Origin of the sequence: Vibrio sp. S12_S33, assembly GCF_963889785.1 — a bacterium.
GTDB lineage: Bacteria > Pseudomonadota > Gammaproteobacteria > Enterobacterales > Vibrionaceae > Vibrio > Vibrio aestuarianus.
Genome location: NZ_CAWPQZ010000005.1, coordinates 57,672 through 161,264 on the forward strand (window position 1 = coordinate 57,672; position 103,593 = coordinate 161,264).

General features: G+C 42.6%; 93 protein-coding genes, 5 pseudogenes, 2 riboswitches and 1 other annotated feature. Of the genes and pseudogenes, 52 read left to right on the plus strand and 46 right to left on the minus strand.

What is annotated here, in order from left to right; translation table 11 throughout:
• The first annotated feature begins 88 nt into the window (after positions 1-88).
• Positions 89-272, plus strand: a riboswitch (Lysine riboswitch).
• 116 nt (positions 273-388) lie between these two features.
• From AACW06_RS03885 to hisIE, 9 genes are all read left to right on the plus strand, one after another.
• A complete protein-coding gene (locus AACW06_RS03885; protein ID WP_192074074.1) occupies positions 389-1,984 on the plus strand; it encodes a Na+/H+ antiporter NhaC family protein in 1,596 nt (531 codons plus the stop codon).
• 189 nt (positions 1,985-2,173) lie between these two features.
• Positions 2,174-2,310 (plus strand) — a sequence feature (His leader region).
• A gap of 56 nt (positions 2,311-2,366) precedes the next feature.
• A complete protein-coding gene (hisG, locus tag AACW06_RS03890; RefSeq protein ID WP_192074075.1) occupies positions 2,367-3,263 on the plus strand; it encodes an ATP phosphoribosyltransferase in 897 nt (298 codons plus the stop codon).
• 5 nt (positions 3,264-3,268) lie between these two features.
• Positions 3,269-4,564, plus strand: coding sequence for a histidinol dehydrogenase (gene hisD / locus AACW06_RS03895; protein ID WP_053309999.1), 1,296 nt, complete (start codon positions 3,269-3,271; stop codon positions 4,562-4,564).
• A gap of 2 nt (positions 4,565-4,566) precedes the next feature.
• Complete coding sequence (gene hisC / locus AACW06_RS03900; RefSeq protein ID WP_053309998.1) at positions 4,567-5,607, plus strand: histidinol-phosphate transaminase; 1,041 nt, start codon at positions 4,567-4,569, stop codon at positions 5,605-5,607.
• Between the two features lie 118 nt (positions 5,608-5,725).
• A complete protein-coding gene (gene hisB / locus AACW06_RS03905; RefSeq protein WP_192074076.1) occupies positions 5,726-6,799 on the plus strand; it encodes a bifunctional histidinol-phosphatase/imidazoleglycerol-phosphate dehydratase HisB in 1,074 nt (357 codons plus the stop codon).
• Positions 6,799-7,425, plus strand: coding sequence for an imidazole glycerol phosphate synthase subunit HisH (gene hisH, locus AACW06_RS03910; protein WP_192074077.1), 627 nt, complete (start codon positions 6,799-6,801; stop codon positions 7,423-7,425). Before hisB ends, hisH begins: the two co-directional genes overlap by 1 nt.
• A gap of 12 nt (positions 7,426-7,437) precedes the next feature.
• On the plus strand, positions 7,438-8,175 hold the full coding sequence (gene hisA, locus AACW06_RS03915) for a 1-(5-phosphoribosyl)-5-[(5-phosphoribosylamino)methylideneamino]imidazole-4-carboxamide isomerase (RefSeq protein WP_168780609.1): 738 nt from the start codon (positions 7,438-7,440) through the stop codon (positions 8,173-8,175).
• Positions 8,157-8,930 (plus strand): imidazole glycerol phosphate synthase subunit HisF, encoded by a 774-nt coding sequence (gene hisF, locus AACW06_RS03920; RefSeq protein WP_053309994.1) that lies wholly within the window; start codon positions 8,157-8,159, stop codon positions 8,928-8,930. Before hisA ends, hisF begins: the two co-directional genes overlap by 19 nt.
• On the plus strand, positions 8,927-9,562 hold the full coding sequence (gene hisIE, locus AACW06_RS03925; protein ID WP_172532136.1) for a bifunctional phosphoribosyl-AMP cyclohydrolase/phosphoribosyl-ATP diphosphatase HisIE: 636 nt from the start codon (positions 8,927-8,929) through the stop codon (positions 9,560-9,562). Before hisF ends, hisIE begins: the two co-directional genes overlap by 4 nt.
• Before the next feature lie 50 nt (positions 9,563-9,612).
• Here hisIE and AACW06_RS03930 read toward each other — a convergent pair whose 3' ends face one another.
• Positions 9,613-10,296 carry a pseudouridine synthase gene (locus AACW06_RS03930; protein WP_192074078.1) on the minus strand — a complete coding sequence of 228 codons (684 nt, stop codon included), beginning with the start codon at positions 10,294-10,296 and terminating at the stop codon, positions 9,613-9,615.
• Positions 10,297-10,656: 360 nt separating this feature from the next.
• Here AACW06_RS03930 and AACW06_RS03935 point away from each other — a divergent pair, with 360 nt between their 5' ends.
• Positions 10,657-12,882 (plus strand): NADP-dependent isocitrate dehydrogenase, encoded by a 2,226-nt coding sequence (locus tag AACW06_RS03935; protein WP_192074079.1) that lies wholly within the window; start codon positions 10,657-10,659, stop codon positions 12,880-12,882.
• Positions 12,883-12,951: 69 nt separating this feature from the next.
• On the opposite strand, the gene cspD is transcribed toward AACW06_RS03935, so the two are convergent.
• A complete protein-coding gene (gene cspD / locus AACW06_RS03940) occupies positions 12,952-13,173 on the minus strand; it encodes a cold shock domain-containing protein CspD (protein ID WP_192074080.1) in 222 nt (73 codons plus the stop codon).
• 482 nt (positions 13,174-13,655) lie between these two features.
• Here cspD and clpS point away from each other — a divergent pair, with 482 nt between their 5' ends.
• Together clpS and clpA are read left to right on the plus strand one after the other, a co-directional pair.
• The gene (gene clpS, locus AACW06_RS03945) at positions 13,656-13,976 is read left to right on the plus strand and encodes an ATP-dependent Clp protease adapter ClpS (protein WP_053309989.1); all 321 of its coding nucleotides are present in this window, start codon (positions 13,656-13,658) and stop codon (positions 13,974-13,976) included.
• Between the two features lie 42 nt (positions 13,977-14,018).
• The gene (gene clpA / locus AACW06_RS03950) at positions 14,019-16,292 is read left to right on the plus strand and encodes an ATP-dependent Clp protease ATP-binding subunit ClpA (RefSeq protein ID WP_192074081.1); all 2,274 of its coding nucleotides are present in this window, start codon (positions 14,019-14,021) and stop codon (positions 16,290-16,292) included.
• 100 nt (positions 16,293-16,392) lie between these two features.
• On the opposite strand, the gene infA is transcribed toward clpA, so the two are convergent.
• The 3 genes from infA to aat form a co-directional block, all read right to left on the minus strand.
• Positions 16,393-16,611, minus strand: a complete 219-nt coding sequence (gene infA / locus AACW06_RS03955; protein WP_001040192.1) for a translation initiation factor IF-1 — start codon at positions 16,609-16,611, stop codon at positions 16,393-16,395.
• An 81-nt stretch (positions 16,612-16,692) separates the two neighbouring features.
• Entirely contained in the window at positions 16,693-17,391 is a 699-nt protein-coding gene (locus AACW06_RS03960) for an arginyltransferase (RefSeq protein WP_192074082.1), read from the minus strand.
• 2 nt (positions 17,392-17,393) lie between these two features.
• The gene (gene aat, locus AACW06_RS03965; protein WP_171980019.1) at positions 17,394-18,110 is read right to left on the minus strand and encodes a leucyl/phenylalanyl-tRNA--protein transferase; all 717 of its coding nucleotides are present in this window, start codon (positions 18,108-18,110) and stop codon (positions 17,394-17,396) included.
• Here aat and AACW06_RS03970 point away from each other — a divergent pair.
• Positions 18,103-18,273 (plus strand): hypothetical protein, encoded by a 171-nt coding sequence (locus tag AACW06_RS03970; RefSeq protein ID WP_192074083.1) that lies wholly within the window; start codon positions 18,103-18,105, stop codon positions 18,271-18,273. The two genes, aat and AACW06_RS03970, sit on opposite strands and share 8 nt — an antisense overlap.
• Before the next feature lie 184 nt (positions 18,274-18,457).
• Positions 18,458-19,738 carry a 3-phosphoshikimate 1-carboxyvinyltransferase gene (gene aroA, locus AACW06_RS03975; protein WP_192074084.1) on the plus strand — a complete coding sequence of 427 codons (1,281 nt, stop codon included), beginning with the start codon at positions 18,458-18,460 and terminating at the stop codon, positions 19,736-19,738.
• A 56-nt stretch (positions 19,739-19,794) separates the two neighbouring features.
• On the opposite strand, the gene AACW06_RS03980 is transcribed toward aroA, so the two are convergent.
• Positions 19,795-20,043, minus strand: coding sequence for a YciN family protein (locus AACW06_RS03980; protein ID WP_192074085.1), 249 nt, complete (start codon positions 20,041-20,043; stop codon positions 19,795-19,797).
• Between the two features lie 644 nt (positions 20,044-20,687).
• On the opposite strand from AACW06_RS03980, the gene topA reads away from it, so the two are divergent.
• From topA to AACW06_RS04005, 5 genes are all read left to right on the plus strand, one after another.
• Entirely contained in the window at positions 20,688-23,315 is a 2,628-nt protein-coding gene (gene topA / locus AACW06_RS03985; protein ID WP_192074086.1) for a type I DNA topoisomerase, read from the plus strand.
• 899 nt (positions 23,316-24,214) lie between these two features.
• Positions 24,215-24,919, plus strand: a complete 705-nt coding sequence (locus tag AACW06_RS03990) for a diguanylate cyclase domain-containing protein (protein WP_192074087.1) — start codon at positions 24,215-24,217, stop codon at positions 24,917-24,919.
• Between the two features lie 413 nt (positions 24,920-25,332).
• The gene (glgC, locus tag AACW06_RS03995) at positions 25,333-26,592 is read left to right on the plus strand and encodes a glucose-1-phosphate adenylyltransferase (protein ID WP_080996319.1); all 1,260 of its coding nucleotides are present in this window, start codon (positions 25,333-25,335) and stop codon (positions 26,590-26,592) included.
• Complete coding sequence (gene glgA / locus AACW06_RS04000) at positions 26,582-28,048, plus strand: glycogen synthase GlgA (protein ID WP_238336629.1); 1,467 nt, start codon at positions 26,582-26,584, stop codon at positions 28,046-28,048. Before glgC ends, glgA begins: the two co-directional genes overlap by 11 nt.
• A 141-nt stretch (positions 28,049-28,189) precedes the next feature.
• Positions 28,190-28,990 (plus strand): alpha/beta fold hydrolase, encoded by an 801-nt coding sequence (locus AACW06_RS04005; protein WP_192074089.1) that lies wholly within the window; start codon positions 28,190-28,192, stop codon positions 28,988-28,990.
• 27 nt (positions 28,991-29,017) lie between these two features.
• Here AACW06_RS04005 and AACW06_RS04010 read toward each other — a convergent pair whose 3' ends face one another.
• The 5 genes from AACW06_RS04010 to torD all read right to left on the minus strand — a co-directional run bounded on the left by AACW06_RS04010 (position 29,018) and on the right by torD (position 33,024).
• Positions 29,018-29,326, minus strand: a complete 309-nt coding sequence (locus AACW06_RS04010; RefSeq protein WP_192074090.1) for a putative signal transducing protein — start codon at positions 29,324-29,326, stop codon at positions 29,018-29,020.
• Positions 29,327-29,337: 11 nt separating this feature from the next.
• On the minus strand, positions 29,338-30,018 hold the full coding sequence (locus tag AACW06_RS04015) for a TVP38/TMEM64 family protein (RefSeq protein ID WP_192074091.1): 681 nt from the start codon (positions 30,016-30,018) through the stop codon (positions 29,338-29,340).
• Positions 30,019-30,149: 131 nt separating this feature from the next.
• Positions 30,150-30,737 carry a TfoX/Sxy family DNA transformation protein gene (locus AACW06_RS04020; RefSeq protein ID WP_192074092.1) on the minus strand — a complete coding sequence of 196 codons (588 nt, stop codon included), beginning with the start codon at positions 30,735-30,737 and terminating at the stop codon, positions 30,150-30,152.
• 114 nt (positions 30,738-30,851) lie between these two features.
• Positions 30,852-30,937: riboswitch (cyclic di-GMP riboswitch) on the minus strand.
• A gap of 164 nt (positions 30,938-31,101) precedes the next feature.
• Positions 31,102-32,109: an HTH-type transcriptional repressor PurR gene (gene purR, locus AACW06_RS04025; protein WP_192074093.1), complete on the minus strand. Its 1,008-nt coding sequence runs from the start codon at positions 32,107-32,109 to the stop codon at positions 31,102-31,104.
• Positions 32,110-32,376: 267 nt separating this feature from the next.
• Positions 32,377-33,024 (minus strand): molecular chaperone TorD, encoded by a 648-nt coding sequence (torD, locus tag AACW06_RS04030; RefSeq protein ID WP_192074094.1) that lies wholly within the window; start codon positions 33,022-33,024, stop codon positions 32,377-32,379.
• Between the two features lie 257 nt (positions 33,025-33,281).
• Here torD and torR point away from each other — a divergent pair, with 257 nt between their 5' ends.
• Entirely contained in the window at positions 33,282-33,992 is a 711-nt protein-coding gene (gene torR / locus AACW06_RS04035; RefSeq protein ID WP_192074095.1) for a two-component system response regulator TorR, read from the plus strand.
• Between the two features lie 93 nt (positions 33,993-34,085).
• Here torR and elyC read toward each other — a convergent pair whose 3' ends face one another.
• Positions 34,086-34,898 (minus strand): envelope biogenesis factor ElyC, encoded by an 813-nt coding sequence (gene elyC / locus AACW06_RS04040; RefSeq protein WP_192074144.1) that lies wholly within the window; start codon positions 34,896-34,898, stop codon positions 34,086-34,088.
• A 115-nt stretch (positions 34,899-35,013) separates the two neighbouring features.
• On the opposite strand from elyC, the gene cmoM reads away from it, so the two are divergent.
• From cmoM to AACW06_RS04065, 5 genes are all read left to right on the plus strand, one after another.
• Positions 35,014-35,805 carry a tRNA uridine 5-oxyacetic acid(34) methyltransferase CmoM gene (gene cmoM / locus AACW06_RS04045; RefSeq protein WP_192074145.1) on the plus strand — a complete coding sequence of 264 codons (792 nt, stop codon included), beginning with the start codon at positions 35,014-35,016 and terminating at the stop codon, positions 35,803-35,805.
• A 2-nt stretch (positions 35,806-35,807) separates the two neighbouring features.
• Positions 35,808-37,145 (plus strand): chromosome partition protein MukF, encoded by a 1,338-nt coding sequence (gene mukF / locus AACW06_RS04050; RefSeq protein ID WP_053309971.1) that lies wholly within the window; start codon positions 35,808-35,810, stop codon positions 37,143-37,145.
• On the plus strand, positions 37,126-37,857 hold the full coding sequence (gene mukE / locus AACW06_RS04055; RefSeq protein ID WP_192074096.1) for a chromosome partition protein MukE: 732 nt from the start codon (positions 37,126-37,128) through the stop codon (positions 37,855-37,857). Before mukF ends, mukE begins: the two co-directional genes overlap by 20 nt.
• Positions 37,854-42,311 (plus strand): chromosome partition protein MukB, encoded by a 4,458-nt coding sequence (mukB, locus tag AACW06_RS04060; protein WP_192074097.1) that lies wholly within the window; start codon positions 37,854-37,856, stop codon positions 42,309-42,311. Before mukE ends, mukB begins: the two co-directional genes overlap by 4 nt.
• A gap of 224 nt (positions 42,312-42,535) precedes the next feature.
• Positions 42,536-43,942: an amidohydrolase gene (locus AACW06_RS04065; protein WP_192074098.1), complete on the plus strand. Its 1,407-nt coding sequence runs from the start codon at positions 42,536-42,538 to the stop codon at positions 43,940-43,942.
• Between the two features lie 136 nt (positions 43,943-44,078).
• Here the strand turns inward: AACW06_RS04065 and AACW06_RS04070 are convergent, their stop codons facing one another.
• The 7 genes and pseudogenes from AACW06_RS04070 to AACW06_RS20940 form a co-directional block, all read right to left on the minus strand.
• Positions 44,079-45,056 carry an alpha-L-glutamate ligase-like protein gene (locus AACW06_RS04070; RefSeq protein WP_192074099.1) on the minus strand — a complete coding sequence of 326 codons (978 nt, stop codon included), beginning with the start codon at positions 45,054-45,056 and terminating at the stop codon, positions 44,079-44,081.
• 3 nt (positions 45,057-45,059) lie between these two features.
• Positions 45,060-46,568 (minus strand): inactive transglutaminase family protein, encoded by a 1,509-nt coding sequence (locus AACW06_RS04075; protein WP_176245648.1) that lies wholly within the window; start codon positions 46,566-46,568, stop codon positions 45,060-45,062.
• Positions 46,569-46,582: 14 nt separating this feature from the next.
• Positions 46,583-47,020, minus strand: a pseudogene (locus AACW06_RS20930) (ATP-dependent zinc protease family protein); the annotation flags it as partial.
• A gap of 107 nt (positions 47,021-47,127) precedes the next feature.
• Positions 47,128-47,332: pseudogene (locus AACW06_RS20935) on the minus strand (ATP-dependent Zn protease); the annotation flags it as partial.
• A gap of 128 nt (positions 47,333-47,460) precedes the next feature.
• A complete protein-coding gene (gene cmoB, locus AACW06_RS04085; RefSeq protein WP_053309964.1) occupies positions 47,461-48,432 on the minus strand; it encodes a tRNA 5-methoxyuridine(34)/uridine 5-oxyacetic acid(34) synthase CmoB in 972 nt (323 codons plus the stop codon).
• Between the two features lie 92 nt (positions 48,433-48,524).
• A complete protein-coding gene (cmoA, locus tag AACW06_RS04090) occupies positions 48,525-49,253 on the minus strand; it encodes a carboxy-S-adenosyl-L-methionine synthase CmoA (protein WP_192074101.1) in 729 nt (242 codons plus the stop codon).
• Between the two features lie 111 nt (positions 49,254-49,364).
• Positions 49,365-49,562, minus strand: a pseudogene (locus AACW06_RS20940) (DUF72 domain-containing protein); the annotation flags it as partial.
• A 408-nt stretch (positions 49,563-49,970) separates the two neighbouring features.
• Here AACW06_RS20940 and aspS point away from each other — a divergent pair.
• Positions 49,971-51,746 carry an aspartate--tRNA ligase gene (gene aspS, locus AACW06_RS04100; RefSeq protein ID WP_192074102.1) on the plus strand — a complete coding sequence of 592 codons (1,776 nt, stop codon included), beginning with the start codon at positions 49,971-49,973 and terminating at the stop codon, positions 51,744-51,746.
• A 119-nt stretch (positions 51,747-51,865) separates the two neighbouring features.
• Positions 51,866-52,444 carry a thymidine kinase gene (locus tag AACW06_RS04105; RefSeq protein WP_053310443.1) on the plus strand — a complete coding sequence of 193 codons (579 nt, stop codon included), beginning with the start codon at positions 51,866-51,868 and terminating at the stop codon, positions 52,442-52,444.
• Between the two features lie 86 nt (positions 52,445-52,530).
• Here AACW06_RS04105 and AACW06_RS04110 read toward each other — a convergent pair whose 3' ends face one another.
• The 3 genes from AACW06_RS04110 to AACW06_RS04120 all read right to left on the minus strand — a co-directional run bounded on the left by AACW06_RS04110 (position 52,531) and on the right by AACW06_RS04120 (position 54,951).
• A complete protein-coding gene (locus AACW06_RS04110; protein ID WP_192074103.1) occupies positions 52,531-53,163 on the minus strand; it encodes a YdcF family protein in 633 nt (210 codons plus the stop codon).
• On the minus strand, positions 53,156-53,989 hold the full coding sequence (locus tag AACW06_RS04115; RefSeq protein WP_192074104.1) for an NAD(P)H-binding protein: 834 nt from the start codon (positions 53,987-53,989) through the stop codon (positions 53,156-53,158). Before AACW06_RS04115 ends, AACW06_RS04110 begins: the two co-directional genes overlap by 8 nt.
• A gap of 71 nt (positions 53,990-54,060) precedes the next feature.
• The gene (locus tag AACW06_RS04120) at positions 54,061-54,951 is read right to left on the minus strand and encodes a LysR family transcriptional regulator (protein ID WP_192074105.1); all 891 of its coding nucleotides are present in this window, start codon (positions 54,949-54,951) and stop codon (positions 54,061-54,063) included.
• Between the two features lie 96 nt (positions 54,952-55,047).
• Here AACW06_RS04120 and AACW06_RS04125 point away from each other — a divergent pair, with 96 nt between their 5' ends.
• Both AACW06_RS04125 and AACW06_RS04130 read left to right on the plus strand, forming a co-directional pair.
• On the plus strand, positions 55,048-55,494 hold the full coding sequence (locus AACW06_RS04125; protein ID WP_192074146.1) for a PACE efflux transporter: 447 nt from the start codon (positions 55,048-55,050) through the stop codon (positions 55,492-55,494).
• A 33-nt stretch (positions 55,495-55,527) separates the two neighbouring features.
• Positions 55,528-56,256: a substrate-binding periplasmic protein gene (locus AACW06_RS04130; RefSeq protein ID WP_192074106.1), complete on the plus strand. Its 729-nt coding sequence runs from the start codon at positions 55,528-55,530 to the stop codon at positions 56,254-56,256.
• 10 nt (positions 56,257-56,266) lie between these two features.
• Here the strand turns inward: AACW06_RS04130 and AACW06_RS04135 are convergent, their stop codons facing one another.
• The gene (locus AACW06_RS04135; protein ID WP_192074147.1) at positions 56,267-56,500 is read right to left on the minus strand and encodes a TIGR02647 family protein; all 234 of its coding nucleotides are present in this window, start codon (positions 56,498-56,500) and stop codon (positions 56,267-56,269) included.
• A gap of 396 nt (positions 56,501-56,896) precedes the next feature.
• On the opposite strand from AACW06_RS04135, the gene focA reads away from it, so the two are divergent.
• The 5 genes from focA to AACW06_RS04160 all read left to right on the plus strand — a co-directional run bounded on the left by focA (position 56,897) and on the right by AACW06_RS04160 (position 64,408).
• Positions 56,897-57,748, plus strand: a complete 852-nt coding sequence (gene focA / locus AACW06_RS04140) for a formate transporter FocA (protein ID WP_192074107.1) — start codon at positions 56,897-56,899, stop codon at positions 57,746-57,748.
• 838 nt (positions 57,749-58,586) lie between these two features.
• The gene (gene torE / locus AACW06_RS04145) at positions 58,587-58,763 is read left to right on the plus strand and encodes a trimethylamine N-oxide reductase system protein TorE (protein ID WP_053309953.1); all 177 of its coding nucleotides are present in this window, start codon (positions 58,587-58,589) and stop codon (positions 58,761-58,763) included.
• A gap of 51 nt (positions 58,764-58,814) precedes the next feature.
• The gene (gene torC, locus AACW06_RS04150) at positions 58,815-59,999 is read left to right on the plus strand and encodes a pentaheme c-type cytochrome TorC (protein WP_192074108.1); all 1,185 of its coding nucleotides are present in this window, start codon (positions 58,815-58,817) and stop codon (positions 59,997-59,999) included.
• 24 nt (positions 60,000-60,023) lie between these two features.
• A complete protein-coding gene (gene torA / locus AACW06_RS04155; protein ID WP_192074109.1) occupies positions 60,024-62,486 on the plus strand; it encodes a trimethylamine-N-oxide reductase TorA in 2,463 nt (820 codons plus the stop codon).
• A gap of 185 nt (positions 62,487-62,671) precedes the next feature.
• Positions 62,672-64,408: a glycoside hydrolase family 36 protein gene (locus tag AACW06_RS04160; protein ID WP_192074110.1), complete on the plus strand. Its 1,737-nt coding sequence runs from the start codon at positions 62,672-62,674 to the stop codon at positions 64,406-64,408.
• Positions 64,409-64,509: 101 nt separating this feature from the next.
• On the opposite strand, the gene AACW06_RS04165 is transcribed toward AACW06_RS04160, so the two are convergent.
• Entirely contained in the window at positions 64,510-65,703 is a 1,194-nt protein-coding gene (locus AACW06_RS04165) for a putative manganese transporter (protein WP_192074111.1), read from the minus strand.
• A 227-nt stretch (positions 65,704-65,930) separates the two neighbouring features.
• On the opposite strand from AACW06_RS04165, the gene AACW06_RS04170 reads away from it, so the two are divergent.
• Both AACW06_RS04170 and AACW06_RS04175 read left to right on the plus strand, forming a co-directional pair.
• Positions 65,931-66,836, plus strand: a complete 906-nt coding sequence (locus AACW06_RS04170) for a manganese-dependent inorganic pyrophosphatase (protein ID WP_192074112.1) — start codon at positions 65,931-65,933, stop codon at positions 66,834-66,836.
• Between the two features lie 86 nt (positions 66,837-66,922).
• A complete protein-coding gene (locus AACW06_RS04175; RefSeq protein WP_192074113.1) occupies positions 66,923-67,315 on the plus strand; it encodes a DUF2750 domain-containing protein in 393 nt (130 codons plus the stop codon).
• A 69-nt stretch (positions 67,316-67,384) separates the two neighbouring features.
• Here the strand turns inward: AACW06_RS04175 and AACW06_RS04180 are convergent, their stop codons facing one another.
• The 7 genes from AACW06_RS04180 to pspF form a co-directional block, all read right to left on the minus strand.
• On the minus strand, positions 67,385-68,167 hold the full coding sequence (locus tag AACW06_RS04180) for a DUF2927 domain-containing protein (protein ID WP_202883962.1): 783 nt from the start codon (positions 68,165-68,167) through the stop codon (positions 67,385-67,387).
• 8 nt (positions 68,168-68,175) lie between these two features.
• Complete coding sequence (locus AACW06_RS04185) at positions 68,176-68,964, minus strand: peptide ABC transporter ATP-binding protein (RefSeq protein ID WP_053310441.1); 789 nt, start codon at positions 68,962-68,964, stop codon at positions 68,176-68,178.
• 2 nt (positions 68,965-68,966) lie between these two features.
• Entirely contained in the window at positions 68,967-69,962 is a 996-nt protein-coding gene (locus AACW06_RS04190) for a peptide ABC transporter ATP-binding protein (RefSeq protein WP_192074114.1), read from the minus strand.
• Positions 69,962-70,849 (minus strand): ABC transporter permease subunit, encoded by an 888-nt coding sequence (locus AACW06_RS04195; protein ID WP_192074115.1) that lies wholly within the window; start codon positions 70,847-70,849, stop codon positions 69,962-69,964. The genes AACW06_RS04190 and AACW06_RS04195 overlap by 1 nt, the downstream gene beginning before the upstream one ends.
• Positions 70,836-71,798: an ABC transporter permease gene (locus AACW06_RS04200; protein ID WP_053309944.1), complete on the minus strand. Its 963-nt coding sequence runs from the start codon at positions 71,796-71,798 to the stop codon at positions 70,836-70,838. The genes AACW06_RS04195 and AACW06_RS04200 overlap by 14 nt, the downstream gene beginning before the upstream one ends.
• The gene (sapA, locus tag AACW06_RS04205) at positions 71,798-73,417 is read right to left on the minus strand and encodes an ABC transporter substrate-binding protein SapA (RefSeq protein ID WP_192074116.1); all 1,620 of its coding nucleotides are present in this window, start codon (positions 73,415-73,417) and stop codon (positions 71,798-71,800) included. The genes AACW06_RS04200 and sapA overlap by 1 nt, the downstream gene beginning before the upstream one ends.
• 96 nt (positions 73,418-73,513) lie before the next feature.
• Positions 73,514-74,515: a phage shock protein operon transcriptional activator gene (gene pspF / locus AACW06_RS04210; protein ID WP_192074117.1), complete on the minus strand. Its 1,002-nt coding sequence runs from the start codon at positions 74,513-74,515 to the stop codon at positions 73,514-73,516.
• A gap of 205 nt (positions 74,516-74,720) precedes the next feature.
• On the opposite strand from pspF, the gene pspA reads away from it, so the two are divergent.
• The 7 genes from pspA to AACW06_RS04245 all read left to right on the plus strand — a co-directional run bounded on the left by pspA (position 74,721) and on the right by AACW06_RS04245 (position 82,016).
• Complete coding sequence (gene pspA, locus AACW06_RS04215; RefSeq protein WP_053309942.1) at positions 74,721-75,389, plus strand: phage shock protein PspA; 669 nt, start codon at positions 74,721-74,723, stop codon at positions 75,387-75,389.
• A gap of 13 nt (positions 75,390-75,402) precedes the next feature.
• A complete protein-coding gene (gene pspB / locus AACW06_RS04220; RefSeq protein WP_192074118.1) occupies positions 75,403-75,636 on the plus strand; it encodes an envelope stress response membrane protein PspB in 234 nt (77 codons plus the stop codon).
• On the plus strand, positions 75,629-76,015 hold the full coding sequence (pspC, locus tag AACW06_RS04225; protein ID WP_192074119.1) for an envelope stress response membrane protein PspC: 387 nt from the start codon (positions 75,629-75,631) through the stop codon (positions 76,013-76,015). Before pspB ends, pspC begins: the two co-directional genes overlap by 8 nt.
• Before the next feature lie 144 nt (positions 76,016-76,159).
• Positions 76,160-77,194: an efflux RND transporter periplasmic adaptor subunit gene (locus tag AACW06_RS04230; RefSeq protein ID WP_192074120.1), complete on the plus strand. Its 1,035-nt coding sequence runs from the start codon at positions 76,160-76,162 to the stop codon at positions 77,192-77,194.
• Between the two features lies 1 nt (position 77,195).
• Positions 77,196-78,281, plus strand: a complete 1,086-nt coding sequence (locus AACW06_RS04235) for an efflux RND transporter periplasmic adaptor subunit (RefSeq protein WP_192074121.1) — start codon at positions 77,196-77,198, stop codon at positions 78,279-78,281.
• A complete protein-coding gene (locus AACW06_RS04240) occupies positions 78,274-81,372 on the plus strand; it encodes an efflux RND transporter permease subunit (RefSeq protein WP_192074122.1) in 3,099 nt (1,032 codons plus the stop codon). The genes AACW06_RS04235 and AACW06_RS04240 overlap by 8 nt, the downstream gene beginning before the upstream one ends.
• An 80-nt stretch (positions 81,373-81,452) precedes the next feature.
• Entirely contained in the window at positions 81,453-82,016 is a 564-nt protein-coding gene (locus AACW06_RS04245) for a DNA-3-methyladenine glycosylase I (protein WP_192074123.1), read from the plus strand.
• Positions 82,017-82,176: 160 nt separating this feature from the next.
• On the opposite strand, the gene AACW06_RS04250 is transcribed toward AACW06_RS04245, so the two are convergent.
• On the minus strand, positions 82,177-83,367 hold the full coding sequence (locus AACW06_RS04250) for a cystathionine beta-lyase (protein WP_192074124.1): 1,191 nt from the start codon (positions 83,365-83,367) through the stop codon (positions 82,177-82,179).
• Positions 83,368-83,447: 80 nt separating this feature from the next.
• A complete protein-coding gene (gene cls, locus AACW06_RS04255) occupies positions 83,448-84,902 on the minus strand; it encodes a cardiolipin synthase (RefSeq protein WP_192074125.1) in 1,455 nt (484 codons plus the stop codon).
• Positions 84,903-85,240: 338 nt separating this feature from the next.
• Here cls and AACW06_RS04260 point away from each other — a divergent pair, with 338 nt between their 5' ends.
• The 3 genes from AACW06_RS04260 to AACW06_RS04270 all read left to right on the plus strand — a co-directional run bounded on the left by AACW06_RS04260 (position 85,241) and on the right by AACW06_RS04270 (position 88,343).
• Complete coding sequence (locus AACW06_RS04260; RefSeq protein WP_192074126.1) at positions 85,241-86,584, plus strand: sodium-dependent transporter; 1,344 nt, start codon at positions 85,241-85,243, stop codon at positions 86,582-86,584.
• 119 nt (positions 86,585-86,703) lie between these two features.
• Entirely contained in the window at positions 86,704-87,399 is a 696-nt protein-coding gene (locus tag AACW06_RS04265; protein WP_192074127.1) for a TIGR01621 family pseudouridine synthase, read from the plus strand.
• Positions 87,400-87,410: 11 nt separating this feature from the next.
• Positions 87,411-88,343 (plus strand): class I SAM-dependent methyltransferase, encoded by a 933-nt coding sequence (locus AACW06_RS04270; RefSeq protein ID WP_192074149.1) that lies wholly within the window; start codon positions 87,411-87,413, stop codon positions 88,341-88,343.
• A gap of 97 nt (positions 88,344-88,440) precedes the next feature.
• Here the strand turns inward: AACW06_RS04270 and AACW06_RS04275 are convergent, their stop codons facing one another.
• Entirely contained in the window at positions 88,441-88,887 is a 447-nt protein-coding gene (locus AACW06_RS04275; RefSeq protein WP_192074128.1) for an META domain-containing protein, read from the minus strand.
• Between the two features lie 165 nt (positions 88,888-89,052).
• Between AACW06_RS04275 and AACW06_RS04280 the strand changes: the two genes are divergently transcribed.
• Complete coding sequence (locus tag AACW06_RS04280; RefSeq protein ID WP_192074150.1) at positions 89,053-89,301, plus strand: DUF1289 domain-containing protein; 249 nt, start codon at positions 89,053-89,055, stop codon at positions 89,299-89,301.
• A gap of 4 nt (positions 89,302-89,305) precedes the next feature.
• Here the strand turns inward: AACW06_RS04280 and AACW06_RS04285 are convergent, their stop codons facing one another.
• The gene (locus AACW06_RS04285) at positions 89,306-89,524 is read right to left on the minus strand and encodes a hypothetical protein (RefSeq protein WP_192074129.1); all 219 of its coding nucleotides are present in this window, start codon (positions 89,522-89,524) and stop codon (positions 89,306-89,308) included.
• Between the two features lie 316 nt (positions 89,525-89,840).
• Between AACW06_RS04285 and AACW06_RS04290 the strand changes: the two genes are divergently transcribed.
• On the plus strand, positions 89,841-91,757 hold the full coding sequence (locus AACW06_RS04290) for a bifunctional metallophosphatase/5'-nucleotidase (RefSeq protein ID WP_192074130.1): 1,917 nt from the start codon (positions 89,841-89,843) through the stop codon (positions 91,755-91,757).
• A gap of 51 nt (positions 91,758-91,808) precedes the next feature.
• Here AACW06_RS04290 and AACW06_RS04295 read toward each other — a convergent pair whose 3' ends face one another.
• Together AACW06_RS04295 and AACW06_RS04300 are read right to left on the minus strand one after the other, a co-directional pair.
• Entirely contained in the window at positions 91,809-92,429 is a 621-nt protein-coding gene (locus tag AACW06_RS04295) for a LysE family translocator (protein WP_192074131.1), read from the minus strand.
• A gap of 166 nt (positions 92,430-92,595) precedes the next feature.
• Positions 92,596-93,882, minus strand: a complete 1,287-nt coding sequence (locus tag AACW06_RS04300) for a DEAD/DEAH box helicase (RefSeq protein ID WP_192074132.1) — start codon at positions 93,880-93,882, stop codon at positions 92,596-92,598.
• Between the two features lie 253 nt (positions 93,883-94,135).
• Between AACW06_RS04300 and AACW06_RS04305 the strand changes: the two genes are divergently transcribed.
• Entirely contained in the window at positions 94,136-94,492 is a 357-nt protein-coding gene (locus AACW06_RS04305; protein WP_053309925.1) for a PilZ domain-containing protein, read from the plus strand.
• Positions 94,493-94,515: 23 nt separating this feature from the next.
• Here AACW06_RS04305 and AACW06_RS04310 read toward each other — a convergent pair whose 3' ends face one another.
• Positions 94,516-94,908, minus strand: coding sequence for a ribosome recycling factor family protein (locus AACW06_RS04310; protein ID WP_192074133.1), 393 nt, complete (start codon positions 94,906-94,908; stop codon positions 94,516-94,518).
• Between the two features lie 372 nt (positions 94,909-95,280).
• Here AACW06_RS04310 and AACW06_RS04315 point away from each other — a divergent pair, with 372 nt between their 5' ends.
• Both AACW06_RS04315 and AACW06_RS04320 read left to right on the plus strand, forming a co-directional pair.
• On the plus strand, positions 95,281-95,541 hold the full coding sequence (locus AACW06_RS04315) for a DUF5062 family protein (RefSeq protein WP_192074134.1): 261 nt from the start codon (positions 95,281-95,283) through the stop codon (positions 95,539-95,541).
• Between the two features lie 252 nt (positions 95,542-95,793).
• Positions 95,794-96,240: pseudogene (locus AACW06_RS04320) on the plus strand (YcxB family protein).
• 240 nt (positions 96,241-96,480) lie between these two features.
• Here AACW06_RS04320 and AACW06_RS04325 read toward each other — a convergent pair.
• The 7 genes from AACW06_RS04325 to AACW06_RS04355 all read right to left on the minus strand — a co-directional run bounded on the left by AACW06_RS04325 (position 96,481) and on the right by AACW06_RS04355 (position 102,369).
• Positions 96,481-96,819, minus strand: coding sequence for a cytosolic protein (locus tag AACW06_RS04325; protein ID WP_192074135.1), 339 nt, complete (start codon positions 96,817-96,819; stop codon positions 96,481-96,483).
• Positions 96,820-96,929: 110 nt separating this feature from the next.
• Entirely contained in the window at positions 96,930-97,073 is a 144-nt protein-coding gene (locus tag AACW06_RS04330; protein WP_192074151.1) for a hypothetical protein, read from the minus strand.
• A gap of 216 nt (positions 97,074-97,289) precedes the next feature.
• Positions 97,290-97,799, minus strand: a complete 510-nt coding sequence (locus AACW06_RS04335) for a 4Fe-4S binding protein (protein WP_192074136.1) — start codon at positions 97,797-97,799, stop codon at positions 97,290-97,292.
• Positions 97,774-98,397 (minus strand): TorD/DmsD family molecular chaperone, encoded by a 624-nt coding sequence (locus AACW06_RS04340; RefSeq protein WP_192074137.1) that lies wholly within the window; start codon positions 98,395-98,397, stop codon positions 97,774-97,776. Before AACW06_RS04340 ends, AACW06_RS04335 begins: the two co-directional genes overlap by 26 nt.
• Before the next feature lie 59 nt (positions 98,398-98,456).
• Entirely contained in the window at positions 98,457-99,293 is an 837-nt protein-coding gene (locus AACW06_RS04345) for a dimethyl sulfoxide reductase anchor subunit family protein (RefSeq protein ID WP_192074138.1), read from the minus strand.
• 2 nt (positions 99,294-99,295) lie between these two features.
• Entirely contained in the window at positions 99,296-99,922 is a 627-nt protein-coding gene (locus AACW06_RS04350; protein ID WP_192074139.1) for a DMSO/selenate family reductase complex B subunit, read from the minus strand.
• Positions 99,919-102,369 (minus strand): DmsA/YnfE/YnfF family dimethyl sulfoxide reductase, encoded by a 2,451-nt coding sequence (locus AACW06_RS04355; RefSeq protein ID WP_192074140.1) that lies wholly within the window; start codon positions 102,367-102,369, stop codon positions 99,919-99,921. The genes AACW06_RS04350 and AACW06_RS04355 overlap by 4 nt, the downstream gene beginning before the upstream one ends.
• A 319-nt stretch (positions 102,370-102,688) precedes the next feature.
• On the opposite strand from AACW06_RS04355, the pseudogene AACW06_RS04360 reads away from it, so the two are divergent.
• A pseudogene (locus tag AACW06_RS04360) lies at positions 102,689-103,251 on the plus strand (ISAs1 family transposase); the annotation flags it as partial.
• A gap of 24 nt (positions 103,252-103,275) precedes the next feature.
• On the opposite strand, the gene AACW06_RS04365 reads toward AACW06_RS04360, so the two are convergent.
• A partial coding sequence (locus tag AACW06_RS04365) for an IS1 family transposase (protein ID WP_238336630.1) occupies positions 103,276-103,593 on the minus strand: 318 nt, incomplete at its 5' end.

Below are 103,593 nucleotides of genomic sequence, written 5' to 3' on the forward strand. Positions count from 1 at the left end.
TTTGTTGTTAAGTACAATAACAACCACCTAAAGCGAAGTAAGGAATGAATCGTTGTTAAAATGACTTAACAATGGTTTTTTGTACTTTCTTTGACGTAGAGGCGCGATAGGAATGAGTAACTTTTGCTGGGGTGATACCAATGAGTAGAAGTGAAAGGTTTTGTCGCCGAAGTGAGTATGTATATTAAAACTACTCGCTGGGGTTGTATTCGAATAGGAACAACACTGCCATAGTCTATTATTTTGTTAAACTATGGAGCGCTACTGTAGGGTTGGGTGAAGTGTTCGCTTCCCTTTCGCTTAGTTCAACATTAATTGCGTTGAAATGATTTCTCGTAATTTGTCTGCAGTAGATCTCTGACCATTTACTTACTGGTTTTTGAAGATCATGAATTTAATCGATTTTGCATCATCTCCCTTATCGCTATTACCGCCATTAGTGGCGTTGAGTTTAGCCGTTATTACCCGTCGTGTTCTGGTGTCGCTTGGTGTCGGCATTTTGTTAGGCGCGTTACTACTCACCAATTACTCGGTAGCAGATGGTAGCAGCTACGTTGTAACTAAAGTAGCTAGTGTGTTTGTGGAAGATGGTGGTCTCAATACTTGGAATATGAGTATTGTCGGATTTTTACTCTTATTAGGCATGATGACAGCGTTGCTGACATTGTCTGGTGGTACCCGTGCTTTCGCTGAATGGGCGCAGGTACGAGTCAAAAGCAAACGCGGTTCAAAATTGCTTGCTGCATTTTTGGGTGTGTTTATTTTCGTTGACGACTATTTTAATAGCTTGGCAGTAGGCTCAATTTCTCGCCCTGTTACTGACCGTTTTTATGTTTCTCGTGCCAAGCTGGCTTATATTCTAGATTCAACTGCAGCACCAATGTGTGTTGTGATGCCAGCTTCGAGTTGGGGTGCTTATATCATGACTATTATTGGTGGCATTCTTGTTTCTCATGGTATCACTGAATATTCAGCGCTGGGTGCATACATCCGTCTAGTACCAATGAACTTTTATGCTATTTTCGCTTTGCTGATGGTGTTTGCCGTGGTTTGGTTCCAGTTGGATGTTGGCCAAATGCGCAAACACGAGATGGAAGCTTCTCAAGGTCGTGGCTTTGCTGATGACAATGATAGCCAGCAAGCTCATGATTTAAATGAAGAGCTAGACATCAAAGAAAGCGAACACGGCAAAGTCTCTGACCTTATTTTGCCAATTGTACTTCTTATTATTGCCACTATTTCAGCGATGTTATACACAGGTGGTCAATCATTGGCTGCCGATGGCAAAGCCTTTGACTTGTTTGGTGCATTTGAAAATACAGATGTGGGTACTTCGCTTATTTATGGCGGTTTAGTCGGCTTGGCAATGGCACTCTTTACGGTATTTAAGCAACAGTTACCAATGATTGATGTTGTGAAAACATTGTGGATTGGTGCTAAGTCTATGTTTGGTGCCATTCTAATTTTGGTTTTCGCTTGGACGATTGGTTCGGTAATTGGCGATATGAAGACTGGCGCTTACATGTCTTCACTTGTTCAAGGCAACATCAATCCTCACTGGTTGCCTGTTATTTTGTTTTTGCTTTCCGGTCTGATGGCATTCTCTACAGGTACCTCATGGGGTACGTTTGGTATTATGCTACCGATAGCGGGTGACATGGCGGGAGCTACAGACATTGCGCTTATGCTACCTATGCTAAGTGCTGTACTTGCGGGTTCTGTGTTTGGTGACCACTGTTCACCGATTTCTGATACCACAATTTTGTCATCCACAGGTGCTCGTTGTAATCATATTGACCATGTGTCCACACAGCTTCCTTACGCTCTAGCAACTGCCTTGGTTTCTTGTGTCGGTTTTGTCGTGTTAGGTATGACGGCGTCGGTACTGATCTCCTTTAGCGCCGCTTCGGTTGCCTTTGTGGTTGTATGCTTAGTGCTTGCATCTTTATCTCGTTCAAAAATTACGAGTTATGAAAGTGCATAGTTTTTAATATGAAAAATTAATAAAGGGGAAGGTAAAACTTCCCTTTTTTAATGCGTTAACTAGCATTTTTACGAAAGATGAAAAAAAACTAAATTTTTGGTTGAAAAAACAGACTGGCTTAGTTAGTGTGGATGCAAGACAGTAAGCCAATCAAGGGCTCATAAGTATGCGTAATTTTGTAATGAACATTCATCACCATCATCACCCTAAATAATCTTTCGGGGAGGTGTACGCATACCCGGGAGGCAGGAAACTCTCGGTGGTTAAGTCAAAGCATTTAGATTAAAACCCTCGGGAGACCACAAATCTCCCGAGGGTTTTTTCATTTTCGGCTTAATTAAAATTCAAATAAATTCAATAAATTGTACATAGGGAAATCGTCATGCAAATACAACGCTTAAGAATCGCAATCCAGAAAAAAGGTCGCTTGAGTAAAGAGTGCCAAGACTTACTGAAAAAATGTGGTGTGAAATTTAACATCATGGGTGAGCGTTTAGTGGTTCACTCAATGAATATGCCAATTGATTTGTTACTTGTACGTGATGACGATATTCCAGGATTGGTAATGGACGGTGTCGTTGATCTGGGTTTTATCGGTGAAAACGAATTAGAAGAGGTTCGTTTAGAGCGTCTATCACAAAACAAGCCAAGCGAATTTGTACCACTACGTCGCCTTGATTTTGGTGGTTGTCGTTTATCTATTGCGATTAATAAGGATGAGCAATATAACGGCCCTCAAGATTTAGCCGGCAAACGCATTGCCACGACTTACCCACAACTTCTGAAAGCCTATATGGACAAGCAGGGCATTGATTTCAGTACCTGTGTGCTAACAGGCTCAGTTGAAGTCGCTCCTCGCGCTGGCTTGGCTGACGCGATTGCAGACTTGGTTTCAACTGGTGCGACATTAGAAGCTAATGGTCTTAAAGAAGCCGAGGTGATTTTCCAATCTAAAGCGACACTTATTCAACGTCAAGGTGAATTCACGGAAGACAAACAAGCACTGATCGCGCGTTTACTGACGCGTATGCAAGGCGTGATTCAAGCCAAAGAATCGAAATACATCATGCTACATGCTCCTGTTGATCAATTAGAAGCAATCAAAGATCTTCTTCCTGGCGCTGAGGACCCGACGGTTCTTCCTCTGTCTGCAGAGAAAAACCGCGTGGCAGTTCATGTCGTGAGCACTGAGAATTTATTTTGGGAAACGATGGAGCGTCTTAAAGCGCTAGGTGCAAGCTCCATTCTAGTGCTACCTATCGATAAGATGATGGAGTAACCACGATGAGAACAGTTGTTTGGCAATCATTGAGTGAAACTCAACAAGATTCGATTTTGGAGCGTCCAGCCATTGCTGAAGGTGTAAACATTACCGCTGCAGTGAATGAGGTGATCGCTAAAGTGAAAGCCGACGGTGATGCGGCATTATTGGAGCTAACAGAGAAGTTTGACCGTGTAAAACCGAGCTCAATTCGAGTGTCGAGCGAAGAGATAGATGCCGCTTCAGAGCGCTTGTCTGACAAAATGAAGCAAGCATTAGAGCAAGCCTATGCCAATATTGCTAAGTTTCACAAAGCGCAGCGCCCACAGCCAATCAAAGTCGAAACGCAACCAGGTGTCGTCTGTGAGCAAGTAACGCGTCCTATCAATACTGTCGGATTATACATTCCAGGTGGCAGCGCACCACTTCCTTCTACGGTTTTGATGCTGGGCGTTCCTGCTCAAATCGCAGGTTGTCGAAAAGTCGTGCTTTGTTCACCGCCACCGATTGCGGATGAGATCCTCTATGTTGCTAAGTTATGCAATATCGATGAAGTGTATAACGTTGGTGGCGGTCAAGCGATTGCAGCAATGGCCTATGGAACAGAGTCGGTCTCTAAAGTAGACAAAATATTCGGCCCCGGTAATGCCTACGTGACAGAAGCAAAGCGCCAAGTGAGTAATGATTTTCGTGGTGCAGCCATTGATATGCCAGCGGGTCCTTCAGAAGTGCTTGTGATTGCTGATGAAACGGCCGATGCCGATTTTATTGCCGCAGACTTACTTAGCCAAGCCGAGCATGGTCCCGACTCTCAAGTGGTACTGGTAACACCATCGCCAGTAATCGCAGACCAAGTCACCGATGCGGTACAAAAGCAGCTAAAAGAGCTGTCACGTGCTGCTATCGCAGAAAAGGCGCTTGCTTCAAGTTTGATCATAATTGCCGAATCATTAACTCAAGCGGTTTCTATCTCTAACTATTACGGTCCTGAGCACTTAATTGTTCAAACACGTAACCCGCGTGAGTTGTTGCCATTACTTGATAATGCCGGCTCAATTTTCTTAGGTGATTGGTCGCCAGAATCGGCAGGTGATTACGCCTCAGGTACAAACCATGTGCTGCCAACCTACGGTTACACACGCACTTATTCTAGCCTTGGTCTGGCCGACTTTAGTAAGCGAATGACAGTGCAAGAACTTAGCGCTGATGGGCTTCAACTGCTTGCACCAACGGTTGTAACGATGGCTGAAGCTGAAGGTTTGGATGCCCATAAACGTGCGGTAACCATTCGAGTCGAAAAATTGCAGAAGGTGAAATGATCATGGAAAAATTGGCTCGTAAACAGATTCAGGCATTAAAACCTTACCTGTCAGCTCGCCGTATTGGTGGCACAGGAGATGTTTGGCTTAACGCTAATGAATCTCCATTCAATAATGAATACAAAACAGACTTCGCACGCTTGAATCGTTATAGCGATTGCCAACCTAAAGCAATGATTGACGCTTATGCGGCTTATGCGGGAGTAAAACCTGAACAAGTACTCACTTCACGTGGTGCTGATGAAGGTATCGAGCTGTTGATCCGCGCTTTTTGTGAACCTAACGAAGACGCGATTTTATACTGTCCACCGACTTACGGTATGTATGCGATTAGCGCAGAGACCATTGGTGTCGAGCGTAAAGTTGTCCCTTTGACAGACGAGTGGCAGCTTGACTTGGATGCGATTACTGCCAATTTGGATAATGTGAAGCTCGTTTTTGTTTGTAGTCCAAATAACCCAACTGGTAATTTGGTTGAGCGTAACGACATCATTTCGCTATTGGAGATGACAAAAGATCGCGCGATTGTGGTGATGGATGAAGCATATATTGATTTTTGTCCAGAGGCATCGACCGTTGATTTATTAGCGAAATATCCGAATTTGGCAATTTTGCGCACCTTATCTAAAGCATTTGCACTGGCTGGATTGCGTTGTGGTTTTACCTTAGCCAATAAAGAATTGATCGACGTATTACAAAAAGTGATTGCTCCTTACCCTGTGCCAGTTCCTGTCGCTGAAATAGCGATTCAGGCACTGTCTGAAGCTGGTCTTGCTCGCGCTAAATTCCAAGTGTTGGATCTCAATGCGAATCGTGCATATCTACAGGCTGGTTTGTATATGGTGCCTAATTTGACCGTCTATGAAGGTTGGGGTAACTATTTACTGGTGAAATTCCCAGACGGTGATGCGCTATTTAAAGCCGCCTGGGAGCACGGGATTATCTTGCGAAATTCACCGATCCAAGACTGCGTCAGAATCAGTGTGGGTAATCGAGAAGAGTGTGAAAAAACGCTCGCGTTTATTCGTAATTATTACCAATAACCTATTGGGTATAACTAGTCGCCACTTTGTATAAAAACACGTTGCGACAGAGAAATAATAAACAATAAGCCTATGACGATGAATAAAACGTTATAGGTCAATAGAAAAGGATATTCCCGTGAGCAAGCAGCAAAAAATTCTCTTTATTGATCGAGATGGCACCTTAATTGTTGAGCCGCCGATCGACTTTCAAGTGGATCGCTTAGATAAACTCAAATTCGAACCTTATGTCATCCCAAGTTTACTGGCTCTGCAAGAGGCAGGGTATAGACTGGTAATGGTGACAAACCAAGACGGGTTAGGTACCGATAGCTACCCGCAGGATGATTTTGATGCACCACATAATATGATGATGGATGTGTTTGAATCACAAGGCGTTAAATTTGATGATGTGCTGATCTGTCCACATTTCGAAAAAGATAACTGCACTTGTCGTAAGCCTAAATTGGGTATGGTGAAAGAATACCTGCAAGCGGGTAAGGTAGATTTTCAACAATCGGTTGTGATTGGCGACCGCACCACGGATCTTCAACTTGCTGAAAATATGGCGATTCGTGGCATTCAATATCACCCGCAAACCATGGGCTGGCGTGAGATTTTAAAAGCGTTAACGGTCAACGCTCGCACTGCGGAAGTAGTACGTACTACCAAGGAAACTGACATTAAGGTTGCGGTGAATTTGGATGAAAGTGGTAACAACAAAATTGAAACCGGATTGGGCTTTTTTGACCATATGCTTGATCAAATAGCAACCCACGGTGGCTTCCAACTTAAATTGAGTGTTAATGGTGATCTACACATCGATGATCACCACACGGTTGAAGATACCGCTTTGGCGCTAGGACAAGCCTTAAAAGATGCGCTAGGTGACAAACGTGGAATTGGTCGTTTTGGTTTCTCATTACCAATGGATGAATGTTTGGCACAGTGTGCGCTCGATCTGTCAGGGCGTCCTTACCTCAAATTTGATGCAACATTCAGTCGTGAACAAGTCGGGGACCTCTCTACAGAAATGGTGTATCACTTTTTCCGCTCACTGACGGACACTTTAGCGTGCACGCTGCATCTCTCTTCAACTGGTGAGAATGATCACCACATTATTGAAAGCTTGTTTAAAGCCTTTGGCCGTACGTTACGCCAAGCGATTAGAGTAGAAGGCAATGAACTTCCTAGCAGTAAAGGGGTGCTTTAATGTCGTTAGCCAGTGAAAAACAAAAAATTGTTATCATCGATACGGGGTGCGCCAATGTCTCTTCGGTTAAGTTTGCTATTGAACGTTTAGGTTACCCTGTCACTATATCAAAACAACCAAGTGTAGTGCTAGCCGCAGACAAACTCTTTTTGCCAGGGGTAGGAACAGCAAGCGAAGCGATGAAAAACTTGCAAGAGCGAGACTTGATCGCTTTGGTTAAGCAAGTTGAAAAGCCGTTACTCGGCATCTGTTTGGGGATGCAACTGTTAGGCAAATTATCCGAAGAAAAAGGTCAAAAAGCCAATGAGATAGTGGAATGCTTAGGTTTGTGTGATGGTGAAGTTCGCTTAATGGATACCGGAGATTTACCGCTGCCGCATATGGGGTGGAATACGGTCAGCGCCAAAGCTGGGCACCCGCTGTTTAAAGGTATCGAAGAGGATGAGTATTTCTACTTCGTACACAGTTTTGCTATGCCAGTTGGTGAGTACACCATTGCAGCATGTGAATACGGCAAACCTTTTACTGCCGCGCTGCAAAGCGGTAACTATTATGGCGTGCAGTTTCATCCAGAACGCTCATCAAAAGCAGGTTCAACGTTGATTAAGAACTTCTTGGAATTATAAAGGGAATTACACATGATTATTCCAGCATTAGATTTAATTGAAGGCCAAGTCGTTCGCTTGTTTCAAGGCGATTATGGCCAAGTCACCGAATATAAGGTCGACCCTGCAGAGCAATTTAACCTCTACCACCAAGCCGGAGCCAACTGGCTGCACCTTGTCGATTTGACTGGAGCAAAAGACACGTCAGCACGTCAGCTTGATCTGATTGCCAAATTACTTGCAAGCACTCCTGCCAATATCCAAATTGGTGGTGGAGTAAGAAATGAGCAAGATGTGGTTGATTTATTAGCCGCGGGAGCGCAACGCGTCGTAGTTGGTTCTACCGCAGTAAAACAACCTGAATTGGTCAAAGGTTGGATGGAAAAATATGGCGCAGAAAAAATTGTGCTAGCGCTTGATATCAACATTGATCAAAACGGTACACGTAAAGTGGCCATTTCAGGTTGGCAAGAAGATTCAGGTGTAACGATTGAAGCCCTGATCGATGATTATCTGACGGTGGGTTTGACACACGTATTGTGTACCGATATCTCCCGTGATGGCACATTAACTGGCTCAAACGTTGAGTTGTATGTAGATTTGTGCAAGCAATACCCACAAGTGCAATTCCAATCATCGGGTGGTATCGGCAGTTTGGCCGATATTGAAGCGCTAAAAGGTAGTGGCGTTGCTGGTGTGATCGTCGGTAGAGCCTTACTCGATGGCAAGTTCACCGCAGAGGAGGCATTCGCATGTTGGCAAAACGCATAATCCCTTGTTTGGATGTTCGTGATGGACAAGTGGTGAAAGGGGTTCAGTTTCGCAACCACGAAATTATTGGTGATATCGTACCGCTAGCTAAACGGTATGCCGAAGAAGGCGCAGACGAGTTGGTGTTTTATGATATTACCGCCTCAAGTGATGGTCGAGTCGTTGATAAAAGTTGGGTTGCACGCGTTGCTGAAGTGATTGATATTCCATTTTGTGTGGCTGGTGGTATTAAGTCGGCTGAAGATGCCGCTCGTATTTTAGAGTTTGGTGCTGATAAGGTTTCCATCAATTCCCCAGCATTAGCTAACCCACAGCTGATCACCGATTTAGCTGATAAATTTGGCGTGCAGTGCATCGTAGTTGGCATTGATTCTTACTTCGATAAAGAAACTGGTAAGTACCAAGTTTATCAATTTACTGGCGATGAAGCTCGCACCAAAGCAACAAAGTGGGAAACCCGAGATTGGGTACAAGAAGTACAAAACCGTGGTGCAGGTGAAATCGTGTTGAACATGATGAACCAAGATGGTGTGCGTAATGGCTATGATTTAGAGCAATTACAGATGGTGCGTGAAGTGTGTCGCGTACCTTTGATAGCATCGGGTGGTGCTGGTGCAATGGAGCATTTTGCGCAAGCTTATCAGCAAACGAATGTCGACGGTGCGCTCGCGGCATCAGTATTCCATAAGCAGATCATCAACATTGGTGAATTGAAGCAGTATTTGAAAGCAGAAGGTGTAGAGGTAAGACGATGAGTTTTGAAGTATCGAGTGCAGCAGCACTTTCTGAACGTATTGATTGGGACAAAGTCGAAGGCTTAGTACCGGCTATAGTGCAAGACTTTCAGTCTAGCCAAGTATTGATGATGGGTTACATGAACCAGGAGGCGCTGCAAAAAACCGCGCAAACAGGGCAGGTGACTTTCTTCTCACGAACTAAACAGCGCCTTTGGACCAAAGGTGAAACTTCAGGCAATGTATTGCAACTGAAGAATATGGCTCTTGATTGCGATAACGATACGCTGCTGGTGAAAGTGGATCCTATTGGGCCAACGTGCCACACCGGTACGACAACCTGCTGGGATGCGGACACACAAGAAGAGTCACAAATGGTGTGGCTTCATCAACTTGAGCAGCTATTGGCTGCCCGCAAGAGTGCCGACCCAGACTCCTCTTATACTGCCAGCCTTTACGCTCGGGGAACCAAGCGTATTTCGCAGAAAGTGGGCGAAGAAGGTGTTGAAGTTGCGCTTGCGGCGACGTCGGGCGATAAGGCGGAATTAGTGTGTGAATCAGCAGATTTGCTCTATCACTTGTTAGTACTGCTGCAAGACCAAGGATTATCGCTCAGTGATGTGATAAATAAGCTTAAAGAACGCCATAAATAACGAATTAAAGCCTCTTATGACAAGAGGCTTCATTTTTTGTTTGAAAAGATTTATAGAGTAATTTCTTTCCATTCGCCGGGCTGTAAATCGCCCAAGGTCATTTCTCCCAATGAATAGCGAATGAGCCGCAAAGTCGGAAAGCCAATATTGGCGGTCATTCGCCTTACTTGACGGTTTCTGCCTTCGATTATGGTGATAGCAAGCCATGTAGTAGGGATATTAGCGCGAAAACGAACTGGAGGATTACGCTCCCAAAGCTGCGGCTGTTCTATGACTTCCACAACGGCGGGGAGGGTCATCCCATCTTTTAGCTCTACACCATTACGCAGTTTATCTAAGTCAGCTTGCAGAGGTTCTCCTTCCACTTGTACCCAGTATGTCTTTGGCGATTTCGATTGCGGCTGGGTTAATTTAGCCTGCAAGATCCCATCATTGGTTAAAACCATTAATCCCTCGCTGTCTCTATCTAATCGCCCTGCGGCATAGACATCTTTAACCGGGATGAAATCAGCGAGTGTTTTGCGACCTTCGCCATCGGTAAACTGGCTCAAGGTATCGTAAGGTTTGTTGAAGATAATGATTTTGCGTTCGGAAATTGAAACACGTTTTTTAGTGTGATCTGCGGGTGCTTTTGCAGCCACCGGACGCCTTTTTTGCTGGCCACGCTGTTTTAAATTAGAAGAACGAGAAGATCGAGATGAAGAGGAGAAATCACTGCGCAAGCGGGATGACATGTTAACTACCTTGCAAAAATGTAAATGAACTGTGTTTGAAAGTTTTCTGAACTTTGGATTTAGGCTATCATTTGCGCGCCAAAAAAGCGGATTGATGCACAAGATAATAGACTATTATCTCCGTTTTGTTTAATTATACTGAAGTCACTCGATTTTCATTTGGTTATTATTGTCAATGAGTGAAGCGGAGACTTTCACTCAGCGAGCAAAATCGAATCATGCTCAACGAAATTCGATGCAATATTCAAAAAAGTAACACGATCGTGATCTAGCTATGTGGATGCACTACCAGTTAGACGCAGACATTCATACAGCGTTATTTTATCCAGTAACGCTGTGAGTAAAAAATAGGGAAATTTCATGCCTACAGAAAAGCCTACAATTATCTATACCATTACTGACGAAGCACCAGCATTAGCAACGTATTCATTGTTGCCGATTATTCAATCTTTTACCGCATCGTCAGGCATCAATGTTGATACTCGAGATATCTCACTGGCAGGGCGTATCATTGCTAGCTTCCCTGAGCATTTAAAAGAAGAACAGCGTATTGGCGATGCATTGGCTGAGCTAGGCGAACTGGCGACCAAGCCAGAAGCAAATATTATTAAGCTGCCAAACATTTCAGCATCAGTACCTCAACTCAAAGCAGCGATTAAAGAACTGCAGGCGAAAGGGTACGCTCTGCCAAACTATCCTGAAGAGCCAAGTACTTACGAAGAAGAAGCCATTAAAGCAACTTACGATAAAATTAAAGGCAGTGCAGTAAACCCAGTGTTGCGTGAAGGCAACTCAGACCGTCGTGCGCCACTTTCAGTAAAAAATTACGCTAAGAAAAACCCACATTCAATGGGAGCTTGGTCTGCGCAATCTAAGTCGCATGTTTCAAGCATGAAAGAAAAAGATTTCTTTGGTACAGAGAAGTCGGTCACCATCAAGGGTGATACGCAAGTTAAGATCGAGTTTGTTGGTAATGATGGTACAACTAAAGTTCTAAAGAAAGACTTTGCACTGTTAGATAAAGAAATTATTGATGCTTCAGTGTTAAGCAAAATCGCCTTGGTTGAGTTTTTTGAGAAAGAAATTGCAACAGCTAAACAACAAGATGTATTGCTTTCTTTGCATATGAAAGCAACCATGATGAAAGTGTCTGATCCGGTTATTTTTGGTCATGCGGTTAAAGTTTACTACCAAGACGTATTTGCAAAATATGGTGATCTTTTTGACAGCTTAGGCGTGGATGTAAACAATGGGTTAGGTGATGTTTACACGAAAATCCAATCCCTTCCTCAAGCACAGAAAGAAGAAATTGAAGCAGCAATTGAGGCCGTTTACGCAACACAACCACCGCTTGCGATGGTAGATTCTGATCGTGGTATTACCAACTTGCACGTACCAAGCGATATTATTGTCGATGCTTCTATGCCTGCTATGTTGCGTTCTTCAGGTCAAATGTGGGGACCAGACGGTAAGCAAAAAGATACTAAAGCGATGATTCCAGACCGCTGCTATGCTGGTGTTTATCAAACCGTTATTGATTTTTGTAAGCAGCATGGCGCGTTTGATCCAACGACCATGGGCAGTGTGCCAAACGTTGGTTTGATGGCTCAAAAGGCAGAAGAATACGGCTCTCATGATAAGACATTTATTCTTGATGCCGCAGGTTCTGTACGCGTAGTGGATACTTCAGGTAAGGTTTTACTTGAACAAAGTGTAGAAGAGGGTGATATCTTCCGCATGTGTCAGGTTAAAGATGCACCAATTCAAGATTGGGTGAAATTAGCAGTGACTCGTGCCCGTGCGACGGGAGTTCCAGCTATTTTCTGGCTTGATGAGCAGCGTGCACACGATCGTGAGCTAATTAAAAAAGTAAAACTTTACCTAGCTGACCACGATACATCAGGCTTAGATATTCAAATTTTGTCACCTGTAGAAGCAACACAGTTTACGCTTGTGCGCCTTAAAGAGGGCAAGGATACCATCTCTGTAACCGGTAATGTGTTGCGCGATTACTTAACGGATCTTTTCCCGATTCTAGAGTTAGGAACATCAGCAAAAATGTTGTCTATCGTTCCTTTAATGAACGGTGGTGGCTTATTTGAAACAGGCGCTGGTGGTTCTGCTCCAAAACACGTACAGCAAGTGGAAAAAGAGAACCATTTACGCTGGGATTCTTTGGGTGAGTTTTTAGCATTAGCAGCTTCTTTAGAGCATTTGGGTATCGTAACTGGTAATACAAAAGCAAAAGTTCTTGCTGACGCTCTAGATAAAGCGACAGGTAAATTTTTAGATATGAATAAGTCGCCTTCTCGCAGAGTGCGCGAGTTAGATAACCGCGGTAGTCACTATTATTTGGCGACTTATTGGGCGGAGGCTTTGGCTCAGCAAAGTGATGATGCTGAATTAGCAGCAGAATTTGCTCCAATTGCGGAGAAGCTGGTGGCAAACGAACAAGCGATTATTGCTGAGCTAAACGAAGCTCAGGGTATTGCGGGTGACCTTGGTGGTTATTATTTGCCAGTGTTTGAAAAAGCGTCGGCCTTAATGCGTCCAAGTAAAACGTTGAATGACATTATTGGTGCATAACGCGAATCCACAATCAACAAAACCCGCCAACTGGCGGGTTTTTTAATCAAATACACTTATTGGCAGCGATTATTTTTCGAGTTGACCTTCAATGGGAACAACAGCGCTAGCGTGATATCCTTTAGGGCCTTCTTCAACTTCATAAGAAACTTGTTGCCCCGCTTTAAGCGTGCGATAGCCTTCCATTTGAATTGTTGAGTAATGAGCAAAAATATCGGAATCTTCACCTTCTGGGCAGATAAACCCAAATCCTTTTGCGTTGTTAAACCATTTAACTGTACCTGTAGCCATGCTTTACATCCTTAATTGCATTTTAGTTACCGATGTTATTGACGAGACACCTATCCAAAAATGTGACTCTATCAGTGAATATCAATTCAGACGCTGCCAAATTTTTAGTCACTAATTGACCAATGTAGCCAATGGTTTCGCTCAGTCAATAGGCAAAATGTATAATAATCGAGATATTTGCAAACAAATCACTTTTAAGCATTACATTTTCGTAACGAACAAAAACAGGGTGAGTCCATAAATTTTTAATATAGATGCTGTATTTCTGCTGTAATTTTAGCCAATTACATCTAGGCTCGATCTGAATAGCAATGTTTTATTTGCAGCGATACAATTGCTGCATTAGTCTTTAACTAAGGGTTGTTTTTCAACTGTGTCGAAAACATTTACTGATGTGAATGGCAAAACAGTTACTGAGAGGCACAACGATTACACTATGCAGAGAATACTCTAAGTAGAGAAACACTCTAAATGCGGTCATCATGAGTAAAAATTTTGAATGGGTGACTCCAGACTCAGATCTTCTGGAGCGTGAGAAGACAGCCATTAAGCCACCGGCAATGTACAACGTAATCCTTAACAATGACGATTACACGCCGATGGACTTTGTGATTGAAATCCTTGAGCGATTTTTCTCATTAGATATTGAAAAAGCAACGCAAGTCATGCTCAAGGTACATTATGAAGGGAAAGCAGTTTGTGGCACATACAGTGCTGAAATTGCAGAGACCAAGGTAGCGCAAGTTACTTTGTACTCAAAGGAAAATGAGCATCCACTACTTTGTACTATGGAGCAAGCTTAATCATTTGCTTGCACGACAAAGTAGATCCTTAAGGAGGTACTTATGCTTAATAAAGAACTAGAGTCGAGTCTAAACGGCGCGTTCGCTCGAGCGCGAGACAAAAGACATGAATTCATGACCGTCGAGCACCTCCTACTTGCATTATTAGAAAATGATGCAGCCAGAGAGGCATTATTAGCCTGTCAAGCGGATTTGGATGCGTTGCGGCAAGAGCTTGATATTTTTATCGATCAAACGACTCCTCTTATTCCCGAAAGGGACGAAAGTCGAGAAACTCAACCAACACTCAGTTTTCAACGTGTCCTTCAACGAGCTGTGTTTCATGTTCAATCATCTGGTCGCAATGAAGTCACCGGGGCGAATGTATTAGTCGCGATTTTTAGCGAGCAAGAATCTCACGCAGCTTATCTATTGAAGAAAAACGATATCAGCCGTTTAGATATTGTGAATTACATTTCACATGGCATTACAAAAACGTCTGGAGCCAATGGTGAAGATTCGGCATCTTCAGAATCATTTGGCAGTGAAGCTGCCGAAGAGGTTGGTTCTGATGAACGTTTAGAAAGTTTTGCCAGTAATTTAAACCAGCTTGCAAAACAAGGTTTGATTGATCCACTGATTGGTCGAGATAAAGAACTTGAACGTACCATTCAAGTGCTTTGTCGTCGTCGCAAAAATAACCCATTGCTAGTGGGTGAAGCCGGTGTCGGTAAAACGGCGATTGCTGAAGGTCTTGCTTGGAGAATAGTTGAAGGGCAGGTGCCTGAGATTATTCAAAATAGTATTATTTACTCTTTGGATATCGGTTCACTTTTAGCAGGAACAAAATATCGCGGTGATTTTGAAAAGCGTTTTAAAACCATATTAAAACAGCTTGAAAAAGAAGAAGATGCGATACTCTTTATCGATGAAATCCACACGATTATTGGTGCGGGGGCTGCTTCTGGTGGCCAAGTTGATGCGGCTAACTTAATTAAACCATTACTCAGTAGTGGCAAGTTGCGTTGTATTGGTTCAACGACGTATCAGGAGTACAACAATATTTTTGAGAAAGAACGTGCTTTGTCTCGTCGATTCCAAAAAATTGATGTGGTGGAACCATCACTGGACGATACCACTAAAATCTTGATGGGCTTGAAGCCCAAATACGAAGCACACCATGAAGTTCGTTATACCAATAAGGCATTACGCGCAGCGGTAGAGCTCTCGGCTAAATACATTAATGAACGTCATTTACCAGATAAGGCGATTGACGTTATTGATGAAGCAGGTGCACGTTCCAGACTGGCTCCTGCAAGTCGTCGTAAGAAAACGGTCGGTGTCGCAGACATCGAAGCTATGGTGGCGAGAATGGCGCGTATTCCAGAGAAATCCGTATCCTCTTCTGATAAAGATACTCTGCAAAACCTTGATCAAAAAATGAAAATGCTGGTTTTTGGTCAAGATCCTGCTATTGATGTTTTGAGTGAAGCGATCAAGCTATCCCGTGCAGGTCTTGGAGCCGAGAACAAACCGGTTGGTTCGTTTTTGTTTGCAGGCCCGACTGGGGTTGGTAAAACAGAAGTGACGGTTCAGTTGTCTAAACTATTGGGTATCGAACTATTGCGTTTTGATATGTCTGAATATGGTGAACGCCATTCAGTTAGCCGATTGATTGGCGCACCTCCGGGTTACGTTGGCTATGACCAAGGCGGACTGTTAACGGATGCGGTGATTAAACATCCTCATTCAGTGGTGTTGTTGGATGAGATTGAAAAAGCGCACCCAGATATCTTTAACTTGCTATTACAAGTAATGGATAATGGCACGCTGACAGATAACAATGGACGCAAAGCAGATTTTCGTAATGTCATTTTAGTGATGACGACCAACGCTGGTGTAGCGGAAACGGTGAAAAAATCCATTGGCTTGATTCAGCAAGACAACAGTTTCGATGCCATGGCTGAAATTAAGAAAGTCTTCACCCCAGAATTTCGTAACCGTCTAGATAACATCATCTGGTTTAATAGCTTAGATGAGCGTGTGATTCACCAGGTGGTTGATAAGTTTATTGTTGAGCTGCAAGCACAACTCGATGCGAGAGGCGTCTCTTTGGAGGTTTCAGAAGATGCTCGTCATTGGTTAGCAACCTTGGGTTACGACAAGGAGATGGGTGCTCGTCCAATGGGGCGTGTGATTCAAGATAAATTGAAAAAACCTCTAGCTAATGAACTGTTGTTTGGCTCATTGGTTGAAGGTGGTACCGTTAAAGTCGATTTTGAGGGTGATGAACTCAAGTTTGAATACATTGGTTCACGTGAGGAAGCGGTGCACTAATGCGGCATAGTCTTTAGGAAAGTAGCAATGCTTTCCTATTGATAGACAACAAAAAACGGAGCAATTAGCTCCGTTTTTTGTTGTGTTCGAAAATCAGCGATTAACGAGCACGGAAGACGATGCGGCCTTTAGATAGGTCGTATGGAGTCATCTCAACAGTTACTTTGTCACCAGTAAGAATACGAATGTAGTTCTTACGCATTTTACCAGAGATGTGAGCTGTAACTACGTGACCGTTTTCTAGCTCAACACGGAACATTGTGTTTGGAAGAGTATCAAGGACAGTGCCTTGCATCTCAATTACGTCTTCTTTAGCCATTTAATCCTCTTTAGAAACTTGGCGATTTTTAACGGACGCATTCTGCCGTTAAAATATAAATATGTAAAGTTGGGCGGTATTCTACCCTTGCCAACGTTGATTTACTAGCTTTTGATGGCGTTGAAAGCGTACTTTGTAGTTCATCGCCGGACATTCATCAATTTGATAACCCAGATATAACCACTGCTTACCGGTTGATTGACAATATTGAAGTTGAAATAGAACGCCTAGTGTACCTAAGGATATATCCGCGTTTGGGTCGTAAAAGGTATAAAAAGCGCTGGCACTGTGCCTGAGAATATCAGTCACTGCAATAGCTACTAATTTATTTTCTTGGTAGATATGCAGATATTGAGTATTGAGCCACTCACAACTCGAAAACTGTTTAAATTCGGCGTCTTTAGGTGGAAACATGCTGCCATCACGATGCCTTGCTTCAATATAACGAGAATAAAGGGTGAACCAGCCTTCATCCATTTCTGTTTTGAGTTGCCATCGATAAGAGTACGCTTTTTTCAACAGGCGTTTTTGGCTATTTGAAACACTAAATTCGTTAACCGATACACGCAATGCCTGACATGAATTGCAGCTTTCACAATGAGGCTTATAAATGGTATCACCACTGCGACGAAAGCCATTAGCCAATAAAACTTCATAATTATCTGGAGATTGCATACTTGGGTCGAGTGCCACAGCCACTCGTTCTTGTCGATCTTCTAAATAACTACAAGGGTGGTTGTTGGTTAAACCAATACGTATTTGGTGTAGTTCCGAACTCATGGTTATCCCTCACTTGATAAGGTAAGCCATTGGGGAATAAAGCAGCATTTGTCCAAAGACTCATCTCTAAAAGATAGCAAGGATTTAAGAAAGTCGTCGCGTTGTAATTCGACAGCCCCCAAAGAAAGTAAGTGGGGATTCATGACTTGGCAATCTATCAATTGACCACCATGTGACTGAAAATGTTGGCAAAAATACCAAAGTGCAATTTTCGATGCGTTTGTTTTGATACTAAACATCGACTCGCCACAAAATAGTCGCCCCACTTGTATTCCATACAAACCGCCGATCAATTCTGAGTCATCCCATACCTCAACCGAATGACAGAGTCCTAATTTCGACAGCTCAAGATACGATTTTCTCATGTCTGAATTTAACCATGTTTGATCTGCGGGTCTCAACTTGGCACATTGGGTGATGACGTCTTGCGTTGCGTGATTGATGCTGATTTTATAGTTATGTTTTTTCTGGAATTTTTTTACGCTTCTTGCTGGCGTAAAGGATTTTGGGTCAAACACTGCACGGGGTGAGGGGCTCCACCAAAGAATGGGTTCTCCCGGTCCATACCAAGGGAAAATACCTTGTCGATATGCACTGTATATACGTTGTGGTTGTAAGTCACCACCAAATGCGAGTAGGCCGTTTGGTTCTTGCAAGGCTTCATAAGGTGAGGGAAACGAGAAGTCATCAAGTTCCAGTTGAGGAAGATAAATGGTCATGCTAAATCCGACACCTGTTAAGGGAAGTAAAATGGGGATGTTTGGTCAGAATAGTATTGATTTTTTGATGGTTTGCCAATGGTTGCCGGTGGGGGGGAGATTTTGTGATGATTTTAGCCTCAACGTCAAATTGCCGTTTGGCCAATTAATCATTGGCAGTTAGCTTTAATTGCTGAGCTTATTCATGAGTTTGATTGGTCCACTTATCGTGATTTATCAGAAGGTCGAAAAGAGCATATTTATGCTGGAGTTCACTTTTATTTTTAGATAGGCTGCAAGTACGAAGAATTTTCATCGTCTCAAAGTGCGCAGGAAGACTTTGGGGGATGCAAGGAAACACAACATTAATGGAAAGCCTTACCTTAAAACCAATTAAAAAAATGAATGGGGAAGTCAACTTACCCGGTTCTAAAAGTGTATCAAACCGAGCGCTCTTGCTAGCCGCTCTTGCCAAAGGCACCACCACGCTAACGAATTTGCTCGATAGTGATGATATTCGACATATGCTAAATGCTTTGACCAAATTAGGGGTGGTTTATCGATTATCTGAGGATAAAACCGTCTGTGAAGTGGAAGGCTTAGGTAAGCCATTTAGCGTTTCTCAGTTAACCGAACTATTTTTAGGCAATGCGGGAACGGCAATGCGTCCTTTAGCGGCCGCATTATGCTTAGGACAAGGGGAGTTTGTTTTAACGGGCGAGCCGCGTATGAAAGAGCGTCCAATTGGTCATTTAGTCGATGCATTACGGGAAGCAGGTGCACAAATAGACTATTTAGAGAACGAGCACTTTCCTCCACTTAAAATTACCGCTACTAGTTTAAAGGCGGGTAGCGTGGCCATTGATGGCTCTATTTCTAGCCAGTTTTTGACCGCATTTTTAATGTCAGCACCACTTGCCGAAGGTGAAGTCACCATTAATATCGTAGGTGAGCTAGTATCAAAACCATATATTGATATTACACTGCACATTATGGCGCAATTTGGTGTTCAAGTTGTCAATAATAACTACCAACAGTTTGTCATTCCTGCCGGACAAATGTATCAATCTCCAGGGCAATTTTTGGTGGAAGGTGATGCTTCTTCGGCTTCTTATTTTCTTGCCGCGGCTGCGATTCGAGGCGGTGAAATCAAGGTGACGGGTATTGGTAAAAACAGTATTCAAGGCGATATTCAATTCGCTGATGCCTTAGAAAAAATGGGAGCGGAGATCGAGTGGGGAGACGATTATGTAATTGCGCGTCGCGGCCAATTAAACGCCGTTGATTTGGATTTTAACCATATTCCTGACGCAGCAATGACTATTGCGACAACGGCACTCTTTGCTCAAGGTACCACCGCAATTCGTAATGTGTACAACTGGCGTGTTAAAGAGACGGATCGCCTTGCTGCTATGGCCACCGAATTACGTAAGGTTGGTGCTGAAGTTGAAGAGGGTGAGGACTACATCATTATCACACCACCAACGTTGTTAACGCATGCCGCGATTGATACTTATGATGACCACCGCATGGCAATGTGTTTTTCGTTGGTCGCTCTGAGCGATACGCCAGTGACGATTAACGATCCTAAGTGTACGTCTAAAACTTTCCCTGATTACTTTGATAAATTTTCGGGTTTAAGTCACTAACTGTATTTTCCACAAAGCCTCTTTTGAGGCTTTGTATTTATTTTTTATGGTCTAGCTTATTTAGCCAGTGTAAATTCTTTCGATAGATTCAGCGCTAGGTACTTAAACATATTAAACACCGCCGTTGTATTGGCAGTAGGCAGCCCGTTGTTATCTAAAAAATAATTGCCTTTAAATACCAGTACCCCATCTTTCTCTTCTACACTTTCAGCTCTCATTCCCTCAATGTAACTATCATGTTGTTGAATGATCTGATTGGCGATAAGTAGTAAATCAAATTCGGCGATAGATTGTTTGTCGCTCATGTTGAATGCCTTATGAGTGGATTTGCAACGGGATAGTGCCGCAAAAAGCGAGTTAATTTCAATGATCTTAAATAGAAAATCGTGGAAAAATATCAGTATTACTACTTGCTTAAAGCGCTCGTGTAGTAATCGTTTTTTCTCAAAACATGAGAATTTGTGATTTATTGCATATTTTGTCAGTTTAAGTTCGCGAACCCGCAGCACTCACTTTAGTATGTGCGCGCAATCTGTAGCATGAAATCTTGAACTAGCTATACCCTTCCTATTTGAAGTTGCAGCGGTGTTGGCTACATTCGCTCACCCCAATCACATAGTTTATATATGCTCATGGGGATGAACTCACTTGCCGCCTACCTGCAACTTCAAGTTGTTTGGGTATAAACAATGCAATAGCCATTGTAAGTAGGCCTGAATTATTTAGGGGTGTTTCACGGCTTTGCATTTGGATGAGTAGGCGGTAATAGCGCAACGCCAGCACACAAATGGTGAACGTGTTTTGGTGAATTGTCGAACAGTTGAGTTTTATTTTTTCAAAAACATGTTGATCTTCTTGTTAACTGGCTCGATAGTAAAAAAAGAAGCAATATTTTAGAACGTCATGCGATTTACTGATCGCATAGTGATTAAGGACATTTGAGTCAATTATGGGTAAATCACTCGTTATAGTGGAGTCGCCAGCTAAGGCTAAGACGATCAACAAATATCTTGGTAAAGATTTTGTTGTTAAATCGAGCGTTGGACATGTCCGTGATCTTCCTACTGCCGGTCAAAGTACCGCAAAGAAAGCAGCACCTACTTCTACTAAGAATTTGAGTGCTGAAGAAAAAGCACGTTTAAAAAGCGAAAAAGATCGTAATTCTCTGATTAAGAAGATGGGTATCGATCCCTATAATGGTTGGGAAGCTAATTATCAAATTTTGCCAGGGAAAGAAAAAGTTGTCTCTGAGCTGCAAAAACTAGCCAAAGATGCTGATTACGTTTATCTCGCAACCGATTTGGATCGCGAAGGAGAAGCCATCGCTTGGCACCTTCGTGAGATCATCGGTGGCGATGAACAGCGATATAAACGAGTGGTGTTTAACGAAATTACAAAAAACGCTATCCAGCAAGCATTTGAGACTCCAGGTGAGTTGAATATGGATGGTGTCAACGCACAACAAGCTCGACGATTTTTGGACCGCGTTGTGGGTTTTATGGTGTCTCCGTTGTTGTGGAAAAAGGTCTCTCGTGGTTTGTCGGCAGGTCGAGTTCAGTCCGTTGCAGTAAAACTACTGGTTGAACGTGAACGCGAAATCAATGCTTTTATCCCTGAAGAATTTTGGGATATTCACGCTGACACAAAGACACAAGACAAAACAGATTTTCGCTTAATTGTTGCCCAGAAAGACGGTATTGCTTTCAAACCTGTCAACGAAGCGGAAACCAAAGCGGCTGTCGCTATCTTAGAAAAAGCAGCTTACGAGGTTTGTAAGCGTGAAGATCGTCCAACAAGCAGTAAACCTTCAGCTCCCTTTATCACTTCGACACTCCAGCAGGCGGCGAGCACACGCTTAGGTTATGGTGTTAAGAAAACCATGATGCTAGCGCAGCGACTGTATGAAGGGGGTTATATTACCTACATGCGTACCGATTCGACGAATTTGAGTGGTGAAGCGGTAGAGGCTGTGCGTAGTTATATTGGCAATGAGTTTGGACAAGCTTATCTGCCAGAAAATCCACCGGTTTACGGAAGCAAACAAGGCGCTCAAGAGGCGCACGAAGCGATTCGCCCATCTAGCGTGGATGTCAAAACTGATGATCTACAAGGTATGGAAGCGGATGCTCATAAATTATACGCCTTGATTTGGAATCAGTTTGTGGCTTGTCAGATGACGCCAGCACAATATGATTCAACCACGGTGAGTGTTAAGGCTGCTGATTTTACGCTTAAAGCTAAAGGACGCATTCTTAAGTTTGATGGTTGGACGCGTGTTCAACGTCCAATGGGTAAGAATGAAGACCAGATCTTACCGCCAGTGAAGGTCGGGGATACACTAGCATTGCAAGTGCTCGATCCAAAACAGCATTTCACTAAACCACCGGCACGTTACACTGAAGCTGCCTTGGTAAAAGAACTTGAGAAACGTGGTATTGGTCGACCATCGACTTATGCATCGATCATTTCAACAATTCAAGATCGTGGCTATGTGAAAGTAGAACAGCGCCGTTTCTATGCAGAGAAGATGGGAGAGATTGTCACCGACCGTCTTGACGCCAGCTTTAATGATTTGATGAACTATGATTTTACCGCCCGCATGGAAGAAAAACTTGACCAAATAGCGGTAGGTTCAGCAAATTGGAAAGATTTACTTGATAACTTTTTTAATGATTTCACCACTGACTTAGAAGCTGCAGAGTTAGATGAAGAGCAAGGTGGTATGCGACCTAACCATATCGTGATGACGGATATTCAGTGTCCAACATGTTCACGACCAATGGGGATTCGTACCGCTTCGACAGGTGTATTCTTGGGTTGCTCAGGTTATGCATTACCACCAAAAGAGCGCTGTAAGACAACCATTAACCTTGGTGACGAAGATGGTGTTATCAACGTTCTGGAAGAAGACGTAGAAACAGCAGCGCTACGCGCTAAGAAACGCTGCCCAATCTGTGAAACGGCGATGGATGCGTACTTAATTGACGATAAGCGGAAAATGCACGTTTGTGGTAATAACCCGAATTGTGAAGGCTATATCGTTGAGTATGGTGAATTCAAAGTAAAAGGTTATGATGGCCCAGTAGTTGAGTGTGACAAGTGTGGTTCTGATATGGTACTCAAAAATGGTCGTTTCGGTAAGTATATGGATTGTACTAGCGAAGACTGTAAGAATACGCGCAAGATCTTGAAAAGCGGTGAAGTGGCACCACCGAAAGAAGACCCAGTTCATTTCCCTGAGCTTGCTTGTGAAAATTCAGATGCTTATTTTGTATTGCGTGATGGTGCTGCTGGCTTGTTCTTTGCTGCCAGTAATTTCCCTAAATCTCGCGAAACTCGTGCGCCATTAGTTGAAGAGTTAGTTCGATTTAAAGATCGCATAACAGATAAGTATCAATATCTAACCACAGCTCCAACCCATGACCCGGATGGTCTTCCAGCCGTTGTGCGCTTTAGTCGTAAGTCTAAAGAGCACTATGTACGTACTGAGACTGATGGTAAGCCATCGGGTTGGACTGCATTGTATGAAAATGGACAGTGGGAAGTGACAGATAAGAGAAAAAACTCAAAGAAATAGTGATGGTGTAAACCGTTACCAAAATAAGGCAGCTTTTGAGCTGCCTTATTTACTTGCTTTGATTATTTGAGCTGTTTCAATTATTAAAAAATGTAGTCATTTTTTTGACATTCTGATGTCAAATGGTTAGTGATAGGTTGAAAATTAATCAGATTGGCCAGAGGTGATTATTAGAAGAAAGTTCTTAGTGGTTTTTTCTTTGATTTCATTACTACTTATTGTGGTAGGGTGGAGTTTGGTTAAAACACATTTGCAGCGTTTTCAATTGGCCTATTGCATCAATACTCCCAAGTCGTTAATCATTACCGTTCAAAAAACACGCTAGACCCTATCATTAGAGAAGTTGAACTGGTTCGTCAGGTTTCTTTGCATCCCCATATCATTACATGGGCGGAAAATGCCGAAGATTCAGTCCATATTGACGTAGCTACAGATACATTAGAACAGTTTCGCTGGCAGTTGCTCTGGATTCAAATTTAGCTTACTACTTTAATTCAACGGAGAATATACGCGAGTCAGCGAGTTTGCTGCGTTATCATTTGAATCCAGAGCAAGCTGAAGATCAGTGGTATTTTAAGCATAAATAGCGAGCAGCACCATTTGGTGTCAACATCAATCACGATCATCATTTAGGTATAACTAAATTATGGATCAACCAGTCAATCATTAAAAATGGTCAGTTTCTCGGCATGGTCGGAACCGGTTTGTCATTAGAACCATTTATGGACGGGCTCTTCCGTGAGAATGCGATTGGGAGTGATACCTTGTTTGTGGATGAGTTACTAAATGTATAGTTCATTAGAGATGCAAATATTCAATTTTCTGACGATTTCAAAAGCAAAGTTCAAGGTAAACCACTGTCGGTTTTTATCCAAGATCCTAATGATTATGTTCACGTTGTGCAGGCTATCAACGCCCAAAAAAATGGAGCAGAGCCAAACGCACTACTGGTTGACTACAATGACAGTAAGTCCTTGGTTTCAATCAACTACATTAAGCCACTGAATTGGTTTGAGGTTACCTTTATTAATATGGATAGCTTGCTGGCATCGACGAATGTCACGTTACTTTACTGTGTTTTACTCTTAACGCTTGTTGGATTTTTGCTCACCATTTGGCTGGTCATTGAGCTAACCTTTTTACGTCCTTTCGCTCACCTTGTTAAGGTAGCACACCAGTACCGCACTCAAGACAACCCCATTCAATTTACCTATAAACCACATTCTGAAATCGGGGAGGTGATGCGCTTTATCGAAAAACTAACCAAGGGAATCCTTTATGGGCAAGCTAATATTGACCGATTAGTGGCAATAAGAGAATATGATTCTGCTGGCCGCTGGGCCGATAATGAATTTCTTATCGTAATCAGAAGTGAGAGCTATAACAGTCTGTTAGCACTATCGAAACGTTTAACTGAGCTTTCATCAAACAACGTGGGCGCAGAAAATTCAACATCAATTGACTTATCGATTGGTGGGGCACTGATAAATGGAGGGTGTTCTATCACAGAAGCTCTGGCTAAAGCTGACACCGCACTTTATATGGCAAAGCAGTCTAAAGAATGCCAAGTCTATATATGGCAAGAAGGAAGTCATGTGGCTTAGCTAGACATATTGGGATTTGTATCGAACGAAATTTAACCTAAGAAAACCTTAAACTGACGCTGTTGTATCAGGTGTCTAGAGGTTTTAACTGGATGTCATAAATGTGTTTTATTATTGATTTTCATAGCGTGTATATGAGATGAAAAAACGATACAAAAAACGGATATTTACGTTTGGTTAATGCATTGTTGTATTTGTATTTTATGAGGCATTGAAATGTGAGCTAGGTTAGGTGTTGGCAATCTAACGGAATAATAGTCGACAGAACAGCATATTTAAAATTGTATTCTTCTAGCAATTCGATAACGTATAGGCATCCGTTTTTGAGTGAAAGGTATTTTACAAAATCTCGGATTCTACAAGAGCGTTATATAAAGGAAAAGCATCCATACTCCCCCTTAATGCTAATAAGTATGGAATGCGAATATAAAAATGAAAAAATATGGAGAATTATTATGGCTGGTGTTTTAGGTATGATCCTTGCGGGTGGTGAAGGCTCTCGCTTGATGCCCTTGACTGCATCTCGTAGTAAACCTGCGGTTCCATTTGGTGGTAGCTATCGCTTAATCGACTTTGCACTTAACAACTTTGTTAACGCAGATCTTATGCGTATTTATGTATTGACACAGTTCAAATCACAGTCTCTTTATCTACATATGAAGAAAGGATGGAATTTGACGAGTATCACGGACCGCTTTATTGACTCGATTCCAGCACAGATGCGTGATGGTAAGCGTTGGTACGAGGGGACGGCAGATGCTATCTACCAAAATATTAGTTTTATTGAGCTATCAGCACCTGATCAAGTGTGTATCTTCGGTTCTGACCATATTTATAAAATGGATATACGTCAGATGCTTGACTTCCACAAGCGCGTTGATGCGAAATTGACTGTATCGGCTTTAAGAATGCCACTCTCTGAGGCTTCTCAATTTGGTGTTATTGAAGTTGATGAGCATGGCAAAATGATCGGCTTTGAAGAAAAGCCTAGTAATCCTAAGTCTATCCCTGGACACCCTGATCTTGCTCTTGTTTCTATGGGTAACTATATTTTTGATGCAAACACATTATGCGAAGAGTTACGCTTAGACGCTGAGAATAAAGAATCTAGTCATGATTTCGGTAAAGATATTATTCCTAAACTCTTCCCTGAAGGTGGGGTTTATGTCTATGATTTTTCTACGAATGTAATCAAGGGTGAAAAAGAAGCCACTTATTGGCGCGATGTGGGTACGATTGATGCTTACTGGTCTGCTCATATGGACTTACTTGAGCACGATGCCGATTTCTCACTCTATAACCGTAGTTGGCCATTGCACACTTATTATCCGCCATTACCGCCAGCAACCTTTGTAGATTCACATGATCGTAAAGTACAAATTACAGATAGCTTGATCTCTGGTGGTAGCTATATTCAAGGTGCAAAGATATACAAATCAGTGCTAGGCTATCGCAGTAATATTGCCGCAAATACTTTAATTAGTGAGTCAGTGATTTTAGGTGATGTCAAAATCGGTGAAGGCTGTAGTATTAAACGCACAATTATTGATAAAAATGTTGAGATTGCACCAGGCACAATCATTGGTGAAGATCTAGAGCTTGATAGACAGCGCTTCCACGTGTCAGATGAGGGGATCGTTGTTATTGCAAAAGGAACGAAAGTTGGATTCTAAAAGGGAAAAAATCGAGGTTTGGTTTACCGTTTCAGAAGCACAGGGATTGATTAAAAGTGGTGGTTTGGCGGATGTCGCCAAGGCGCTGCCTAAAGCCCTTCAAGAGCTAGGTTATCAGGTAGCCGTTGCGCTACCTGCTTATCGCTCTATACCGGGGCTAAATGAAGCTCCAGTTGTGTTAGAGACTGAGCTTACTCATTGGCCTCACACCCAATATCGAGTGCGTGAAATGCAGCTTGATGGTGTACCAGTCTACTTGATCGACTGCCCACATTATTTTGACCGTCCAGAAATGTATGGTGAGAATAACCAAGCCTATTCAGATAACGGTGAACGTTTTGGCTTTTTTTCAGCAGCGAGTCTGGATGTGTTGCCGAAATTAGGCAAAAAACCGCAAGTTATTCACGCTAATGATTGGCATACAGGATTAGTTCCTTTCTTGCTTAGAACTCGTTATCAACACGACCCATACTTTTCTGAGATGAGGAGTGTCTTGACGGTGCATAATGCTATCTTCAAGGGGATCTTCTCTTATCATCAATTAGAAATTATTCCTGAATTAAATTTATCTGGTATGGAGTTTCTGCAATATGGGCATGATCACGTTAGCATGCTGCGTGCAGGTATTGCCTTTGCCGATAAAATTAATGCAGTTAGTCCTAATTATGCATCTGAATTGCTAACACCTTTGGGCTCTCATGGACTGGTTGATGATTTTGTACAAAGAGCAAGGGATCTTCACGGCATTGTCAATGGCTGTGATTACAGTGAATGGAATCCACAAAAGGATGAATATCTTCCTCTTGTCTATTCAGATGAGGCGGAATCGCTGCATGCGGGTAAATTAGCAAGCAAACAGATACTGCAAGAAGAGCTGCAATTACCTAAACGTTCATTACCGCTGTTTGGTATGGTTTGTCGTTTAACTCACCAAAAAGGGTTTCATTACATTCTACCCATCCTAGAGCAGTTTTTACGTAATGATGTTCAAGTGATTATTGTTGGGACGGGTGAACCTGAAGTTGCCACTCGTTTGCAGAAAATCGCTTCATTGTATCCACATAAATTTGCCTTTGTTGAAGCTTATAGCAACCGCTTCGCGCATTTGGTTGAAGCCGGTGCAGATTTCTTTCTTATGCCGTCAGAATTTGAGGCGTGTGGCTTGAATCAGATCTATAGCATGGCTTACGGCACGTTGCCTATTGTGCGTGAAGTCGGTGGCCTGAAAGATACGGTTCGTGATTACGATAAGTACCCTGATGAAGCTACGGGGTTTGGTTTCCATGAACCGTCTGCTGAAGCTTTGCTGATTACTATGCAGCGGGCGATGCTATTTTATCTTCAGCATCCAGATAAAATGTTAGAAGTACAGCAACGCGCTATGCGACAAGATTTTAGTTGGCAAGATTCAGCGAAAGAATACATCAAAATGTATCAAGACGCGGTATTTAGTTAATAACAAATGAAAAGGCGCTTCGGCGCCTTTGTTTTATGCTCTAGAGCAGATAAACCAAACATAATTTTACATCCTGCTACCAATAGTATTGGTATTTTGTGGTAGTCTTAATACTCATTGATTGCGAACAAATATCTCAATATGTCTCAGAGTTTACTTTTCCATAAAACTTACCATCATCCGACCAGTGATGAATGGGTTGTCTTTGTCCATGGGGCAGGGGGAAGCTCATCTATTTGGTTTAAGCAGATAAAAGCATACAGAGAACATTTTAATTTATTGTTAATTGACCTCCGTGGTCACGGCAAATCCAATCAGCTACTTAAAGAGTTAATGGCCAATCGCTATACTTTTAAATCAGTTACACAAGATATTCTCAAAGTGTTGGATCATCTGAAAATCCAATCTGCCCATTTTGTTGGTATGTCACTAGGAACAATTATTGTCAGAAACCTTGCTGAATTAGCGTCTAGTCGTGTTAGAACGATGGTGTTAGGTGGTGCGGTGACGCGTTTTGACGTTCGTTCGCAGGTGCTAGTTAAGGTAGGCAATTTAAGTAAGCATATCATTCCTTATATGTGGCTATATCGATTGTTCGCTTATATTGTTATGCCACAGCGTACTCAAAAAGAGTCTCGACATTTATTTATACGAGAAGCAAGAAAACTGTGCCAAAAAGAGTTTAAACGTTGGTTTATGCTGACTTCGGAAGTTAACCCTTTAATGAAGTACTTTAAAGAGAAAGAACTACCAATTCCGACTCTTTATCTGATGGGCGAGAGAGACTATATGTTCATTAAACCCGTCAAAGACATGGTGGCACACCACAAAAAGAGCATTCTGTTAGAAATACCCAATTGTGGACATGTTTGTAATGTTGAACAGCCGGAGATGTTTAATCGACACTCTATTGAATTTATTAAACGGAATATGTCTCGCTAATTTCGATACTAGACAGCCAATTGGGAGCTACTGAACTGAATTACAATGCCAGCAGGCAGAAAACTGCGGTTCGTTCTCTTCTCCGCATTTTTGGCAGTACCAGTTGGATACATTTTGTTCATGGTTATCGCGGTAAGTTTCTATAACTGCAAGAGCTTCACGTTCTTTATGAGCATCGAGTAGCCATACATAAGGGTTAGTTTCTTCTCCAAAAGGCAATTCACCTTGTAAACCAAACAGGCCTTCTCCCCTGACTTCACACTGAATTTTTTCTTGCTGCAAGAGATGACTGACGATATGTGCTTCTAATAATAAGTTCGAGACGAATATCTTCATGTTGATTGGCTCTAAGTCGTTTTGGTCACATTGTTGAATTTAGATAGACCCCATTTCGCTATCATGGGAAACAATCCAAGCAGTGCAAATGAAAGCAAGACGGACGGTGAAATAATACCAGAGAGACTATCTATTTCAGATAACTGTGTGCCTGCATTCAAATAGACAGCAGTGCCTGGCAACATCCCCAACTGGCTAACTAAATAAAAGCGAACGGTGGAAAGTGGTGTTAAGCCCATTAACAAATTGATCAAGAAAAATGGAAAGACAGGTATCAAGCGCAGAGAAAATAGATAGAAAGCGCCATCACTTTCCACACCTTGGTTTATCGCTTTCAGTTTTGAGCCAAATTTGTCTTGCACCCATTCACGCAGTAAAAATCGGCTGCTTAAAAAGGCTAGGGTTGCCCCGATAGTACTGGCAAAGGAGACTAAAAGTAGACTAGTCCAAAAGCCGAATAGCGCGGCGCCCAATAAAGTGACCACTGCTGCTCCGGGGATCGAAAATGCCGTGACTAAAATATAGAGCGAGAAATAGAGTGCTGCTGCGCTCACAAAGTTTTGTGCAATATGCTCATTGAGCAGTAATTGCTGTGCTTTGGCGTTTTCTAAGGTTAGATACTGGCCAAAATTCATCGCTAGTAGAATGATGGTAATTAATAGGATTAGACCCAAGACAATTTTTTTATTCATGCTTTTTCTCACCGCGTTTTTACACTAGATATAGTGAATAGGACATGGAAAGTCGAACTTTTATTTCAAAAAAGAATAAAAAAGCGCCCGCAATGAAGAGCGAACGCTTTTTGAAAGGTTGTGGTTAACGTTTATAGATTATTGGTGAGTTCATCACGACGAGATTGCGAAATAACAGACCAGTGTTTTCCTTCAATCGCGCCTTCTAAAGCCCAAAGCAATTCTAAACTGACAGTCGAAGAGTGGGTTTGCTGAATGGCTTTGTACGCTTCTAAAGCACCTTTCGCTTGTAAATCATTAACCGATTCAATACCTGCTTTTTTGAGCATTCTTTCCGTTGCAAGACGCAAATTGGGCAGATCTTTCAAGCGGTCTGGCTTTGCCTGAGCTTGAACTTCACGTTCTTGCTTGGCAATTTCAAGTGCGACAGATGCGTCTCTCAAGATTTGTTGCGGGTTGTCCCAGCAATTATCGGGTAATGCAAAATATTTAGTGATGACAGGAAAGCCGCGCTTTTTATATACATAAGGCTCATAGCCCTGCTGTACAAAGCGTTTTGTCGACACATCATCAGCGCGAATGTGAAGTTTATCGTTTACGACCAAAGCAAACATAGTGTTATCGACGAAAATACCGAAACCGCCAAACATTGAACGAGATTTTATTTGTCCAAACTGTTCGAATAGTCGTATTGAATCTTTAAGTACTGGTTTATCCATGTTGTAAATTCTCGGTGTATAGGTAATACGCCACCAAAATCAGGTCCGAGAGGTTAGCAACTCTATGCAGAAAGTGTGTCAGTAAGGAGTAAACTTAGTGCTAGTATCATTGCCATCGGCAACCCCGCTACCTACCAATGTCGTGGTTTAGGCCGGAGGCTTTGCGTCCCATTCTTTCAAATGGTTTGCCCTGTGCGTGACTTCTAAGAACTAGAATAAATAAAACATTGGACAAATATCACATCTGTATCTCTTATATGTGATGCCTATCTCAAAAGTTTCGTGATTGAAAGTCAAATATAATCCTAATTTTAAGAATATGGGCAGTTTTGACTTTCGGACGATTAATGAGCAAAAATTTGATTTATTTTTTTATATTTTTAACTGTCTTACGTTCAACAATCTCTGGGTGCATTTCAAAAATACGTCTATCATGCTCTTTGTCTTTAATGCGTTCTAACAAAATTTCAAATGCATTTTTTCCCACACGGCGCTTAGGCTGGTGGATGGTGGTTAGCGGTGGTGAAAAGTATTCAGCGAGTTCAATGTTGTCATAGCCAATCACTGACATGTCATCAGGGACACGGATACCTTTTTGTTGTAGGCGACTCATTAAACCTAAAGCCATTGTATCGTTAAAACAGAATACAGCTGTTGGACGTTTATCCATTGCTGCGATTTTATCTGCGGCTAATACAGCAGTATCACACTCGAAATTACCTTCCAGTATCCAGTTTTCATTCACAGTTAGGTTCGCTTCTGCAAGTGCGCGTTTGAAGCCTTGAATTCGCTCTTGGCAGGCTGCCTTTTCGAAGTGACCACTTAGACATGCAATTTCAGTGTGACCATGATCGATAAGATATTTGGTCGCTAGATAACCACCTTCTTCAGAATTATCGATGATTTTATCAGCTTGAGAGCTTTCTGGGCCCCAGTCCATTATCACCTTAGGGATATCGGCATGGCGATCGAGCATTTCCAGAAGCTCTTCAGTGAGGTCTGAACACATGACTAACATACCATCAACACGTTTTTCCGCTAGCATGCGAATATAATCACGTTGTTTCTCATAGATACCACCCGTGTTACACAAAATGAGTGTATAGCCTTGGCGATAGCAGTAGCTTTCCACGCCATCAATAACTTCGGAGAAAAACAAGTTAGTGGATTGGGTAACCAACATACCGATCGTGCGGGTGGTATTACATTTCAAGCTACGAGCCACAGCACTTGGCGCATAGTTGAGTTCCGCTACTGCTTCCATCACTTTTTCTTGTGTAGCTTCAGCAACAAAGCGAGTTTTGTTAATCACGTGCGATACCGTGGTGGTTGATACGCCAGCGAGGCGAGCAACGTCTTTAATCGTAGCCATAAGTTCGTTCCTGTCGATAATTGCAGAACGGTTGAATCAGCTTACCATTCAGCAGAGTTAGGCATATTACCTTGTTAAGATTGAAGCCTAAAAGTAGTAAAAACACAAAAACCGCCGGAAACAGCGGTTTGCATCTTAAAAATAATTTTTATCGTTTTCAGTCAAGATTTTAGTCTGCAAACGTCAATCAGGCAATGAAAAATCCACTTAATAAATCAGTCAATTGTCACATTTGACTGATTTATTGAGTATCTATGTAAAGACGCGCTAATCGTTAGACAAATACTTGCAGTCCAATTGAAGAAATGCCATTAGCAGCTCGGTTAATGCGCTATAGAACCCGAACTGATCAATTTGTTGGCATCGAAGGTTAAACTGAGGCACCCATGAGAGGATATGCTGTTGGATAAACTCATACTGTTTGACAAAGGCTTGATCTAAATGTTTTTCCTGCTCTAGCTCATTGGATCGAATGATCAAATTCCCCAGAAAGTCTAACTCAATAGCAATGTGATCAGCTGGTTCATTCAGCGCTGTGCTTACCGCAATGTTATGCGATGCCATTAATTCGGTCATCGCTTTTGCTGGTTCAGCATTGAGAAGACCTGATTGACCAATATAAATAGAGGCATATGGCAGAGCAGAATCTTTATTTGATTTTAGAAAAATATCACAGAAATCGGCGGCAAGCTCTAGTTGAGCATCTTCTCTATCCATGAGTCGATTTAATGCATCGACTAGTTTGTCAATTGCAGGTTTAAGGGTTTGGTTGTCACCTAAACCAGTAAGAAACGAGCGAATGGCCTGAGTATGGTATTGTTCTAGTTCCTGCTCAGTTAACTCTTTGACAAATAAGCTAGAAAGCCACCAGTAAATCTCGGCACGCTTTTCATTAAAGGCTTTAGTTTCTTGCATCGTCTTGCTCCAAAAATAATTACTCTGCTAAGTTTAGCGAATAAAAATGAATAGCTATCACTATATAAATGAAAAAATATGACAGAAATTGTTATTTAATTAATGCCGTCTTGGAAGGTTGTTTTGAATCAATAAACCAGCATCTTTCTTTATTTTTAGTCTGCTATTGATAGAATTATGATGATTTATGAATAGAATAAATTTGTACATAGTCTCATACTGAGGCTTAGGCATTTCCATATAAATAAGTGGTGTACATGAGCTATCACGTATTAGTTGTTGAAGATGACGCAGTAACTCGCAGTAAACTGGCCGGATACTTTCAAAATGAAGGTTATAACGTTACAGAGGCGGAGAACGGTACTCAAATGCGAGAGGTGCTTCAGAACAGCGTTATTGATTTGATTATGTTAGATATCAACCTTCCGGGAGAGGATGGTTTGATGTTAACGCGTGAACTACGTAGTCAATCTGATATTGGAATCATCCTGGTTACAGGTCGCACGGATAGCATCGATAAAATTGTTGGTCTCGAAATGGGGGCTGATGACTATGTCACCAAACCATTTGAATTACGTGAACTGTTAGTTCGTGTAAAAAACCTTTTATGGCGAATATCAGCAGCCAATAACCAATTGACTGTTGGCGATACTTCTCAAAATAGTAATCTCGTTCGATTTGGTGAATGGTCATTTGATATTCAACGCCGTGCACTTAGTCGAAGTGGTGAACCGGTAAAATTGACAAAAGCTGAGTATGAGTTGTTGGTTGCATTATCTTCTTATCCTAACCAAGTACTGAGCCGAGAACGTATTTTGAATATGATCAGCCATCGTGTTGATGCGCCTAATGATCGTACGATTGATGTCTTGATTAGACGGATGAGAGCGAAGATGGAATTTGACCCTAAAAACCCACAAATTTTTGTGACGGTGCATGGGGAAGGGTATATGTTTGCCGGAGATTAGTCGTTTATTTTCGATAAAACACGTATCTCGTTGGGTTATTTGAGATGCCAGAAAATAAAAAACCGAAGCAGAGACTTCGGTTTTTTATGTATCTTACAAATTGCTTTCTTGTTGTGGAGCGTTTTCTAAAGCCGTTTCCTCGTAGCCGGATGCCCAATCACGTAGGTTTTGCCACAATAGCCCCAAGGTCTCATACCAATAGCGCTCCGTTTGTTCTAAGTAGCGAGCTTGAGGTGTGTATTTTTCCCAAGCCTGAGCGATATTGTTTTGCGCTAGATAATTGGTTGGCGCGGGAATAGGAGCGAGCCCTGCCGAGTTAAATTCGTTTAATGCGCGTTGCATATGGCTCGCTGAAGTAACGAGTACTAACTTACGCTGTTGAACAAAGGCAGCTGCTTGTCTTGCTTCTTCCCATGTATCTTTCGCGGTTTCAAGCAAAATGATATCGGATTTACTCACTCCGAGTGCGAGCGCTACGGTTGCTAACATGCGAGCGTGACTAAATTCGGAGCCGCCAGAGTAACCAGACAAGATTAATTTTGAACCGGGATACATGCGCATTACTCGAATGCCTTCACTAAGGCGCATCAGTGCGGTTCGGCTGAGTTCAGACGTGGGGGGAATTTGATCGTCAACCACATGCCCACTACCAAGTACCATGACATAATCAATCGCTCCTTCACTAGGAAGGAAGGCAGAATACTGTCTTTCTAACGGCATCAGCATGCGAGTAGCAAAAGGTTGGAAAGAGATCAGGAAGAGAGTTGTCAAAGATAGCAAGACAATCATACAGCCAGTTTTACGTTTGGCTGTGAACATAATAAGCATTAAACCTACAAAACCGAGGATAAGCATCGCCGGGAGAGGCATTAATAATGAGGAAATAATTTTTTTCAGCTCAAACATAAACAAAATAGTCCGAAAAAACACCACTTGAATATAAAAAGGCATGAAGCCTCTTTATTCCTGCCATTCCTATGACAGAATAGCAGCACGATTCGTTATCATACCCCAAGCGACTGTGACTGAAGACCGGAATTTCGACGATATTGCCCACAAATTTGCAAAAAACATATATGGCTCTGACAAAGGTGAGATACGCCAAGTCATTGTTTGGGAAGATATCGAGCAATTAATCGCCATGTTTGGCACCAACTCACAACCCTTACACATTTTGGATGCGGGTGGTGGACTGGCACAAATGTCCCAAAAGTTAGCCAAGCTAGGACATCAAATTACATTATGTGATCTATCTTCGGAAATGTTGTTGTTAGCTGAGCAGGATATTGCAAAAAATGGCTTGCTTGAGCAGTATCAGCTGATTCATTCATCTGTACAGTCAATACAAGAACATTTAACCGCTCCCGTTGATATGGTGATGTTTCACGCTGTGATGGAATGGTTAGCAGAACCGAAAATAGCATTGCAAAACTTGTTAGAACAAGTCAAGCCCGGTGGAATGGCTTCTGTGATGTTCTACAACCATCATGGTTTGGTATATAAAAATGTGGTGTGCGGTAATATTCCTCATGTGCTGAATGGGATGCCACATCGCAAAAGATTTAAACTACAACCACAAAAAGGTTTAAGGCCCGAAGACGTCTATCAATGGATCGAAGATGCGGGGTTTGAGATTTGTGGTAAATCGGGAATTCGTTCATTCAGTGACTACATCGGAAACGTAGCAAGTATGGGCGAATACCAATATGAAGACGTACTGGCACTAGAAAAACAATTGTGTAGACAAGAGCCGTACCTCTCACTAGGTCGATACATTCATGTGTGGGCGCAGAAAAAAATAGAGCAGGAATAACAATGAGTGAGATAACTCAAAGCGCTGCAGAGCAACCAATCGATGAATTGGTTAGCTGGGTAAAGCAGCACGATTTCTCATTGAACCTGACGACAGAGCGGCTTGCGTTCCTTATCGCTATCGCAGTACTGAGCAATGAAAGGTTTGATGAAGAATTAGGTGAGGGGGAGTTACATGACGCGTTCTCCATCGTCACTCGTATGTTTGAAGAGACAGGTGAAGCTTCGGCTTTTCGTGCTAATAACGCGATCAATGAACTGGTTAAGCAGCGATTGGTGAGCCGATTTACCAGTGAAGTAACCGAAGGTGTCAGCATCTACCGTTTATCGCCACTGGCGATTGGTATCACCGATTATTATGTTCGCCACCGCGAATTTTCGAAACTGAAACTCTCCATCCAGCTCTCCATGGTGGCGGATGAAATGGCAAAAGCCATAGAAGCGGCACAAAAAGGCGGCACACCTGGACACTGGAAAAAGAATGTATACGGGGTGTTGAAGTATTCCGTCGGTGAAATATTTGATCGAATTGACCTTAACCAACGAGTAATGGATGAGCAGCAGCAGTCCGTTAAGCAGCAGATAGCCGAGCTCTTGAACAAAGATTGGCGTGAAGCGATCAACAATTGTGAGTCATTACTTTCTGAAACCTCCTCCACATTGCGTGAACTGCAAGATACATTGCAAGCCGCGGGAGACGAGCTTCAAACGCAGATCCTCGATATTCAAGAAATCGTTTATGGATCTTCTGAACTTGAGTTTATTGAAGAAACCTTATTTGGTTTGCAGATGAAGCTTGACCGCATTACAAGTTGGGGTCAGCAGGCTATTGACCTGTGGATTGGTTATGACCGGCACGTACATAAATTTATCCGTACCGCGATAGATATGGATCAAAACCGAGCATTCAGCCAGCGCTTACGTCAATCAGTGAATGACTATTTTGATACGCCTTGGCATCTTACTTATGCTGATGCTGAACGTTTGACGGACCTTCGTGATGAAGCTTTGGTCTTAAGAGACGATGAAGTGATGGGGCAAGTGCCGCTTGAAGTGGAATATGAAGAATTCAAACAGGTCAATGATCAGCTTTCAGAGCGTATCGGCCAGATGTTAAAAGGTCATAAAGACCAAGGCATGCCGATAGACCTAGGTTTGGTGTTGAGAGATTACCTAGCCGCTCATCCTCATACTCATCATTTTGATTTAGCAAGAATTGTTGTCGACCAAGCGGTACGACTCGGTTACTCAGAACACGATTACCGAGCGATTCAACCCGACTGGCAAGCGATCAACGATTTTGGCGCAAAGGTACAAGCAAATGTTATCAACAGATATTAATGAATACATGCCAGAAAACTTGGCAAAAGCAATTACGAATCCCCTTTTCCCCGCATTAGATAGCCAGCTTCGTGCCGGTCGCCATGTTTCTAGTGACGATTTAGATAATCACGCATTCCTATCGGATTTTGAGCTTGATTTAGCATTGTTTTATCAACGTTATAATACTGAATTAGTAAAAGCGCCAGAAGGTTTCTTTTATTTGCGTCCTCGTTCAACGGCATTGATTAACCGAAGTGTGTTATCTGAGTTAGATATGCTCGTCGGAAAAGTACTGTGCTTCCTTTATTTGAGCCCAGAGCGTTTAGCGCATGAAGGCATATTCACCAATCAAGAATTGTATGAAGAGCTGCTATCACTTGCTGATGAGAAAAAGCTAATGAAGCTCGTGACTAACCGAGCAAGCGGCTCTGACTTAGACAAAGAAAAGCTGTTTGAAAAAGTGCGTACATCACTGCGTCGCTTGCGACGTTTAGGCATGATTATCAATTTAGGTGATACCAATAAATTCCGTATCAGCGAAGCGGTATTCCGCTTTGGTGCTGACGTGCGGGTTGGTGATGACATGCGTGAAGCACAATTGCGTTTGATTCGTGATGGTGAAGCTGTGATGCACACTCAAGAACCAAACCAACGTAGCTTATTAGATAACGAACAAGAAATAGAAGAACAAGATGTTAACGAGCAAACAGAGTGGGAAGGTGAAGAATGATTGAACGAGGTAAGTATCAATCACTAACCATGATCAATTGGAACGGCTTCTTTGCTCGTACTTTTGATATTGATGGGTTGGTTACCACATTATCTGGCGGTAACGGTGCGGGTAAATCAACTACCATGGCAGCCTTTATTACTACGTTAATTCCAGACCAAAGTTTGCTCCACTTCAGAAACACAACCGAAGCCGGTAGCTCACAAGCTTCTCGTGATAAAGGTTTATACGGTAAGCTGCAAGCCGGAGCTTGTTATGCGGCGTTAGATGTTGTCAACTCGCGCAAGCAGCGCCTTTTGTTTGCGGTGAAACTGCAACAAGTGGCGGGTCGTGATAAAAAAGTTGATATCAAACCTTTTGTTATTCAAGGTTTACCGAGCCATATCAAACCGACCGATGTGCTAATCGAAAATGTTTCCGACAACCATGCGCGCGTGCGTCAAATCAACGAAGTTAAAGATATTGTGGCAAAAATTGAAGGGGCGCATTTTAAAGCGTTCAATTCAATTGTTGACTACCATGCACAGATGTTTGAATTCGGTGTTGTGCCGAAAAAACTGCGTAACAGTAGCGACCGTTCAAAATTCTACCGTTTGATTGAAGCGTCATTGTACGGTGGTATTTCGAGTGCAATTACTCGCTCATTACGTGACTACCTATTGCCACAAAACGGCGGCGTTAAAAAAGCATTCCAAGATATGGAATCGGCTTTACGTGAAAACCGCATGACGTTGGAAGCCATCAAAACCACGCAAGCTGATCGTGATCTCTTCAAGCATTTAATTACAGAATCAACCAATTACGTGGCGGCTGACTATATGCGTCACGCTAACGAACGCCACAAGAAACTAGAGCAAACTTTAGAGTTACGCAGTGAACTGTTTGGTTCGCGTCATACTTTGATTGAACAAAACAATCTGCTCAATCGCGTACAGGAAGAGTTAGAGTTATTGGTTGAACAAGAATCCGCGTTAGAGCAAGACTACCAAGCGGCTTCTGATCACTTACAACTGGTGCAAAATGCACTGCGTCAGCAAGAAAAAATTGAGCGCTACCAAGAAGATTTAGAAGAGCTCAGTATTCGTCTTGAAGAACAGATGATGGTGGTAGAGGAAGCGCGGGAGCGCGTTTTAATGGCCGAAGAACAAGCCACCATTTCTGAAGATGAAGTGGATAGCTTGAAAAGCCAGCTTGCTGATTACCAACAAGCGTTGGATGTGCAACAAACTCGTGCGCTGCAATACCAACAAGCCGTTCAGGCATTAGATAAAGCTATGCAGCTTTTAGGCGATGACAATTTAACACCAGACAACGCATCCGCATTGGTGAATGAACTTAAGCAGCAGCAAGATAGCAATACCACGACCTTGCTTGCATTAAAGCATAAGTTGGATATGTCTTCCGCAGCCGTTGAGCAGTTTGATCATGCGTTGAAATTGGTGCAAGGTATTGTTGGTGTTATTCCACGTGGTGATGCGGCTGCACAAGCAAAGTTGGTTATCCAGCAAGCACATGATGCCGAACAGATTTGCCAAAATGAACAGCAATGGTATGCGCAGCAACGAGACTTAGAGCGTCGCTTGAATCAACAGCAAACAGCGCGTGAGCTCGTAGCCGGTTACCAAAAGCAGCACCAAGTTGAATTACTTGATGAGCAAATGCTGGAACAAGAGCACGAACGCCACGCTGCGTTGATCGAGTCATTAGAATATGCTCAAGAAGAACTTCGTGAACAGCGTAGTGAACAGCGCCGTTTAGAGCAAGACAAACAGGCTGAAATTCAACGTTTAGAGTCGATTGCACCAACGTGGATTGCAGCAAACGATGCGCTTGAAACATTGCGTGAACAAAGCGGTGCCGAGTTAAAAGATAGCCAGTCGGTTATGGCACACATGCAGCAAGTGCTTGAGCTCGAAAAAGTACAGTCTATTGCCAAAGATAAACTGGCTGAGCGTCGAGCTCAACTAGATAGTGAAATCGAAAGGTTAGCATCACCAGGTGGTTCAAACGACCCACGTTTAAAAGGGTTGGCTGATTCTTTAGGTGGGGTTTTACTTTCGGAAATTTACGATGATATCACCCTCAGCGACGCGCCGTATTTCAGTGCAATGTATGGCCCGGCTCGGCACGCGATTGTTGTGTCTGATCTTTCTGGCATCAAAGAGAAGTTGATTGAGTTAGATGATTGCCCAGAAGATCTTTACATCATAGAAGGCGATATTGATGCATTTGATGACAGCTCATTTAATGCCGATGAATTGGAAGGTGCGGTTTGTGTTCAGCTAAATGAGCGCCAGATGCGTTATTCTCGCTTCCCTGAAATCCCATTATTTGGTCGAGCAGCGCGAGATCAGCGTTTGGAGTTGCTGCGTAACGAGCGCGAAGATGTACTAGAAGCGCATGCAAAAGCAGCGTTTGATTCACAAAAACTGCAACGTCTTTACCAAAGCTTTAATGACTTTGTAGCGAAACATATTCAGGTAGCCTTCAATGCCGACCCTGAGCAAGCACTACAAATCGCGCGTGAACAACGAAATCAAGTAGCCCGTGTTTTGGCTGACTTAGAAGTAAAAGAGCAGCAGCAACGTAGCCAACTGCAGTACAGTAAACAAGCGTTAACTTTGCTTGATAAACTTGCTCCAAGTATGTTGCTGATTGAAGATGACGCCCTGCAAGCGCGTTTTGATGAATTGGAAGAAAAGATCAGCCATTTGTCTGCCGCCAAAGCATTTTTAAGTGCTCACCGCAAAACGATAGCTGAGCTAGAAAACATTACTTCTGCTTTAGATACTGATCCTGAACAGTTTGAAGAACTGACCGTTCAATATCAACAAGCGGATCAAGCGCTGCAAACGTTAAAAGTGCAGATTTTTGCATTATCAGATGTGGTTGAGCGTCGTCATTACTTTAGTTACTCAGATTCTGTTGACCTTCTTAGCAAGAGCAGTGAATTGAGTGAGCAGCTTAAAGCTAAGCTGGTTGATGCTGAAAATGCCCGAACTCGAACTCGTGATGAGCTAAAACAATCGCAAAGCCAAATGAACCAATATAATCAAGTATTGGCTTCGTTAAAAAGTTCACATCAAGCCAAGCTTGAAACGGTTCAAGAGTTCAAACAAGAGCTGCAAGAGTTCGGTGTACATGCTGATGAAGGTGCGCAAGAGCGCGCACAACGTCGCCGCGATGAATTACAAGAACGTTTGCATAGTTCTCGTTCACGTAAGAGCGAATACGAGCGCACTATTACCTCAACCGATCTTGAGATGAAAGCGTTAGTTAAGCGTTTAAAGAAAGTACAAAAAGAGTACCAAGACCTACGTACTTTTGTGGTCAATGCAAAAGCAGGGTGGTGCAGTGTACAGCGTTTAACGCGTGAAAATGATGTAGAGCGTCGCTTACATAAGCGCGAGCTAGCCTATTTATCAGCCGACGATCTGCGTTCTATGTCTGATAAATCATTAGGTGCACTGCGTTTAGCCGTGGCGAATAATGAAGATTTACGTGATGCCCTTCGCTTGTCTGAAGATAACGCGCACCCAGAGCGTAAAGTCTTGTTCTATATTGCGGTCTACCAACATCTACGTGAACGTATCCGCCAAGATATCATCCGAACGGATGATCCTGTCGAAGCGATTGAAGAGATGGAAGTGGAGCTTGCCCGCTTAACGGAAGAGCTGACTCAGCGTGAAAACCGATTGGCAATCAGCTCTGAATCCGTGGCGAGTATTATTAAGAAAACTATCCAACGTGAACAAAACCGTATTCGCATGTTGAACCAAGGGTTATCGAACATTAACTTTGGTCAAGTGAATGGAGTTCGCCTCAACGTCAAAGTGCGTGAGAGTCATGAAATTTTACTAGCAGGTTTAGCCGAGCAGCAAAATCAGCACAAAGATCTGTTTGAAAGTGCGCGTTATACCTTCTCGGAAGCGATGGCTAAATTGTTCCAACGTGTCAATCCACACATTGATATGGGGCAACGTTCACCACAAGTATTGGGTGAAGAACTGTTAGATTATCGTAATTACTTAGAGCTTAGTGTTGAAGTTAATCGTGGATCTGACGGTTGGTTGCAAGCGGAATCAGGTGCACTTTCAACTGGTGAAGCGATAGGTACTGGCCAGTCGATTTTACTGATGGTTGTCCAAAGTTGGGAAGAAGAATCACGACGTCTACGTAGTAAAGACATTATACCTTGTCGTTTATTGTTCTTAGATGAAGCTGCCCGTTTGGATACTAAGTCTATTTCGACCTTGTTTGAACTGTGTGACCGCTTAGACATGCAATTGTTGATAGCCGCGCCAGAAAATATCAGCCCAGAAAAAGGCACAACCTACAAATTAATACGTAAAGTGTTTAAAGATCATGAGCACGTACATGTAGTGGGTTTACGTGGGTTTGGGCAAACGGAAAAATCTAAGTCAGAAGCGCAACAGATGGCTGAAATGCTGTAACTTACAGCGGTAGAAATTGTTAATCATTAAACCCCAATGTATGCCTATACATTGGGGTTTTTACTGTGGGGTATAACTGGTTCGATAATACTTGTGAGAAATTATGACAATATGATTTATTGTGAATCAGCGTCACGTTTTTTAACTTTTGTACGTAAACCCAATTATTTAGCGTATTTCCTCACGTATTATTGATGCAATTATTGATACATCAGGTGGTTGTAATGTTTAAGAAAACCTTATTAGTGACATCGATAGCGGCGACTTCTTTGATTGGCTCTTTTGCTATAGCAGCAGAAAATGTTGATTTACTCATTACCAATGCAATGGTATTGACGATGGATAACGATAAGAAAGTTTATCCAAGCGGGTTGGTTGCTGTTAAGGAAAATCAAATAGTTGCTGTTACCGATGGTCGCGATATTGACCAATATAAAGCACTGAAAATCATTGATGCCGAGGGTGATATCGTAATGCCCGGTCTAATCAATACACATACTCATGTCTCGATGACGGTGTTTCGCTCTCTTGCAGACGATGTGCCGGATCGTTTGCATCGATATATCTTCCCACTCGAAGAAAAACTAGTGTCACCTGATATGGTGCGTATTGGTGCTCAGCTAGGTAATGTAGAAATGCTCAAAGGTGGTGTGACTACCTATGCTGATATGTATTACTTTGAGGATGAAGTGGCTAAAACGGTCGATAAAATTGGTATGCGAGCGGTGTTAGGGCAGACGGTCATCCAATTCCCCGTAGCTGATGCGCGTAATGCCGAAGAGGGCATTCAATATGCACTTAACTTTATTGAACAATATAAAGATCACCTACGAATTACGCCTGCCTTTGCTCCGCATGCACCGTATACCAATACCACTGAAATCTTACAGAAAATCACTCAGTTATCGCTCAAACATCAAGTGCCCGTTCTGATTCATCTTGCTGAGTCTGATCGCGAAGACCAAGTGATTGCTGAGCGTAGTGGTGGCAAAAGCCCTGTGGCCTATATGGCTGATATTGGAGCATTAACCCCTAACTTAGTGGGGGCGCATGTTATTAATGTCTCAGACAGTGATATTGAACTGCTGAAGAAACATGATGTAGGTATTGCCCACAACATGAGTGCCAATATCAAATCTGCGAAAGGGGTATCACCTGCACTAAAAATGTTTGATGATGGATTACGTATCGGGCTAGGGACCGATGGACCGATGTCAGGCAACACATTAAGTACAATGGATGAACTGAACCAAGTGGCGAAAGTGCATAAACTAGCGAATAAAGATCGCGCAGCAATGCCGCCAATTAAAGTGGTTGAGATGGCAACAATAGGTGCGGCGCGAGCTCTACACATGGAAGATAAAATTGGTTCGCTTGAAGTCGGTAAACAGGCCGATATTATCGTCATTGATACTAAAGCGCCGAATATGGTGCCTGTATATAACCCTTATTCTGCCTTAGTTTATTCTGCGTACGCGACCAATGTTAAGCACTCCATTGTTGATGGTAAGCTATTGATGAAAGATAGAGAAGTATTGACGGTTAACGAAGACGAGATTCGTCAGGAAGCGTTAACATTTGCCGATAAAGTGCGTAAAACAGTCATTGAAAGTGGCAATGTGGTCCAATAACACTCCACTACTGTAGGCTTATTTATGAAAATGGGTGGTAATGTGAAAGACGCACATTACTACCCATAATTTTTCAGTTAAACCATCAATCCATGAGTGCTTATGTAAATGTCATCATGCACGAAGTGCTTGAGCATTAGTTGACCAACTCTCCAGTACCAAAATGTTTGGCTGCATAAATCACACGCTCTTCGGCACTTGGGTAAATAAGAGGTGAGCCCAAACCTTCAATATGTTGTAAGCGTGGAAGTAGGCCGGCACCATTTGCAATTTGTATCGCAAGACCTGGGCGTGCATTGAGCTCTAGAACCATAGGCCCTTCTTCTTTATCCAACACCATATCTGTCCCCATATAACCAAGGCCTGTCATTTCCCATGCACTGGATGCAAGTGTGAGTAGTTTTCTCCAATGAGGTACTTGCAATGTTGCTAGCTCTTTTCCGGTATCGGGATGTTCAGTAATAGGTAAGTTAAATTGTACAGCGCGTACAGCTTTGCCAGAGGCGATATCGATACCAACCCCAACAGCACCTTGGTGCAAGTTTGCTTTACCATCTGAAGCCGAAGTCGATAGGCGCATCATTGCCATTACGGGATAGCCTTTAAATACGATGATGCGAACATCAGGAACACCTTCGTAGCTAAAGCCATCAAAGCAGTCATCAAACTTAATCAAGTTTTCGACAACCGCTACATCGTTCTTGCCACCCAAAGAAAACAGACCGGCTAAGGCATTACTAATATGACGCTCAACATCTTCTTCATTGATACTTGTACCCGATGGTTTGGTATAAACGCCATCTTTATGTGAGGTGATTACTAAAATCCCTTTGCCGCCACTGCCTCGTGCCGGTTTTATAACAAAACCCGGCCAGCCTTTGACCATATTATGGATACGTTTTACATCGGCTTGATTGCTGATCACACCAATCAACTTAGGTACGGTACATCCCGCTCGTTCAGCAATCAATTTGGTTTGCAGTTTATCGTCAACCAGTGGATATTTTGAGCGATCATTGTATCGACCAATATAGCTGTGGTTACGTTTATTCATACCCATAATGCCTTTACGGCGTAACTTAAGCGGTGAGGTGTATTCTGATAGTGAAAACATCCTTTAGTCCTCGGCTAGTGGTTTAAAGCGACGAAGTTCACTTAAGCGGTATCCTGTGTAAGTCCCTAGTAGCAAAATAGCGGCCAACACGATAAGTTGCAATCCGATAAAGTTAAATGTTAAATGCTGCACGTATGAGTTAGTCATACCGAGGTAGATTAATACCGAAGTGAAAAGGGAGCCTCCGCCTTGTAAAAGAACCTCTTTTGCTCCTTCTTCTTCCCATAGAATCGACATACGTTCGATTGTCCAAGAAAGAATGATCATCGGGAAGAAGGTAATGGATAAACCTTCAGTTAAACCGATCTTAAAGGCCACTACCGTAAAGACGGAAATGATCATAATAACCGTAATGATTACGGCTGAAATCCTGGCCACTAACAGCAAGTTCAATTTCGATAAATAGCTGCGAATGATTAAACCAGTTCCGACAATCAACAAGAAACCGACGATACCGGTTAATAGCTGAGTTTGGACAAAAGAAACGGCGATCAATACTGGCATAAAGGTACCAGATGTTTTCAAACCAATGATTACGCGTAAAAAGACAACAATAAGCGCACCAATGGGGATCAGCATGATGGTTTTAAACATCGCTTGCTCTTCAAGGGGCAAGCTGTGAATGGAGAAGTTTAAAAGCTTGTCGGCTTCAATTTTGTTATTGGTTGCCGTTTGTGATGACACTTCTTGCGACAGCATTGTGAAGTGAACTTGGCTATTTTGACCGCCGATGACATCAAGTAGAGATACGTTCGACTCGTCCCAAACCAATAGGTTTGGATGGGTAGGTTGAGTCCCTGTTTCAGGGTTAAATAACAACCACTGCTTTCCATTCCATATTTGATTCATGTGTTGAATCATTTGGCGTCGACGACCATCCTCCAAAGTAATAACACCAACGACTTTGTTTGGAACCTGAGCATAAGAAAGCAATTTTTCCGTCGCCTCAACTTTGGTCATTGTATTCAAAAGTAATGATGAGTTTTGGCTATCAGTATCGTTGAGTGCTTTGATTAATTCTCTGGTGAAAGTGATGTCGTCTGCCGAACGTCGGTTTGCTTGCTCAATTAAGGCTAGCGCTGCGGCTTCTTCTGGACCATTAAAGGTCGGTTTAACCACCGCTTCATCCGTAGGAGGAATTGAGTCGCTATCAGCTTGTGGATCCACCAAAAATTGAGCTTTGTAATAAATAGTTTGTGGACCTTCAGCTTTACGAATCGACCATTCTGCGCGTCGGCCTGTGTCAGTTGTAATGTAGGATACGCCGTAACCCGGGGATGATGAGGACTCATTAATTAAGGTATAGCCGTCCTGTGTATGAGGTACAGCTAACGAAACTTTCGCCTCTTTATCCATGGCGGTGAATTCGACTCTAGCTTCAATATCCCAAACTTGGCGAGTTTCTCCGGGTGTCCATGGCACCCCATAGGTCTGATGGCGAAATACACTGAGTGTGATGCCTGCCGCTATCAATAAGAATACTGATAGGTAAAATGGAACTCGTGATGTCATAAGTTACCCTAGGTTTATTTAGTTTCCGAGTGGATGTATTGGCGACTGACATCGACCAACGCGATATCTCGAATAAATTCACGACCTAGCAAAATAGGATGACTCATTTGAGAGCGATCAGCTAAAGTGAATTGTGCCTTTTCGTGAATGCTGCCTAGTTTTACCCATAGCTCCACCACCGCACGACGCTCAGTTTCACTATTAGTTGACTGACGAATTTTCACGAAACGAATAATAGGGGACTCGATCCAATTACTATCATTGGTGGGTTTGACTCCGTCTGAAAGGTGAAAGCGAACCCAGTTTTTGCCGTTGCGTTCAAATTCTTCAATATCAATAGCATTGAGTGATGACGTTGCTGCTCCCGTATCGACACGAGCATCGAAAGATTGATTTATCGAGTCAATGGTGACTTTTTCAACCTCACCCAGCACTACGTCAAAGCGAGACTTTTGAATTGACTGAGTTTTGAGATTCGGTGCTGATTTTTGTGAAACGGATACTGAATTATTTGGCTGAGTTGGCGCGCTGAGGGTTTTTATCTTCGCTATTTTTTGGTCGAGTTTCGAGATTTGTTCCTCGAGGTTCTCAATATAATCGTTCTGGTTATTTAACTGAAGTTCCAGATTGCTCATCGTATTGTTGAGGTTAGATTCAGACGTTTGAATCGCTGCTAGGGTAGCTTGATGGTATTGTTCGCCATTGGTCAGTGCGCAGCCTGACAGTAAAGCAATCGCAGTAACGGGTGCTATTCGCTTAAACATTTGCGACCTTATTTTGTTTGGTGGATAAGTGCTTGTAAACCCAAGTTTAGCCCATAAAAAAGGATGCGTGAAGCACCCTTAGGCAAGGTTAGTGTTATACATACCACAAAGCGTTAAAACTGTGTCAATTATGGCTTTTTAGCGACAAGAATGGCACGCCTTGGCGCAGGGTAACCTTCAACTGTTTTTGTTGGATCGTTAGGGTCAAGATAATCCGGCAGTGAATTATGTGTCATCCACTGTGTGGTTCGCTGCTCACCCACCGAGGTGACATTTTCATCGACGATACGAACATCTTCAAATCCACATTTTTCTAGCCACATTTTAAGCGCTTTAGCGGAAGGGAAGAAGTAGACGTTACGCATCTGTGCATAGCGGTCAACGGGAACCAAAACCGCATTTTCGTCACCTTCAATAACCAAGGTTTCAAGGATCAACTCTCCGCCAGAGACCAATTGGTTTTTTAATTGAATAAGATGATCTAATGGTGAACGTCGATGGTAAAGCACGCCCATGCTAAATACCGTATCGAACGCATTGAGCTCAGGCAATTGCTCTATCCCTAACGGCAGTAAATGTGCTCGTTGATCGTCGCCCAGTAACTTTCGCACCGCCTCAAACTGCACCAAGAAAAGGTGAGATGGGTCAATACCCACGCATAAACGAGCACCTTCGCCAAGCATGCGCCACATGTGATAACCGTTGCCACAGCCGACATCCAAAACGGAGCGATTATTAAGTGGTGAAATGTGCGGCAATACGCGATCCCACTTCCAATCAGAGCGCCACTCTGTATCAATATGGATATCATGCAGAGTGTATGGTCCTTTACGCCATGGGTGAAAAGTCTTAAGTAAGCTTTCCAGTTTTTTTTGCTCACCAATTTCAAGGGGTGAACTATTCGATAGAGTGACTGAATCTTTCAGATCAATATTATCGGGTATTCCCGCAGGGATCTTGTTGAGCGCTCGTACCCAGCGGTCAAAGTCACCATGTTCAGCGTTTTGCCAGTCCGTCAATTGCTGTGGCAAAATGTTCAGCCAAGGTTGAAGACGAGTATCTTGGGCGATCAGTTGATAAAAATTGGCAAAGTTAAACATTGTACAAGGTATTCCTAGCGTTGGGTAAAAGCCCTAAAGACGGTGTAGAGATGGATACTCATACCGTTAGAGAGAATGGGGTAAACATTAAGCTATTTAATAGCGAACATTGAGCCAAAATTGAAGCACTGAAACCATACTTCGAAGCTTGAGAAACCAATTTTCTCAAAGCGTGTTTTGTGAGCGGTGATAGAGTCAGGACGCATCACATTTTCAATCGCACTGCGTTTTTGACTGATTTCAAGTTCGCTATAACCATTAGCACGCTTAAAATCATGGTGTAAATCTATCAAAAGTTCATGAGCCGTTTCGTCTTCAAACACATATTTCTCAGATAAAATCAGTATGCCACCGGGGCGAAGGCCCGCGTAGATTTTTTCAAGCAGCGCCAAACGATCTTCAGGTGACAAAAATTGTAGAGTGAAATTGAGCACAACAACAGAGGCATCGCTGATTTCAATTTCTCGAATATCGGCTTCGATCACCTCCACTGGCATGTCAGAACGGTAGGCGTTGATGTGCAGTTTGCAGCGTTCAACCATTGCAGGAGAATTATCAACCGCAATAATTTTGCAACCTTCTTGCTTGATATGGCGACGCATTGAGAGTGTTGCAGCGCCTAACGAACAACCCAGATCGTAGATCGTCGAATGAGGTTTTACAAAACGTTCAGCTAGCATCCCAATGGCAGAGATTATGTTGCTGTACCCCGGCACAGAGCGTTGGATCATGTCTGGGAATACTTCAGCAACACGTTCATCAAACGTGAAATCACCAATTTTATCGATCGGAGCAGAAAAGATGATGTCTTTATGGCTCATGGGTTTACCTCACGGCGGCTAGCAAAAGGGCAATGGTTATTCTAATACCCCAAAAAAGGCGCGTATTTTATGAGAAAACCATGCGTCTGTCATTAATCTCAAGCAGTAACTTCAAAACATCGTGATTTGGTGGTTATCTTTCTGTGCAGGAAATGAAGCCAATTTGGGCAGCGTAATCTGCTGTTGAAGTTGTTGGTAGAGCTTTAAGGCAAGCTGCGGAGCTTCGACATTATCTGGCGTATGTATCATTAAGTAAGGCTGCTTACCTTGTGCAATCCATTGTGGCAACTTAGCCATCCAAGGGGTAAAGTTCGACGGTATGAAATACGCTGGCATACTTTTCTAGCCGTTGTGCAGCTTGGGTGCCAGAACCATAGAATCCGCTTTGCCATCTAGGGTGTGACCAAAGAGTGAGCCCCAGTTGTAGTGGTAAATCTGCCATAACTACCTTTTATTCACTTTTAAAAGAATTACTCTACGAGAGTTTTGATGATTTGGATATTTTAACGCTATAATCAGCTCCAATTTTTCGGTTGTATGGCTATTTTGGTTGATTATTGGCCTAAAAAGCAGCAACGCTTGATAAAACACAACAAATTGTATTCTGGAAGGTCGATTTTGCGCATCTTTCAGCGTATAAATGGAACTTTGCGCTGCCGAGACATTGAAGCTCAGTAGCTTAGAATTGATAATTAATTAGAGATTGGGAAATTCATTATGCGTAGCCATTATTGTGGTCACCTGAACAAGTCCCTCGCAGGACAAACTGTAGAGTTGTGCGGCTGGGTTAATCGCCGTCGTGATTTAGGCGGTCTTATCTTTGTTGATATGCGAGATCGTGAAGGCATCGTTCAGGTGGTGGTTGATCCGGATATGGCCGATGTATTTGAAGTTGCCAACCAACTGCGTAATGAGTTCTGCATTAAGTTGACTGGTGAGGTTCGCGCTCGTCCTGAAAGCCAAATCAATAAAGATATGGCAACGGGTGAAGTTGAAATTCTAGCAACGGGTCTTGAAATCATTAACCGTTCAGATGTACTGCCTCTCGATTTCAACCAAAAGAACTCTGAAGAGCAGCGTTTAAAATATCGCTATCTTGACCTACGTCGTCCAGAAATGAGTGATCGCATTAAACTGCGTGCTAGAGCATCAAGCTTCGTTCGTCGTTTCTTAGATGAAAATGGCTTCCTTGATATTGAAACACCTGTGCTTACCAAAGCGACACCAGAAGGTGCGCGTGATTACTTAGTGCCAAGTCGTGTTCACAAAGGCAGCTTCTATGCATTGCCACAATCTCCTCAGTTGTTTAAGCAATTGCTGATGATGTCTGGTTTTGACCGTTACTACCAAATCGTAAAATGCTTCCGTGACGAAGATTTACGTGCTGATCGCCAACCAGAATTTACTCAAATCGATATTGAAACGTCATTTATGAGCGCCGATCAAGTGCGTGAAGTGACGGAAAAAATGGTTCGTAACATGTGGCTTGAGCTACTAAATGTAGACTTAGGTGATTTCCCTGTGATGCCGTATAGCGAAGCGATGCGTCGTTTTGGTAGCGACAAACCGGATCTACGTAACCCATTAGAGCTTGTCGATGTTGCAGACCTAGTTAAAGATGTTGATTTTAAAGTATTCTCAGGCCCTGCAAATGATGAAAAAGGCCGCGTAGCGGTTATCCGTGTTCCTGGTGGTGCTGCATTGACTCGTAAGCAAATTGATAGTTATGCTGAGTTTGTTGGTATTTATGGTGCGAAAGGTTTGGCATGGATGAAGGTCAACGACCGCGCTGCAGGTATGGAAGGTGTTCAATCTCCAGTCGCGAAATTCCTTTCTGAGGATGTGGTAAACGGTATTTTAGATCGCACACAAGCAGAGTCTGGCGACATCATTTTATTTGGCGCGGACAAGGCAAACGTTGTTTCTGAAGCAATGGGTGCATTACGTTTGAAGTTAGGTAAAGACCTAGAGATCACCAATGACAAAGCATGGGCACCGTTATGGGTTGTTGACTTCCCAATGTTTGAGGAAGATGACGAAGGCAACCTACATGCTATGCACCACCCGTTCACATCGCCATTGAATCTAACGGCTGAAGAGCTGAAAGCTAACCCTGCGGTTGCTAACTCTAATGCTTATGACATGGTTCTAAACGGTTATGAAGTTGGCGGCGGTTCGGTACGTATTCACAATGCAGAAATGCAATCAACCGTTTTCGATATCCTTGGTATCGATGAAGCTGAGCAAAAACTGAAATTTGGTTTCCTTTTAGACGCACTGAAATTCGGTACGCCACCGCATGCAGGTCTTGCCTTTGGCCTTGACCGTCTTGTGATGTTGTTGTGTGGGACCGAGAATATTCGTGATGTGATCGCCTTCCCTAAAACGACCGCTGCAGCGTGTCTGCTAACAGATGCTCCAAGCCTAGCGAACCCAGCTTCGCTGCAAGAGTTGGCTATCGCTGTTACCGCAGCCAAAGAAAAAGCTGAATAAAAATAGTGAGTAGGGTGGCGAAAGTCACCCTCTTTATTTTTGGTTGGTTATAAAGCAACCTCGTAATTTGAGTGAGCATGTCTCTCTCGCCAATTGACTTAGTGATAGGAACCTTTCTTTTGGCTCAAATGTATTTTTACTACTCTGCGATGAATGCAGGGAAATCCACAACACTTCTGCAATCTTCATTTAATTATCAAGAACGTGGCATGACGCCGGTCATTTTCACGGCGGCGATCGACGATCGTTTTGGTGTTGGAAAAGTAAGCTCACGTATTGGTTTAGAATCTGATGCTCAATTATTTCATGCTGAAAGTAATCTTTATCAAGAAATTGAAGCATTGAATAAACAGCAAAAGCGCCACTGTATCTTGGTCGATGAGTGCCAATTCTTATCCAAAGAGCAGGTGTATCAATTAACTGAAGTGGTCGATAAACTACACATTCCCGTACTTTGCTACGGCTTACGCACGGATTTCCTTGGTGAGTTGTTTGAAGGCAGCAAGTATTTGCTTTCTTGGGCCGATAAGCTGGTGGAATTGAAAACGATTTGTCATTGTGGCCGTAAAGCCAATATGGTGATCCGAACGGACGAACATGGTGTCGCGATCGCAGAAGGTGATCAAGTGGCTATTGGCGGTAACGATAAATATGTTTCAGTTTGCCGCGAGCACTATAAAGAAGCGTTAGGCAAATAACCCTCATCCTTGAAGCTGTAGTATATCCGTTGACCCCAACCGCAGTCTTATACAAAGGGAGGTTAGCCTCCCTTTGTGTATTTTGGTCAAAGGTTTAATCTCAATAAAGCGTGATACGCTTGCTCGACCTCATCTGGAATAATTTGCTTCGTTTGAAAGCCTTGTTCGGGGTAGGTTTTTATCCTCGAAAAATCCTCAAGTAGGGCAGTCAATGCCACATCTAAAGTGAATTCCTCGTTGAGGTAATCGAAAAACGATTCGCCAGTCGAGGTCACAACCAGTGATTGGTAATGCTCAGGCCATTGTTTTTCGAAAGTCGCAAAGGCTCGGCGTTCCATAAATGGTTTTTGAACCAAAATAATACGCTGTGTTTGTATCGATTTTTGCTGAAGTAGATCGTGAGCTAATAGCACGTTCTCTCCTGAATTTGTGGCGTGAGTTTCGAGTAGAATATGTTCACTCGGTACGCCTGCATCTTTAGCAATGGTGGCGAATGTTTCCGCTTCGCTTTTGTCAAAAAGCCCCTCAGTAAAACGGCCCTGACCACCTGAAAACATTAAGTAAGGTGCCAGTTTTTGATGATATAGAGAGGTCGCATATTCAGCAACACGAACATCATTGCTGCAAAAAACAAGGATAATGTCAGCCGGACTGAGTTGTTGCCCCATTTGCATGTATTGCCAAAGCGTTTCGATATGTTGGTATAGATGTTTACTCATGGATCGCGAGTGCCTCTAAGGTACTGCCATAATGGAATTGATAACCTAATTGTTCGATTTTGTTGCTCATTATGCGTTTGTCTGCAATGTCGACAACGGGAGGGAGAGGAGAGTTTAATTGTGCGGCATTTAGCGCTGCTTGATAAAACTCGGCTTTACTGACAGTTTGTGGTGTTGTGGCATTTACAATTTGATTCGACAATTTTTCCGCAGCAAAAGTCACCACTCCGACAGCATCCTCCAGATGCAACATATTTGCCGGTGCCAATCGACTGACTTGCGGCAGGCGCGCCGCAAAGCGCGAGGGATGACGATTCGGGCCAATTAACCCACTACAGCGCACGATAACGTAATTAAGATCAGAATCGATCACATATTGTTCGGCTTGGAGCATAATTCGTGCACCATCACTGAAGGCTTCATTTTGTTGTGCCAACAAGTATGAGGCATCTTGTTCTAGCATTTCCTTTGCTACGTTAGGGTACACCGATGTAGAACTGACCATTATAATTTTTTTTACATTGGCGAGTTTGGCTTGCTCAACCAAATATTGCCACTGCATGGGGTAGTCTTGCCCTTTTCCTTTTCGTAAGCCCGGCGGAAAACAGCCAATAACAATGTCACTGTGTTGTTGAATAAGGTGTTGGGATAAACTGTGATCGCGCTGAGTTAGATCGCAGCGGAAAGCGTGTAACCTTTTGTCTGTCAGCTCGTTAACACCACAAAGAGTGGTTCGGCTAGCATAAACACGGTGTGCTTTCGTAAACAGAGTTTGCGCTAAGGGAAGACCTAGCCAGCCTGTACCGATAATCGTTATTGTACTCATGAAACAAGTTCTCCCTAAGTTGTTACATCATTAAATAGAGCTTCTACCTTGACCAACGAGTGGTCGTTTACTTAAGAAAATGCCAATGGACGAAGTGTCCGAATAAGTTGCCGCGCGGCTTTGTGAATAGGGTCAGAACTCAATTTTTGATGTTGAATCACGTCGATATTCGTAAACCAAGCCAATTGTTCAAACTCCACCGGAACGCGAACCAGTTTACCACGGGCATGTTCACTTTCCGCGAGGTGAGTCGGCAGTAAGCACCAACCAAGACCATCAATCGCCATCTCTAGCAATAAATAATAATTATCGGCATACCAAATGTCGGGGCTGAGTGCTTGATTGGTGCTACTGAACTTATGGTTACGTGAGCGAATAATTAATTGTCGATGAAGCCTAAGCATATCAATATGTGCCGCTTTGTTACGAGCCAGTTCATGTTCAGCAGCGACATAAACATCAAATTTTATCGAGCCAACACTTTCAAAATCTAAATTGCTGGGTAACACAAATTCACTAAATACGATCCCACAGGTGGCTCTTTCTTGTTCCACCATCTCAATGACGTCAGAACTTGAAGCGCTCAGACATTCAATTTCAATCATCGGAAACTGCAATGATAACTCGCTAAATAGACGCGGAATACCTTGTAGCGGAATACCTTCATCCATGGCCAATGAAAATTGTTGATTCGGCGTAGAAGCGAGTAACTTGGCATGGTGGGTTAGGCGCCGGTGTTGTTGCAAGGTCGCTTCAGCATAAGGCAACAGCTTCTTACCTTCGGTCGTGATCTGTGGGTATCGACCGGAACGGTTAAATAAAGTGACGCCACAATCAATCTCAAGGTTCATTATGTGTTGGCTAATCACCGATTGTGCCTTGCCGAGTTGCCGAGCTGCACCTGAAAACGACCCTGAAGTGATCGTTGCAACATAAGCTTCTAATTGTTCAATGCTCAACATATCTATTTAATCGATACTATATGATTTTTAAGTATCTATAATATAGATGAAAATGACGGCATCAAAAATATCTCAATCAAAAATAAGAGAGATTCTATATCGGTCAAAGAACGAATTTTCCATGCTGTTGTTTTTGAACTTACCGCACTCGCAATTTTAATTCCTCTTTCAGCCTTGATTACTGGGCAAGGTAGTGGTGACTTGGCTATGGTGGGGGCCGGATTAAGCTTACTTGCCGTAGTTTGGAACTATCAATACAACATTCTATTTGATCGATTATTTGGCAGTGATAGATCTGGCCGAAGCGCGAAAATACGGCTCTTACATACCACTGGTTTTGAAGGTGGGCTGGTTTTTGTGTCTATCCCTGCTATTGCTTGGGTTTTAGAGAGCACGCTTTGGCATGCATTGATATTGGATATTGGATTCCTAGTGTTTTTCTTTATTTATACGATGCTCTTTAACTGGTGCTATGATAAATGGCATCCGTATAAACTTTGGTCTTTAAGAGTAGAGGCTCAAAAGAGTGATGAGCTAAAATAGTTAACTAACTGAGTAGTGAGGAGATTTCAGGGCATGAAGTTGAGAATATTACTCATATTACTAGTTGCCTTTAATGTGAATGCTGAGCGACAGACGGTTTACCTCACTTCATTGGAGTGGCCGCCCTATTCTGGCGCTCGTTTGATAGAAAATGGTTTCTCTGTGGCAGTTGCACGAGCCGCATTCGATATCATGGGTTATAAGCTCGAGGTCGATTTTAATCCATGGTCACGCACGGTTGCATCGGTCGCTAAGAAAGATCTCTATATTGGTTACTTCCCTGAATATTTTTTCGAAACGGACAGTTTTGTATTTTCTGAACCAATAGGGACTGGGCCTCTTGGTTTTGTTGAGGCGATAGCAAAACCAATTTTATGGCAGTCTTTACAGGACTTGACCGATTATCGTCTTGGTGTTGTGCAAGGCTATACAAATACTGCTGAGTTGGATGAGCTAATTGAAAAAGGTGAGGTTGATTGGGAGGCTGAAATTGATGACAGGCATAATATTTACAAAGTGGCTAAAGGGAGGCTTGATCTTGCGGTGATTGATGTCAACGTGTTTGAATATTTAGTTGCTACAGACGCAAGAGCAGATATCCTTAAATCACGAGTCAAAATGAATGAAAGGTTATTGTTGGATGCTGAATTGTTTGTTGCATTTAAGAATACAGAACAAGGTAGGAGATGGAGAGGAGTGTTTAATGAAGGGCTAAAGCAAGTGGATATTGATGTTATAGCCCAACGTCTGAATCACAAATAAACGCTATTGGTTAAGAGCATAGCACTCGTAAGACTCGCTCCGCATGTTCAGCCACTTCAATGCCTTCATCGGTCAAGTAGCCACCGTCAGGCAGAGTACATAGATTTTTATTAAACAAGCTTTTCACTGCAGATTGTATCTCTTCAGATGCATCATTGTGCACTTTAATGCCTGTCGCAGCACTGCTTAAGTCAAATCGAAGCAGCAGATTTAGCTCGGCGATATGTTTTTGAGTAAATTTCATCTCGGCACCTATATAGTGAATGATTTTTTTCACCATAAATTGCTCTTGATGTTGCTGCAATCAGTTGTTGTAAGAAGTGTTAGCTGCAACCAAATTGGGGATATTTCACACAGTATTATCCATTGAGTCAGAACCCCCGATTCTTATTACGGCGCTGATAACTGTCTAACTTGCATTGCTTGCGCATATTGAGAATTAATCGAGCTGAAGAGATAAAATTATCGATGTGTAATAAATTGACAATTATTCTGAATTGACATCTGTTTGCATGATTAAATTCCATGCATCAGCTCACGGTAAAAACATTTTCAGTAAACATCAAAAATAGCCCTTGAATTGATCGGGAAATGGAGCGATTATCCGCGTCCTCTATTACTTGTTTCAAAATGTTTCACCATGAACTTAAACCAATTTGATTCCTTAATGCCACCACAAATGGCTGAACGCGCTGCGGAAACTGGTGTTGGAAAAGCAACCAAAGACCCTGTCAAGTCGTTCTTACTTGCTATTTCAGCAGGTTTACACATCGGTATTGCTTTCGTTTTTTATACCACGGTAACGACTGGCACTGGTGACATGGCTTGGGGTTTAAGTCGCTTTATTGGTGGCCTTGCTTTCAGTTTGGGGCTGATCTTGGTGGTGGTGACTGGTGGTGAGCTTTTTACTAGCTCGGTGTTAACTCTAGTGGCTCGAGCCAGTGGTAAAATTTCATGGGTAATGCTGATCAAAAACTGGGTCATTGTTTATTTTGGCAATTTAGCTGGGGCGTTGTTGTTGGTTGCCTGTATGCTGGTGTCTAAGCAGTATATGTTTGATGGCGGCCAAGTTGGACTAAACGCCATGGCTATCTCTCAGCACAAACTGCATCATGAGTTTTTACAGGCTATTGCTCTTGGCATTATGTGTAATGTTCTGGTCTGTATTGCGGTTTGGATGACTTTTAGTGGTCGTACCTTAACCGATAAAATTATGGTGATGATTTTACCCGTTGCAATGTTTGTCGCAGCTGGTTTTGAGCACTGTATTGCCAACATGTTTCAAGTTCCTATGGCGATTGGTATTAAATATTTTGCTCCAGCTGAATTTTGGCAAATGACAGGAGCCAATATTGCCGATTATGCTGACTTGAATTTGATGGGTTTTTTAATGAATAACCTACTACCAGTAACCATTGGTAATATTATTGGTGGTGGTGTGTTTGTTGGTATGTGGTATTGGCTTATTTACCTGCGGGATGAATCACACTGATAGTGGGGTTTATCAATTACTTTAAAGCGACGTTTAACGTCGCTTTTTTAAACCCCGGAATAAACTCACCGCTAAAGGTTTTTTCAGGGGATAGCTAGCTTATCCACAATTTCTGTGGATAAGCTGTTTTAAAGATCGTGTGTAAGATTAACTTGATGATTTTTAGCACGAAAATCGGATGGTTTTTGTGTATTAATGCTCTCTATTAGGGTAAGTGTTTCCCTTATTGCCCGTCACGCATCGTTGACTTTCCTATCTTATCCCCTTCCTATTTGAAGTTGCAGCGGTAATGGCTACGTTAGCTCACCTTAATTGCATAGTTTATCTATGCTCATGGGAATGAACTCACTTGCCGTTTACCTACAATTTCAAGTTGTTTGGGTATAGATTGACTTACATTGCCTTCTCTCCTCGAATTTGCCTTTAGTTTCCCTAATTACACCTTGTTTAGGTCTAATATCACAGGGAGAAAATCTTGTTCCCTTTGTATTTTTAGCAACATCTTCTTTACATTCTCGCGGTTATTTTATCCATTTTGGGGGCGGTTTTTCAGTCATACATTTTTATTTTACTTGATGGATGTATTCATTTTGTTTTCTGTTTAACATATTTAAAACAAAATTAAAATGACACATTTATTCATATATTTACACATGATTTTTTAATAAAACACAACTCGGTATGAGCTCAAAAAAGTGTGCAATTAAAGGCTTGGTGAGGTGTTAATTTATTGAACCTTACTAAGAGTATGGTCTAACATTTTACATCAGAAATTGTAAAAGTTTGGCTTGTTAGGCCGAGCTACTCAAAATTACTTCATTACAAAATAGGTAAATGTATGAGTGATGTTAATAAAATGGAGAGTGGTGAGAAGCGTTCTCTTGAATGGAAATCTTTCCTCTTAATTACCGTAGTTCTCTTTCCGATCTTAAGTATCGCCTTTGTTGGTGGCTATGGATTTATTGTTTGGATGCTACAAGTATTCTTCTTAGGTCCCCCAGGTGTGCACGGTTAGTTCCGTAGCTTATAACTTCCACTTTTGATCTAAATTTTAAGAGAGCTAATCATGAAATCATTGTTAGTCAAAATCTGGCGAACTATGACCCGTCCAGCGGTTCACATCAGCCTTGGTGTGTTAACCATGGGGGGCTTTATCGCTGGTGTCATTTTCTGGGGTGGTTTTAACACCGCACTGGAAGCAACAAATACTGAAGAATTCTGCATCAGTTGCCACACCATGCGTGACAATGTGTACGTTGAATTACAAGAAACGGTTCACTGGAAAAATCACTCAGGTGTTCGCGCTACATGTCCTGATTGCCATGTTCCACATGAATGGACGGCAAAAATTGCGCGTAAAATGCAAGCTTCGAAAGAAGTGTTTGCACAAATTTTTGGTGACTTAGGTACACCTGAAAAATTTGAAGAACGCCGTATTGAATTAGCAAAACATGAATGGGATCGTTTTTCTGCTAACAAATCCCTAGAGTGTAAAAATTGCCATAACTACGAATCTATGGATTTCGAGCAAATGTCTCCAACCGCGCGAATTCAAATGAAACAGGCGGCAGAGAAAGATCAAAGTTGTGTTGATTGCCATAAAGGTATTGCGCATAACTTGCCGAAAAATATGGACAGTTCAGGTGGCTTAATTGGTGAGCTTGAAGGCATGGCATCTCGTACCGATTACTCTGTCGGCAAACAGATTGTCAGCGTTCGTTTCTTACCGGTTTATGAAGATGCACAAGCTAAAGTTGAAGCGGGTTTACTCAACCCAGCCTCTACTGTGACCGTTCTTGATGAGAAAGGTGAGATGGTGCAGGTCGAAATTGATGGCTGGAGAAAAGCCAAAGGCTTTGGTCGTGTGATTCAAGAAGACTTCGGTATGAATATCGCGGTAGGTTCATTAATGAAAGAAGCGGCCCAAAGTGATTCTATCGTGACTGTTGGTGAGAAAAAAGAGGATGATCTGACAGGTCTTCCATGGGAGAAAGTCAGCGCGAAAGTCTGGATGAAGAAAGAAGCGATGCTAAGCGATGTTGCCCCTATCTGGGAAAAAGCCAGCGAAGCTTACAAAACCAACTGCTCTGTTTGTCACACTCAACCAGATGAAGCGCACTTTGATGCGAATACTTGGCCAGGTATGTTCAACGGTATGATGGCGTTCGTTAACTTTGATACTGACAGTGAAGCCTTAGTATTGAAGTATTTGCAAAAACACTCTTCAGATTTTTCTGAAGGTCACCATTAATCAACGTCACACGGAGTTTTTAAAATGGCTATTACACGAAGAAGTTTTCTTAAAGGTGTAGCAACCACCAGCGCGGCGTCGGTTATTGGCCCTAGTTTACTGGCCTCGACAGCAGCTAATGCCGCAGAAACAACCGGAACGTGGAAAGTATCCGGTTCTCACTGGGGCGCATTTCGCGCCCATATCTACGCGGGTAAAGTTCAAGAGATCAAACCGTTAGAGTCTGATACTCACCCAACCGATATGCTCAACGGCATTAAGGGCATTATTTATAGCCCTTCGCGTGTGCGTTACCCAATGGTTCGCCTTGACTGGTTGAAGAAACATAAGTACAGCGCAGAAACGCGTGGTAATAATCGTTTCATCCGAGTGACTTGGGATGAAGCGTTGGATCTGTTTTATCGTGAACTGGAACGTATTCAGAAAGATTATGGCCCATGGGCATTGCACGCAGCTCAAACGGGTTGGAACCAGACTGGTTCTTTCCACAACTGTACGGCGATGATGCAACGTGGCGTAGGTATGCACGGTAACTTCATCAGCAAAGTCGGTGACTACTCGACAGGGGCAGGTCAAACGATTTTGCCTTACGTATTGGGTTCAACCGAAGTGTATGCTCAAGGTACATCTTGGTCTGAAATCTTAGAAAATTCAGACAATATTGTGCTGTGGGCAACCGACCCTGTCAAAAACCTCCAAGTTGGTTGGAACTGTGAAACTCACCAATCCTTCCCTTACCTTGAGCAGTTAAAAGAAAAGGTAGCAAAAGGGGAGATAAACGTACTGTCGGTCGATCCTGTCAAGAACAAAACACAACGTTTCCTAGAAAACGACCACTTATACATTAACCCACAGACTGATGTGGCGTTTATGTTAGCGGTGGCGCATGTGCTTTATAACGAAGATCTTTACGACAAAGAGTTCATTAAAACATACTGTCTAGGTTTTGATACCTTCATTCAGTATGTGCAAGGTGAAACGAAAGATAAAGTCGTTAAAACCCCAGAGTGGGCGGCTGAGATCTGTGGTGTAAACGCTGAGAAAATCCGCGAATTCGCTCGCATGTTAGTTAATGGGCGCACGCAGTTGCTGTTTGGTTGGTGTATCCAACGTCAAGAGCATGGTGAACAGCCATACTGGGCGGGCGCGGTTATTGCGGCGATGGTTGGTCAGATCGGCCTACCTGGTGGTGGTATTTCTTATGGACACCATTATTCAGGTATTGGTGTGCCATCAACCGGTTTTGCTGCTCCAGGTGGTTTTCCTCGCAACTTGGATACCGGTTCTAAACCGAAATGGGATAACGAGAATTATAACGGCTACAGTAAAACCATCCCTGTTGCGCGTTGGGTTGACTGTTTGTTAGAACCAGGTAAAGAGATCCGTTATAACGGTTCAAAAGTAAAATTGCCGGATTATAAGATGATGGTTATCTCGGGTAATAACCCATGGCACCATCATCAAGACCGTAACCGTATGAAGAAAGCGTTCCGCAAACTTCAAACTGTAGTAACGGTTGATTTTGCTTGGACTGCAACGTGTCGATTCTCTGATATCGTACTGCCAGCTTGTACACAGTTCGAGCGCAATGATATCGACGTTTACGGCTCATACTCAGGTAAGGGTTTAATTGCAATGCATCGTTTGGTTGATCCGTTGTTCCAATCTCGTACTGATTTTGAGATTTTCACTGAACTGACTCGCCGTTTTGGCCGCCATGAGGAATTTACTCGTGGAATGGATGAAATGGAGTGGGTACGCTCACTGTATGAAGATTGTAAGAAAGCCAATGCTGGTAAATTTGAGCTACCTGAATTTGATGCATTTTGGGAACAAAGCGTGCTTGATTTTGGTGAAGGTAAACCTTGGGTTCGTCATGCGGATTTCCGTAAAGATCCAGAGATCAACGCGCTAGGTACGCCATCAGGTTTCATTGAAATTACGTCACGTAAAATCGGGCGTTATGGTTATGAACATTGCCAAGATCACCCAATGTGGTTTGAGAAAACCGAACGTTCTCATGGCGGTCCAGGTTCGGAAAAACACCCGTACTGGTTACAGTCTTGTCACCCTGATAAACGCCTGCATTCACAAATGTGTGAATCTGAAGAGTATCGTGCAACTTACGCGGTGCAAGGTCGTGAACCTGTCTATATCAACCCGACTGATGCTAAGGAAAAAGGCATTAAAGACGGCGATTTGGTTCGAGTATATAACGATCGTGGTCAGCTACTTGCTGGGGCTGTGCTATCAGATAGCTACCCTCGTGGTATCATTCGTATCGAAGAAGGTGCATGGTATGGGCCGCTCAGCGAGAAAGATGGTGCTATCTGTACTTATGGTGATCCAAATACCTTAACGTTAGATGTGGGGTCATCTGAGCTAGCACAGGCGACTTCTGCCAATACGTGTATTGTCGACTTCGAGAAGTTTACCGGTAAAGTGCCGCCGGTAACGTCGTTCGGTGGACCACTAGAAGTCGTCTAACCTCTATAGAGACTTACATCTTAAGTGATATTACAATGCCAGCCTTTGAGCTGGCATTATTCTTTCTTATTATTGAATAAATCGGTTGATAAGTAGTTAACCAAGATAAAACGTGACCCAATTAACTAACTGAGTTATTAATTTATTAGACACTGTTAATAACAGTCATTTTTGCTGAGGTTACCATGACAACAATACTGCTACCGTGCCATCGAGAAGTGGAACTACTCCAATCGGATTTGAATGCTGAGCTGCAAGGTTGTGAACTTCATTTTTCCTATGCGGGAATTCACAATTCCCTGATTTCTGATCGCTATGCATTATTTCGTCTCTTATTTGACGTAGAATCGGACGCGAAAGTGATCGGTGATGGTTTCCAAATGTTAGCGCAAACGGCAGGTCAACCACATTACCCGCAAGATGTAGGCCGCTGTCCAGATAACAGCTTAAGTTATCGTATCTATTCCCCCCAAGATACAAAACGGTACTACAACTATTTGGTGGTTGAAGAATCTACAGGCTATCAACTGTTCGGTTTTACTTCATGTCATCGTTTTGCTGGATACTTTGAGATGATTGAAGAGAGAGGACATTCCTATCTCGTTGCTGCCATTGATGGTGAAAATACGCACCCACAAGATTGGGCCGAAAATCAATTAGAATCGGTGGTTATCTTACGAGGGGAGTCGCTATCTACGCTTTATCATGAGTATGCTCAACATATTATGGTGCATCATCAGCCTCGTTCAGGGGTTACCCAGCAAGCGCCTATCGGCTGGTGTTCTTGGTATGCTTATTATGCAGACGTAACAGAGCAGCACGTCATATCAAATGTAGCATGTATGCAAGGGGAGCTGAAGGAGCTCGAATGGGTATTACTTGATGACGGTTACCAAGCATTCATGGGAGATTGGTTGACCCCGTCGGATAAATTTACTCGTGGTGTAAAATCCGTCATTGAAGATATCAAGCAAGCGGGGAAAAAACCGGCGATCTGGCTGGCTCCATTTATCGCTCAAGCAGAATCTCAGGTATTTAAAGAACACCCCGATTGGTTCGTACAAGGTGCAAATCGCCAGCCAATGAAAGCAGACGAAGTTACCTATGGAGGCTGGCGTTGTACGCCTTGGTATATTTTAGATACTTCCAATCCCGAAGTGCAGGAGCACTTAACTTATGTTGTTAAAACCATGCGAGAAGAATGGGGTGTCGAGTTATTCAAACTAGATGCTAATTATTGGGGGACACTCAAAGGCCGTCGCTACCAAACAGGGGTTACGGGGGTTGAAGCGTATCGACTTGGAATGCAAGCCATTGCCGAGGGGGCGGGAGATGCCTGGTTATTGGGCTGTAATGCGCCGATGTGGCCATCATTAGGTTTGGTGGATGCGATGCGGGTATCGGATGATGTCGAGCGCTGCGCACATCGTTTTGAGCAAATAGCGAAAGAGGCTTTCTACCGAAGTTGGCAGCATCGTAAGTTATGGCAAATTGATCCTGATTGTGCCACGTTCACTTCTTTAGCGAATCAATCGACCGAGCGCGCAAACTACGAATTCCACCGTAATGTACTGCTCGCCTGTGGCGGCTTACTGCTTTCAGGTGACCCACTTCCGGATCTAACCAGTTTTGCGAAACAGAGCTTAATTAAACTAATGATTAGGCACAAACATAATCAGGAATCGGCAAAATTAACGTCGTTGGCGCTTAATCATGCTTTCTTGAAACTCACCGATCGTAATGATTTGCACTGTTTGTTTAACTATGGTGGTAAAGCTCAAGATTACACCTTAACGGCCAATTATGCGGTGGATTGGTATGATTACTGGTCTGGAGAAAAATTATCAGTAGAGCCGGTTCAGGTACTGGAAGTGCCACTGGCGAGCGGTTTAACCAGTCGTGCTGTTATTACTTCAGGTTAGGATTTGGTATTGCTTTACACTTTGTATACCTCTCCTACTTCAAGTCATTTAGGTACAGTGTTTAATATGAAATGTAACCAAACGCTAATCTGTGTTTGGTATTACATTTCAAACCACCAATAGCATCCATATCCTACGATTAAAGCTGGTATTGAGGTGTACACTGTGGCGAGTATCGCTGCTTTGGGTGCTAATGCAATGGCAGGAAAAAGCGCGTCACCATCGTTAGAGATCGCATTTGAAATTTGGGTTGAGAATGGCACTACACCAGAAAGGTATAGGCTAGTGATTAATATCTGAGGTCCACAACCTGGTAATAAACCCACAACGACGCCTAGTAAAGGCATCCATTCAGCCCATTCAGCTAAATCTTTAATCGGCTCCCAGCCAGAAAAATGACGAATCAATTCAAATGATAGAAAAGCAATGATGACCCACGCACTGACAAAGTGAGTATCTTGTGCAGCTTTTTGAATAGGGTGGGCACTTTGCGTTTTTTCATCTTCAGAGACAGTGGATTGATAACTGTCGAGTTCTGTGGTGAGAGACCAAAGTAGCATGCTAATAATGGCAAGTATTGCTCCTATCCATTGCATGGTTTGAGCCTTCAAATTGAAAACTACATTAAGATCAATTTGGAACGATCCGGCGAGCGCAACAAAAGAAGCGGGGATCAACAATAGTTTCCAAAACAGCCCTTGCAAATTCAGCGCTGTTGATTGTACATGCTGTGATGGAGAGTTTGTTGGTGGTGATAGCTGAAGCGGACTTTTCTGTGGGCGTAAGAAGGCGTCATCATGAAAATAATTGATCACAAATCCGGTCAGACAACCAGTAATAATTCCGATACTAATAACGCCCAATCCTGTGAGTGGTTTACTTGCCAATAGTAAAAATGCTGCGTCCCCCATGGTAGAGGTTAATACCGCTACCAATGCCCCAAAACCAACGCGTCCGCTAACAAATTGCGTTGTAACGACAATAGCTCCACCACATCCGGGCAGTGCACCCAGTAAAGAGGCAATAATAACTTGGATATGCCTTGATTGTTGGTACGCCAAAACCAGCCAGTGGGCAGAGCTCATATAACGAGATAAGTAGTGATAGCAGGTCAAGGTAAACGCGACATAAGTTGATACGGCCCAGAATGCATCAGAAAGAGCGCCTAATGAGAGCGAGCGAGTATGTTCATTAAGCAGCAATATGATCAATAACAATGGCAGAGCTAACCGTTGGTAACCACAGTTAAATTGTGAGGGAGTAAAAGCTGAGTTAGACCATTTGATTGAGTTCATAGCGCACCTTATAAAATTCATTGCTCATATTGGTGAAATGAGAATTGTTATCATCATATGTCATTGAGAATTATTCGCAATTGATAATTGTTAATTTTTGAAAAGAATTTCTTAGTAGCAACTCATGACAAATTCTGAAAATAAGGTAAAGTAACGGCCTTTATGAGCAATTTCGCCTATCAACATAGATAGGCTATCAAATCAAATAGCAATAAATAGGAAGAAAGATGATTCTAGTTGTCGGTCATAAGAACCCAGATAGCGATAGTATTTGTAGTGCACTTGTGGCAACTGAGCTGCTAAAAGCTCGTGGTCAAGAGGCTATGCCGATCCGTCAAGGTGAAATCAATCGCGAAACTCAGCACATCCTAGAAGTCGCTGGTGCAGAGTCTCCAGAATTACGCACTTCTGTTGCTGGTGAAAAAATTTGGTTAGTAGATTACTCAGATCTAGCCCAAGCACCTGACGATGTCGCTGAAGCTGAAATCTTAGGTATTGTTGATCACCACCGTCTAGGTGATGTGATGACAGTAAACCCAATGGAAGCTTGGATCTGGCCTGTTGGTTGTACTAACACTGTTCTGTTCAACATGTTCAAGATTGAAGGTCACACGATTTCTCAACAGGTTGCTAAACTAATGATGTCTGCAATTTTGTCTGACACGGTCGGTTTTGCTTCACCAACGTGTACGCAAAAAGACAAAGATGCGGTTGCAGAACTGGCTGAAATTGCTGATGTACAAGACGTTGACGCATTCATTAAAGATCTTCTTATTGCGAAAACAGATATTGAAGGCTTGTCTGCTGCTGAATTGGTAGAAAAAGATCTAAAAGGCTATCCATTTAACGGCCGTGATGTTGTGGTAGGCCAAGTGGAACTAGCAACGCTTGAGCAGGTTGATGGCATGATTGAAGCAATTGAAGCGGATCTTGTTCGTCGCTGTGAAGAAGACAATCTTGCTTTTGCCGCTGTGATGCTAACCGATATCACTACTGCGCAAACCCGTTTGCTTTACACTGGTGAGTGGGCTGAGAAACTAGCCAAGCACCAGAAAAATGGCATGTTGATGATGGAAAATACGCTAAGCCGTAAGAAGCAAGGCTGGCCTTGGCTTCAAGCTGAATTAGTATAGTAAGCTCATCCCTTAAATTTACGATAAATAAAACGCCCGCAGTGTTACACTGTGGGCGTTTTCTATGAGATAACCGGAGAATGATTATGGCGAAAGCACTTAGCGTAGAACAGATCGAAACCATCAATCGCTACAATGAAGAAGATCGCTTTAAATATTGTGTTAAAGAAATAGTAGTGAATCGTGAAGTTTGGATTCTAAAAGACGAACACGGTTGTGTGATGCTGAACACAGAAGATGATGATTGTGTGCCAGTGTGGCCAAATCAAGAGTTCGCAGCAGCGTGGGCTACCGGTGAATGGGAAGCATGCCAACCTGAATCAATCTCTCTCAATAAGTGGCACAGTCGCTGGACCACAGGCCTAGAAGATGATGAACTTTCTGTGGTTGTATTTCCTAACGAACGTGAAGAAGGCGTGGTACTGTTTCCTGATGAGTTCGATTTTGAATTGAAGAAGCAGCAAGCAAAGCAGCGTTAATCCACAACCTATCAGAGCGCTCAATTTATTAGCAGTCGATGAGTTTGGTAGTTGATTTTTATCGGTGGCTCAATAGCCTATGAGCTGATAAAGAGGTGCGGATTTTGACAGGGTGACAGCATTATTCAGTACACCCTGTTGTTCATACTCTTTGAGTATCGATTGAATAACGCTTTTAACTTCCTTTTCTTGCATCCCCGTTTTTAGTCGTTTGTCATAAAGCATACTCAATAAGATAACGTCAAGTGGAGACAATAGTTCTTCCGGTGTTTCATCATTAAATATTGAAGGGTAGGCTTGTTGTGAATCATTAGGTAGGCCAAGTACTTGCGTTATTTCTTCAACAATACAAGCGAGCAGTTTACCGCGCTCATGGGCTTTATCGACAGGAATAATGACTACCGCTTTGATGATCTCATGAGTGTTAATATCGGTTGTGTAGTTGGCGATACAGATTGCATTATTTAAAACCCCCAAGCTGCTTTTGCCGATATGTGTTGCTACTTCATTTTCCCATTTGGCTTCTTTGGTAAAAATCCACGTTACGTTGGCTTCATTACGGTTAGAGACTCGATAAATAGGGTGTTGTGTCACCAATGCCAAGTGTTGAATATGCAAGTCAACTAGCTCATCGTGCAAGGCTTTATCGGGGACATCATGCTGTACCCATATTTTTACCGGTTGTGCCCATTTGACTAAGGGGTATTTGCCTGCGTTATATTCGTTACGCAACGCAACTTGGACGAACGCCTTACTGATAAAGCTTTTGTCCTTCCATGTTTCGCTATAGGCCCAAGCGGAAGTGCTAAAAACGAGCAATAAATAGGCCGATAATCTCACTTTCCCTAGCAAAATTTTTCCTATTTGAAGTAAGGCGCTTTATTGAAATGGCTTTCAATCATACGCTGAGTGATCGGGTGTTCTGGATTGGCTAATACCGTTTGAGTATCGCCAGATTCGACGACTTCGCCCTCATGCATCACCATAATTTTATCGGTAATGTGCTTCACAATACCAATATGTTGAGAAACATAGACAAATGAAACGCCCATTTCTTCTTGTAGCTCTAGAAACAGATTGATGATCTGTGAACGCATTGCCATATCTAAGCCATTGAGTGCTTCATCCGCGACAATGATCGACGGTTGCAGAATAAGGGCGCGAGCTAAGCAGACACGTTGCTTTTGTCCTGTCGCTAACATCTGCGGATAGAAATAAGCATGTTCTGGCAATAAACCAACCCGTAAAAGCGTCTCTTTTACTCGTTTCATACGAGCCTCGACGGGCATATTAGTATTTCGTTTGAGTGGCCCTTCAAGAATGCGTCCGATCTGAATACGTGGGTTTAATGATGTATTCGGGTCTTGGAAAATCATGCGAATGAGTTTACAACGCGTTGAGTAATCTTTGTGCTCAAGAAGCTCACCATTTACTCGGATTTCTCCAGAAGTAGGTTCAACCATACCGGAGATCATCCGTGCTAGCGTCGATTTACCTGAACCATTTTGACCAATAAAGCCGATCGTTTGTCCTGCATCGAGGGTAAAGCTGACCGGTTTCACCGCGTGCTGTATTTTCTTGCGAAACAGTCCAGATCGAGTGACGAAATCTTTGGATAATCCGTTAACTTCTAGCAGTGAAGTGGTCATGCTCATGATGATTGCTCCATATTTAACGGAAAGTGACAAGAAAACTTATGGTTTTTTATCCGTTGCGGATAAGGTATTTCAACGCATTGACGTTGAGCATATGGGCAACGAGGCCCCAAGCGACAACCAATTGGTAAATGTTGTAGTGGTGGAATGGAACCGGGCAAAGACTGTAGTTTTTCTTTATGGGGAATCCAGTCACTAAAGTCAGGCATCGCTTTAAGCAATGCGACAGTATAGGGGTGCTTGGGCTCACTCAAAATTTTTTGGGTATCGGCTGATTCAACAGATTGCCCGCAATACATGACCGTAATGCGCGTCGCCCATTGTGTGATGTTCGTTAAGTCGTGGCCAATTAGCAAAATAGTGGTGTTATTGACTTGATTCATGCGGCTCAACAAACGCAAAATTTGCGATTGAGTGATCGGGTCTAAATCGTTGGTCGGTTCATCGGCGATCAACAATTTTGGTTTGGTTGCAATCGCCATTGCAATCATGACTTTTTGGCATTCCCCATCGGTCAGTTCATAAGGGTAGCTGTTCATGACGCGAGTATGATCTTTAATGCCGACCTTATGTAGTAAAGCCTTGGCTTGTTTTTTACGCCATTTGAAACGTTGCCACCATTTGCCTTCAAAGGTACGAGATGGAATGGACTCTATCAACTGCTTGCCGACTTCTTCTGATGGGTCCAAACAGGTTGATGGTTCTTGAAAGATCATAGCAATATCGCGGGCAATGACGCGTCTGCGTTCTCGTGCAGTCAGTTGCAACAAATCAATATTGCCCAGACGCATTCGGTCTGCGGTGACCGTCCAGTTATCTTTACAGATGCCAACAATAGCTTTTGCTACGAGACTTTTTCCTGAACCTGACTCACCCACTAGGCCGCGAATTTCACCTTCATTCATGGTCAAACTCATGCGGTCAACCGCTTTAACTAAGCCTTGCGGTGTATCGATTTCAATGGTGAGGTGGCGAATATCTAATAACGGCATTATTCAACCCCTGCATTTAAAGCTTGGCGTACGCCTTCACCGACTAGGTTAATGGTGATAACCGTAAACATAATGGCCAACCCGGGTAGGGTAACGGTCCAAGGTGCTAAGTAAATCAGTTCTACGGAATCACCCAATATTGCTCCCCATTCAGTACTTGGTGCCTGCGCGCCAAGCCCAAGAAACCCAAGCGCTGAAATATCTAAAATAGCAACCGACAGAGCAAGTGTCATTTCGCTTGCAATGACAGCAAGCACGTTGGGTAAAATGGAGTTCCACAATAAATAAAAATCATTGGCACCATCTAATCGTGCGGCGAGGATATAATCTTTCTCAACTTCGTTATGGACCGCAATATAGACTGAGCGTATAAAACGTGGAATGAGAGCTAAACCAATGGCGAGTAATATATTGAACTCACCAACCCCGAGTAAAGCAACGAAGATAATGGCCAAAAGCAGAGAGGGGATAGACATCACCGTATCAAGTAAGTGATTTAACGTACTAGATAAAAGCCCCTTAGTCATACCTGCCATGATACCGATAAAGCAGCCTATCAATGCAGCAATTAATGTAATGATAACGGCAGCACCAAAGGTGAACTGAGAGCCATCAATTAAGCGAGAGATAATATCTCGCCCTAAATCATCAGTACCAAGGAAATATTCAACAGTTCCGGCTGGATCCCACGAAGGAGGAATGAGTAACTCTCCGCTTTGGAGTTGCGGATCATGAGGCGTTATCCAAGGTGACGTTACTGTAATTAAAACAATAAGTACTAAGCACCATAGCCCAAACATCGCCAAACTGTTGGCACGATAGCTGCGCCAAAAACGCTCAAACTGCGTTGGGATATGCTCTTCCTGATATACGTTATTTGTTAGCATACCATTCCTTCCTTACTAGCGGGTTGATCATGGCGCCAATCAAATCAGATAGGGTGTTGGCAGCCAGTACTAATACGCCTACCACAATCACGCCGGCTTGAATCGATGCGTAATCTTGATTTGATAGGGCATCTAGCAGCCAACGCCCAATTCCAGGCCAGTTGAAAATAGACTCGGTAATAATAGCCAGAGTAAGCATGCCCGATAATTGCACGCCAAATTTAGGAATAATCGGAGGGATCGCATTTCTAAGCACATGTTGGGTAACAATTTCATGATTGCTTAGACCTTTAATCCTTGCTGCACGAATATAATTTTGCGACATCACATCCGCAACGGAGGCTCTCATTAAACGCACGACTTGCGTCGTGGGAGCTAAAGCGAGAACGAAGCAAGGTAAAGCCATATGTTCAATAACGCTTTGCAATGCATGAGCACGGTAAACTCCTTCAGCAAAAAAAGCATCAATCAAAGCAAAACCGGTGACATGTTCGACTTGGTATAGAAGATCATATCGTCCAGCAACGGGGAACATTTCATAGTGTAGTGAGAACACCATAATCATCAGTAGAGCAACCCAAAAAAGCGGCGCGGAATACCCTGACATGGAAGTAAATGAAATGACGGTATCGATCCATTTGCCCTGTTTCATACCGGCTAAGGTACCGAGTGGAATACCAATTAATAGCGACAGTGTGAATGCGATTAAACACAGTTCTAATGTGGCAGGAAAGACGACGGCCAGCTCATCGACAATGGCAACACCATTGTGGTTGACCCCAAAATTTAGCTGCATAAGCTCACTTAAGTAAGTCGACCAGCCGGACCAAAAACCTTGCATTGCCCACGGTGATGTAGGATCTAATCGTAGTAGATGAAAGCCGACCAGTGTTAAAATCAGCAACGTGATGATAAATAAATTGAGCCTACGAACGGTATATAAAAACACTATTTCACCCTCTCAACACGGTTGAATGGTTGAACATTGAATGGACTCAACTTAAAGCCAGTTAAGTTACTGTTATAGGCTTTGAATTGCATTCCGTGTGCCAGAGGGATCACGGGGAATTCTTCGTTCAAAATATTCTGTGCCTGTTTGTATAAATTCAGTCGGTAGCGTGTTTTATCGACTTCTAAGGCTAAATCTAATAGGAAATCAAAATCGTTATTACACCACATGGCAACATTAAGACCTGCACGGTTTGAGTTACAAGAGAGCAGTGGTCTTAAAAAGTTATCAGGATCTCCGGTATCGCCAATCCAGCCCGTCAAAAATAGGTCAACATTTTCGTTTTGTACCATATCAGATCGATTTAGGCGGTCTTCAGTCAGCAAGTTTAGTTTTATTCCTATGTCGGCGAAGTTTGCTTGAATTAACTCTGCTGTTTTGCGTGGGCTTGGATTGTACGCTCTTGGCTCCGTTGGTACAGACATGGTGAGTTCCAAGTTGCCGTAATATCCTGCTTCTTTAAGCAACGCGATAGCATAGTTGCGGTCATAACGAATTTGAATACTATCTTTTTGATAGGCCCAAGATGATGGCGGCAGAAGATTATAAGCAATACTGCCGGTGCCGTAGTAGACCGAGTCTAAGATATTTTGGCGGTTGATAGCGAAATTCAGCGCTTTACGCACACTGGTATTACGCAGTGCAGGGTGTGAGGTATTAACCGCGATAAATGCAACATTCATTGCTGGCTTCGCTTGAAGTGTGAGCTCAGGTTGTTGCTCAACAATAGGTATCTGACTTGAGATCGGGGAACTTAGCACATCACATTCGTGTCGCAGTAATTTTGCCAATGTACCAGTACCTCTATTTGAAATATCAAATACCACTTGTTCCATTTTTGCAGGGCCATTCCAGTAACGACCATTGCGACGTAGACGAATAAGATCATTGACTTTAAATTCATCAAGATAAAACGGCCCCGTGCCGACAGGCAAGCTATCTATCAAGGTTTTTTCATCATCAATAATCAATTGGTTTGCATATTCGTAAGATAGAATCACCGCATGGCTTGTTGATATGTTAGATAAAAATGAGTTGTCAGGGCGGCTAAGGATAAACTTGACCGTTAGATCGTCAATGGCTTGAACATCAATCAACAGATTTTTGAAATCAATACCAGCAAACCATGGATAAGTGCCACCATTTACGTAATGAAAGGGATTGGTTGAATCGATAATGCGCCGAAAGCTGAATGTTACGTCATCGGCGTTCAGCTCACGCGTAGGGCTAAACCAAGCGGTGGTTTGAAAGTAAACACCAGATCTAAGATTAAATGTATATTCAGTGCCGGCTTTATTCACGCTCCAACTGGTTGCTAAATTGGGTAGCGGTTGCAAGGTATCAGCGTCTAGCTGTAATAGAGTGTCATACAGTTGTGGGCTCAGAGCTTCTGATGTGATGCCATTATCAACTAGCTGAGGGTTAAACGTTGTAGGGCTGCCGTGACCACAATATACGAATCCGCTTTGGCGAATTTTACTATGGTCAATCTGATCGCCACAGCCTGCGAGTAGGCTAAAGCTGCATATTGCTAGCGTGAATCGTAATAATGTTTTCATAATGAAAAATAACTGTGAGAAGTAAGGCAAACAAAGCTAATCATTATGCCTCAAAATCCTGATAATCTACCATTTTTTGTTGTACTAAACACAGGGTTAATCACTATTCATTCCTACGAGTTGGTATTTTCTTACCATGCCTCGTAATTGGTGGTAGCTCAACCCCAACAATTCTGCCGCTTGCCTTTGGTTAAATTTGCTCTTTTCGAGAGCTTGAGTCAGCAGTATTTTGTCTTGCTCTTCCTGCCATTTTTTATAATCCATAGGAAAATCAAAGTGGCTATCACTAGTATGGTTGATTGCGTTGTTATTGCCATCATTTTGCAGATGCCATTGACTGGTGAATGGGTCAAATATCAAGTTATCAATAGGTTGCTCAGTATCACCGTGTTGATAGACAGCGCGTTCTACAACGTTTTTTAGTTCTCGTACGTTACCGGGCCAAGTATAGTGCTGAAGTTGTTGTATTGCATCAAAGCCAAACCCAACAAATAAACTTAGATTGAGTTCTCGGCACATTTTTATGGCGTAGTACTCGGCGAGTAGAATAATGTCTTCTTTTCTTTCCCTTAGCGGTGGTAGTTGGATCACATCGAACGCTAACCTATCGAGCAAATCTGCGCGAAACTTCCCTTGCTGTGCCAATTGAGGAAGATTAGCGTTAGTGGCACAAACGACGCGTACGTTGGCATTCAATAATTCACTACCCCCGACACGTTCGTATTGTCCATATTCAATCACTCTGAGTAACTTTTCTTGTACTGAAAATGGGGCTGTGGCGAGTTCATCGAGAAACAAGGTTCCTCCTTCTGCGCGTTCAAAGCGCCCTTGGTGGCGTCCTTTTGAGCCAGTGAAAGCGCCTGATTCATGACCAAACAATTCGGAGTCGATTAACCCTTCACTGAGCGTTGAGCAGTTGAGTGAAATAAGTGGTTGGTCCCAGCGCTTAGACAAATAGTGCAGCCGTTGAGCGATCAACTCTTTACCTGTACCGCGTTCACCAACGATTAAAACGGGTCGATCAATACGAGCCAGCTTTGAGACCTTATCCAATGCCGAGAGAAAGCTTGGGGATTCTCCAATTAAGTTTTGTTGCATACTTTTTCTCTCCAAATATTTGAAAATGGCAAGGTTAAATTTACCAATAGTTGGTTTTTTTTATCATAGCACAACGTGGTTAGTATTACCCAATTTGTTAAGTGTTTGATTGTTAATGAATTAAATATTGGCATGGATGTTGTTTATACATTTGCATCATAGGTTTTGATGTGTTCAAAGTGTATTACTAGTAAGGAGATTCATCATGGGTATTTTTTCTCGTTTTGCAGATATCGTAAATTCAAACATCAGCGCATTATTAGATAAAGCGGAAGATCCAGAAAAAATGATCCGCCTTATCATTCAAGAAATGGAAGATACGTTGGTGGAAGTGCGAACCAATTCAGCCAAAGCCATTGCGGATAAAAAAGAATTGGCGCGTAAAGTTGATGCGATGGATGCGCAAATAGTAGATTGGCAACAAAAAGCGACACTAGCCCTTAGTAAGCAGCGTGAAGAATTAGCGCGAGCGGCGTTGATTGAAAAGAAAAAATTGCAAGAAATAATCAAAGGATTGCATACTGAACAGACGCTGGTGGAAGAAACGATTGACAAATTAACCGGTGAAATCGGTAAATTAGAAACGAAAATCTCCGAAACCAGAGCCAAACAACAAGCATTGGCCATTCGTAGCCAAACCGCTCATAATCGTCGTGATGTTCAACGTCATCTGCATACTAGCCGCACTGACGAAGCAATGGCGAAGTTTGAACAATATTCACGCAAAGTGGATGAACTGGAAGCGGAAGCGGATTTATACGCAAAATCGGGTAATGCAAAGACTTTGGATCAAGAATTTGCTGAACTGCAAGCACAAGACGAAATTGAGCAAGAGCTAGCAAAACTTAAACAGCAGATGGATCAAAATAAATAACGAGGAGTGACATATGTCATCATTTTTCATCGCAGGGCCATTGATTGTTTTCCTCATCTTTGTCGCGCCATTGTGGTTATTTTTTCATTATCGCAGTAAGAAAAGTTCAGGTAATGCACTTTCTCAGGAAGATTTTGAACGTTTGAAAACGCTGTCGCAAAAAGCAGAAGGCTTACAGAGTCGTGTTGAAACCTTAGAGCGTATACTGGACGCAGAGTCCCCGAATTGGAGGCGAAATAATGGCTAGAGAGCTGTACCGTGATGCCGTGAATGGAAAAATTACTGGTGTTTGCGCTGGGCTTGCAAACTACCTCGGGCTTGAAGTTTGGCTGGTTCGTATTTTGGTGATTTCTGCTTCGCTATTGGGTGGTTTTTTCTTAGTGGCATTAGCTTACCTAGCATTAACGTTAATGCTAGAGAAACAGCCCGTTCAATATGTAGAAGCACTCAAAAGCCAACGTGAATACAAATTAAAGAACAAGCCTTGGGAACAAGGACAAACCGCAGAAGCATTATTGGACACGTTAGATCAAGACTTATGTCAAGTAGAGGGGACAGTTCGTCAAATGGAAGCGTACGTTACCTCTGAAGCATTCAAAGTAAACCGAGAGTTTAGTAAGCTTTAGATTACGGTATTAACTTCCTGTTTGAGAGCTAGACCTATTTTAGTTCTCAACTGGTTAATTTTTATAGAAATTAACGGAATCTTTCTCGCTATCTCGATAGGATTCATCTATTTTTAGATAAACTGTAAAAATGGATGATATAGCATGTACAAACCTCCTGTTTTATTGCTGGTGACTCTGGCAATACTGTCAGGGTGTGGTAAGGAATTACCCCCCGTGCCTGAGCCAGATTCACGCCCAGCCAAACTCTTCTCTGTTTCTGTCGGCAATACCCAATTTGAAAGAACTTTTCCAGCTACAACAGAAGCCGGAGATAAGGCTGTTTTAGCATTTCGCGTTCCTGGATTACTTGAATCAATTGATGTGACCGCCGGTCAACAAGTAGCGCAAGGTGATCTCCTTGCCAAGTTAAACCCAGATGAATATTCACTGTTAGAGCAACAAGCCCAAGCTAATTTTAAGTTAGCGGATGTGCAGTACGAGCGATATAAAAAGCTTAGAAAAGATAAAGTTGTTTCAGAGCAAGATTTTGACCAAGCGCAGGCAAACCATAATTCGGCAAAAGCGATGTGGGAGCAGGCTAAAGCCAACTTGCGTTATACCCAGTTAGTTGCGCCTTATGCTGGCACTATCTCGCTTATCCCTGCTGAAAATCATGAATTCCTTGCGGCTAAGCAAGGTGTGATGAACATTCAAACCAATCAAATCTTAAAAGTGATTTTCCAACTACCAGACCACTTGCTAAACCGTTTTGTTAATGGGGCCGATTCCGTAGCAACGGTGAGGTTTGACTCTTTCCCTGAACGAGAATTCCAATTGCAGTTTCAAGAAGTTGATACTGAGGCTGATTCAAAAACTGGTTCTTATAAAGTCACGATGGTGATGGAGCGTCCGACAGACATAGGCATATTGCCCGGGATGGTCGGTATCGTTCGAATAGTGGCAGCGAAAGCCAGTGCAACACGTATTCCAACGTCAGCACTTTTTGATGAAAATGGACAACAATGCGTTTGGCGAGTCACCGAAGAAGGTGTTGCTGAAAAGGCGTTGGTTGAATTGAACGCTGAAAACCAAGTGCTCTCAGGCCTAAATGATGGTGACCGAATTGTTATTTCTGGCGTCAGTGGTATTTCGCAAGGCATTAAAGTACGTGAATGGATTAAAGAGCGAGGACTGTAAGATGAAGCAATGGATAATGTTGTGTGTGCTTTCATCTTCAGTGCTACTTACTGGATGTGAAAAGACAGATACCTCAGAGCGAGACATGGTGACACGGGTAAAAGTTGTTGAGTTGGGTAGTGAAAAACTCAGTGATAGCCTGTATTTTCCTGCGGTTGCTAATGCTGCCGATCGCTCTCATCTGAGCTTTCGTGTGGCGGGAGAAATAAACCAACTGACGATAAAAGAAGGGGATAGAGTTAAGCAAGGAGATGTGCTTGCTACATTAGATCCAACCGATTATCAATTGGATGTTGATAACGCTAAGGCGCGCTTTACGGTCATTGATAGTCAATATACTCGTTCAAGCCCTTTGGTCGAAAAAGGCTTGCTTGCTAAGTCACAGTTTGACGAAATCGCCGCTCAACATCAAATTGCTAAAGCCGAGTTAGACCTTGCAAAGTTACGCTTGTCTTTCACCCAGCTTAAGGCTCCCGTTGAGGGTATCATTTCGCGAGTCAATGCGGATCAATTTGAGAATGTGCAAGTAGGGCAACAGATAGTCAATATTCACAGTATTGATTCCGTTGAAGTGTTAATTCAGTTGCCTGATCGTCTTTATATCAGCCAACCTAAATCCGTTGGACTAGAAAGAATGGAGGCGCTTGTACGAGTCCCTAGCGGGAATACTTATACTGCTATGGTCAAGGAATTTACGACAGAACCTAACCCCGCTACTGGTACCTTCTCTGTGACGCTTTCCTTACCGATGCCTGATCAAGAATATATTTTGGACGGCATGGCAGTGGAAGTCACCACCCAAGGTGGCCAGGCTGGATTACAGCTAAATACAGGCGTAAGTGTGCCAATTGAAGCGGTATTTAATGCCGATGGTGATGGTTTAGAACGAGATAACAAATTCGTTTGGATATTAAATGATGATAATACTGTGAGTAAAAAGCATGTGATGCTGGGGAAGGCTTCAATGGCGAGTGTGCAAGTACTTGATGGACTTAGTGCTTCAGATACGGTCGTGACGGCTGGTCTATCTAAACTGCGTGAAGGAACGGTAGTGGAAGTGGTTAAGCAGGAGGCAGGTAATGAGTAATCAACAACATACGCCTCAAAGTGATGACAATGTAAAAGGTGTCGCAGCATACTTTATCAGAAACCGTGTCATCAGTTGGATGCTGTCGCTTATATTCCTGATTGGTGGTGTATCTGCATTCTTTGGATTAGGGCGCTTAGAAGACCCTGCTTTCACTATCAAAGATGCCATGGTGGTGACAGCTTATCCTGGTGCAACGCCGCAACAAGTGGAAGAAGAAGTAACGTATCCGATAGAGAAAGCGATTCAACAATTAACCTATGTTGACGAAGTTAACTCGATTTCAAGTCGTGGATTGTCACAAATCACGGTCACCATGAAAAATAACTATGGTCCTGATGATCTTCCACAAATATGGGATGAGTTGCGCCGTAAAGTGAATGATCTTAAAGGTCAGTTACCTCCTGGTGTTAATGACCCGCAAGTGATTGATGATTTCGGTGATGTATACGGTATCTTGCTTGCCATTACTGGTGACGGATATAGCTACAAAGAATTGCTCGATTATGTGGATTACTTGCGACGTGAACTGGAACTGGTTGATGGTATCAGTAAGGTTTCTGTGTCTGGTCAGCAGCAAGAAAAAGTGTTTATTGAAATATCGATGAAGCGCATCAGTTCGCTAGGGCTTTCTCCACAAACAGTGTTCAACCTGCTTTCGACACAGAATGCGGTCTCTGATGCTGGTGCTATTCGTATTGGTGAGGAGTACATTCGCATACAACCGACGGGTGAGTTTAATGATGTTGATAAATTAGGAGACTTAATACTTACCGAAAGCGGTGCGAAAGGGCTGATTTATCTACGTGATGTGGCTGAAGTGAAACGTGGTTATGTTGAAGTTCCAAGTAACATCATCAATTTTAATGGTCAATTAGCCTTGAATGTTGGCGTTTCATTTTCTCAAGGTGTCAACGTGGTTGAAGTTGGCAAGCGATTCGACCGTCGACTTGCGGAGCTAAAATACCAGCAGCCAGTTGGCATCGATATTTCGGAAATTTATAGCCAACCCAAAGAAGTAGATAAATCCGTTAGCGGTTTTGTGGTGAGTTTAGGGCAAGCCGTTGCTATTGTGATTATTGTTCTACTGTTTTTCATGGGGCTGCGCTCAGGCCTATTAATCGGTTTGATTTTGTTGCTGACGGTGTTTGGCACGTTCATTTTCATGCAGTATTTCAGAATTGATCTACAACGAATTTCTCTCGGAGCATTAGTCATAGCGCTAGGGATGTTGGTGGATAACGCGATTGTGGTAGTCGAGGGCATATTAATAGGGACGCAAAAAGGACGTACCCGAATGCAAGCGGCTACTGATATCGTTACTCAAACCAAATGGCCGCTATTAGGGGCAACGGTGATTGCGGTAACGGCTTTTGCGCCGATAGGTTTATCCGAAGATGCAACGGGTGAGTACTGTGGCACCTTGTTTACGGTACTACTTATTTCACTGATGCTCAGTTGGTTCACCGCTATCTCACTGACGCCATTTTTTGCTGATCTCTTCTTTAAAGGCCAAAAATTTGCAGAAGGTTCAGAAGACAGTGATCCATACAACGGTATGGTTTTCGTTATCTACAAAAACTTCTTAGAATTTTGTATGAAACGAGCGTGGATGACGATGGGGGCCTTAGTTCTTGCTCTTGTCGCCAGTGTTTATGGTTTCACCCATGTAAAGCAAGCTTTCTTTCCATCATCAACGACGCCGATGTTTTTGGTTGATGTTTGGATGCCAGAAGGTACAGATATACGAGCAACTAATACCAAATTAAAAGTATTGGAACGTTGGTTGTCTGAGCAAGATGATGTTGAACATATCACTACAACGGCGGGTAAAGGTTTACAGCGCTTTATGTTGACTTATGCTCCAGAAAAGAGCTATGCCGCCTATGGTGAAATTACAACACGTGTTGCAAGTTATGAAGCTCTTGCCCCCTTAATGGAGCGGTTTAGACAATACGTTGATCAAAATTTCCCAGAAATTAACTACAAGTTAAAGCAAATTGAATTGGGTCCTGGTGGCGGTGCAAAAATTGAAGCTCGAATTGTTGGTTCTGACCCAACCGTATTGCGGTCAATTGCCAGACAAGTGATGGATATTATGCACGCTGACAAGGGAGCTTATAATGTTCGTCACGATTGGCGAGAGCGCACCAAAGTTATTGAACCACAGTTCAATGAGAGCCAAGCTAGACGTTACGGTGTGACAAAATCCAACGTTGATGAGTTTCTTGCTATGTCATTCTCCGGTAAAACGATTGGCGTGTATCGAGATGGTACAACCTTGATGCCGATTGTAGCTCGCCTACCAGATGATGAACGGGTTGATATTCGTAACATTGAAGGGATGAAACTATGGAGCCCTGTTATTGGTGACTATATTCCTTTACAGCAAGTAACGTTGGGCTATGAAATGCGTTGGGAAGATCCTCTCATCGTACGTAAAAACCGCAAACGTATGCTAACCGTAATGGCTGACCCTGATCTTCTCGGTGAAGAGACGGCATCAACATTACAAAAGCGTTTACAGCCGCAAATTGAAGCGATCAAATTACCTGCTGGGTATTCACTTGAATGGGGAGGAGAGTATGAGTCCTCACACGATGCTCAAGAATCACTATTTAAAACAATGCCACTGGGTTATTTGTTTATGTTCTTAATTACGGTGTTCTTGTTTAACTCCGTTAAAGAGCCACTGATTGTTTGGTTAACGGTACCACTTGCGTTGATAGGGGTTACCACTGGACTATTAGCTCTTAATACGCCATTTGGCTTCATGGCATTGCTTGGTTTCTTGAGCTTGTCAGGCATGTTGCTGAAAAACGGTATTGTTTTATTGGATCAAATTGAGATTGAAATGCATTCGGGAAAAGATCCTTACCTGGCGGTTGTTGATGCTTCACTAAGTCGTGTTCGTCCGGTTTGTATGGCGGCAATTACCACGATTTTAGGTATGTTGCCACTACTGCCCGATATCTTCTTCAAGCCGATGGCGGTAACTATTATGTTTGGTTTGGGTTTTGCTACGGTACTGACATTGATAGTAGTTCCTGTGTTATACCGACTATTTCATAAGGTAGCAGTACCTAAATAGCTAGTTGATTATTTCAAGTCACAGTGCCTCTGATGAACAGGGGAACTACTTTTGAAAAGCATAACCTTTAAGGATTAACGATGAGCGATCACGATACTACTTGTGCATGGGCAATGAATCATCCACTTGAACGTGAATATCACGACCAAGAGTGGGGAGTTCCGGTTTATGACGATACGGTTTTGTTTGAGTTTATCACCTTGGAAGGCGCGCAAGCTGGCCTAAGTTGGATCACCATCTTAAAAAAACGTGAAGGATATCGTGTCGCGTTTGAAGGGTATGATCTTCAAGTTCTAGCACAATATGATGAGGCCCGGGTGCCATACATTATTGAGCATTTTGATGTGGTGAAACACAAAGGAAAGATTGCCTCTGTATATTCTAATGCGCGAGCAGCAATAGCGCTTCAGCAAGAATATGGCTCATTATCTAACGCGTTATGGCAGTTTGTCGATGGACGTCCCATTGTCAATCATTGGCATTCGATGAGGGAGGTGCCTGCTGCAACTGAAATTTCAAAAGCAATGAGCCAATTTTTGAAGAAACGTGGTTTCAAATTTGTTGGAGAAACAATTTGCTACGCATTCATGCAGGCAGTTGGTATGGTCAACGATCATCTTGAAGGTTGTCCACAGCGAACTTAACTAACTTAGGTGGTTCTGGTTTAGATTTTGAAATTGCACAACTCGGTAGTGTGAGCTCAGGTTTTACTTAACAGCTTCCATTTCCTGTAGCGATATTCAACAAAAAAAGCCGCTCGTTTCATGGGGCGGCTTTTTTGTATTTACTGTGTTATTTCAATGATTACTGATTGAGTTGTTGAGTATAGCGCTTTAACCCCGCGTCTAAATCAGCAATGAGGTCTTCAACATCTTCCAAACCGATATGTAAGCGAATTAAAGTTCCTGAAAAATGCGGATTGGCTACGGTTCTCAACGAGTCAAAACTCTTTGGTTCATTAGCAAGAATTAAGCTTTCAAAGCCTCCCCACGAATAACCCATACTGAAATGCTTCATGCCATCGAGTAAGGCTGTGGTTGCTCGCGGATTGCTCGTTTTCAACACAAAGGAGAACAGGCCATTTCCACCAGTGAAATCACGTTTATAAAAATCATGGCCAGGGCAGGACTCAAACGCTGGGTGGCGAACATGGTCGACTTCTGGGCGTTCAGCAAGCCATTTCGCGACTTCCAAGCTGTTTTTTTCATGTTGGCGTAAGCGAACATCAAGGGTTCTTAAACCACGCAAACCTAAGTAAGCATCATCAGGTGAGATACATTGCCCCATTAAGTAGCTCTGTTCTCGTAGTTGATCCCAATGTTTTTCATTGGCGATGGCGGTGCCTAGCATCACATCTGAGTGACCAATTATGTATTTGGTTGCCGCTTGGATCGAGATATCAACCCCATGTTCAAAAGGTGAGAAGTTAACGCCTGCCGCCCAAGTATTATCTAGCATCACGACAATATTTTGTTCATGAGCAATGCGTGAAAGGGTTGGGATATCTTGCACTTCCATAGTGATTGAACCTGGTGATTCAGTAAAGAGTACCTTAGTATTCGGTTGAATTAACTCGCGGATACCTTCGCCAATCGTCGGAGGGTAGTAGGTGGTTTCTATGCCCATTTTCTTCATGATTTTTTCGCAAAAATCACGGGTCGGTTCATAACAGGTATCGACCATCAATATATGGTCGCCAGTTGCAACAAAGGAAAGAATAGCATTGGCGATTGCCGCAGCTCCACACGGGAAAAGTGCACAGCCTGCGCCGCCTTCAATTTCGACCATCGCCTCTTGAAAAGCAAAGTGAGTATGTGTGCCACGACGCCCATAGAATAAGGTTTTATTTGCACGGTTTATCGTCGCATGGTTTTTTTCCGCAACGCTATCAAAAACCACTGTCGATGCACGTTGAATTGGCGGATTGACTACCCCATTTGTCCACTTTTTGTCACGTCCCGCTGTCACGAGTTGAGTCTTTTTGCCTTCTGACATCAGAAATCCTTGTCTGGAAAGATAATCGTCTATTTAAAACATGGAGCTGCCTTAGTTGGCAACCCCGAAATGATAAAAACTTATAGTAGAGGATTGAATAAATAGAACAAACGTTCAAAGAAACGATGATGAAGCGGGCGTTGTTCCCATTCGCTGTAGTCAACAGCATGAGATTGCTCAATGTAATGTTGCTGTAACCAATGCATTTCTTTAGTAAATGATTGGTCATCAACGGCGAGAGTGACCTCAAAGTTTAGCCATAAGCTGCGCATATCAATATTGACGGTGCCGACTAAACAGAACTGCTCATCGATCACTACCGATTTTGTATGTAATAAGCCACCGTAAAATTCATAGATTTTCACACCAGCTTCAAGCAATTCTCCATAAAAGGCACGTGAAGCCCACTGTACCATCGTAGAGTCATTTTTATGGGGAATGATCAGTTCAACATTAATACCACGTTGCGCCGTCATTTTTAGTGTGGCCAGTAAATCCGCACTTGGCACAAAGTAAGGAGTGGTTATTCTTACTGACTTATTGGCTTGGTTAATGGCCAGTGTCAGCACTTGTAATATCAAGTTTTCAGGCATACCTGGACCTGATGGAACAACCTGAACAGGGTGCTGTGGTTGATCTGGGGTTATTTGGCATTCCGGAGTGTTGGGCAACATGCGAGTCCCTGTTTCCACTTCCCAGTCCCAGCAATGGATGGCAGACAGCACATTAACAGCAGGGCCAGTTACGCGGACCATGATATCCACCCACTGACCAACGCCAGAATTTTGTTTGAAGTAAGCTGGGTCAACGAGGTTCATCGACCCGGTGTAAGCGACTTTATCATCAATGATAATGATTTTTCGATGCTGCCTTAAATCGAGGCGGCGTAAAAAAATCCGCAAAGGGCTGACTTCTAGTGCTTGAACAACTTCAATGCCAGCGTCTTTCATCATTTGGTGCCAATGGCTTCTGAAAAATCGCGGACTGCCTGCTGAATCAAGTAACAGTTTAACCTGTACACCGCACTTGGCTGCTTGAATAAGTGCAGAAGCAACAGAATCAGCCAATCCACCTGGATGCCAGATGTAAAAAACCATTTGTATACTGATTTTTGCAGCTTTTATGTCGTCGATAATAGAATGCAAGATTTCATTGGGAGAGGTTTGAAGCGAAAGTGTGTTGCCACTTAGTGCTGGTATTCCCATTCGGTGATTACAAAGTTCGTCAATCTTGTAGATATGAGCGCCCATACCTTCTGGTGCATGAGCTTGGCAATCATTAAGTTGCCTAAACCAGCCTTCATAAGGCGTGAACATTTCTTTTGCTCGTTCGGCTCGTTTTCGACCTAAATTGAGCTCGCCAATCAGAAAATAGAAAATAACCCCTACAATTGGGATGATATAAATAACCATCAGCCATGCAAGCGAAACGCTTACGGCTCTGCGTTTCAATACAACTCGTAATGTAACAGCGGCAACCAGCAGCCAATATATCGCAATGCCAGCTAATGTAAGAATGTGGTAAACCTTATCCATGCAGTCAATCTTGTCGCTAGAGTAAGTAAAGATAGTAAAGGGAAAGGACGAAGTAAGAAAGTTTATTGCTGTAAATAATATGAAAACAGTGACAGATGAATGATGTTACCAATTTGATAACAGCAGTTTAAAAAACAAAAGCTGAGCACAAAAAAGCAACGATTAAGCTGTGAAATGATGGTGAAACCAATAATTTATGCTGTTCGGCCTTCCAATTTTAATCTTAAACTGATTTACTTGCCATCATCTTGGTGCGACTCAATATTCCTATAAGTGTAATTAAAAGTTTACACTTAATTTTAGCATCGCTTGGCAAACACAATTTTGGTAAATATCTTATGGCAAGTAGTTCAAGAGGTCATTTCTCTTCGAGAATTGGTTTTATCATGGCGGCAGCTGGTTCGGCTGTTGGTTTAGGTAACGTATGGGGTTTCCCAACCAAAGCGGCTAGTAATGGCGGTGCGGCATTTTTAGTCATCTATTTGGCCATGGTGTTTTTGATCGCTTATCCAATGTTGGTCGCAGAGTTAACGATTGGTCGTCATGGTCAGTCAAACCCTATTGCTTCTTTGAAATCAATTTGGACAAAAAATAAGAAAGCGGCGGCTCTATTCGGTGCGATAGCGATGGTTGCGGCTTCAATGATTCTTAGCTTTTATTCTATTCTTGCGGGTTGGTTGATGGGCTTTGCTGCCGCACCGATTTTAGAAATGGTAGGATTACAATCAGCAGCTGATTGGTTAGTGAATTTTAGTGGTGCTCGTAATGTTGTTCTAGCCTTGCTCTTTTCATTGCTGACGATTTATGTGGTGCAAAAAGGCGTAGCCGACGGTATTGAGAAATGGTCAACTCGTCTGATGCCTGTTCTATTTGTGCTGTTTGCCGTGATGATTGCGTATATTTTCACTCAAGATGGTTCAATGGAAGGCTTGAAAATGTACCTTGTGCCTGATGTATCACACATCAACGCGGGTCTTTTAGTGGATGCAATGGGGCAAGCTTTCTTCTCATTGTCACTCGGTGTGGGTTCGATGATGGTTTACGGCTCATACATCAAGAAAGATGTCAATTTACCGAAGACAGCAGCTCAAGTGGCTGCGATTGATACAGGTGTCGCCTTCGCTGCAGGTCTTTTGATTCTTCCTGCGATGTATGTTGCAAAAAATCATGGGGTTGAAATCTTTGATAGTGCAGGCAATCTATTGAGTTCTGGTGACCTTGTCTTTGCGGTATTACCAGCAATGTTTGACACTATGGGTTCAGGCGGGATGATTATTGGCGTTGGCTTCTTTATCCTGATGGTCATCGCTGCATTAACCTCTTCCATTTCATTATTAGAAGTACCTGTTTCTTGTGCTCAAGACGAACTGAAAATGGATCGTAGTAAAGCAACATGGTTGATTGGTGGTGCCATTCTAATACTTAGTATCGTTATTTCACTTAATTTTGGTGCACTATTTGGCCTGATTGCCGATATATCAACAGTCTATATGCAGCCATTACTGGGTGTGGTGTGGGCGATTGTAGTGGGTTGGATCTGGCAGCGTAATAAAGTTCTTGAAGAGCTTAAACAAGGCAATCCAGAGATCGAACAAGGTTTATTTTGGAAGATCTGGCCTTGGTATGTACGAATCGTTTGCCCTGTGGCGATCATGGCGGTATTCCTCTACTCGATTCTTTAAGTTTAATACTAAAACAAAAGCGGTGTATTCACCGCTTTTGTTTTATCAATAAAGCTCACTCTATCCTGCCGATTATTGTTTTTTAAAGGTATAATCCCAGCCTTATCATGAGAGGCTGTATGTTCGATATTCTTTATACACATTCCGATTTTCTGATTATCAATAAATACCCAAATGTTTCTGTTCATAAAGATGATGGCGAGACCATGCTATTGCAGGAAGTTGGTAAAGTTTCCGGTGATCAACAGCTTTATCTTGTTCATCGTCTGGACAAAATGACGTCAGGTGTTTTATTGCTCGCACGTTCACAGCAAGCGGCGAGTATTTTGTCGCAAGCGTTTGCTGACCGAGAAGTGGAAAAATACTATCTAGCACTGGGTAGCAACAAACCTAAGAAAAAACAGGGTTTAATCAGTGGTGATATGGAACGTTCAAGACGTTCTGCTTGGAAACTGATGAATACTTATAATAACCCTGCTATCACGCAATTTTTCTCACTGACAGCAGAACCAGGTGAGCGTCTCTTTTTATGCAAGCCATTGACTGGTAAAACTCATCAGATAAGGGTTGCATTAAAATCGATTGGTTCAGCTATTGTGGGGGACCCCATTTATAATGGTAGTAATGTAGCTGACCGAGGATATTTACACGCCTTTGCTTTAAGGTTCTCGTATCTTAATCATCAGTATCAATTTATATATGATCCACGCAATCAAGATGATATGGGTCATCAGTGGAACTCAACGATAGTTTGCCAAGGTATTGAATCTTGGTTAGCTCCTTGGAATTTAGCTTGGCCGAAAGTAAAAAAATGACAGAACACAACATGCAATGCTCAGCACTTGCCCTTTTTTTTGAACACATTGAACAGCAACTCGCACGAGGCCCAGATGAAATTCGGCGCTTATTCCATGGTCGTGGTCGCAGGTTTCCTGGTTTAGAGCAGCTAACGTGCGATTGGCTCCAAGGTCAATTGATCGTCAATCTATTTAAAGCGGTGGACGATGCTTTTTTAGTTGATCTAAAGCAAGGGCTGGTTTGCCTGACAAACAGCCCGCTATGGCAGCAAAAGCAGGGGCGCTGTATTTTACTGCAACACCGTTATGCTGAAGGTGCTCCTTCTGAGGTGTTATGGGGAGAATTAGATGCCTTTCCTGTTGTGATTGAAAATGGCTTGAAATATCAGTTAAGCATTGGCCGTAACCAAAATTTTGGCTTGTTTTTGGATATGCGCTGTGGTCGTGAATGGGTACAAGCTAATGCAAAGCATAAAAACGTTTTGAATTTATTTGCTTACACTTGTGGCTTTTCTGTTGCGGCAATGCAGGGTGGTGCTGATAGCGTAGTAAATGTCGATATGGCAAAAGCCTCGCTATCGAAAGGTCGAGAAAACCACATATTAAATAGCCATAACCTTAGCCAAGTGAAGTTTTTTGGACATGATATTTTCAAGTCATGGGGGAAAATTAAAAAATCAGGTCCTTATGATTTGATTGTGATCGATCCGCCATCATTCCAAAAAGGTAGTTTTGCATTAACCAAAGATTATCAAAAGATTTTACGTCGCCTTCCAGATCTACTTGCTCAAGGAGGTGAAGTACTAGCGTGCGTTAATTCGCCATCGGTAACGTGTGATTTTCTTATTGAAGGTATGAAGGTAGAAGCTCCTTCGCTTACTTTTCAACAGCGTTTAGAAAACCCACCTGAGTTTGAAGATATCGATCCACAAGCAAGTTTAAAAGCGCTAGTTTTCTCGTAATCAGGATGCTCTCGAGCATTATTGAAAGAGAGAGCAACAGATAGAAAAATGGCAGCGATTAACGCTGCCATTTTAAAAAGGAGTACATTCGCGTAAATTAGTTTACCCAGTCACGCAGGGTAAATGTCAGCGTGTGTACATCATTCTTCAATGTTAGCCCGTCTTTGGTGACAGTGATGTCGCTCCAATCAGAAAGCGTTTGAGAGAACGCTTGCTCTGTGTCCATCACATCGCCAACACACATCATCATAGTCATGCCCATTTTTTCGATGCGGAACTGGTTGTCTTTCAACTCAGCTTGGCCAAAGAAGTTATTACACCCCGCATTACCACTTGCCATCATTTTTTCACCGATTTCAAGACGTGGTGCCTTTTGTTTATCGGCATTGGTAACTTCTTTACCATCAATTTGGACAAGTTGCCAGTTGTGTTGCTGTAGATCTTGAGCCGTGATTTGTTTCACGTTATCACCATTACTTGCACAGGCAGTCATGAGTACAGGTAGAGAAATTGCAGCAAGTAACTTTTTTGAACTAAGCTTCATATTATTCGACTCCAGAATGTTGAAAACGTGGTAAGTGTATTAAATCGAACGGCGTTTTTGTCAGTATAAGGTTATTGTTTTATATTCGTTATGTCTTGTAACCGCTAAATGACACAGAATAAGTATATAACACTATTAGAAATACATCAGACTGCTGAGCTAAATATGGAGCAACTTGAATTTTTTAATGTACCAAGCCCCTGTATCGGTGTTTGTACTGTAGACAATAAAGGCTACTGCAACGGATGCATGAGAAAAAGAGAAGAGCGTTTTAACTGGCTTTCGATGACGCCTGCTCAGCAGTTACATGTGATAAAGCTTTGCCGACAACGTTATAAGCGGAAAATGCAACACAAAACGCAAGAAGCAAAAAGTGCAAGGCAGGCCATTAGCCCGCAACAGGATCTATTCTAAGGGGTTACTTTAATCCCCAGTGATCGCTCACCCAACCACCAACTCGTTCATCAAAATGATTACCATTGAAGCGTCTATTAATGTCGGGGTGTTCTAGCTCTGGTTTACTATCGAGCAACTGTTGAATGTAGTTCGCCATAGGATCATTAGAAAATTGCCTTTGATGCCGCGTTGTGACTTCTTTGATTAACTGTAGCCGATAGGTTGAGCTCGCACGTTTCATTTCTATAACCTCCAGTGTTGTAATGACCAATAGAAAAAATAGGTCTGTTCACACAGGTCGTCAACTCAATCATTGGTTAAATTTTGCACAAAATTCTCATTAAAAAAGTAAGGTTATGATTTAGCTTAAAATAAATTTTTCAAGTGATTTATTTATCTTTATAGTGAGTTTTATCACATTAAACTGTAAGGGGTTTATTTTGTTGCGATGAAAGTTGATATTTAATCACAAAATAAAAGTATCAAGTCGTTATTATTACCGTGTGTTAATGTGTCTTTTTTCATAAATAGTTTTTTCATAAGTATATGAGTAGTCTATGAAACTTAAAATTGTTACTAGTGCAATACTTGGCTCTTTAGCCATTCCTTCTTTTGCTGCCGATGGCGACATCCACAATGTTACTGTTCTTGGTACGTCAGATATCCATGGGCATTTTATGCCTTGGGATTATGCTGCTGATAAGTCGAACATGCGTGGCAGCTTGAGCCAAATTGCCACCAAAGTAAAACAGATAAGAGAACAGGATACGCATGTTATTTTAGTGGATGCTGGCGATACGATTCAGGGTAACTTCGTTGAAACATTTAAACATGAAGCGGTTGATCCGATGATGTTGGGGTTCAATGAAATGCAATACGATGTGTGGGTTTTGGGAAACCACGAATTCGACTTTGGCTTAGCCGTGCTTAACCGTTCACTTACACAGTTTGAAGGAAAGGTGTTGGCTGGAAACATTCAAAGACCCGATGGAAATCCGTTTCTTCCTGCGTATACCGTCATTGAAAAAGATAATATTAAAATAGGTGTTATCGGGATGGATACGCCAATGACGCAAGTCTTTGCGGAAGGAACAAATCGGTTGGAAGGAATGACTTTTACCAATCCAACGTTAGAAGTTAAAAAAATTGTCCAACGGATCAAAAATAACGTTGATGCTATTGTGTTAGTCGCACATATGGGCCTAGACAACGAAAATGACATTCAAGATACTGGTGTGTCAGACATTGCCAATGCAAACCCAGAAATTGATGCTATCGTCGCTGGCCATATGCATACTAAAATTGATAAAGCGGTAGTCAATGGTGTGATTATAACTGAGCCAGATAAATACGGACGTGCTTTATCTCGTATTGACTTTCAGTTTGAAGAGCGTGGAGGGAAATATACCCTTATCAACAAAGACAGTTTCACTTATTCCATTAGCGGCGTTGATTCAGATACTAAAATGGAGCAGCTTTACGCGCCATACCATGACCGTTTACGACAAAACGCCAATCGTGAAATTGCTCAGCTTAACGGAATCGACCTAGTACCAGAGAATGAAATTCGTGGTATCCCTCAAGTGCATATTCAAGACACGGGGATTAGTGCGTTATTTCAAGAAGCCAGTTTTTTCTATGCCCCCAAAGCTAATGTGATTGCTCTGCAAATTGACAACGATAATGCAGAACTTGATGTCGGTCCGATCAAAGCTAAAGATATTGCGTATAACTATCAATATGCTGGTGGTGAAATCACAGTTTATCAGATGACAGGTAAGGAACTTAAAGCTTATATGGAGTGGTCTGCTGGCTATTTTAATTCTGTGCAGGACGGCGACGTAACTTACAGCTTTAATCCTAAAAGACGTGCTTCTAAGTACTCAACTAATGATTTTTTTGCTGGGGTGACCTATACCATTGATTTAAGTCAGCCAGAAGGCCGGCGTATCAAGGACTTAAGTTTTGCGGATGGTCAACGGATTCAAGATGATAGCGAAATTCGCCTCGGGATGAACAGCTATCGAATGGGGCATTTAACTCAGAAAGGTGGCAGTCTTGAAGGTAGAACGTTCCCTGTAATTTTTGATACAGAAGCTGAGTATGGTGAAGATGAAGGCACCATAAGAAACTTAGCCATTCGTTATTTAACCGAAGAGAAAAAAGGCCAGTATGAAGGCAAGCTAATGCAACGTTGGAAATTAGTAGGCTTACATGGTTATGACGCAGAGAGAGAAGTCGTAAAAAATCTGATTAACAGTGGCCAAATTGATGTACCGAGTAGTGATGATGGTCGTTACAGCAATATTGCGTCGATTAATGTCAAAGCATTGAAGTTTGGTAGTAAAGAGATGGCGAAAGAGGCATTAGATACTCGCATCAAATTGATTGAAAAAGCTTCGTCTGTCGATAAAATCAATCTCAATCGAGAGATAGTATTGATCAAGGCATTGAATAACATTTTTCTAAATTGATTGAAATACTTAAGCTCTGGCATGTTTGTCAGAGCTTTTTATCTTAAGCGTTCAACTCACTAACAACCAAATCCCAACGCCAATCATTAATGTCCCAGAGACGCGATTCAGTAAGCGTACGTTTTCAGAATGTCCCAGAACACGTTTTAAACTTCGACCTCCCGTCGCGTAAAGGGTCATGCAGATAAATTCTGAAAGTAAAATAATGGAAACCAACAAAAGTAGCTGTGGGGTGAGTGGGGCATCGCTATCAATAAAAGGTGGCAGTAGCGATATCATAAACGCCCAGCCTTTGGGGTTTGCAATCGCGGTTACAAACCCTTGCACGATGAGACCCCAGTCTTTGCCCACCTTCGTGGGTTGCTGTTCATTGCTGAGTGCAAGCTTTCCCTTTGAACGCCACATTTGAATGCCGAGATAACCGAGGTAGAGTGCGCCAACCGTTTTGAATAACGTGAACAGCCATGGAAAGCTTAGCATGATAGAAGCGATTCCTAGTACTGCTGTGACCGAAACCACGGCAACACCAACCAGTTCTCCAATCATCATCCATAATGTTCGTTGGTAGCCAATGCTCATTCCCAAAGTGAGTGCTAAGGTCATGCACATACCGGGTGTGATGGAAACAAAAAAGAACGTAGGAATAAATGCTAAGAGTAACGTACTGTTCATCAAAAAATCCGTTTGGAAAGCTAAAGCGTTAGCATACACCATTAAAAATAGTTATCACTATGGGACATAACGCTTGACGGTGTGTGGCGAGTCAATATTGTATATCGATACTACAAAAAAGCTGCACGATGCGCAGCTCTCGTATGATTGATCGAATGCAATTTATTTACTTACGACGACTTTTTAAGCGGTTCATCATTGATAAACGACGCTCGGCAGAGGCTTGGTCGGGTTTGTCTTCGTTAGGATTATTACGGCGACCTTGGCGATTTTTAAATGCATCTTTAGTGTGGAGTTTTTCAATATACGCATCACGCTTTTTCGGTTCGTAACCTGGCTGCTCTACTCGGCGAATACGCTGCTGAATCAAGCTTTCTACCTGAACAACAGTTAATTCTTCTTCGCGGCTAACAAAAGAAACGGCATGTCCTTGTTTTCCTGCACGGCCGGTACGTCCAATGCGGTGCACATAATCTTCAGCAAGGAAAGGCATATCATAGTTAATAACATGTGGAAGGTCTTCGATATCTAAACCACGAGCAGCTACATCGGTGGCAACCATCACCCGTGCTTTACCTTCTTTGAATTCATCTAATGCGCGGCGACGAGCACTTTGTGCTTTATCACCATGGCATAGTACGGCTTTAATGCCATCGAGTTTCAGCTCTTTAACTACTTCATTAGCCGTTTCTTTGTAGTTCACAAACACCAGCACTTGTCGCCAGTTTTTACGGCCAATTAACTCAGAAAGAAGTTCGGTTTTACGTTCTTGATCAACAGGATAAACGACGTGGGCCACAGTGCTCGCAGTTGTGTTCGCACGATCAACACTAATGCGTTTCGGCTTGCGTAAAATATCGCCAGCAAGCTGGTTTAACTGTGTCGAGGTGGTAGCGGAAAACATCATAATTTGAGGTGATGTTTCAACTTCCAACATAATTTTACGAACAGGGGTAATGAAACCCATATCCAAAATACGGTCTGCTTCATCAAACACAAGAAATTCAAGTTGAGAGAGAGAAACATTGCCTTCACTAAGGTGTTCTTCTAAACGTCCTGGTGTTGCCACTAAAATATCGACGCCTAAATCAAGTTGACGAACTTGTGATGACATCTTATTACCGCCATAAACCGCTGCAACGCTTAACGACGTGTATTTCACGTAGTCTTTAATGTTTTGGGCGATTTGTGCCACTAACTCACGAGTCGGAGCTAAAATAAGTGCACGTGCAGTGCAGCGGGATGGGGATTTACCGCTGTCTAATAGGTGTTGAATAACAGGGAGTGAAAACGCGGCTGTTTTACCCGTACCAGTTTGCGCAGTGGCAAAAATATCATGCCCTTTACGAGCCATTGGAATGGCTTGTTCTTGAATTGGTGTGAGTTTTTCATATCCACAATCAGCAAGAGCTTTAACAAGTTCAGGTGCAAAACCTTGAGATGAAAATGACATTTTACGAGTTCCTTAAGCAGACAGCCTACATTTCTTCATTTTAGCCGCGCACTATATAGGATTTAGAGTGATTTATCTCTCGTTTCTCAGCTTTAGGGATAAATAATCTCTATTATTATGTTGTGCACGTCGCTGAACGACAGGATTTGGCTTCATGTTTTTACTTCGAAGGTCGATAATAAGTGATAAACTGTTGGTTTCCCAAATCGCATGGTTATAGAGTGGCAAGCTGAAATAAGAACTGGGTTAGATTATGGACGATAAAGATTTTATACAAAAACGGCAGTATTACCGTTTAAAGTATCCTAAACGAGCTAGACCTGTCGTCAAAATTGATGATGAGCTTTTTCATGTCAGCGAAATATCAGAACAAGGTATCCGTATCGAAATGCCACGGGCTACGGCCTTATATCAGGGGTTGTCAATGTCTGGAACGGTTCATATGCGCAGTGATAGTTCGATTAAAATATCAGGAAAGGTCTTACGTTTTCAACAAAATGAAGTCGTGGTTCAATTAACTAACGGGCCGGGTTTCAAGCATATGGTGGAAGAGCAGCGTTATATCCGTCAGAAGTATCCTACCTATTTTTCTTCTTTGCGCTCAGCTTAGGTCGTAATATTAAGCCGAAATAGTTAGAAATCTTCTGTAGCAAAGCGAGCTGTTCGAGCTTCATTGACAGAACAATTGGTCAATGCCATGAGTTCGGATAGCGTAATATTCGGATTTTCTAGTATGAGCCTTGTGAGTTTATCTTCACGTGGCTCCAGCTTCTCTTCCAGTGTCCTGATCTTATCATTCACTTTAGTGATTAAAAACAGCATCGCTTGTTGATCCATCTCGCTTAGCTTTGTCACTACACACTTTAGTTGGCTTATTTCACCACTGATTTGCCAGTTTCTGGAGCGTCTTACTCTTTTCAATTCACATCCGTATTCGAAAGCCACTTGTTTTGTTCTCTTAGCGTTATCGCCACCAATTCGATGAATTAATGAGGGAAGTGGTATGGTTAGGTTTGTACTTTCCATGCTTTATTTCTTCATTGGCAATAACTTGTGGCGAGTAGCTCTACGACAAAAGGGATTATAACTGAAATCTCTACATTGACGAGTTTATCTCACTTACGCCAAGTTTTGTACTTACTAGAGAATCGACTAAGCCAGTGCCTATTTGGTTCAAATTTTTCACGCCTAGTTTGTGACCACTTTCTCGTTGTTGGTGTATTTTTTGCGCTAACACTTAGTTGACTATTCAATTTTCGCTCCTATGGCATTGTTTCGTTTGCGTTTTAAGCACTTACTGAATGTTGTAGCCTAAACTTATCAATATGAGAGTTTAGTAACACGCCATTGGAAACACTTAAGGTATTCTTAGTTGAAACTAAGAAGAGGCTTCTATCAATGTCACAAAAATCCATGCTTAAGAATGAAGATAAACTGGTTAAGAAGGCACTTGAGATCGGTGGGAAGATGGCAATGCTGCAAGGTTTTAACCTCCCTCAGTCACCACAACCAGTAAGAGTAAAGGCGATTTACCTATTTTTGGTCGATGCCAAACAAATCACGCCATTACCTGACAATAAGCTCGACGGCGCAAACATTAAACACAGACTGGCACTTTGGATGCGTAATGCATTGCCAGACAACGACCCTCTGAAATAAAAACCATGTTGTCTGAAACAGGTGCTTAATAGAAATAAATAAACCATACACACATCAAGTATCGTGCGTAACAAGGGTTATTATTGAGTTGTCTGTGTATCGCATTACAGAGCGCCTAGCATCTTTCGGTATTATTGATTTACAAAACAGAATCAAAATTGCTAAAGATAAGGCCCGAGACGCGATACAACGCTTGTGTTCCAAGAGCGCAGCATGGAATACTCATTCACGGATACCTTAAAGTAACCATACATGTCTAAAGATTTCGATTTCACCACAGAATATACGCTCGACAAGCCTTTCTTGGCCGAGTGTTATGATCAAACTAGTCTGCCTGCTAAGTTCCCAAAAGCATATCTGAAAGGGATATTCTTTCTTATTTTTGGCACTGTTCTATTAGAGTTTGAGTTGTTACCTAATGGTTATGTCGGTTAGTTTTTTATCGTATTGAGTGTTATTGAAGCGTTCAGTATTTACTGTAAGCGAACTTGGTGGTTATGGTGACAAACCATTGGCTCAAGTCGTGGCAACAAAGTGGTGCTTCAAATTAACGCGAACGGTGTGAATTACAAAAGCGGTAAAATCGACCGCTACATTGCTTGGAGTGAAATTGACCAACTTGAACAAACCGATTTAGGATTCATACTTCATCTAGGTAAGCAACGCCAATATGTCAGCAAATCTTGTTTAAAAGAATAAGTGATCGTATTCATGATGGAGCAGCACGCCGCCTCAAAAGTGAATTGACGTTCTTGTGGCTAGTTATATGTCAGCTAATTCTTTGCTATGGAAATTGCTCGTCAGTTAACCTTAGCATTTCTTTTCCTATTGAAGATAGGATCTGGCTCCATTCAATTCGCCCCTTAGTTAATAAACGAAAAGCTTGCGGATGAACGGATAAGGATGCCAATTCTCCGATTTCAAATGACTAAATAAATTTCAGTTCATTCGGGTAATAAAGGTTTGCTCGTCATCCACAAAAGCCACAAAACCACCGTGATAGATAAACACCCGACTATGTCCCTCAACTAGGCAGGCAAGCTGTGGGTTTAAATCTTCTTCGTTATCTTGGCGTTGAAATGCTCCGGTATCAGTGATCACGCCCCTGAGTGTAGGCAAATATCCATAAGTGTGCTTGGCTTGATCAATCGGGTTCAATTCGCTGGCGGCAGATAAGTAAGAGGGGATCGCACCGGCTTCTTTGATAAACATGGTTTTCAGTTCTTCAAAAGCTGTAATCACCAACCAGTCGATGCCATTAACATGATGGATAAACATAGAGTTTCTCGGTAATTCTGATGCAGAGATTTTATCACTACCAGGGGAGGACGTAGTAGAGGTTGTTTAGTTGCTAAAGGTGGTAATTCAGTGCCATTTCCGTACATTCACTAGGCCAACTTGAAATGCGTCTTTGCCCCTTTCCAAGTTTGCGCAACAAAACGGTGGTAAATCTCGCCAGAAAATAGCCCGACTTTTACTAATGGAAGACCGCGCAACATCGATGCGCGGAATCTCCCAGTTTCTTGCACCATGCTGGTTCTCAGGGAGACGGCACTTGGTAACAAGTGCCGTCCACCCGACAGAAACTCATTCGAGCAAAGAGCGCAGAATCCCACTATCAGTTCAAAATACTCACTTATTTAACAATAAAGCTGCTAAAGCAGTTTGTTTACAGAGTGAGAATATGAGTGGACATGGTAGGCCACAGTAACGAATCTATGCGATTCACAGACATCTTTTGCCGGTTATTAAGCCATCGTCATACTAATAGCATTGATAAAGCATGTAGTGATACAGAAGCCACAACCAATACATTTCTCTTGGTCGATAGATGGGGTACGGTTTTCTTGCCATATTAGAGCGTTAAAATTACATGTCCCCTCACAATTATTACAATAGCTAGTCAGGTTGTCACAAGTAGAAGAAATACGTGCGATTAGTCCGGTAGCTGTTTCTTGTTGGGATAGCGCCAGCGTTTGGCAAGCTTTTTGGCATTCACCACAGACATCACACGGTGTATAGGAAACGTCAATTTCTGCTAACCCATCAATGATATTAATAATTTCATTTGGACAAGCTGCCTGACAGTTACCACAACCAGTGCAGAGGCGCTTAAAGAGAATTTCTTCAACAGCGTAAGGTGGCCGTGCGACAGTTTTATGTTCCTTAGCCTCATGCTCATGGAGTTTCTTGTAAAAAGTAAACAATCGCCGTTTATTTAAGTCAATTTGTTTATTGGACGTTTTGTGCCTTGTCATTAAAGTAGTCTCGACGTTCAACCTGTGTTATCTGGAACCTATCTATCAGAATGGAAAGTACTTTCTTTGCTGATTCTGCAAGTGTTACGTAAGCATCACAGTAACTGGCTTTTGTTAGTCGTTTGATATAAAAATCAAACCAAGTTATTAGATGTGCCTGTAATAGCTCTTTAGCTAAAGAATATCTCTCGTCTTTCAGTAATAACCCAAGAACCATCAACATTAAACCAATATGATCGTCGGGCTCTTTGTGGTCGCTGTTAAGTGATAAGCCACATTGTCGTAGAAACTGGCGATATTCAAGCATTGACTCACCAAACACGATGGATTCCTTATCTAAGTATACCGACCCCCAAGGTGGTGCTGGCATATCACCTATGCCAGAAAAGAGTCGGTCGTGTTCCAGCTGTAATTCATTTCTGTCTTCAGACTTAATCGCAAGTAAGGCAGTAGACAGTAGTGGAATATCCTGACTAACGTTATTGAGCATTGTTTCGAGATTAACCTGCTGGTATCGGTCTGGTGGGTAATAAAATAATGCCCCCAGAACTTTTAGAACAACGCTAAGATCTTGCATATTTAACTCATTGGTTTTCATAGCTCACCTTAATGATTCGGGGCTTTACTCAGCCCCGAAAAATGACAGTTTCATCCTCGTTAATATAATCCGGCGGTAAAGTGCATACCATAGAACACATTACGGCCGTAAGCCTCTGCAATGATCAGGCTCAACAGTACAATCAGAGCAGCAACTTTCTTTGTATTACTGGATAAGAACAGTTCTGTAAATCCCCATAGTACTGCAGCAACCACCATGGCAAACAGATTCACTTCAACAGAAGTAAATAGGGTTTCTACTTGTGCAGCACCACTGTGAATCGCTGTTGAGATCTCAGTGTAATGTACTAACTGGAATGACGTTGCTGCGAGGTTAAGGCAGATCATGCTTACACCGAAGCACATAATGATACGGCTCTGCTTCTCGGTCGCGCTATCTGCTAAACATAGCAATAAATAGCCAAATAACGTTCCGAGTGTCAGAACGGTGAACCAAAATTCGTAAACTCTGTGGATTGAGTGCCATGCAGGGACTGTATCCATGTTATAGACGTTTGCCATGGCGAACATAAATACAATACCGAGTATGATTGAGATTGCATTCAATATACGTTCGAGTACGTCGCCACCCCAATTCAATACACTGACTAACCAAAGAAGTCCGGCAATAGCTGCAAAACCAGAGCCATACAGGATTTCTGTCGATAGAGCAGAGTCTCCGATTCGGTTGTAGGCATTAAAAGCTCTTAATGGGCTGCCTAAGTGCATGGTTGAAAAGATAAAGCCTAAGCCAATCACAACCAGTACGGCGAACCGGAGCTTGTTTAATTGACTTGCAGGACTTCCCATTAACTGACCAGTGTTAATGATGAGATGAGCACCCACTGCCATTTGAGCTAAAATCGTAAAAGCAATTAACGGAGTTTCATAAAACATGATTACACCTCTCTTGGATTCTGTAAGAAACCGGTACGATCATTAGTCGGCTTTCCATTAGGATTAAGTTTCACGATAAGGTTAGGATTTGTCAGATGAGAACTTGGTAACGGTGCAACGTTAGCATTAGCGCCATATTTCGCTCTTAGTTCATCTATCGGACCGAATTCTAGGGCACGCAGTGGGCAGCTATCTACACAGACGGGCATTAAGCCTTCTGCGACACGCTCAAAGCATCCATCGCACTTAGTCATATGCTTTTGGGCTGCATCATATTGTGGTGCGCCATAAGGGCAGGCCATCTCACATGAACGACATCCGATACAAATATCTTCGTTAATGGCGACAAGTCCATCTTTGGTACGTTTATGCATTGCTCCTGATGGGCAAACATTTACACACGCAGGATTGTCGCAATGGTTACATGCGATAGATAGATAATAGGCGAAAACATTCTGCCGGAAAGCCCCGTTATCTTGTGTCCAATTACCACCGACGTATTCGTAAATGCGACGGTAATTACGATCAACGCCTAAGTTTCTAAAATCCTTACATGAGAGCTGACAGGTTTTGCAACCTGTGCATTTGCTGGAATCGATGTAAAAACCATACTGTTTATCAAGACTCATGATTCAGCCCCCATTTTTTTAACTAGTGTCACTTCAACTAAATTGGTATGACTAGGATTGGTTTTAGCTATTGGGCTTGGACGTGGACTGGTCAATACGTTAATACTTCCAGCCTGATCCACCTTCTGACTATTAGGGGAATACCATGCACCTTCGCCAATGGCAGTAACATGAGGCATGATCCTTGGTGTTACCTTAGCCCGAATATGTAGTTCACCGTGTTTACTTCTGACACTGACGAGATCGCCATTCTCAATACCACGTGCAGTTGCATCTATCGGGTTGATCCATATTTCCTGTGGAGCAGCAGCTTTCAATAACTCTACATTGCCGTAAGTTGAATGAGTTCGGGCTTTATAATGGAAACCTGTCAGCTGTAGTGGATATTCTTTGCGATCAGGGGAGTCCCAGCCATTAAAGGTTGGTCGATATTCTGCAATAGGTGTGATGAATTCGTCGTCGTCCAGTTCCCACTCTTTGGCAATGACCGCGAGTTGTTCAGAGTAAATTTCGATTTTGCCTGACGGTGTGGATAATGGATGGGCTTCGGGGTCTTTGCGGAAATCCTCATACGGTACATATGGACGATCGTGTTGTTTTTTATAGATACCCTGTTTACGCATCTGATCAAAGGATGGTAAATCCGGATCGTTATTATTTTTCACTGTTTCGGCGTACATAAATTGCAGCCACTCTTCCTGAGTCCGACCTTCGGTGAACTCGTCAAACACTCCCATACGCTGTGCAATACCGGATAGAATTTCATAGACTGGCTTGCATTCAAAGCGAGGCTCTATCGCTTGACTGGCAAAAATGAAGTAAGGCATTGAGCCTGCTTCGCCGTCCATACAAAAATCAGATTGCTCGGATGTTGTACAATCAGGCAGTACTATATCTGCATATTTTGCGGAAGCAGTCATGTGATTATCAATCACAACAATCATTTCACAAGCATTTTCGTCCTGTAGGATATTATGGGTACGGTTTATGTCTGAATGCTGATTAATCATAACGTTACCAGCGTAGTTCCAAATAAACTTGATGTTATTCTGTAATTGGTCGACTCCTTTTATGCCGTCAGTCCTATCGGTCATTTCTTTGCCTCGGAAAATCGCATCCGTCCATAAGAAGAATGGAATTGAGGCCTTAATTGGATTACTTAGTGTTGGAAATTGAACAAAAGGATACCAATGATTACCTTCACGAGCACCGGTACTACCGCCTTGTAGACCGACCTGGCCTGTTAACAGGGACAGCATCATGATCGCTTTGCATAGCTGTTCACCATGAGCTGAACGTTGAGGCCCCCATCCCTGTGATATATGTATTCGTTTGGCATTACCTATTTCACGCGCTAACTTGGTAATAATATCAGTAGGAATACCTGTGATTGGTTGCGCCCACTCAGGTGTTTTGGCTGTATTATCATCGCTGTTACCGAGGATGTAGTCTTTATAGCTACCGTTTTTAGGTGCTGAATCTGGTAGGGTTTTGGAGTCATAACCAACACAGTACTTATCCAGAAATTCTTGATCGACCTTGTTTTCAGTGATTAGTACATAAGCAATGGCAGAGCATAACGCGATATCTGTGCCTTGCTTAATCGGTATCCATTGATCCTCTCGACCGGCAGCGGTATCAGTGTAACGGGGATCGATAATAATGGTTCGTGTTTTGTTAATATTTTTCCCATCAACATAGTTGTAGATTTGCCCTCCACCAGACATTCGAGTTTCAGCCGGATTATTACCAAAGAAAATACAAAGATCAGAATTTTGAATATCATCCATGGAATTGTTGTCTACCCATGAACCATAAAAGTAAAGAGACATCTCTTCAATATTACCAGCGGAATAATCATTGTAGTGATTAAGGTAGCCACCGCATAAATTCATGAGTCGGGCTACCAGAGTTTGAGAAGGAGCCCAACTTTTGGTGACGGTTCCTCCTAAAGTACCAGTACCGTACTGCAGGTAAACAGCATCATTACCGTAATCTTTAATTATACGTTTTAAATTATCACCAATAATATCGAAAGCTTCGTCCCAGGAGATACGTTTAAATTTACCTTCCCCTCGCTTACCTACACGTTTTAAAGGGTATTTAAGCCTGTCAGGTGCATATACCCGTTGGCGCATTGAACGCCCACGTAAACAAGCACGGATCTGGTGATAATCATTAAATTGGTCATCGCCTAAACCGTCAGTTTCTACCCACTTAATCTCACCATCGACAACATGCATTCTCAAAGGACAACGAGAACCACAGTTGACAGTACATGCGGACCAGACAATTTTTTCATTGGGTTTGGCAGGCGTTTCTTTTGCAATAGCATTCTTGCTAAATGGGAGATAGATAGCATTTCCTGTTATAGCGAGTGTTCCTAGCGCACTACCAGCTTTGAGAACGTTACGCCTGGAAACACCGTTATGATCATTATTAGACATAATAGCTTCCTATACTTAGTGATGTTTAAAACTCGTCAGGTAGGACGGTTTTTATTCCTTCTTGTTTTTGAGTTGGTCAATAATTGTACTAACCAGATAAGGTATTGTAGGAACTTTTCAAGCAAGCCAATTGATATTAATCAATTACTCAATAGGCAAAAGGTGAGCTATATTAAATATTTACTAATACCAGAGGTAATTGGACGTTGAGTGGGGGTTCAATCAGGGCGAGATCGCGAACGTTTTTTAATCGATAATGGATTGATTTGACGAACTAATTTAGGTGTGATCATATACTCTCTTTTGGGAGTGACCTTATATGATCGATACCTTTACTTACCACTTTTCACAGATCTCAGCCCCTCGCCAGTCAACTAAGATTACCTATCCATTGTTAGACGTCATGTTTCTCACTCTATGCTCCACTATTGTCGGCTGCGAAGGATGGGAAGATATTGAAGACTTTGCTGAAGAGCAACTGGATTGGTTTCAATCCAAAGGCTTGCTTCTTTCTGGTGTTCCCGTTCATGACACCATAGCTCGCATCATTGCCAGACTTGATCCAGATGATTTTCTCACTGGATGAAGGATGTAGCTCAGTTGCTGGATGATGAGATTATTGCCATTGATGGGAAAGCTTTAAGAAGCTCATACAACAGGGAAGATCGAAAATCCGTTATACACATGGTGAGTGCCTTTGCTACCTCAAATGGAGTGGTGATTGGGCAGGTAAAAATAGCAGATAAGTCGAACGAGATCACTGCAATACCAGAATTGCTCAAGCTATTAGATATCAAGGGCTGCCTTGTTTCAATCGATGCTATGGGGTGTCAGAAGGAGATTGCCGAAAAAATCGTAGATCAAGGCGGAGACTATTTTCTTGGGTCGTGACTCAAATCAGTTGAATTACCAATAGAACTCCCGCTCGATAAACGTCCCTATAACTTTGTCATGCATCTCTTCTGATTTTGAAAAACCGATCGTTTTACGAACAAGGCGCTTCAATCTTGAACGTAATGTCAGGTTGGTTCGCTCAATTCGCTGAGTGAATCTTTTGCCAACAACGTGCTTTTCTCTTGGTTGCTCTTTCGTGTAGGCAGTGAAGTCATCAGTGAAAAAGAAGCGGATGTCGAACGGCGCTAGTAAAGCAAGTAGTGCTCGCAATGCATCTGTATTACGTTTACCAAATGAATGAGCAATGATGCGTTTATAACGCGGCTCCCA

What these genes read in the sequence shown, in the direction of transcription:
- AACW06_RS03885 (WP_192074074.1), top strand. Translation starts at nt 389, where the DNA reads ATGAATTTAATCGATTTTGCATCATCTCCCTTATCGCTATTACCGCCA.
- hisG (WP_192074075.1), top strand. Translation starts at nt 2,367, where the DNA reads ATGCAAATACAACGCTTAAGAATCGCAATCCAGAAAAAAGGTCGCTTG.
- hisD (WP_053309999.1), top strand. Translation starts at nt 3,269, where the DNA reads ATGAGAACAGTTGTTTGGCAATCATTGAGTGAAACTCAACAAGATTCG.
- hisC (WP_053309998.1), top strand. Translation starts at nt 4,567, where the DNA reads ATGGAAAAATTGGCTCGTAAACAGATTCAGGCATTAAAACCTTACCTG.
- hisH (WP_192074077.1), top strand. Translation starts at nt 6,799, where the DNA reads ATGTCGTTAGCCAGTGAAAAACAAAAAATTGTTATCATCGATACGGGG.
- hisA (WP_168780609.1), top strand. Translation starts at nt 7,438, where the DNA reads ATGATTATTCCAGCATTAGATTTAATTGAAGGCCAAGTCGTTCGCTTG.
- hisF (WP_053309994.1), top strand. Translation starts at nt 8,157, where the DNA reads ATGTTGGCAAAACGCATAATCCCTTGTTTGGATGTTCGTGATGGACAA.
- hisIE (WP_172532136.1), top strand. Translation starts at nt 8,927, where the DNA reads ATGAGTTTTGAAGTATCGAGTGCAGCAGCACTTTCTGAACGTATTGAT.
- AACW06_RS03930 (WP_192074078.1), bottom strand. Translation starts at nt 10,296, where the DNA reads ATGTCATCCCGCTTGCGCAGTGATTTCTCCTCTTCATCTCGATCTTCT.
- AACW06_RS03935 (WP_192074079.1), top strand. Translation starts at nt 10,657, where the DNA reads ATGCCTACAGAAAAGCCTACAATTATCTATACCATTACTGACGAAGCA.
- cspD (WP_192074080.1), bottom strand. Translation starts at nt 13,173, where the DNA reads ATGGCTACAGGTACAGTTAAATGGTTTAACAACGCAAAAGGATTTGGG.
- clpS (WP_053309989.1), top strand. Translation starts at nt 13,656, where the DNA reads ATGAGTAAAAATTTTGAATGGGTGACTCCAGACTCAGATCTTCTGGAG.
- clpA (WP_192074081.1), top strand. Translation starts at nt 14,019, where the DNA reads ATGCTTAATAAAGAACTAGAGTCGAGTCTAAACGGCGCGTTCGCTCGA.
- infA (WP_001040192.1), bottom strand. Translation starts at nt 16,611, where the DNA reads ATGGCTAAAGAAGACGTAATTGAGATGCAAGGCACTGTCCTTGATACT.
- AACW06_RS03960 (WP_192074082.1), bottom strand. Translation starts at nt 17,391, where the DNA reads ATGAGTTCGGAACTACACCAAATACGTATTGGTTTAACCAACAACCAC.
- AACW06_RS03970 (WP_192074083.1), top strand. Translation starts at nt 18,103, where the DNA reads ATGGTCATGCTAAATCCGACACCTGTTAAGGGAAGTAAAATGGGGATG.
- aat (WP_171980019.1), bottom strand. Translation starts at nt 18,110, where the DNA reads ATGACCATTTATCTTCCTCAACTGGAACTTGATGACTTCTCGTTTCCC.
- aroA (WP_192074084.1), top strand. Translation starts at nt 18,458, where the DNA reads ATGGAAAGCCTTACCTTAAAACCAATTAAAAAAATGAATGGGGAAGTC.
- AACW06_RS03980 (WP_192074085.1), bottom strand. Translation starts at nt 20,043, where the DNA reads ATGAGCGACAAACAATCTATCGCCGAATTTGATTTACTACTTATCGCC.
- topA (WP_192074086.1), top strand. Translation starts at nt 20,688, where the DNA reads ATGGGTAAATCACTCGTTATAGTGGAGTCGCCAGCTAAGGCTAAGACG.
- glgC (WP_080996319.1), top strand. Translation starts at nt 25,333, where the DNA reads ATGGAATGCGAATATAAAAATGAAAAAATATGGAGAATTATTATGGCT.
- AACW06_RS04005 (WP_192074089.1), top strand. Translation starts at nt 28,190, where the DNA reads ATGTCTCAGAGTTTACTTTTCCATAAAACTTACCATCATCCGACCAGT.
- AACW06_RS04010 (WP_192074090.1), bottom strand. Translation starts at nt 29,326, where the DNA reads ATGAAGATATTCGTCTCGAACTTATTATTAGAAGCACATATCGTCAGT.
- AACW06_RS04015 (WP_192074091.1), bottom strand. Translation starts at nt 30,018, where the DNA reads ATGAATAAAAAAATTGTCTTGGGTCTAATCCTATTAATTACCATCATT.
- AACW06_RS04020 (WP_192074092.1), bottom strand. Translation starts at nt 30,737, where the DNA reads ATGGATAAACCAGTACTTAAAGATTCAATACGACTATTCGAACAGTTT.
- purR (WP_192074093.1), bottom strand. Translation starts at nt 32,109, where the DNA reads ATGGCTACGATTAAAGACGTTGCTCGCCTCGCTGGCGTATCAACCACC.
- torD (WP_192074094.1), bottom strand. Translation starts at nt 33,024, where the DNA reads ATGCAAGAAACTAAAGCCTTTAATGAAAAGCGTGCCGAGATTTACTGG.
- torR (WP_192074095.1), top strand. Translation starts at nt 33,282, where the DNA reads ATGAGCTATCACGTATTAGTTGTTGAAGATGACGCAGTAACTCGCAGT.
- elyC (WP_192074144.1), bottom strand. Translation starts at nt 34,898, where the DNA reads ATGTTTGAGCTGAAAAAAATTATTTCCTCATTATTAATGCCTCTCCCG.
- mukF (WP_053309971.1), top strand. Translation starts at nt 35,808, where the DNA reads ATGAGTGAGATAACTCAAAGCGCTGCAGAGCAACCAATCGATGAATTG.
- mukE (WP_192074096.1), top strand. Translation starts at nt 37,126, where the DNA reads ATGTTATCAACAGATATTAATGAATACATGCCAGAAAACTTGGCAAAA.
- mukB (WP_192074097.1), top strand. Translation starts at nt 37,854, where the DNA reads ATGATTGAACGAGGTAAGTATCAATCACTAACCATGATCAATTGGAAC.
- AACW06_RS04065 (WP_192074098.1), top strand. Translation starts at nt 42,536, where the DNA reads ATGTTTAAGAAAACCTTATTAGTGACATCGATAGCGGCGACTTCTTTG.
- AACW06_RS04070 (WP_192074099.1), bottom strand. Translation starts at nt 45,056, where the DNA reads ATGTTTTCACTATCAGAATACACCTCACCGCTTAAGTTACGCCGTAAA.
- AACW06_RS04075 (WP_176245648.1), bottom strand. Translation starts at nt 46,568, where the DNA reads ATGACATCACGAGTTCCATTTTACCTATCAGTATTCTTATTGATAGCG.
- cmoB (WP_053309964.1), bottom strand. Translation starts at nt 48,432, where the DNA reads ATGTTTAACTTTGCCAATTTTTATCAACTGATCGCCCAAGATACTCGT.
- cmoA (WP_192074101.1), bottom strand. Translation starts at nt 49,253, where the DNA reads ATGAGCCATAAAGACATCATCTTTTCTGCTCCGATCGATAAAATTGGT.
- aspS (WP_192074102.1), top strand. Translation starts at nt 49,971, where the DNA reads ATGCGTAGCCATTATTGTGGTCACCTGAACAAGTCCCTCGCAGGACAA.
- AACW06_RS04110 (WP_192074103.1), bottom strand. Translation starts at nt 53,163, where the DNA reads ATGAGTAAACATCTATACCAACATATCGAAACGCTTTGGCAATACATG.
- AACW06_RS04115 (WP_192074104.1), bottom strand. Translation starts at nt 53,989, where the DNA reads ATGAGTACAATAACGATTATCGGTACAGGCTGGCTAGGTCTTCCCTTA.
- AACW06_RS04120 (WP_192074105.1), bottom strand. Translation starts at nt 54,951, where the DNA reads ATGTTGAGCATTGAACAATTAGAAGCTTATGTTGCAACGATCACTTCA.
- AACW06_RS04130 (WP_192074106.1), top strand. Translation starts at nt 55,528, where the DNA reads ATGAAGTTGAGAATATTACTCATATTACTAGTTGCCTTTAATGTGAAT.
- AACW06_RS04135 (WP_192074147.1), bottom strand. Translation starts at nt 56,500, where the DNA reads ATGAAATTTACTCAAAAACATATCGCCGAGCTAAATCTGCTGCTTCGA.
- focA (WP_192074107.1), top strand. Translation starts at nt 56,897, where the DNA reads ATGAACTTAAACCAATTTGATTCCTTAATGCCACCACAAATGGCTGAA.
- torE (WP_053309953.1), top strand. Translation starts at nt 58,587, where the DNA reads ATGAGTGATGTTAATAAAATGGAGAGTGGTGAGAAGCGTTCTCTTGAA.
- torC (WP_192074108.1), top strand. Translation starts at nt 58,815, where the DNA reads ATGAAATCATTGTTAGTCAAAATCTGGCGAACTATGACCCGTCCAGCG.
- torA (WP_192074109.1), top strand. Translation starts at nt 60,024, where the DNA reads ATGGCTATTACACGAAGAAGTTTTCTTAAAGGTGTAGCAACCACCAGC.
- AACW06_RS04160 (WP_192074110.1), top strand. Translation starts at nt 62,672, where the DNA reads ATGACAACAATACTGCTACCGTGCCATCGAGAAGTGGAACTACTCCAA.
- AACW06_RS04165 (WP_192074111.1), bottom strand. Translation starts at nt 65,703, where the DNA reads ATGAACTCAATCAAATGGTCTAACTCAGCTTTTACTCCCTCACAATTT.
- AACW06_RS04170 (WP_192074112.1), top strand. Translation starts at nt 65,931, where the DNA reads ATGATTCTAGTTGTCGGTCATAAGAACCCAGATAGCGATAGTATTTGT.
- AACW06_RS04175 (WP_192074113.1), top strand. Translation starts at nt 66,923, where the DNA reads ATGGCGAAAGCACTTAGCGTAGAACAGATCGAAACCATCAATCGCTAC.
- AACW06_RS04185 (WP_053310441.1), bottom strand. Translation starts at nt 68,964, where the DNA reads ATGACCACTTCACTGCTAGAAGTTAACGGATTATCCAAAGATTTCGTC.
- AACW06_RS04190 (WP_192074114.1), bottom strand. Translation starts at nt 69,962, where the DNA reads ATGCCGTTATTAGATATTCGCCACCTCACCATTGAAATCGATACACCG.
- AACW06_RS04195 (WP_192074115.1), bottom strand. Translation starts at nt 70,849, where the DNA reads ATGCTAACAAATAACGTATATCAGGAAGAGCATATCCCAACGCAGTTT.
- sapA (WP_192074116.1), bottom strand. Translation starts at nt 73,417, where the DNA reads ATGAAAACATTATTACGATTCACGCTAGCAATATGCAGCTTTAGCCTA.
- pspF (WP_192074117.1), bottom strand. Translation starts at nt 74,515, where the DNA reads ATGCAACAAAACTTAATTGGAGAATCCCCAAGCTTTCTCTCGGCATTG.
- pspA (WP_053309942.1), top strand. Translation starts at nt 74,721, where the DNA reads ATGGGTATTTTTTCTCGTTTTGCAGATATCGTAAATTCAAACATCAGC.
- pspB (WP_192074118.1), top strand. Translation starts at nt 75,403, where the DNA reads ATGTCATCATTTTTCATCGCAGGGCCATTGATTGTTTTCCTCATCTTT.
- pspC (WP_192074119.1), top strand. Translation starts at nt 75,629, where the DNA reads ATGGCTAGAGAGCTGTACCGTGATGCCGTGAATGGAAAAATTACTGGT.
- AACW06_RS04230 (WP_192074120.1), top strand. Translation starts at nt 76,160, where the DNA reads ATGTACAAACCTCCTGTTTTATTGCTGGTGACTCTGGCAATACTGTCA.
- AACW06_RS04235 (WP_192074121.1), top strand. Translation starts at nt 77,196, where the DNA reads ATGAAGCAATGGATAATGTTGTGTGTGCTTTCATCTTCAGTGCTACTT.
- AACW06_RS04240 (WP_192074122.1), top strand. Translation starts at nt 78,274, where the DNA reads ATGAGTAATCAACAACATACGCCTCAAAGTGATGACAATGTAAAAGGT.
- AACW06_RS04245 (WP_192074123.1), top strand. Translation starts at nt 81,453, where the DNA reads ATGAGCGATCACGATACTACTTGTGCATGGGCAATGAATCATCCACTT.
- AACW06_RS04250 (WP_192074124.1), bottom strand. Translation starts at nt 83,367, where the DNA reads ATGTCAGAAGGCAAAAAGACTCAACTCGTGACAGCGGGACGTGACAAA.
- cls (WP_192074125.1), bottom strand. Translation starts at nt 84,902, where the DNA reads ATGGATAAGGTTTACCACATTCTTACATTAGCTGGCATTGCGATATAT.
- AACW06_RS04260 (WP_192074126.1), top strand. Translation starts at nt 85,241, where the DNA reads ATGGCAAGTAGTTCAAGAGGTCATTTCTCTTCGAGAATTGGTTTTATC.
- AACW06_RS04265 (WP_192074127.1), top strand. Translation starts at nt 86,704, where the DNA reads ATGTTCGATATTCTTTATACACATTCCGATTTTCTGATTATCAATAAA.
- AACW06_RS04270 (WP_192074149.1), top strand. Translation starts at nt 87,411, where the DNA reads ATGCAATGCTCAGCACTTGCCCTTTTTTTTGAACACATTGAACAGCAA.
- AACW06_RS04275 (WP_192074128.1), bottom strand. Translation starts at nt 88,887, where the DNA reads ATGAAGCTTAGTTCAAAAAAGTTACTTGCTGCAATTTCTCTACCTGTA.
- AACW06_RS04280 (WP_192074150.1), top strand. Translation starts at nt 89,053, where the DNA reads ATGGAGCAACTTGAATTTTTTAATGTACCAAGCCCCTGTATCGGTGTT.
- AACW06_RS04285 (WP_192074129.1), bottom strand. Translation starts at nt 89,524, where the DNA reads ATGAAACGTGCGAGCTCAACCTATCGGCTACAGTTAATCAAAGAAGTC.
- AACW06_RS04290 (WP_192074130.1), top strand. Translation starts at nt 89,841, where the DNA reads ATGAAACTTAAAATTGTTACTAGTGCAATACTTGGCTCTTTAGCCATT.
- AACW06_RS04295 (WP_192074131.1), bottom strand. Translation starts at nt 92,429, where the DNA reads ATGAACAGTACGTTACTCTTAGCATTTATTCCTACGTTCTTTTTTGTT.
- AACW06_RS04300 (WP_192074132.1), bottom strand. Translation starts at nt 93,882, where the DNA reads ATGTCATTTTCATCTCAAGGTTTTGCACCTGAACTTGTTAAAGCTCTT.
- AACW06_RS04305 (WP_053309925.1), top strand. Translation starts at nt 94,136, where the DNA reads ATGGACGATAAAGATTTTATACAAAAACGGCAGTATTACCGTTTAAAG.
- AACW06_RS04310 (WP_192074133.1), bottom strand. Translation starts at nt 94,908, where the DNA reads ATGGAAAGTACAAACCTAACCATACCACTTCCCTCATTAATTCATCGA.
- AACW06_RS04315 (WP_192074134.1), top strand. Translation starts at nt 95,281, where the DNA reads ATGTCACAAAAATCCATGCTTAAGAATGAAGATAAACTGGTTAAGAAG.
- AACW06_RS04325 (WP_192074135.1), bottom strand. Translation starts at nt 96,819, where the DNA reads ATGTTTATCCATCATGTTAATGGCATCGACTGGTTGGTGATTACAGCT.
- AACW06_RS04330 (WP_192074151.1), bottom strand. Translation starts at nt 97,073, where the DNA reads ATGGTGCAAGAAACTGGGAGATTCCGCGCATCGATGTTGCGCGGTCTT.
- AACW06_RS04335 (WP_192074136.1), bottom strand. Translation starts at nt 97,799, where the DNA reads ATGACAAGGCACAAAACGTCCAATAAACAAATTGACTTAAATAAACGG.
- AACW06_RS04340 (WP_192074137.1), bottom strand. Translation starts at nt 98,397, where the DNA reads ATGAAAACCAATGAGTTAAATATGCAAGATCTTAGCGTTGTTCTAAAA.
- AACW06_RS04345 (WP_192074138.1), bottom strand. Translation starts at nt 99,293, where the DNA reads ATGTTTTATGAAACTCCGTTAATTGCTTTTACGATTTTAGCTCAAATG.
- AACW06_RS04350 (WP_192074139.1), bottom strand. Translation starts at nt 99,922, where the DNA reads ATGAGTCTTGATAAACAGTATGGTTTTTACATCGATTCCAGCAAATGC.
- AACW06_RS04355 (WP_192074140.1), bottom strand. Translation starts at nt 102,369, where the DNA reads ATGTCTAATAATGATCATAACGGTGTTTCCAGGCGTAACGTTCTCAAA.